Here is a 110,989-nt window from a genome sequence, read left to right as displayed (position 1 = left end):
TACACAGAATTTTTTACAGTCCCTTGTCTTGTTGTTTAATTAATAGAGACAGATTTTCAATCCGGTTTTTTACTTTTTCTGAAGATCGTTAATCAGCATTTTCATCTCATCAATTTCCCTGCGTTGCGCCTCAATAATTTCATCGGCTAATTGACGTACCCGTGGATCACTAATCTTTGCCCTTTCGCTGGTCAAAATTGCGATGGAGTGATGTGGAATCATGGCTTTCATATAAGACACATCATCAACCGTGGTCTGGCTCCTTACCAGCCAGAGTGAGCCCGCAAAAATTACAATACTGACAAGATAAATAATGATATTGACTGTGACGTTGGAATACATGTGCAGCATAAAGCTCAACATCACTATTGCCATGGTTGCCCCCATTATCAGTGCCATATAACTTCGGGTTTCACTGAAAAACACATGATCAGCCTGATAGGTATTTAGGTACATTAAACCGAACATCACGAGAGTGGATGTCAGGATCATGGCAGCAAATCTTCCATACATTTTCATCAGCATATCTCCTAATTAAAGACTAGGGTCTGTCTATCTTTCAGAGCCAGCACTGCTGGCGGCTGTGAAAGATAAACAGCCCCTCGTTAACACCCCGTGAAATGAGAAAATATTCTTGTTGTTATAGTAAGTTAACATTTATTAGGGCGATTGATCTTTCATTACTACCATTCTGGACAAAAAATCAGCCATAGGCAGTGATGGACATGCAAGATAAACAAGCTCTGGTTGATACCGCAAAAAAGCCCGGATAATTCCGGGCTCAAAATCAGGCAAACTGACCGCTGCGATAATCAGCAAAAGCCTGTTCCAGTTCAGCACGGGTATTCATTACAAATGGTCCTGCCCGTTCAACTGGTTCATTAATCGGTTTGCCAGCCACAACAATGAATATGCTGTCCTGTTCTGCCACCCCTTTCACCGCATCACCTTCTTTTAGTACCGCCAGCTGCGAGGCACCGATTGAAGTCGGTTTATCGCCAATACTGACTCGACCTGCTGCCACATAAATAAAAGCATTATGAGTAGCCGGTATCTGGTCTTCAAATACACTACCCGCAGGCGCATCAATCACAAAATAAACCGGCTCAATAAAACTATTATCTATAACGCCTTTGGTTCCATTAAGCGTTTCACCGGCTACTACTTTTACCGTTAAACCTGCTTCGCGTGTCTCTATTGCAATCTCGCTGGCTGCTTTTTCCTGATAGCGTGGTGCCATCATTTTATGTTCAGCGGGCAGATTTACCCACAACTGGAAACCTGCCAACAAACCCGCTTCCTGCTCAGGTTTTTCCGAGTGGATAATGCCGCGGCCTGCTGTCATCCACTGCACGCCTCCACTTTCAATCACCCCCGCATTACCGGCGCTATCTTCATGGCGCATTTTACCTGCCAGCATATAGGTCACTGTTTCAAAACCACGATGTGGATGGGGTGGAAAACCGGCAATATAGTCTTCAGGTTTATCACTGCCAAACGCATCAAACAATAAAAACGGATCCAACATATCTATTTCATGCGAGGCGATTAACCGTCTTAACGACACCCCCGCCCCATCCGAGGTCATCTGACCCCGTATCCATTTTTTCACTTCACGTTGTTGTGCCATGATGGCCTCCTTACGCCGCAATCACTGCAGCCAATTTCTCGCTGCTGTCCGGCTGTTCAAAATAGTGGTTGGCATTGACCAATGTGACATCGCTAATGCCAATAAACTGCATAAAAAATTTCAAATACTGACTGGCAAAATCCACATCACTTTCCAGTGGTACGCCACCTGATGCCATCACCAGATAAACTTGTTTGTTTTCCAGTAAGCCTACAGGACCATTTTCGTTATACCGAAAGGTTTCGCGCGCCCTAGCCACCAGATCAATCCAGGCTTTCAATGCTGCCGGTATACCAAAGTTATAAATCGGTACAGCTATCACTATCACATCCGCTGTCTTGACTTCATTAATCAGCTGATCAGATAAGGCCAATACATTTTTTTGTGCCTCACTTCTATCTGCCGGATCGGTAAAGTTGGAATTAATCCATTCTTCGTTGATGAATGGCAAACCTGAAGCCACATCACGTTGCTGCAAGGTTACATCATGTTGACTAGCCAATATTTCGGTCAACTGGGTCGAGACAGTCCGGGTTAATGATCCGTCATAACGACCACTGGCATTAATATGTAATACGTTTAATTTTTGCATCATTTAATTCCTCTTATAGGTCGGTTAAGTTAGTACGGTGACATTTTATAGTTCTTGAAATTTTGATAAAGAATGCTATAAAGAATTTATTGTTGATATATAAAGAACAATAAAAGGATATGGCAGTGAATCAAATTGAAGATATGCAAACGTTTAAACGTATTGTTGAAGCAGGCAGTATCAGTCTCGCTGCCGAACAGCTTGATACCGTGAAATCGGCAGTTAGCAGGCGGTTAAAAGATTTGGAAAAACGTTTGAATGTGACTCTGCTGCAACGCACCACCCGACGCCAAACGCTGACCGAGGCCGGACACCGTTATTATCAGCATTGTTTGCGATTACTGGATGATATTGCAGAGGCAGAAGCACAGATATCCGATATTGAAGCCGAACTCAGCGGCAAGTTACGAATCTCCGCGCCGGTATCTTTTGGCTTAATGCATTTGGGGCCCGCCTTACAGGAATTTCAGCAATTACATCCCCTGATTGAAATGTCGATTGATTTCAATGATCGACAGGTTGATTTGATTGCTGATGGATTTGATCTGGCAATCCGCATCGCCAGACTGGATGACTCAACCTTAATTGCAAAAAAACTCTCATCTACACGGCTGCTGGTCTGTGCCAGTCCAGAATATCTGGCCTATCATGGCACGCCAGTCATTCCCATCGATCTTACTAATGACCATGCTATTTTGCATTATCGAAATACCTCTGAAACCTGGGTGTTTCAACACAATGGCAGCCCCATCAGTTTGCATTTGCAGGGCAAGCTTTCAGCTAATAATGGTAATTTTCTGTGTGATTCAGCCATCGCAGGCCAAGGCATTATCTTCTCTCCAGATTTTCTTTGTTATCAGGCTGTGCAATCAGGAAAGCTTGAGGTCATATTGCGTGACTATATGTATGACAACGAGGTTGGCATTTTCGCGGTTTACCCACAAACCCGCTATTTGCCAAGGCGCAGTCAGATTCTGATTGCCTATTTGCAGAAATATTTCGCTCGCAATGCACCCTGGTTGGATTGCTGAGCTATTTGACAGTCTTTGGCGACAATGCTCAACTGTCGCCCACAAGAAAAATCTTATAAAGAGAGAGAACCTATGACTGAAATTTATGGCACCCAGCATCGGCAATTACAACAGGAATTCGATAAAGAAAAACTTGCGGATCGAGTCGGCGAGGCCATTATCACTGATTACATTACTGATCAGCATCGTGAGTTTATCGCATCACGTGATTTCTTTTTCCTGTCCACGGTTGATCACCGGGGGTTTCCAACCTGTTCCCATAAGGGCGGCGACATTGGTTTTGTAAAAATTCTCGATGAAAAAACACTCGCCTTTCCCAGTCTTGACGGTAACGGCATGTATCTGTCGATGGGTAATATTGATGCCAATAAAAAAGTTGGCATGTTGTTTATCGATTTTGAAACTCCACACCGGGTTCGGGTTCATGGTACTGCCGAACTGAGTCGCGATCCGGCAGATCTGGCGTTATTTCATGAAGCAGAACTGGTGGTCAGAGTCACCATTGAAGATATGTTTCAGAACTGCCCTCGTTATATTCACCGTTATAAACGCATCAGTGAATCTCGATATGTGCCAAAAGCTGAATGCCAGACACCATTACCAGTCTGGAAGCGTTTAGATGCCGTTCAAGACGTTATAGATGATAAAGAAAAGGCTAAAGTGGCTCTGGAAGGCGGCATTATTACCATGGAAGAATATGAAGTACTGCTGCAAAAAGGTGAAGCGTAAATTATTGAAAAATAAGTAGTTTGCGCACCACTATGTCTCATCTGTACCACATTTATATTTCGGGAAAAATTCCCGCAAGTGATCAATGCCCGACACATCAGGTTTCCGGGTATTGATCATTTTTTACAGCTAAATCCTTGCTTGAAAATCCATATTGCGAAGCGAATACTCAATCATCCAAGGCCTTGGGTCTATTTACCTTTCAAAGCCGCCTCTGTTGTGACTGAAAATAGACCAATCAAGGCGTGAGGAGTGTAGTTTAGTTCCTCTAAATAAATGACGAGCAACGCAGAGTGGTAGATTTTCAGCCACAACCCGAAGGGCTGGGACAATTTTTCCACCCTACTGCGTTGGAAATGAATTATGTAGAACAACTACATCGCATCATTTCCGCCTTGTTGGACGGAAAAATAGTCGCCAGCAGTGGTGGTTATGAAAGGTAAACAGACCCAAGAGTTGAGGATAAAAACAATGATTTCGATTCGCCCCAGTGCAGTTGCAGGTTTGTATTATCCCGCCCGTTCAGCAGAGCTTGAAGACTTGTTGGCAAAACAGTTTGATAAGCCCTCAGACCACATTCACCATCATGCTAAAGCGCTTATTGTTCCGCATGGGGGTTATTTCTATTCCGGTCAAGTCGCTGCCAAGGCTTATCAGTCCTTAATGGAAGTAGCCGATGATATTGAACGGGTCATTTTAATTGGTCCCTCGCATCGTACAGATTTCAAAGGCATTGCGATGAGCGAGGCGGATTATTTTGCTACGCCGATTGGCAGTGTGGCGGTAGACAAAAAAATCTACCCTCAGTTAAGCCGCATTAAAGGGGTTGAAACCTACGAAAGCCCGCATGATAACGAACATTGTCTGGAAGTCCAGCTACCTTTTTTACAATATTCGCTAAATCAATTTGAAATTGTGCCTTTACTCACCGGCCAAGCTAGTTCTTCGCTGATTGCCGATGTTCTGGGTACGGCAACCCAGGATGCTAAATCGTTAATTGTGATCAGTTCTGACCTGAGTCACTACCTGGATTATGAGACCGCACGCAAGATAGACCAATATACTTCACAGGCTATTATCAGCATGGATAATCACGATATTGATAAGTTTCATGCCTGTGGCTGTGATGCCATCCGCGGCTTTCTTGAGTATGCCCGCAATGCAAATATGTCCGGTCAAATCATGGCGTTAAGTAATTCCGGTGATATCGTCCGCAAAAAAGAAAGCGTCGTCGGATATGGCGCCTATTTATTCGAATAGGCATAAGTCGGTTTGACCACCTGATTTACTGCCTCGACCACAGAAGGTAATACCCATGCACCGGGATGACGGATTTTATCTTCGTCTCCCGGTGTATATTTTCCGGTCTGCACCAGACAACCTCTTAATCCTGCTGTCAACGCACCTTGTACATCAGCAAACGCATCATCTCCTATCATCAGTACTTCTTCAGCAGCAAAACCAGTAGATTCCACTGCTGTCTGGAAAAATGCTTTTGCTGGTTTGCCTAAAATCTCAGCTTCCACATCACAGGCAAATTCAAGTGCCGCAATAAAGGGGCCAGCATCCAACTGCAACTCTTCGTTTTGCCGGAAATATCGATTCAAACCTATACCAAGCAGCGGTGCCCCATCCATCACCAACTGAAATGCCCGGTTCATGTTCGCATAATTAAATCCATCGCCGGCATCGGCAATGACCACAGCATTGGGAGAACTTTGATCCAGATCGGCAAATTCCGGGCGCAGCTTTTCATGCACTAGGCAATATGGACGCAATTTGCGTTGCTGTAACGCTAACTTCACTGCGCCGGGAGCGGTTAACACTTCCTCAACACTCAGATCGAAGCCCATCTGCAACAGTGACTGCAACATGTCGGTGCTGGTTTTTCGGGAAGTATTGGTTACAAAGCGCACCACTATTTGCTCGTTCCGAGCCAGCTGAATGGCCTCTATAGCGCCATTTACCGGCTCGTTATCAACATGCAATACACCACTGATATCAAATAAAATCGCTTTTATCATCATAATCACCTTGGGCATGTTATGTATGTATAAATTATGCTCGGTTAAATGCTGACAAACAAATTACACAATTAATTCTGCTTGATTCAACTGTATAAAATTGCGATCTACCCCGGTGCTGTTAAAAATTCAATGTCATCGCAGAAGTAACTATGAAAGTTCAACAAGCTCTAGGGCTTATTGAACTTTCATCTCCGCCGCTGTTGTGAGCTGAAAAAGCGTCAATCAAGGCACGAGGAGCGCCTTTTAGTTGTTCTAAATAAGCGACGAGCAACGCAGAGTGGCGCTTTTTCAGACACACCCCGAAGGGCTGGGACTATTTTTGCGCCCGCCTGCGTTGTATGAAATACACCCTGTATTTCACCGCTGCGCGGCCAGCTAAGCTGTTCAAATGAGTTCCAGACTCATTTGTCAATCACTTATGTAGGATGGCTACACGGCGTTCTTTCCGCCTTGTCGGACACAAAAATAGCCACCAGCAGTGGTGGATATGAAAATTCAACAAGCCCTAATAAACAGTATAGAATAGCGGGCTTTTCTCTCCCAGTTACAGGTTACGCTTATGAAAGCTCCTCAGGTCGGGTTTGTCAGTCTCGGTTGCCCAAAAGCACTTGTTGATAGCGAACGTATCATCACCAAATTACGTTCAGAAGGGTATGAAATTTCCGCCAATTACGATGATGCTGATTTAGTGGTGGTCAATACCTGTGGCTTTATTGATTCTGCCGTTGATGAATCACTGGAAAGTATTGGTGAAGCCATTGCGCAGAATGGCAAAGTTATCGTGACCGGTTGTCTGGGCAGCCGTGACAATACCATCCGAGAAAAGCATCCACAGGTACTGGAAATTACCGGTGCTCATGCGCTTGAAGAAGTGGTAGGCGCGGTTCACAAACATCTTCCACAACCCCATGATCCGTTTATTAGTCTGGTGCCACCTGAGGGCATCAAACTAACTCCCCGACATTACGCCTATCTGAAAATTTCCGAAGGCTGTAATCATCGCTGTACCTTCTGCATTATCCCCTCCATGCGTGGGGATCTGGTCAGTCGCCCAGTGAATCAGGTAATCGCTGAAGCTAAGCGTCTGGCTGACGCTGGTGTAAAGGAAATTCTGGTTATTTCGCAGGATACCAGTGCTTACGGTGTCGATTTGAAATACGCTGAATACGAATGGCAGGGTGAGAAAATTGCCACCCGCTTTACAGCCATGGCCAAAGCTCTTGGTGAACTCGGCATCTGGGTGCGCATGCATTATGTTTACCCTTACCCGCATGTGGATGATGTGATTCCATTGATGGCTGAAGGCAAAATTCTGCCGTATCTGGATATTCCGTTTCAGCATGCCAGCCCGCGTATTCTCAAATTAATGAAACGTCCGGCTTCATCACAAAATAATCTGGAACGCATCCAGGCCTGGCGGGCAATTTGTCCAGAAATCACTCTTCGCAGTACCTTTATCGTGGGATTCCCCGGTGAAACCGAAGCTGAATTTGAGGAATTGCTGGATTTTCTTGATCAGGCTCAGTTGGATAAAGCCGGTGCTTTCAAATACTCGCCTGTTGATGGTGCAGTGGCAAATCAATTACCCGATCCGGTGCCTGAAGAGATTAAAGAGGAACGTCTGGCCCGCTTTATGGCGAAACAGGCAGAAATCAGTGCCTACCGGCTGCAACAGAAAGTTGGGAAACGCGATTTTGTGATTATCGATGAAGTTGTTGAAGAAGGTGCCGTCGGGCGGAGCCGTGCTGATGCCCCTGAGATTGATGGCCAAGTCTTTATTGATCACGCCACCCATTTAAAAGTGGGAGATATTGTTGAGGTGGAATTTGAAGAAGCCGATGAGCATGACCTCTGGGCAAGACTGGTTTAGAAGTGGTTTATACTTAATCTGCAAGGCATAGTATTAAGAAAATATAGCCCGGCAGCGTGGTTGGAAAAGCATTATGCCGGATCGTTGCTGATCTATTATTCATGGCTTGTTGAAGAAAAAGCACCTCTCCAGCAATGATGCAGATTAAGAACTGATACGGTTTTTCCCAGAGTCTTTAGATTGATAAAGTGCATTGTCGGCGCGGATCGACAAGCGCATAGCTGATTCTCCCTGACGCAACTGCGCTACCCCAAAACTCGTGGTGATAGTAGCGCGTTTATCCAATTTGGCATCCACGATCAATTGTCTTAATTTTTCAGCGGTATGGGCTGCTGCTTCGAGGCCGGTATTCGGTAACAAAATCATAAACTCATCACCGCCCCAGCGTGCCAGCAAATCGATTTCGCGAATATTCTTTTTTAATAAACGACTCATCTGAACCAACACCATGTCTCCATTGGCATGGCCAAACTCATCATTTACGATTTTAAAATCATCGATATCGAGGGCAATTATTGAGAGTGGTTGCTTGAAACGCTCAGCCCGCTCGACTTCCAGCTCCAGTGTTTTTTCCAAACGATATCGGTTGGCTACACCCGTAAGTGTGTCTGTTTCAGCGAGGCGTTGAACTTCGGCAATCTTGCTTTCCAGTTCAGCGTTGGTTTGAATCAACTGGTGAGTACGTTCTTCGACCAGGTCTTCCAGAGAATGATTTTGTTGCGCCAGCCGATCCAGGTTGAGTTTTCGTTCATTGATATCCCGATGGGCGCCAATCATTCTTGCAACAGAACCATCTTCATTCCATTCGATAATTCTGGCACGGTCTTCTACCCACAAATAACTGTTATCAGCCTTTTTCAGTCGGTATTCAATCTGGTATGAACTGCTATGATTATGTATGTAGTTATCGAAGTGGGCTAATACACGCTGATGATCTTCTGGGTGCAGATTTTGCTCCCAGGATGCTACGCTGGCAGGAAGAGTGGCGGCGTTATACCCCAACATTCTGAACCAACCAGGACTACGATAAACGTATCCGGTATTTGCATGCCAGTCCCACACACCATCGCTGATTATGTCCAATACGACTTGCAGACATTGATCGTCTACCTCGCCCAGCCCCGTCTTCATACCCAATCCTTAGTAATCAAACACTTAAGAGCGGAAGTATCTTATAAATATTTATGTGATGCAAGTCACAATATTATTTGGTTGTCGAGAGAGACAGATAATCATAGGAAATGACGATAAATAAGATAGTAATCAGTATTGAGAATGTGGAGCCCAAATATAAAAAATATGGTGACCTGAGAAGACCTCAGGCCACCATTATTCATAGCCATTTAAACTGCTGTTAATTTTCGCTTAAGTCACAATCGTGCTGACGAGATAGGCTGTATAAGCGACAAACACCAGCATTAACGCACTACCTTCAACGCGATTGATACGCCCTTGTCTTCCGCGAAAACCAAAGCCAAAGATAAATATCGCTATGGTCAGACCAGCCATAACGGCAATATCCCGTGTAAGTATTTCTGCTGGAACACCAAAAGGATGAATCAATCCTGCGATACCCACTACAGCCAGGGTATTAAACAGGTTTGAGCCAATAACATTACCCAGCGCAATATCATGCTCGCCTTTTTTTACAGCAATCAGTGATGAGGCCAGCTCGGGTAATGATGTTCCGATGGCCACGATGGTCAAACCAATAATCAAATCACTGACACCAAACGCTACGGCAATTTCTACTGCGCCCCAGACCAAAATTCGTGAACTGATAATCAAAAAAATCAGACCGATAAATAACCAAATCAATGCTTTTTTCAAGCTCATTGATTCTGTATTGAATTCAGCTTCCATTTCGGTACCGAATGCATCTGGTGATTTCTTCATGCCCTGATAAATGGTCCAGCCCATCAACATAAAGAACACCAAAATCAACACTCCGGCATCCAGACGCGACAATGAACCATCAGCTAACTGCCAGGCAGCCAAGGCGGTCACTGCGATTAGAATCGGCAACTCTTTGCGCAACACTTGTGAATGCACTGCAATCGGACTGAGTACTGCGGTCAGGCCCAGAATTAACGCAATATTGGTAATGTTTGAACCATAAGCATTGCCCAGAGCGAGGCCAGGATTGCCTTGCGTTGCGGCCAATGCAGAGACCACCATTTCCGGTGCTGAAGTACCGAAACCGACTATCACCATGCCGATTAGTAACGGCGGCATACCGAAGTAGCGGGCAGAAACTGCGGCACCATCAATAAATCGATCAGCACTCCATACTAATAAAATCAAACCAAAAATCACCGCAGCAAAGGCAAGTGTCATATGTTCTCCGGAAAAAATATTGAGGAATTTATAGCGTTATTATCAGGGGTGAAACCGTTCGCTGGCAATTCGAATCTGTTAACGACGGGTCAATCGTACATGGCGACGCAGTATACGTTGATTTTCACGTTGCACATCGTCACGTTTACGCCATGACCATAAACGATCCCGGCTTTGTTTTGAGGTATCTTTGATATCAACAATGGGATACGGGTAATCTCTCCCCAACTGAAAATTTAACATCATTTCCTCCATAGGTGTGATTTCCCATGGTCGGTGAATAATTTCATTAGGTAAATCGCAGAGTTCGGGTAACCATTCACGGATAAACTTACCCTCGGGGTCCTGTTCTTCAGCTTGCTTGGTTGGATTATAAATACGAATGGTGTTGGTGCCCGTAACCCCTGCCTGCATTTGTAGTTGTGGATAATGAATACCCGGCTCAAAATCCAGAAACACCCGGGCCAGATGATAGGTTCCGCGCCGCCAGTCAATATGCAGCTGATGACATAAAAAACTGACCAACATGGCGCGCATTCGAAAATTGATATAGCCGGTTGCGTTCAGACAACGCATGCTGGCGTCGACCAGCGGATAACCGGTTTTACCATTTTGCCAGGCTATCAAATCAACTCCCGATTGCTTATCCTCTCGCCAGGGGAAAGATTGATAACCCTGGTTTACCGGCCGAAATTCCATTTCCGTTTCACTTTCAAATTTCTGCATAAAATGACAATGCCAGTGCAACCTTGAAGAGAGTGCTGCCAAGGCTCTTCGCCAGCCGGGGTCATTCCAGTGCTCCAGTAACTGTTGATAGACCTGTCGCAGGCTGATATTGCCCCAGGCAAGATACGGTGACATTCTGGAGCAGGATTGCCGACTCAGATCCGGACTGGAAATCTGTCGGTTATAAAGTTTGCCACGCTTGGCAAAAAATTCAGCCAACACTTTTTGCGCGGTCAATTCGCCACCATATTGAAAAAGCATATCCGTTTGCTGCCATTCGACCGGAGGCGTGAATGGTGTCATCTGCACCTCGGTAATAAAGTCAGCCTGTTGCCAATTACTTTCCGGCACGGATTGCCGCATGACCTGTTGCCAATGTTTATCCCAGTCCTCACGACTGTTTGCGGCACGAATGACCGCACCTTGTGGAAATTGATTCCAGCTAATTTGTTGATGTTTAAACTTTTTATGGAGAATTTTATCTCGCTCATAGGTGATGTTCAGACCTATTTCCTGATGACTGAAAACCGTATCAATCTGATAATACTGCTGTAATTGTTCAAAGACAGCTGGCGCTTCCCCCTCTATCACCACCACACTGGCTTTGTTTACTATCAGCTGCTGATCCAACTGTTGTAATGACTGCCAGACAAATCGCCAATGGCGCAGGCTGTAATGCGCATCATCCACCAGCGAGGGTTCCACAATATATAACAATAAAATGGGTAAATTCTGTTCACATGCAGCATTAAGCGCTGCATGGTCGGATAAACGTAAATCACGTTTAAACCAGACGACATTGATTAATTGACGGGTCATTTTTTGGGAGGAGGCATGATTGGCCAGTCAGCCGCATCAACTGAATCCAGCGGGATAATATCAATGTCTCCCTGCCAATGACGGATAAATTCACCATCTGGATCGTATTGCCGGGTTTGTTTTTCAATATTAAATTGCCGTCCACCTCGAGGATCAGCCCCTACTCCAGCAATATATTGCCAATTGCCCCAATTGGCAGCGACATCATAGTCAATTAATTGCTGCTCAAAATAAGCGGCGCCAAAGCGCCAATCCAGATTCAACTCATGAACAAAACAGCTGGCAACGATCTGCCGTCCCCGATTGGACATATAACCTGAAGCATTAAGTTGTTTCATACAGGCATTGACCAGCGGATATGGTGTATTACCGTTACACCATTTCTGATAACGTTCCGGGTAATAGCAACGTCGGCTTTTAGTGTTTTTTATTCCGTCAAAGCGAAATAATCTGGCGCCATAACGATGGGCATACCATTGAAAGTATTCCCGCCACAGTAATTCAAAGTAAATCCAGTAAGTCGAATCATTACAGACCTTAGTCTGTTCATAGTTTTTGAGCCGGGAAGCCAGATGTCTTACAGAAAGACAGCCTAACGCCAACCAGGGAGAAAATTTGGTTGAATTGGTCCAGCCGTCCAGTTCATTTCGCACAGTTTTGTAACTGGCTGGCAGGTCCTTGGAGAAATAATCATTGATATGTTTCAGTGCAGCCGTTTCCCCTCCAGTAAATTTTGAGGGTTGAAATACCGGCTGGGGAATCTCATCAACCGCAATTGGTCCTGGCGTTGGTGGCAATTGCTGAGGACTCGACATAGGCCTGGGCAGCACTAAATCTTCGACCTGTTTACGAAACTGGGTAAATGATGTTGGTAGTTGATTAAGTTGGAATGGTAAATCATCAGCAGAAAATAATGTGTGACTTGGTTCTGTCACGAATTCACGATCCGGAAATTGTTGTTGTAACAGCTTCCAGTGACGATTTTCATAAACACCTGCATGCTGGCTACGGGCAATAATATCGACGTTATATTTATTGATTAATTCTGTCAGCGCCAGGTGCGGGGTTTGTTGTTTGATAATCAGTACTTGTCCGACATGCTGAAGCTGTTGCTGCAGATCCTTTAGCGACTCGACTAAAAACTGTAAACGACGCTCCCCCATCGCCTTGGCATTCAACCCATTAGGTCTGAACCACTGTGGGTCCAGACAAAACACACAGATAAGTTTATCAACCGACTGCATTTTCCATAATGCAGGCTGATCATGCAGTCGCAGATCATTGGTGAACCAAAATATTCCTGTGGTCATAGGGTTTCAAAACTCCATTGGGATGAAAAGCTGACAGTTCAGAGACTGCAAAGAGAGATATAGGTTCGATGTTTCAGAACTAAGTAGCGTTGAGAACGTCAGAATGACAACCACTTTCAGTAGAGAACACAAAATGCATCAATTGACGGTATTCTTTGATGGTCAGTGCCCTTTGTGCACTAGAGAAATTGCTTTATTAAAACAATTTGATACGCGACAACGACTGCATTTTGAAGATATTCACGCCACTGACTTTGTTTATCGTTATCCCTACATTGATGTCGTTAGCGCCGATAAAAGATTGCATGGTCAATTGGCAAATGGGCAAATCATTACCGGGCTGGATGTGACGGCTAAAGCCTGGGGCCTTGTAGGTCATCATCGCTGGTTGCAGATATTACGCTGGCCGGTCATTCGCTGGTTTGCAGATTTAGCCTATCTGTTTTTCGCCCGGTTTCGTCATCCGATTGCCCGATTATTCGGTGATAAGTCCTGTCAGGATGATAACTGTAAGTTATAGGTTCTATTGATCTTTCAGTGACGACTATGAAAAATCAACAGACCCTCAAGTTATTCAGACTTCGGTCAACCAGTAACAACCAAACCGCGGGATGACCACTGTATTGCCAAACTTCTCGGGACTTTGTCCGGTAATAGCATCCACCAGATGCCCCTGATAGGATTGTGACCATCTCGGTAACTGGTCCAAATCCAGACGCTGAGATTGTTTATCGAAATTCGCAATCACCAAGACCCGATCGGCAGGTTTTTGCAGATGGTAACGCTCAAAAACAAACAAATGCGGATTATCTACCTCGACCAAATCCCGATTATTAAAATCAGCAAATGCATCCAGTTCTTTATGCACCGCAATGAGTGTCTTCAACTGGCTGAAAATCAGATATTCAACTGTACCCGGTACATTTCGCTGTTCAGCTTTTTTCCAGTCAATAAATGGTCGATGTACCCAGCGTGAATCATCCATTTTGACTGGATCATCACGATAACTTTCATCATTGGTTGTACCAATTTCATCGCCATAATAAAGTAACGGCAAGCCACCAAATGACAGAATCATGCTATGCAATAACACGATGATGCGTATCGCATCATCAATAGCCTGCTCATCTCCGATATCAATGGCATATTGCAACCCCACCAGCGAGGCCAGAGAGCCGGAAATACGGGCATCGCCGGTTTTATCATTCTGACCAAATGGTACACCTCTGGCGTGTGAATCAGCATATTGTCCGGTGAAATAGTCGATCAAAAAGCGTCTGTGTTCACGTGGCTCGTAACCTGCCAGCTCTATGTCTTTATCATCAAACCCTAGACCGATATCATCGTGGCAGCGGATGTAATTTAACCAGGTAGCGCGCTCCAGTTTTACCGGAAGACTTTTAATTCCCTGATTCAGCAGTCGGGCATTTTTGGTGGCCACTGCATCCCATAACAACGCCATAAATGTGGCGTTATAGGCAATTTCACATTCTTTGGCGATGACCGCATCTTCGCCAAAATATTTAGTCACTTCGACGGGAGCAACGATGGCCTCAGCAATAAACAATACACCCGGCGCTGTTACCTGACAGCAGTCTTTCATTAGCTGCAAAATCAGATGGGCTTCGCGTTCGTTCTGACAGGTACTGCCGATCTTTTTCCATAAAAATGCCACTGCATCCAGCCGCACAATATCGGCACCCTGGTTGGCCCAAAACAGGATAATATCGAGCATTTCTATAAATACGGTGGGATTGCTGTAATTAAGATCCCATTGATATTCATTAAATACCGTCATTACCCAGCGCTGCATTTCTTTGTTCCAGGTGAAATTACCTGGAGCTGTTTCCGGAAACACTTCAGGCATGCTCTGCTCAAACATATCCGGGACGTGACGGTTTTCAAAAGTATAAAAATAATCGCGATAAGGCGAATAACCATCACGTGCTTTCTGTGCCCACTCGTGCTGGTCAGAAGTGTGATTTAACACCACATCCATCACCAGCAACATATCACGTTGACGGAGATCACCAGCCAAACCACGCAGATCGTTGAGGTCTCCGGCACGGGGATCAATTTCACGGAAATTACTGACAGCGTATCCACCATCACTTTTCCCTTCAGGGCATTTCATGATGGGCATGACATGTACCAGATTAATACCCAAATCCTGAAAATAATGCAGATGTTCACGCATGCCTTGCAGATTTTTGGCGAACCCATTGCAATACAGCGCCATGCCAACCCACTTCTGACTGAGAAACCAGTTGTAATCCTGTTCCCGCTCTATATCCTTAGCACGTAATTCTTCAGACCGATCGATATATTGTCTGGCAAGTGTCTCAACAAGACGCTGGGCCTGTTCGGCAAAGTCCGGGCGTTTGCCATACAGCCTTTCAAATAACGAATGAATGGCGTAGAAGTTGGCACCCAGCCGCGTGTAGAAATAACGCAGATCATGTTTGGAAAACTCTGGTTCAATCTGATTCAGGATGGCATTCAGAAGTGAATGAGATTGCTGTTCGTACATGTAATTTCCTGATTAAAGAGTCGGATAATTCTGGGTGTGTGGTTATGTGAACTCAGAATAAAAAGCAGGATCCTCGCTGACCGCTCCCCGTAATCCTATCACTTTGCTGGCAAAATGCTGGGCATTCAATAAAATTTTCTGTACTGGCCAACCGGCTAACAACCCGTGAATATACATTGCACTGAAAGCGTCTCCTGCACCCACAGTATCAACCAGCTGCTCAGCAGCAACCCGTTTCTGTTCATAAAAGGTTCCATCGTTGCAGCGCACGATACCTCCTTCCTCTCCCCGTGTCACGATCAGTTGTTCCAATTGAAAATGGGTTTGCATCCGGGTCATATCCTGCTGCAAATCCGCTGAATTAAAGCCCAGTTCATTCAATTCCAAATGATTCAGCTTGCACCACTTCGCACGTTCCAGACATTTGTATATATCTTCCTTGCTCCACCACGGTGTGCGTAAATTCACATCCATAAAAACCGAGACGGATTTGGGACGTGTCAGAAACTCAAAAGCATCTTTCGACACTGAATTTCTTAACGCCAGAGAACCATGATAAACAATGGCATCATTACGCAGGCCTGGCAGCTCTGCTGTTTGTATAAAATCATAAGCCCGGTCAGCTCTGATATCGTATGAAGGCTCGCTGCCCTGCAAAGAGACCTGAACCTCGCCCGTGCGATGTTCATTATCTGTTTGCAGCCCTTCAGTAGAAAGCTGCCAATTTTCCATCGCATTGCGGATCTGCTGACCGGATTCGTCATTGCCAACTCTGGAGATGAAAACCGGATGATCCCCAAAGGCTTGTAAATGCCAAGCGACATTAAAAGGTGCTCCGCCCAGTTTTCGTTCACCATCCGGAAAGCAATCAAATAATACCTCACCAAATATGGCTAGCGCGGACTGCTGGCTCATGTATTGTCTCCCGATTCAAGTTGGTTTCTGAATCCTTCGGCATAATGCCAAACACCTTGTAATACCCCTGCACTGTAATTGCCATTCATGCCCAGCGGGCCTGGATCAACAGCAATATAAAGTGACTGTGGGTGACCATTTTCTGCGACTAATTGTTGTGCCATGGCTTTGATTTCATCTGAGGCATTATTGACCACCACCGATTGTATCGGGCTGGCTAAAACCGGCATATCATTACCACTGTCACCAGCAAAAACCACCTCGGTATCCTGATACCCCAAACGGCTTTGCAAAAATTCGATCGCGTGCAGTTTGGTAGCATGTTCCGGTAACACATCCAGTAAACCAACATTGGTAAGCTCATCAATACTCCACATTACTGAAGCGTTGATTCCATTTTTTTGCAGATGGTTATGCACTTGCGCAATGACCTCATCCTTATTGAGATAAAGCGGCAGATAAAAACTCAGTTTGTGGGTGTTTTGCTTACTGAACTCCTGCAATTGCAGATCTTTGATATCACTCAGCAAGGCCTTCAAATCAGAATGTGATTGACCGTTCCAGTCTTTGGCAATTTCATCACACCAGCTCTTTACTTCCTGCCACCGTTTATCTTTGTATTGAAATATTTTAGTTCCCACATCGCTGATAATGTAATCCGGTTGTGGCAGGCTATAGGTACGAATAGCTTTTTCAACCAATTGACGATGGCGGCCCGTCACATATACCAGACAAACATTTTCCGATTGACAGAATTTTCGGAATCGCCTGCGTGCATTGGGATGTTCAGCCTGCATTCCGTTCGGTATGACAGTGCGATCCATATCGGTACAGAGTAATAATCTTGCACTCATTTAATTTGAACCTGTTGCTTGTTCAGAGGTGGTTTCAAAAAAATTATAATATTCAATCGCTTCCATAATGCCTGCAGCATAAGGCTTATGGGCAAAATAGATATGTGAAAAATCTTCCAGCTGTGACAGTTCTTCATGATGCCTGTTTGCTACAACAACAGCCAGTGTGTTGCCACGCATCATATCCTCATCGGCACCACTTCCACCGGCCACACAGATACGTTCCAGCGGCATTTGCCAGCGATCTGCAACAAACCTCAACGCCATACCTTTTGATGCTCTGAGCGGCAGAATATCCAGATACTGACCAAAGGCGAGCTGAACATGTACCGATAACTCTTCTCGGTGTAACAATGATTTCACGGCCTCAACATCTATCTGTTCGGGATTGATGTAATAACTTAGCTTGAACTGACTCTGTTCTGACTTGGGCTGTCGTTCCAGCCCTGGAATATCATCAAGCAATTTAGTCACCCGATGAGGTAACCACAAATGGTCAATATGTTTGGTCCATGCCGTATCCGGTGTTAGTTTTGGTGCATAATAAATTTCGCTGCCGCTACTGGTAATCAGAATATCCGGCTCGGGAATACGATGTTTTTTCATCAGTTTTAAAGCCTGATCCAAGCGTCGGCCGGTAGCAATAACAAATTTGGTACTTTTACGATTATCCCGCAGCAGACCAAGCAATGCCTGCAAGGATTCATCATCACCAATCAGATTCAAATCCAGATCGGTGACCAGTGCTCTTTCATCGCGTCCCATTTCACGACGTTCAACTGGCAAGCGCAGTAATTTTTCAGTGCGTGCAGCAATCGGTTCAATGATTTCCAGGTAGCGTTTTGCATGTGCTTCCCAAGAATAATGTTCAGTGACGCCTTTCAGGCCATTTTGCTGACACTGTTGCCAATAATCATCGTCAAGTAACAGTTTCTCTATCGCAGAACTGATACTGGAAATTTCCAGTGGATCAATTAATTCGCCATTCAGACAATTCGCCATGATATCTCTGGGACCACCGTCTTCGGTGGCAACAATCGGCAAGCCACTGGCAGCAGCTTCAATTAAAGTAAGGCCAAATGGCTCTGTCAGGGCCGGGTTAACAAATACCCCTTTGGTTGCGGCTGCTATACGATAAATCAGTGGCACTTCATCACGACGATGATGTTTAGGAATAGTGACTTTGCCGTAAAGATCATAACGATCAATCGCCACCAGAAGCTCATGAAATACTTCCTGTGCCCCTCGTTCCAGATCATCAATATCATCACGATTACCAGCAATTACCAGAATATTGGCATGTTGCTGTAATTGTTCTGACTGCCCATAGGCCTCAATCAGACTGACAATATTTTTACGCTTATCTGGCCGCGACAATGCCAGAATCATCGGTTTTTCCGGTTCATCCAGATGTTTGGTAATGCGTTTAAATAACTCGCTTTGCAGTTCATCTCCCTTTGGTGGAGTGAATTGCTGAACATTAGTACCGGGCGGCACGATACGCATTTGAGCCGGCTGGTAGTGATCATAAAGCTCATACTGCTCTTCAATTTCCTGATGCGTACTAGTGATCACCCGCTCTGCGGTAGCCAGCGTAATTTCTTCTGCCTCAATTCGCTGGTTCATCTTGTACTGTTGTTCTAATTGATCGATATCCACGCCACTGGCCAGCAATCTTCTGCGTTTGACTCGTCCCAGTGAATGGCCGGTATGGATTAGTGGTATTCCCAGCTGATTGGCAATATGCGAGGCAACCAGTCCGGAATCAGCATAATGACTATGCAAAATGTCTGGTAAAAACGCCTGTCTACGGAAAAAATCCACCAGATTATCGGCAAAGGTATCGAGATATTCCCATATTTGTTCTTTGGCCAGATATTCTTCAGGCCCGGCATCAATTCTTATGATACGTAATTTTTCGTTTAGCTCTTCAATAGGCTGGGCATAATCAGGCGAAACCTCATCATCCTCGACTCGTCTGGTAATTAGTAAAACTTCACCGACCTTTTCCTGCTCAGACAAAGCCTGAGCCAGCTCAAGCACATACAGTGTCTGACCGCCAGTATCGGCATCTCGACCAAGTTCGAGATCATGACCACGAATAAGACCATGGATATTTAACAGAGCAATCTTAAGTTTTTCATTTTTATCTGACATAGGCGTTTTATGGTTTCTTCACAATGCGTTATATCCGGACACTCAGCTAGAGTCAGACAAGGAATATTCGTCTGTTACTTTGCGATATTCCCTTAAAACTACCCGCTAAGCTGCCAGAAGACAAATCAATCTCGTTCTTAAAGGGGTGTTGCAACCATGAGCGTATCATGCAGTCTGTTAGTTACGTATTAACTTAAATTTAAAAAGGAAAATTTCTATGAGTTTGCAGCGTATTTTTTCTTCTTTATTATTATTGTGTTTACTGCCACTTGGTCAACCTGTTATGGCAGAGGCGTTATTAGAGAAAACAATTGACAGTCCTTCACGGTCAGAAGCCAATAAGCAACGTGATATGTTTCGCCATCCTTCAGCCACCTTGATGTTCTTCGGCATCACCGCTGATATGCATGTCGCTGAAATATGGCCAGGACGTGGCTGGTATACGGAGATCCTTGCCCCATGGTTAAAACATGGTAAGGGAAAATTGATTGCAGCCGGTTTTCCTGAGGACACACAATCGGCCTACAGACAAAATCTTCGCCAGGAATACAATACCTGGCTAAAAGCCTCTCCAGAGCTATATGACGAAGTAGTTGTCACCGAATTTGGCCCGGAAAGCGATTGGCAATTTGCTGCTCCACAAAGTCTGGATGCTGTTTTAACCTTTCGCAACGTTCATAACTGGGTGCAGGGTGATTTTGCCGACCAGGCCTTTAATGCCATTTTCACAGCATTAAAATCCGGCGGTATTCTGGGTGTGACTGACCATCGGGCCAAACCGGGAACGCCGCTTGCTGTGATGAAGAAAAGTGGTTATCTCACTGAAGAATATGTGATTTCACTGGCTGAAAATGCTGGCTTTGTACTGGAAGAAAAGTCTGAAATCAACGCGAATCCGGCAGATACGGCGGATCATCCCAATGGTGTCTGGACCTTGCCACCCAACCTGCGCGTAGATAATGAAACAGATAAAACGAAATATCAGGCCATTGGTGAAAGTGATCGAATGACCTTACGTTTTCGTAAGCCTTGATGACGGAAAGCTCAGACACAGAAATCTGTGTCTGAGCTATTATTTATCGAACCACCCTGACAGCAATTTCCAACACCACTGGTTGTTGTAAACGGCGTTCAATTTCCTGTTTTACTTCATCCATCACGGCATGATCCACTGGGGTTTTTGACACCATGGTCAAGCTGATTATCACTGGATCACGTGGTCTCACATTGACATCCACCAGTTTGACACCTGCTATTTCCTGGCCATCCAACTGACGTAACACATTATTTTCGGCCACCATCCGCTCAAAACCGAAAGCCAGCGGAACCGCCAGAATAGCCACCATCACCAGCGTCAGCATCAAACCACGTTTCGCTCGATGAAATGGACTGTAACCCAGAATCATAAAGGTGATTAACGCTGCCAGAATAATGCCAACAAGGTTCGTCAGATATAACAGGAAAGCACCAAAAAACACGGTCAAGTCGAACCAACCCAAGCCAATACCAGCAACCGCCAGCGGTGGCACCAGGGCTACAGCAATAGCGACACCGGCAAGACTTTTAGCCACTTCAGCACGCGCATGAGCATAGGCACCGGCAATTCCCGAAACCACGGCCACACCTAAATCCAGCAAGGTCGGACTGATTCGTGCGGCGATTTCACTATTGATATGATTCAACGGTATAAACCAGGCAATCAGCATGGCACAAAGTAAGGCGAGCCCGGTGCCAATAGCGATACTGCGACCACTATCGATCATCAGATTTTCATCCTGGCGCAGGGTGCCTAATGACATAGAAATAATCGGGCCCATCAATGGGGCCAGAATCATCGCACCGATAACGACTGGAATAGAATTGGCAAACAGGCCAAAAGCCGCCAGCAAAGTGGATAACACCATCAACGTTAAATAGGCTGGAGTAGCCTTTGCGCTTTCGCGCATCATCATAAATAAATCTTTGAACTCTTCCGGCGCAGCATGATGCATCCATGGCAATGGATAACTGACCAGTTCATTACGCGCTTTGCCCAACGGCAATGCCTGGGTGCGAATAACTTCTTTCTGATCCCCACCACTTTCCGATAACGCCAGTAGCCTGCCGGGTATCAACCGAATAGTCCGCCGCTCTACTTTGAACTGCAGTTGCTGTGCCTCGGAGACCATCTCATCATGACTGTATTGGATGGGTTTATTGGTTTCCAACGTAAGCTGGCTACTTTTAATAAAGCCGACAAACGCCGGGTTATTTCGGCTCCAGATAGTTCGCATAAACAAAGAGGCAAACAGAAACCTGAGCATTTCAAAGACACTTCTTGGCGCCAACACCAGTGCATGCAGCATGCCATCATTGGCATTGGAATCGGGCATAAAACGGCGGGACAATACTGAGCTTCGGCCATGCTCAACTGCCACCACGCCAAAGGCTGCTGTTTCAATCACTTTTTCTTTCTGAGTGGTAATAGTGAACGGTGTAAAACGCACCTCTTTGAGACTACGCATCAATCGCCAGAAGCGTCTTACCCTCACCAAGAATGCTTCTACCATTGCTTCGCCAGGGACCAAAGTAAAGGTCTGCCCTACAATCACAGAGTTGAACACCGGTCTTTCATTACAAAGCAACAAATCCAGTTGCGAAGCATCGTTATTCACAATATCGCTAAGTGCATCGTCAAAATTGGCGGCAATCCCAAAACCATAGCGGGCATGTTTCATCTCGGGATGCGGTAACAGCCCAATCGTCCATTTCTGCTCACGTGCCTTTAGCATCAACTTACGCAGCAACTCATCATTCAGATAGCTGATGACCAGCTGATCATCATCAAATTGACATGACTGCTCCAACTCAAAGCTGCTGAGCTCAATATCCCATTGCTGTTCAGGTAATTTCGGCAGAATCTGTTCTTGAACAGTTGATTCATCTTCCGTCGAAAACAACAATACAACTCGGCGTTTATCAGTCATTGAATCAAGTTTGCTGATCAAATCTTCTACCATTCAGGCGCTCCGTAACGGGGATAATTCTGCAATATGTTATCAGACCAATCAGAAACGTCTGGTCTGTAAGGAGATGGAAATGTTATGAACCCAAGTATATTAATCTTTGCTAGCCATTACTGCTGGCGGCTATTTTTTCGTCCAACAAGGCGGAGATGAAAGCTCAACAAGCCCTAGCTTTGATATAACAATTTATTCATCGTCACAATGGTGTCAGTTCGAATCTGTTTGGGGCAGACACGTTCACATTCACGGTAATTACTGCAACTGCCAAACCCTTCAGCTTCCATTTTTGCCAGCATTTTAGCCGGTCGTTTATGGTCTAGTTGTCCCTGCGGCAAGCTACTCAAGTGACTGACCTTAGCAGCAATAAATAACGTTGCTGATGCATTCGGACAAACCGCAACGCAGGCGCCACAGCCAATACAGGTAGCTGCATCAAAGGCTTTATCTGCTACCGGCTTGGCCACTGGCTGGGTATTGGCCTCTGGTGCTGCACCGGTTCTTACCGGTATATAACCACCCGCCTGAATAATACGATCAAACGCACTGCGATCGACCATCAAATCTTTAATCACCGGAAATGCCGTTGCCCGCCAGGGCTCAATCCATAATTCGTTTTGATCCTGATAGTCACGCATATATTGCTGACAGGTGGTCGTCGCCCGGTGCCGACCATGAGGTTCGCCATTAATCACCAGACTACAACTGCCACAAATGCCTTCACGACAGTCATGATCAAAAACAATAGCTTCTTTACCAAGAGTGATCAGACGCTCATTGAGGGCATCAAGCATTTCCAGAAAAGAAGATTCAGCTTCCACTTCCAATTCATGTTTTTCAAAAAAACCTTTGGCTTGGGGATTGGCCTGACGCCATATATGCAGGATAAATTTCATTGGTAGTTGCGAATCCCAGGACTGACAAAATCGAAATGCAGCGGTTCTTTTACCAGCTTCGGCTGAACCACATCACCGGTGAACTGCCAGGCAGAAACAAAACCAAAATCGTTGTCGTGTCGTTGTACTTCACCGTTAGCGGTTAAATGTTCGACCCGAGCATGGCAACCACACGACTCTTCACGGCTTAATGCATCAATACACATTAATTCGCCAAGTTCCATAAAATCGGCAACCCGACCGGCTCTTTCCAGCGTCTGATTAAGCTGTTTGTCATTGCCACTGACTTTGATTTCCCGCCAGAATTGTTCACGCAGTTGCTGGATATCTTCAATGGCCTGTTTCAAGTCAAATTCATTGCGTGCCATGCCGCAGTGATCCCATAAAATCTTGCCCAGACGACGATGAAAATAGTCTGGCGTCTGTTTTGGTTCAGGCGCATTCAACAGTCTGTCCAGTCGCGATTGCGAATAGTTCATGGCCTGCTGCACTTCTGGATAATCTTTATCTTCCAATGGTGTTTGTCGAGCAAGATAATCGGACACCGTGGTTGGTAGAATAAAATAGCCATCTGCCAACCCCTGCATCAATGCACTGGCTCCAAGTCGATTGGCACCATGATCGGAAAAGTTGGCTTCGCCGCCGGCAAACAATCCATCTACAGAGGTCATCAGATTATAGTCCACCCACAATCCTCCCATGGTGTAATGCACGGCAGGATATATTCGCATCGGCTGTTGAGTTGGGTCTTCAGAAGTAATTCGCTGATACATATCAAACAGATTGCCGTATTTTTCATTGATTACGTCAGCACCCTGTTCTTTAATGGCATCGGCAAAATCCAGATAGACCCCCAGCTTCTGCCCATTAATTTCATGACCGACACCACGGCCATCATCACAAATATGTTTGACCGCCCGCGAAGCAATATCGCGTGGTACCAGATTGCCAAAGGCCGGATACATGCGTTCCAGAAAATAGTCCCGATCCTGTTCCGGAATTTCACGCGGGTCACGACCACAGTCTGCCGGATTTTTGGGTGCCCAGATGCGGCCATCGTTACGTAAAGATTCACTCATCAAGGTCAGCTTGGATTGCAATTCACCATGTTGTGGAATACAGGTGGGATGAATCTGGGTAAAACAGGGATTGGCAAATAATGCTCCATGCTTATGTGCTCGCCAGATAGCAGAGGTATTACAGCCCTTGGCATTGGTCGACAGGTAAAAGGCATTACCATAACCACCTGTGCAGAGCACCACACAGTCCGCCAGATGTGAACTTAATTCACCGGTCAATAAATCCCTGACCACGATACCTTTGGCCTTGCCGTCAATTTTGATTAAATCGTGCATTTCACAGCGGGAAAAATGCTCAATATGCCCTTCAGCTACCTGCCGGCTCATCGCCTGATAAGCACCGAGTAATAACTGCTGACCGGTTTGACCTCGTGCATAAAAGGTTCTGGATACCTGCGCTCCACCAAACGAACGATTGGCAAGATAGCCGCTGTATTCACGGGCAAACGGCACCCCTTGCGCTACAGCCTGATCAATAATCGACGTGCTCAGTTCTGCCAGTCGGAATACATTGGATTCGCGGGCACGAAAATCGCCACCTTTGATCATGTCGTAAAACAGACGCCAGACACTGTCACCATCATTATGGTAATTCTTAGCGGCGTTAATCCCCCCCTGAGCAGCAATACTATGCGCTCGGCGAGGACTGTCCTGATAGCAGAAGGTTTTCACCTGATAACCCATTTCTGCCAATGATGCTGCAGCAGAAGCACCAGCCAGACCGGTGCCGACCACAATTACTCGATATCGTTTTCGATTAGCCGGACTGACTACCCGCAGATTGTATTTATGCTGAGTCCAACGTTGTTCCAATGGACCTTTTGGGGAAAAGCTGTCTAATGGTTGTTCTTCAGTCATTTATGCTTTCCAATAGGCCAGAATCGGGACAATAGCAAATCCCACCACTAGTAAAACGACAATGGCAGTGCTAATCCAGTAAAACTGTTTTGAAGTTTTGCCCAGTGTTTGTAATACATTGGTCAATGAGTGTTGCAGGTGCAGTCCAATTAACAACACGCCCCCAAGGTAAATCAGCAATTGCCATACTGAACTGAATAACGTGAGTGTCTGCGTGTAAATATCAGCACCGCCAAATGACCACATTTGCGCCATATGCCAGACAATAAACAGCAAAATCAGCGTAATAACGATGGATACCAGCCATGCGGGAATGAAATGGTGTTGCCGGTGCTGATAAGCCTGAACCCTGGCCTTGCTGTTGTGCAATCGAATTTGCACCGCGACAATGACATGAAACACCAATGATGCTGCCACTAATAGCCATAAAGGCCAGCGAATCAGTGGTTGATTATAAAAATCGTAAAACGCCTGGTATTGCTCGGGACTGAAAAAGCTCAGATTAGTGAGCATATGAAAAATCAGATATGCGGTCAGCACCAGACCGGCCATCGCCATCAGGCGCTTTTTAACTTGCAACAGTGCCATCAGCTTTCCCGACTCATTACAATTTGATCGGTCTCTGACAGCGGTTCAAGTTTTTCACGCTGAATGGTTCGCACACAGCTGTTCCAGCGCAGAATGGCTTCATCATTATGATCTGGACGCATTTGCTCTGCCTGCTGGTAACATTCCAGCGCCTTAATAAAATAATCATAGGCAAATGCACGGGACATGGGTTGAGTGAGCATAAATCTGGCACGACGTTCCAGCACAATACCGGTGTAATAGGTCTGTTTGTATTCACTGGACAGCTTGCTGATAGCCGTTTCAATATCCTGAAACGGCGACTGACTGCCACTGATACTGATCTGATCAGTTAACGCAAGTATGTAAACCACCAAAGCCGCCTGATTTTCAGGCTCGATATTGAGAATATCCAGGCAGATGCTTTCCGCAATTTCGGGCTCAAGTAATGAGCGATATTGTCGCGCACGGTCCAGAGCCAGTTCAATTGACTCGGCATGTATATCATGTAAATTCAGGTCCATCGCGCTCTCTTGCTACTAGGATTTGCCGTCACGGCAGATATAGCCTCAATCTAAAGCAATTGGCATGGCTTTTCAACGCAACCATGCCACATTATTCAAAATAGAGTCTGATAAGGTTTGTTAGCCTTTCATGGTGGCCATGAAAGATTAACAGACCCTAGTTAATCTGTTATCTTTGACGGTTTTCTAACGGCTTAATTCCGGTTTATTTATGCAACGAAAGATTCTGGTCACCAGCGCACTTCCCTATGCCAACGGTTCTGTCCATTTGGGACATCTAGTTGAATATATTCAGACAGATATCTGGGTACGTTTTCAAAAGATGCGGGGCCACGAATGTCATTATGTATGTGCCGATGATGCCCATGGCACGCCAATTATGTTGCGCGCACAGAATGAGGGCATTACCCCGGAACAATTAATTGCCGACATCAGCAAGGAACATCAGGCGGATTTTGCCGAGTTTGCGATTGGTTTTGATAACTATCACAGCACACACAGCGAAGAAAACCGCCAACTGGCCAGCCAGATTTATCTGGCAAATCGTGATGCCGGACATATCGAAAGTCGTACCATCAGTCAGGCCTACGATCCAGAAAAAGAAATGTTCTTACCGGATCGTTTTATCCGCGGTGAATGCCCCAAATGTGGTGCAGCCGATCAATATGGTGATAGCTGTGAAGTTTGCGGTGCCACATATGATCCAACCGAATTAAAAAACCCTGTATCAGCCGTTTCTGGCGCTACTCCCATCACTAAAGAGTCTAAGCACTATTTCTTCAAACTAGGTAATTTTGAACCAATGCTGCGTGAATGGACTCAGGGCGACCATTTACAGGCTGAAGTAGGACGCAAACTCGGTGAATGGTTTGACAGCGGTCTGCAGGATTGGGATATCTCACGTGATGCACCCTACTTTGGTTTTGAGATACCGGATGCGCCAAACAAGTTTTTCTATGTGTGGCTGGATGCTCCGATTGGCTATTTAGCCAGCTTCAAAAACTACTGTGATCGCACCGGTGTGGATTTTAATGAATTTATGCGTGCCGACAGCCCGACTGAAATGGTGCACTTTATCGGCAAGGATATTATCTATTTCCATGCGCTGTTCTGGCCGGCCATGCTTAAGGGTGCCGGTTTCAGATTACCAAACCGTGTGTATGCGCATGGCTTTCTTACCGTTGATGGTAAAAAAATGTCCAAGTCGCGTGGCACTTTTATCAAGGCCCGCACTTATCTGAATCATCTGAATCCGGAATATCTGCGTTATTACTTTGCTGCCAAGCTGAATAACACTATTGAAGATATCGATTTGAGCCTGGAAGATTTCCAGAGTCGCATTAATTCAGATCTGGTTGGCAAGGTTGTGAATATTGCCAGCCGCTGTGCCGGTTTTATCAATAAACGCTTTGATGGAAAATTAAGTGACTCATTGACTGATGAAGCATTATTTAACGCATTCACCGATCAATCTGAGTCGATTGCCAGACGTTATGACAATCGCGAATTTGCTCAGGCAATGCGCGAAATCATGGCGTTGGCAGACAAAGCCAATCAGTATATTGATGAACAAAAACCCTGGGTGCTGGCGAAAGAAGAAGGCAAAGACGCAGAAGTACAAGCCGTTTGTAGTATGGGCATCAATATGTTTCGTGTTTTGATTGCTTACCTCAAACCTGTATTACCACGAACGGCTGAACAAGCTGAAGTTTTCTTAAAAATTAGTCCATTGCAGTGGGCTGATATTGGTCAACCATTATTAGGTCATACTATTGAACCGTTCAAACCTTTAATGACTCGGGTCGAACAGGACAAAATTGACGCTATTATTGAAGAGTCCAAAGAGAATATGGCTGCAACAGCTGCCCCCACCAAAACAGCTGAAAATATTGATCCGATTGCCGAAGAAATTCAGTTTGATGATTTTGCCAAAATTGACTTACGCATCGCCAAAATTGTTAATGCCGAACATGTCGAAGGTGCTGAAAAACTGCTGAAACTGACGTTGGATATCGGACTGGCTGAAAAACAGGTATTTGCAGGCATCAAATCTGCTTATGCACCTGAAGATCTGGTCGGTAAATTAACCGTGATGGTCGCAAATCTGGCCCCACGTAAAATGCGCTTCGGTTTATCAGAAGGCATGGTGCTGGCCGCAGGCCCTGGTGGTAAGGACTTGTTTATCCTAAACCCCGATGAAGGAGCAAAACCGGGAATGCGGGTTAAATAATCTTTGAACCGTGAACTAAGCACTCAAAAAAGACCTGATGTAAAACACATAAAAAAAGCCGGCATGATAGCCGGCTTTTTAGTGTTACCAAGACTGATTTTATTGTTTCAGTTCTTTTTCCATACCAATTTCATACAACTCTAAATTGGCTTCTTCAATTTCACCAGTTACGGCATTTACATCTACTTTATATTCGCGGCCATGTTCATTCACGATATCAAATTCATAAGTGACCGAACCTTCGTAACCGATTTCATATTCATTGGAAACTACTTCGCCCGGAATGAAATCCAAAGCCGTTTGACGAGCTGCTGATTCTTCAATTTTGGCGTATTTCTGGAATGTAGGATCATTTGCTTCTACTTCACGCTCGACTTCGGTGACAAAACCTTCTTCAGCATTACATTCGACATTGTAGGTACTGCCATTTGCCGAAGCTTCAATATCAAACTCATATACTGGGTCATCACCTTCCATTTTCATTTCAAGTTTACGAACATTGCCAGGAATGGTATCCAAAGCAGCATCCATACACGTTTCCATTTTGACCAGTTTCCATTCACGGATATCGTCAAGATCATAGTTGTCGTTATCAGCCAATGCCATTGAAGATAAAGACATTGTGACTGCAGCTGTTAATAATGTAGCTGTATGTTTCATAGTATTGCTCCTTAAATATAAAAACCTGCTTCCATTCTCTACCCGCAAGAGCAATGTTGGTTATCTTTTTGAATTGATTAGCTAACCCCTAACCCGGTTATCATTATATTGGGAATTTTTCCTGTATACAAAAAAAGCCCCGGAAAATAACTTTCCGGGGCTTTAATTTGATTTTACTGCTGAACATTCACCTCAATGCGTTTGGGTTGAAGCTGTGGCATTTTAGGAATCGTCAACTCCAACACCCCATCCCGTGAAGCGGCATTGATGTTATCTACATCAGCGGTTTCCGGTAGGGTGAAACGCCGCATAAAACTGCCACTGAAGCGTTCAATACGTTTGTAATTATCCTTTTCTTCAATTTTTTTACTGTCACGCACACCTTTAATGGTCAACAGACCATTTTCGGCTGTCACTTCAATATCAGCGGCTTTAACGCCGGGCAAATCAGCGTGAATAATGAAACTCTCTGCGTTTTCCTGAATATCAACTGCTGGTGTCCAATCCTCTTCACTGAAGTTGGTTTCAGCGGCCGGTGACTGGAATAGCGTCGACATTTCACGCTGCAGATTATCAAGCAGACTGTAAGGTCTATAACGTTGAATAGCCATAAAAACACCTCCATAACAAGTTCATCATGAAGACGAATACTGTCTTCTGATCAGCAAGATTGGGATGTGTCAAAAAAAATTCAAGAGGCTTGCAATACTTTTAAATTAACTATTAGTTATCAACTGGATAGCAATTAAGGTTAATGTTTAATAATACCTAATACAACGGCAATATTCGCCAGATCTGCCGTGGTGTTTACATTCAGTTTATTTTTAATCTGTGTGTTGTAGTTCGCCACTGTTTTATAGCCTAAATGTAATTCTGCAGCGACTTCATGTGCAGTCATCCCTTTAGCCGTCAGACAAAACACATCAAACTCTCTTGGCGATAACAACTCCACCACCTGACCGTAATGCAACGTATCACTGGGATGTTTGAAATCATCTATATTGGGCAAAATATCCTGTTCAATATAACGTTTGCCCTGAGATACCGCTAACACGGCTTCTGCCAGTACTTCTGCAGCACTGTTTTTAGTCACATAGCCTTTAGCACCGGCCTGAATGGCACGCTCGACATAGATCGATTCATCATGAATGCTGTAGACCAGTATAGTGGCCTGTGGATCCTGCTTTTTAAGACGACGAATGGTTTCCAATCCTCCAATGCCGGGCATGGATAAATCCATTACCACCACATCAGGACGCTTGCGTTCATATTCATGACAGGCCACTTCGCCACGATCAACATCCACTATGTCGCCAATAAATGGTTGAGAATCCAGTAACATTCTGAATCCGGCTCTCACCACCTGGTGATCATCTACCAGCAATACACTTATCTTTTTATCATTCATTCTCTGTTTTCTCTATGATTGGCATCCATACACTGACATTAACGCCTTTTCCTGCTTCAGACTCGAATCTGAAACGGCCTCCCATATTCTCAACCCGTTCTCGCATGGCCAATACCCCGAACCCATGTCCGGAAGTCTCACCGCCTTGCCCGTTATCATGGATCCGCATAACTACACGTGGAGAGGTATGCTCGCCCTCCTGCCGAATCAGTAATGTTACCTCAGTGGCATTGGCATGACGCACTACATTGGTGAGACATTCCTGTGCAATTCGATAAACATGTATCGCCAATTCATGTGAAACATCATCCAGACAGTCATCATAATCCAGTTTTATCACCAGATCGGGATGCCTACGACGCCACTCATTAACAAGATCGGTCAGCGTTGCCCCCAAGCCTAAATCAGCAAGACTTAACGGATGCAAGGTTCGCATCATGGAACGAACCACGCCGGCCAAATGGTTACATATTTCAGCGATTGAATCGGAAATTTTTGCTACATCCGTACCCGGCTGGCGAATCGCTGTAGACATGGCTTTTATAGCAGTCAACGATTGGCCCATTTCATCATGCAATTCGCGGGATAAGTTTCGTCTTTCGGATTCCTGAATCTGCATTGTATGACGGGCTAACGCCTGATTATTCTCTTTGGCGACTTTCAAAGCATCAGACAAGTGATTGATTTCTGTGGCAATAGCATCGAATTCACTGATTTTGAAGGGCGGTAGTTTACGTCCATATTGTCCAGACTCTACACGCCTAAGCCCAACAACAATCGTCCGCACATTTTGTAGCATGGAATTGAATACAAAATTAATGGCTAAAAATATTACAGCGACCATTGTCATTACTGACCAGAAATAAGCTTCCGATTCCTCCCAGGCTTCAGCAATTTCATCCATCGGATCAGCTCGAACAATAATTTTTTTTACTCTGCCATCAGCAAGTTTTATGTCATATTTTGAAGATGGATAGGTAGTTTTAACAGCTCGTTGAAACCATTGAGGTGGTAACTCTTCATCTATATCATCAGATACAAACCATTCTACTTCCTCATTCTCTTCATTAATAAGACTTATATGTAGATGACGGGTATGTTGAATCGCACTAATTTGCTGAAGCCATTCATATTCAGTCATGGAAGTTCGGGATAAATGGCTAAATCCCAAATCAATCATTTGCAGGGCCAGATTGAACGAAGAATTTACCTCACGTTCAACTGAATGACGTGCTTGCCATATTGTTAACAAGCCCCCCACAAGAATAATAATGATCACCGAAAATATAATTCGACTATTGATCAGGCCTCTTAAGCTCATATAGCGCTCTCGATATCACATGGAATGAGAATAATCATTGCTCCTTAAACTAATGTTATGTGTTTAGTTATTATTAATTAACATAAAAGCTAAACTGATAAAGCATCATTATCAATATAATTCAATGAGTAAACTGAGAAATAAAATTACTGTGAATAGCTTAAATGGCTTTTTCAATCATTATTCACAAAGGAAAAAAAGGTGATTTTTTATTTGAGGTATTTGTTAGAGGCACCCGCTCCTTGCCCAATGAACAATTCAATTCGAGCCTACCGTATCTTTCGAGGTGCTTTTAACTGGCATGTCGATAACAAACCGATATTGCTTACCAAAGTGTAATATGACTTCTTTCTGGCCACGCTTGAGAATCTTAACTTCGATATGAATATCACTGTAGCCGTCATGTGCTAATACATCATCGATCATGTCAGTGAGTTTGAATTTGAGTAATTCGGCAGAGTTTGTGGTGGCAATGTTCATATTATCCGGCTCAGTTTGATTTCTGTGAGTGGATAGTAGACAAAGAGGAAAATATCCCATATAGGATATTTTCCTTATTTTGTTAATGACGCTATAAAAATAGAGAAAAACGGACTTAAGCAATTGTTTTTATATTTAATTATTAATTCTAATTAAATTTAATAATAAATCAGTTCACTACACCGTTTAACATTGATAAACCGAGTCTACACATAAGAAGAATAAAAGGAATTCCTCCTATATGCGGTGGCGTCTAAGATGACTATGATTAACTCCAACAGCTTGCTAATGAGATTCTCTCGGGGCTTAGCCCTGAAATAGTTGCTAACTGTAGTGTTAAAGTTTGTTACCTCTTCAGATTGGTCATGCGATCTGTTTAACCGTGGATAGACCTATCCACGGTTTTTTTTTGCCACAATTCTCTACTTGTCAAAGTTAACCAAACAAACTTAAAACATACCTAGTTGTAATTGAGCGGCTTCGCTCATTTGGTCTCGAGTCCAGGGTGGATCCCACACCAGTTCAACATGCACTTTGTTCACACCGTCAATGCTGCTGATTTTGTTTTCTACATCCCCGGGAAACGTCTGTGCCACGGGGCATCCCGGTGCGGTAAGCGTCATTTGGATAACCACATTTCCGGATTCACTCACATCAATCTCATAGATCAATCCAAGCTCATAGATATTGACCGGGATCTCGGGATCAAAGATGGTTTTGAGCATCTCAATTACATCTTCTTTTATATCTTCAGCGGTAAAAGGTTGTACCTGATTGTCGTTCATAAATTACTCAGTACTAATCGAAATATCATGATCACTGTCTATCGCGGCGTGCACGGTATGCCAGGACAAAGTCGCGCATTTTACCCGTGCCGGAAACTCTTTAACACCACTAAGCACTTCCAGTTTGCCCAGCAGGTTTCGGTCAGTTTCTTCACCGGTCATGGATTTATGTACCTGCTCGTAAATGGCCTGAGCTTCGTCAATGGTTTTGCCTTTCAAAGCTTCAGTCATTAATGATGCAGAGGCCATGGAGATGGCACAGCCGCTGCCTTTGAAACTGACATCATCAATCTTATCGCCATCAAGCTTGAGATAAACCACCAGCTTATCGCCACACAACGGATTGTTGCCATGCGCAAGATGATTGGCTTTCTCAATCTCACGAAAATTACGTGGCCGTTTGTTGTGATCCATGATCACTTGCTGGTAAAGCTCTCTTAAATCACTCATCAGGCAAAAAGCTCCTGTGTCTTTTGTATGGCGTTAATTAATGCGTCGACTTCTTCTTCTGAGTTATAGAAGGCAAATGAAGCACGTGCAGTGGCCGGAATATCATAAAACTCCATTACCGGTTGAGCACAATGGTGCCCGGTGCGAATAGCAACGCCTTGTTGATCAAAAATAGTGCCTACATCGTGTGGATGAACGCCTTCGATCATGAAAGAAATTACTGCAGCTTTCTCGGCAGCGGTACCAATAATGTTGACACCAGGCAAAGACTCAATTTTGCGGGTCGCTATCTCCAGCAAGTGATGTTCCTGGGCGGCGATATTATCGATCCCCACCTGCCACATATAATCAATCGCTGCACCCAAACCGATAACACCGGAGATATTTGGTGTACCTGCTTCAAATTTGGCTGGCAGCTCGTTATAGATGGTTTTTTCAAAACTTACCGAAAGAATCATATCGCCACCACCTTGATAGGGTGGCATGGCGTTTAGTAGATCTTCACGTCCATACAACGCACCAATACCAGTGGGTGCAAACATCTTATGGCCGGAGAACACATAAAAATCACAATTCAGATCCTGAACATCGACTGTCATATGCGGCACAGCCTGTGCACCATCGATTAATACCGGAATATTTTTCGCGTGGGCTTTTTCAGTCATCGCTTTAACTGGATTGATGGTGCCCAGTGCATTGGAGACATGACCGATAGCCAGAATCTTCGTGCGTTCAGTCAGCATGGTATCAAATTGCGTTAAATCCAATTCACCTGTCTGAGTCATCGGAATCACTTTGAGTTTGGCACCAGTCTGTTCACATAGTATCTGCCACGGCACGATATTGGCGTGATGTTCCAAATGACTGATCAGTATTTCATCATTTGCTTGCAGCTTTGGTCTGACAAAGCTTTGCGCCACCAGATTAATCGCTTCGGTGGCTCCACGGGTAAAGATGATTTCTTTATCTGAGTTGGCATTTACAAATTGGCGAACTTTGCCACGGGCTGCTTCATATAAATCGGTAGCACGTTGACTTAACTTATGTACACCACGATGAATATTGGCATTATCGTGCAGATAATAATGACTGACGGCATCAATGACCTGACGTGGTTTCTGGCTGGTGGCGGCATTATCCAGATACACCAATGGATAGCCATTAATCTCCTGATGCAGAATCGGAAAGTCCGCACGGATAGTATTAATGTTCAAATTACTCATGCACACCACCTTTAGGTAAACGTTTTTCAATTACCTGGGTAATAGATTGTTTGAGTTCCTGATTGGTAATGCGTTCAATCACGTCAACCGCAAAGGCAAAAGTCAGCAAGCTACGAGCACTAACTTCATCGAGACCACGGCTACGCAGGAAAAACAATTGATCTTCATTGATTTGACCTACTGCACTACCATGTCCACATTTGACATCATCGGCATAGATTTCCATTTCCGGTTTGGTATCAATTTCACAACCACGAGACAACAGTAAATTGCGGTTGCTTTGATTGGCATCGGTTTTCTGGGCATCTTTATGAACGATTACTTTGCCGTTAAACACCGCATGGCTTTGTTCATCCAATACACCTTTGTAAACTTCTTCACTGGTGGTATTTGGGACGCTGTGATCAATGCGAGTGTGATTATCTACATGCTGTTCTCCGGTCACCAGATACAGACCGTTCATCGTCACATGGGATTGCTCTCCCAATAATTGGCTGTGTACATCGTTTCTGGCGAGTTTTGCACCTAGAGAAATATTGGTGTTATGCCATTTACTGTCAGTAGCCTGTGAGGCAGCCATAGTGGCAACATGATAATGCCCCAGTGATTCACGCTGTAATTTGTAATGAAATAATTCTGCATTTTCAGCCAGACTTATTTCAGTTACTACATCGGTCAAACCATTGGCTTTATCATTGCCAGCATAGGTTTCAATAAAGGTTGCCTGACTGTCTTTTCCAAGCACAATGACATGACGCAGATGCATTGCGTAATGTTGCGTATGGCCGCTGTTTACCACGATTAATTCAATCGGTTTATCAATCTTTGTATTTTCAGTTACCTCTATGAAAACCCCCTCATTCATCAACATGGTGTTCATCGCATTAAAGCCTGGCTTTTCCATGCTGATTTGTTGATTGAGAAATTCGCTGGCGCGCTCAATTGATTGAGATAATGGCGTTACGGTAAGCCCATCAGGCAGTCTGTCAATGGATGATGCAGTCAAATCCACACGACCATCGACAATCACCAGACGATAGGCATCTTCAACCAGCTTCAGCTCATGAATATCAGCATATCCTGGTTGGGATACCTGATGAACAAACTGTTCCTGACCAAACTGCCACAGGCTGGTGTATTTCCAGTCTTCTTCTTTTCTGCCGGGTAAGCCCATTCGTGCAAACTGATGCTGAGCTTGTTCACGCAGGGTTTTCCAACGTGCGTTGTCAGCCACCATAATGTCACGGCTGTTAGCAACAGCAGAAAAATCGGTATGAATGTCTGTTAATACTTTCATGCAGGCTGCCCTTCCGGCTCTGGTGCATCATGCACCCAGCTATAGCCGGATTTTTCCAGTTCTTTTGCCAATTCTTTATCACCCGATTTTACGATGCGACCTTCAGACAACACATGGACAAAATCGGGAACGATATAATCAAGTAACCGCTGATAATGGGTAATCATCACAAATGAACGCTCAGGACTACGCAAGGCATTAACCCCCTCAGAAACGGTTTTCAGAGCGTCAATATCCAGGCCTGAATCGGTTTCATCCATAATGGCCAGTTGCGGCTCCAGTAAGGCCATTTGCAGGATTTCATTACGTTTTTTCTCACCGCCGGAGAAACCTTCATTTACACTGCGGTGTAAAAACTGTTCGTCCATCTTGACCAACGCCATTTTGCTGCGGACCAGCGTCAGGAAGTCGATGGCATCAAGCTCTTCCAGACCCTGATGTTTACGAATGGCATTTAATGCGGCTTTAAGCAGATAGATATTACTGACGCCGGGGATTTCTACCGGATACTGAAAAGCCAGAAACACGCCGCGTCTGGCACGCTCTTCAGGTTCCAGTTCCAGCAGGTTTTGACCTTTATATATGACTTCACCCTGGGTGATTTCATAGCCTTCACGACCTGTTAATACATTTGACAAGGTGCTTTTACCGGCACCATTTGGTCCCATGATGGCATGAACTTCGCCAGCATTGACCGTCAGATTGATACCACGCAGAATTTCTTTGCCCTCAATTGATGCGTGTAAATTTTTTATTTCCAACATTTTCATAATTATTCTCTATTCATTTTTTATAGGTTAAGCGGCCTGACCCGCCCAACATGTAGTTATGTAAGTGAACGCTGTTTAACCAACCGAGCCTTCCAACGACAAGCCCAGCAGGTTCTGAGCTTCAACCGCAAATTCCATCGGCAGCTCACGAATAACCTGTTTACAGAAACCGTTGACAATCATTGATACAGAATCTTCCACATCAAGGCCACGCTGCTTGCAATAAAACAGCTGATCTTCACTGATTTTTGAAGTAGAGGCTTCGTGCTCAACCTGAGCACTCGGATTTTTCACTTCAATATACGGAAAGGTATGCGCAGCACATTTATCGCCCATCAGTAACGAATCACACTCCGTGTAGTTACGCGCATTCTCGGCATTGGGTCCAATCCGAACCAGACCGCGGTAGGCATTGGATGATCTACCAGCCGAAATACCTTTGGAGATAATGGTCGAGCTGGTGTTTTTACCCAGATGGATCATCTTGGTTCCGGTGTCAGCCTGCTGCATATTATTGGTAACAGCCACTGAGTAAAATTCACCTACAGAATTATCCCCCTGCAAAATCACACTTGGATATTTCCAGGTAATGGCTGAGCCAGTTTCGACCTGAGTCCAGGAGACTTTTGAACTTTCACCACGACAGGCTGCACGTTTTGTTACAAAGTTATAAATACCACCTTTGCCGTTTTCATCACCGGGATACCAGTTCTGCACAGTGGAATATTTAATTTCTGCACGATCCAGTGCCACCAGTTCTACTACCGCCGCATGCAGCTGGTTTTCATCACGCATAGGCGCTGTACACCCTTCCAGGTAACTCACATAGGAGTCATCATCAGCAATGATTAACGTCCGTTCAAACTGTCCGGTATTAGCCGCATTGATACGGAAATAAGTGGAGAGTTCCATCGGACAACGCACCCCTTTGGGGATATAGACAAAAGAACCATCGGTAAACACAGCACAGTTCAATGCAGCGTAATAGTTATCTTTATAGGGAACAACACTACCCAGATATTTTTTGACCAGTTCAGGATGCTCATGAATGGCTTCTGAGATTGGCATAAACAGGATGCCCTGCTCGGCCAGTTTATCTTTAAAGGTATTCGAGACTGAAACGCTATCAAACACCGCGTCAACTGCAACCCCTGCCAAACGCGCCCGTTCGTCTAATGGTACACCCAGCTTTTCATAGGTACGCAATAGTTCCGGATCAACTTCATCCAGGCTTTTTGGTCCATCAGTTTTTTTCTTGGGAGCTGAATAATAACTGACTGACTGATAGTCGATTTCAGGATAATGGACGTGTGCCCATTCCGGCGTTTCCATCGTTAACCAATGGCGAAAGGCTTTCAGGCGCCATTCAAGCATGAACTCCGGCTCACCTTTAATAAGGGAGATCTGACGAACCACATCTTCATTCAAACCCGGTGGCAAACTGTCTGATTCAATATCAGTATAAAAGCCAGCTTTGTATTCTTTCTGGGTAATTGCTTCTAGTTGTTGTGTTTGATCATTCATGTTGATCACCATCCTGTAAGGTAACTGTTCTTGCCCTGTAATTGGGCGGGTAAAATTGAACTGTTCGCGGCGCTGAAACTGTTGGCGCCAGCATATCGGCTAACTTGACCTCATCCAGCGCGTGAAATACGGCATTATTGATTTGGTTCCAGTTTGTCTGCACGGTGCAATGCGTTTCCTGATCACAATGCGTAACAGTACTTACGCATTCCGTTAAAGCGATAGGACCTTCAATTGCGGTAATAATCTGCGCGACGGAAATACTGGCGGGATCTCCACTTAATGTATATCCACCCTGCGCGCCACGTTCTGAAGTCAGTAGTCCTCCGGCTGACAACACTTTTAAAATTTTTCGCACCGTCGGCAATGGCATATGCACGGCATCAGATAGCATGTGGGCACTATGCTGTTTGCTTCGGTGCTCGGCTATGTAACTCATCAGCACAATGCCGTAATCAGTCAATTTACTCATGCGTAACATTTGACGCCCTCCTAATTGATACCATTATAGTATCATTTGAACGAATAACCAAGTGTATTACTCGGCTATTCAATCTGAAAGCTGTGAAAAAATATGAGACAATCGCATGGCGAACTTCGCGGCTGATAAGATCTCTAACGCACGCAAGCTAAATTATTTTATTTAAAATTTGAGAGTCATAAGACATGAAACTGAAATATCTCGCTTTCCTTCCCGTTTTATTTGGAGCTAATGTAATGGCAGAAAACGCCACCCTCGATACCGAACAACAAAAACTCAGCTATATCTTCGGCATACAAGTCGGTCAACAAATGATGATGGAAGGTGTAGAGCTTGAAATGGATGCATTCAGTGCAGGTGTTGCCGACATGATGGCTGGCCGTCAACCACAGATGGATCAGGCAACTGCGCAGGAAATCATTGGTAAATACCAGCAGAAAAAATCACAAGAACTGGCTGCAATGATGAACAAAAAACAAGCCGAGTCTAAAGCCTATATGGCAGAAAACGCTAAAAAAGACGGTGTAGTCACAACCGATAGCGGCCTGCAATATGAAATTCTTGAAGAAGGTGATGGCGCAACACCAAAAGCAACTGATAAAGTCATCGCCCATTACGAAGGTACTTTGATTGATGGTACTGTATTTGACAGCTCTATTCAGCGTGGTGAACCAGCAACCTTCCCAGTGAATGGCGTTATTCAAGGCTGGCAGGAAGTCTTGCAGATGATGAAAGAAGGCGGTAAATGGCGCGTGGTCATCCCAGGCAATCTGGCTTATGGTCCACAAGGTGCCGGTGAAATGATTGGCCCCAATGAAACTTTGATTTTTGATATCGAGCTGATTGCGATCACGCAGTGATAATCATTTAAAATCGACTAAAGCCGCCTCCTGGCGGCTTTTTTTATGCTTGCAATAATTGTTTGAAATAGACCCAATCAAAATAGGGCCCGGGATCAGTTTTACGTCCAGGAGCGATATGCTCATGACCGGTAATTCTTTCTTTCGATAATAATGGATAGGCTGCAAGCAGAGCTTTGCTCACATTTGCTAGTTGTTGATATTGATCTTCGGTGAATGGCGTTTCATCATCACCTTCCATTTCAATACCGATTGTAAAGTCATTACAACGTTCACGCCCTTCCCAGCAGGATACCCCTGCATGCCATGCACGTTTTTGAAATGGCACAAACTGCTGCATCAATCCATCTCGTCTTATCAACAAATGCGATGAAACTTTTAGATGCGCGATTTCTGCAAAATAAGGATGTGCATTCGGGTCAAGCTGGTTTAGAAAAAGATCGGCAATCCAGCCTCCGCCGAACTGTCCAGGCGGTAAACTGATATTGTGAATAATGATGCCGCTGATATCGCTCTCATCAGGACGGTCATCATAATTTGGTGAGGGTAAAATCTCCGCCGCATCCAGCCATCCACTTTGCTTGTCGATAATCACTCATCTCTCCAACATAGGTTTCTGAATAGATTATCAGAGCTTTAACAGTTACCCTATCGTCTGTTTAAATTGAACCCCTAACACTATGACGATTCAGAATTTCATTCCAGCAAATTTTATTACCTCACAAGTCAAACTCTCCCTACTTGAGGATATTGGACAACAAGATCTCACCGCAGATCTTATTCCAAAAAATGCGATAGCCAAAGCCAGACTAATTAGTCGTCAGGATGCTGTTCTATGTGGGCAAGACTGGTTTAATGAAGTCTTCAAGCAGCTGGATCCAAGTATTCAAATCCACTGGTTCTTCAACGATGCCGATTTGCTGCGGGAAAATGCGGTGGTATGTGAACTCTCCGGTAATGCCCGGGCATTATTGAGTGGCGAACGTACCGCTATGAATTTTTTGCAGACGTTTTCCGGTACCGCTACTCATACCAAACTTTATGCTGACATCATCAAAGACTTGCCGGTTAAACTGCTGGATACCCGCAAAACCCTTCCAGGATTAAGGCTTGGCCAGAAATATGCGGTACGTTGTGGTGGCGGAGTTAATCATCGCTTTGGGCTGTATGACGCCATATTGATTAAGGAAAATCACATTCTTGCTGCGGGCTCAATTGCAGCAGCGGTAGCTCAGGCCAAAGCTTTGCATCCAAATGTGTCAATTGAAGTTGAAGTCGAGTCTATGGATGAATTACATCAGGTACTCAATACTGCTGTGGATATTGTTTTGCTGGATAATTTTTCACTGGAGATGCTTCGCGAGGCTGTTGTGGTTGCTCAGGGTAAAGTAGCTCTTGAAGCTTCTGGTGGTATTAATAAAGAGACGCTACGAAGTATTGCTGAGACAGGTGTTGATAGAATTTCTGTGGGGCAATTAACCAAAGATTTGCAGGCTGTCGACTTATCGATGCGATTTATTGATTTATAAAAAAGAAAGGCCGCATATAGCGGCCTTTCTTTTAGCTTAACAATTGGATTAAAGAGTAATTTTAAAACCAATCCATCCGGCTCTCGGTGCACCTGCTCCAACAAAGCGGGGATCTTCATAATCCAGACCAGGCGCTTCATCAGGTTCGCCGTACAAACCAAAGTTCTCGTATTCACTATCAAACAAATTGTCGACTTTGGCAAAGAACTGAACATTTTTATTCAGCTTATAACGACCATGGAGATTAACCAATCCATAACCACTGATTTTCTTATCTTCATTTGCCTCATCGCCACGGTAATATTGGCTGGAGTGATATGAAGCTGTCGCACCAAGAGATAATTTCGGTGTAAAGGCATAATCAACACCGATCTTGATATTGTGTTCAGGAATACTTGGCAGACGGTCGCCTTTACTTACGCTGAATAAATTGCCATTACGGGAATAATCAAAATTATCTTCGAAGGTCGCCCGAACATAACTGTAATTACTAAACCAGGCCAGTTGTTGATATTGGCCATTCAGTCCAACTTCCAGCCCTGCACGTGCTGTTTTGTCAATATTTCTGAAGTTACCCAGACCTAAACGCCCACTAACTTCTTCAGAAACTTCTTCATCTTCTGAGAAGAAGAACAAATCATCCGTTAGCTGAGTGTAATAAATGTTGCTATACCAATTAAACATTTCTTGCTGTCCACGCAAACCTGCCTCAACTGTTTTAGCGACTACATCATCCAGAGGAGGATCTGCTAAAAAAGCATTAGGGTAAGCACAAGGTGACTCTGGTTCGGCACAAGTCAGTTCAGATGCAGTGGGAGCACGATTAGATTCGCTATAGTTCCCATACACAGTCAAGTTATCCTGTAACGCGTAAGTTAAACCAACTGTAGGATTAAAGCGTTTGAATACATGTTTATTACCAGACTCATTAAGATCCTGTTCACCACCTTCGCTGGTCCCAGAAATATCAATCTGAATCCAGTTATAACGTCCACCCACAGTTAAATCGAGACGTTCAGTTAATGAATGTGTGTTAGTGAAAAACAAACTGAATGTGTCTGTTTCAATATCACCATCAACTACTGTTTCATCAATAATGAAGCCCGTTCCATCTGTTCCACGCGAATCAGTAAATTCTGCTATTTCAGATTGGGATGAATATTTAACATCTGAAGTATCGTAGGAAGCACCAACAATCAATTGATTTTCCCGATCGAACAAATCATTCAAAAAGGTTGACTGTAAAGCAAAACCATAACTATCTTGTTCAGTTTTACTAGTGTTATTCAGGGCTACATCATCACCATCTGCAAAGCCGAGCGAATCTGTACTAATGATTTCGTCATCACCATCAAATACACCTTCAACACCATCCTCGTCTTCGCCGATTTGCCCACCAATTACACTTAACTCAGAACCATCACCATTAAACGTGCTGCGATCACTTCGACGATAATAGGTGTTAGCAGACAGCATGACATTGTCATTCACCCAATGTGATCCATTCAAAGTGAACATACGCAACTCATTTTGCGTATTATCTGGATGGGTGAAAACAGTTTCCCGATCGTCAGCAACTAACTCAATTGGAGAAGCACCGTTACCATTCAAATCACTATCAACAGCGGTAATACCAAAATCCAGACTACTGGTTTCATTACGATAGCTTAAGTTGGAAAAGAACTGTTCAACTCTGGAAGGTGAAAAATCACGCCAACCATCTTCTTTGGTAATGGAACCGGTCACAAAATAACCAAAATTGCCGTCATTGCCCCCCGTTTCAATAGTGCCCGAATCACGACCAAATGAACCGGTGTAAGCTTCCAGACTATGACCAGGATGGGTAAAACCGTTTTTCGTTTGAATCGATAAAGCACCACCCAGAGTATTCAGACCAAATAATGGATTTGAACCTGACATCATATTCATGCTGGCAATTGCCGATTTAGGCAATAATTCAAAGTTCACCGCATCGCCGAAAGGTTCGTTGATACGAACACCATCCTGATAAACCGATATTCCTTGAGAATTACCGACAAGTGGAGAAGCGGTGAAACCACGGAATTTCAAATCAGGTTGGAAAGGATTATTTTGAGCGGCATTCAGACTCACACTATCCATTGTCTGATTCATAAAATCAGAAATATCCAAGCTTTGGTTACGCTCAATATCTTCGTCAGTTGCAGTTTGAACATGACTTGGAATTTTATCTGCCTCCAGTCCTACCCCATGTAATGGTGTGAGACTGATAACTTCGATATTTTCAAGTTGAAGATCCGGTTCTGCAGCTAAGCTGAGTCCCGGAGTTAATGCACTAGCTAGCAACGCAGGCAGGAGGCCCCGTCGGAATGGAATCGCCATCTTAATCTCCCAGATTTAATATTTGTATTAATTTTTTTATATCGCTTTCTATGAAGCTTAGGGCGATGCTAGCATGACGTTTCGCACATAGAATTAGGAAAAATTCCTAAAACAATAAGGGAATATTAATCTGTTGATTTTATTAGGAAAACCAGGATAGTTGATTATGCAATTGTACAACTTCACCAATAATCAGTAGCGTTGGTGCGACAGGTTGTTGTTTTTTTGCCAATTCAGGAAGCTCGGCAATAGTACTTGTCCAAACCTTTTGATTCTCTGTTGTGCCTTGCTGAACCAGTGCCGCAGGCATATCGGCTTTCATGCCGTGCTGTTGTAGCTTCTGACTAAGAATATCAAGCCCTGCGAGGCCCATATAAACAACCACTGTCTGGCGAGGCTGCACTAAGGCCTGCCAATTCAAATCCAGCTCACCTTCTTTTAACTGGCCTGTTACAAACACACAACTTTGTGAATAATCACGATGTGTTAATGGAATACCGGAGTAGCAAGCAACACCGGAGGCCGCTGTTATTCCCGGCACGACCTGAAAAGGAATTTTCTGTTCAGCCAGCGTGGCAATTTCCTCACCACCACGACCAAATATAAACGGATCTCCACCTTTCAAACGTAAAACACGTTTGCCAGCCTGAGCGTGTTCCAGTAATAGCAGATTTATTTCATCCTGACGCTTGCTGTGCCATGCTCGCTGTTTTCCGACATAAATCATTTCAGCTTCTTTACGTACTAATGCCAGCACTTCCTTGCTCACCAGACGATCGTAAAAAACCACATCGGCCTGCTGCATCAATCGTAAGGCTTTAAAGGTTAGTAAATCGGGATCACCGGGGCCGGCTCCCACCAGATAGACTTCTCCTTGTTGCAAAGCATTATCAGCGGTTTCATCAATCAGGGTTTCGAGGGTTTTGCTGGCCAGTTCATCACGTCCCGCCAATACATGATCGGCGACTGGGCCTTGTAAAACAGACTCCCAGAAACGACGACGCTGTTTAATATGGCCGAACTTTGCCTTCACCCGCTCACGATATTCCCCCACCAGTAAACCCAGTTTACTGTAAGCCGGTGGAATCAGTGTTTCCAGTCTTGCGCGTAATTGTCTGGCAAGAATAGGTGACTGACCACCACTGGATATCGCCACCACAATCGGTGATCGATCCAGAACCGAAGGCAGAATAAAGTCACACATATCGGGTTGGTCAGCCACATTGGTGAGAATATTTCTGGCTTTGGCTTCCTGATAGACCTCAAGATTAACTTTTTCATCATTGGTCGCTGCGATCACCAGCGTTTGCTGATTCAGGTAGCTTGAATCAAATCTATCATTGACCCAACGCAACCTGCCCTTGTAATCAGGCTCTTCCAGCAATTGGCGCGACATCTCTGCAATCTCGGGGGCAACAATGGTTACTGATGCCTGAGCTTTCAACAATAGTGCTGCTTTACGAGCTGCAATTTCGCCCCCCCCAACCACCAGACACTGGCGTTGTTTTAAATCTATAAATATTGGTAAATAATCCATCTAACTTCTATTGTGTTAAGGGTAATTCCACGGCCTGCAAAATATAACCATCGGATAAATTTTGAACAATCGCCACCAGTTTCAGTTTGTCCTGCTGCCATTCAGGTGACAATTTCACTTGATGTTCAATAAAGGTTTCACCAGAATCATCAAGCTCAAATGGACCCAACCATCGACGAACCAGGTTTTGATGATTAAAGGTCTGTCCGGCATTATCTCCACCAAGGACAAGACTGCTGACATCATCCTCCGTAATAGCAAAGTACAGTTTGCTGTGTTGACGATTTTCCTCACCCGTTACCAGGCTTCGGCTATCAATCATCAACTGATCATTAATCAGATAAGCCCTTAAACGAATCTGTGCTTGAGCATCAAATTCATTGAGAAAACTTACTGCTTCAGCGAAATTCGCCCGCCAATTTGGCAGGGACTCGCCACTTAACACAAATTCCGGAGTGTAAATAGTTTGATATCGGTTCAGTCGGGCCAATTGTTTCTGGCGTTCAGAAAATACCGGTTTGGCAAATGCATCTACCCAGCCTTTCTTATCATTCAGATAATCCACATGAAAGCCCAAAACAATATAATCAAGCTCTGCCCGCTGCTGTTGATATAACCAGCGTTCCGCAGGTGGACAAAGGCCACAGCCTTCTGAAGTAAATAATTCCAGTACCGCGGTATGTTTATTACCACTCGACGCCTGCCACCGATCTACTGCCTGAACAGAAAATGGCAGGCATAATAAAAACAGCAATAACACCTTAATCATGGAGAGATTCATATCAGCCTCCTTCAGAGATCACTGAATCCTATTCACTAGGACTCGGTGACACTGCGGAAATTTTCTGCGACATATCCTGAATTTCAGCCAGTTCTCGCAAAACAGCCGTTGCATAACTGCCCGGCCCCAATTCAAACTCTAACAGTAAACTGGTTTCATTGATAAATTGCCATTTAAGATTCTGTGGAAACAATCTCAGCGCACGACGTTCCTGCGATAAACCCAGTTTCTCCAGCTGCTGCTGCCAATCCTGCCAGTCTTTTAATACACTCTGTTCCAGAGCCAGCGTATCATTCTTACTGATAGCTTCCCCCTTACCCCAGAGTGGTCCGGTCGGATGGATGTCCATTTCGTTAATTCGCTTTTCAAGTACGTCATCTTTGGTCTCAGCGACAAAATAACTGGCTCTGGTACCAGCCAACAACATAACGTCACCTGCCAACAGTTGATTCCAGTTGCCTTGACGGATTCTTTCGGCCAGCACCAGATTGAACAGCCAGGAACGCGCTGCTGAAATAATAATACTGCGTTGATTACGCTTTTTCGGCTCGGTCCCTTCTGTGAACCATTGCTCTGCTTTTTTCAGATTATTACCGTGATGACCGAAACGTTGTTCGGCAAAATAATTAGGTACCCCCTGCTCCGCAATTAATTGCAGATTCTGCTCCCAGATATTCATGTCACCGACAATGTCGGTTAATCGCAAACGAAAACGGTTTCCGGCAAGTGCCCCACGTTTTAATTTTTTGCTGTGACGAACCGCTTTAAGAATTTTGATTTGTTCATTTTCAAATGCCAGCCAATCCGGTTCTGGCAACCCCTGTAAATTTACACTGAACCATTGTGAAGTAACTGCATGACGATCTTTAAGCCCGGCGTAACCTACTGCAACGGGTGATACACCGGCAAAACGGGCAATTTCCTGGGCCAGCCAGTCGGTGTTGGTATCGGTTTTCTGCACATATAGCCAGACATGCGACCCTTCGCCCTCCGGCGAAAATGGCAGATGCTCCTCCACTTCAAAATAAACGGCTTTCTCACGTAACTTGGCACCACAACTTGACGCAGTGGCAGAATGGCGTGGCAGGGAAAAATAATCAAAATGTTTCAAACAGATACAACCTTTTGGATAAGCGCCACAGCATGAGCCGCTATGCCCTCCTGGCGGCCGACAAAGCCCAGCTTTTCGGTTGTGGTCGCTTTGATATTAATCGCTGAGGACTCAATATGCAGGTCAGTGGCCAGCAATTCTCGCATTTGCGGGATATACGGCGCTAATTTAGGGACTTGTGCTACCACTGTAGAATCGACATTGCTGACCTGCCAGCCTGCCGCTTTCAAATCGTCATAAACACGACGCAACAGTACCCGACTATCAATTCCCGCGAAGGCCATATCATCATCTGGAAAATGGTGGCCAATATCCCACCAGCCTGCAGCGCCGAGCAAAGCATCACATATTGCATGAATCAACACATCCCCATCGGAGTGAGCCTCCAGTCCATGCGTATGAGGGATATTTACGCCACCTATAATTAACGAACAGTTCTCAGCAAACCGATGTACATCATAACCGTGGCCGATTCTCACGCAGCTTCTCCATTATTCTGTTGTTGTAAAAAGAGCGCTGCTAATGCCAGATCCTGTGGCAGAGTAATTTTGATATTGTCAGCATGGCCAGCTACCATTTTGGGTACTAAGCCCATAAACTCCATTGCACTGGCCTCATCTGTAACATTGATATTACTTTGTTTCGCTTGAGTTAATGCCTCAGCCAAACCTCTCAAACGGAACATCTGAGGAGTGGATGCTCGCCATAATCCAGTTCGATCTACTGTTGCTTCAATGGTGTTATCTGTATTCACACGCTTGATCGTCTCACTTAGCGGCACACCTAAAATACCGCCCACCGGATCATCGCTTAATTGCTGCAACATGGAATCAATATCACTGTGCCGAATGCAGGGTCGTGCTGCATCATGAACCAGGACCCAGGGATCCTGCCGGGTAAGATTTTTTAAAAATTCCAACGCATTGCTCACTGAATCTGCCCGATGCTCACCCCCCAGTGTTGTATGGATGGGCCAGTGTGATGGCAGATTCAATGAAGGCCAGTAGGGATCATTGGCTGAAAGCGCGACAACGACCCCTTCAATTGCAGGATGACTGATAAGCCGTTGCAGACTATGAACAATTACTGGTTGATTATTCAGTAGTAGATACTGCTTAGGGCGATCGGCCTGCATTCTGCTGCCGATCCCTGCAGCAGGCACCACCGCCCAGACTTTATTGTTCATCATCATCTGGAAGTTCGATTATGTGAAAAAAGGTCTCTTCTGGCTTAACCATACCCAGTTCACTGCGAGCACGCTCTTCCAACGCATCCAAACCGCTTTTAAGATCAGCAACTTCTGCCGCCAGTACCTGATTACGCTCTTCAAGTTTTGCATTATCAATACGCTGTTTTTCAACTGTGTGATGAAGTCTTAACAAAGCTGGTAAGCCATCATGACTCAACCACAATCTGTATTGCAGCATGACAAAAATTAACGTCAGCACAATCAGTACTGTTTTCATACGTCAAACTTCACTGACAGGCGAAAGCCCGCAACCCCGGATAAATTGCTGCAGCGCCCAGTTCAGCTTCAATACGCAGCAACTGATTATATTTTGCTACCCGGTCTGAACGCGACATTGAGCCAGTCTTGATTTGACCACATTGGGTGCCCACCGCCAAATCAGCAATAAACGTATCTTCAGTCTCGCCACTGCGATGGGATGCAATTGATTTATAGCCTGCTTCAGCGGCCATATTCATTGCATGAAGTGTTTCACTCAACGTGCCAATTTGATTCAGCTTAATCAAGATCGCGTTGGCCACCTTGGCTTCAATGCCCTTCTGCAGAATCGCACTGTTGGTAACAAATAAATCATCACCCACCAATTGAATACGATCCCCTAAACGATCGGTCAGCAACTTCCATCCCTGCCAGTCATTTTCATCCATGCCATCCTCAATGCTGATGATTGGATACTTGTTGCACCAGTTTTCCAGCAAATCGGTTAATTCAGCCGCGGTGAGACTACGCTGTTCGGATTCCAGACGATACATACCGTCTTTATAAAACTCGGAACTGGCGACATCCAGCGCGATCATGACATCACGGCCCGGCTCATAGCCGGCCTGTTTGATGGCTTGCATAATCAGTTCCATAGCGGCTTCATTTGACGCCAGATCGGGGGCAAATCCACCTTCATCGCCCACAGCGGTATTAAGACCCTGGGCTAATAAAACTGCTTTTAACTGATGAAATACTTCTGCTCCGGCACGAACGGCTTCTTTGAAGCTTTTGGCACCGACTGGCACAATCATGAATTCCTGAAAATCAACACTATTATCAGCGTGTGATCCACCATTGATAATGTTCATCATCGGTACCGGCAAGGTCACCGCCTTATCTCCACCAAGATAGCGATATAAAGGCAAACCCTGTTCATCCGCACCGGCTACTGCTGCCGCCATGGAAACCGCCAGAATTGCGTTGGCGCCAAGACGTTGTTTATTATCAGTACCATCACAGGCAATGAGTTTTTCATCCAGGCTGGATTGATCGAGACAATCCATTCCAACAACAGCCGCACGTAACTCAGTATTGATTGCTTCAACAGCTTTGGTTACGCCTTTGCCCAGATAACGTGACTTATCGCCATCGCGTAACTCAATCGCTTCACGTTCGCCAGTTGAAGCACCTGAAGGTACAGCTGCTCTTCCCATAGCACCACTGGCAAGAATAACGTCAGCTTCGACCGTAGGATTACCACGAGAATCAATGATCTCACGGCCACGAACATCTATAATTTTACTCATAATTGTCTCCATCTATAGTTGAAGTTGCCAGACAATAACCCTGTTCTGGCATGCCACCTGTTACAGGTAGGCGTCTTCAATAAAGTCTTGTTGTTTAACTGTTTTATCGATAGCAATCAGCGTTTCCAGTAAAGCCTGCATTTTATGCAGTGGCCAGGAATTCGGTCCATCACTTAGGGCTTTTTCAGGATCCGGATGCGTTTCCATGAACAAGCCAGCAATGCCAGCCGCTACTGCAGAACGTGCCAGTACAGGTACAAACTGTCTCTGGCCACCGCTTTTGCCACCCTGACCACCAGGTTGCTGCACTGAGTGGGTGGCATCGAATACTACCGGGCAATCCATATGACGCATGGTCGGTAAACCACGCATATCTGAAATCAATGTGTTATAACCAAATGAGGTACCACGTTCACATAACATGATCTGCTGGTTACCCGTTGATTTGGCTTTATCCGCGACATGCTGCATATCCCATGGCGCCAGAAACTGACCTTTTTTGATGTTTACCGGTAATCCCTGGCTGGCAACATTAATAATAAAATTGGTCTGACGACATAAGAAAGCTGGGGTTTGCAATACATCGACCACACTGGCAACTTCTGCCAGCGGAGTGTCTTCATGAACGTCTGTCAGAATAGGGAGGCCGAATTCTTTTTTAACCTTTTCCAGAATCGCCATACCCGCTTCAAGACCAGGACCGCGATAGGTATTAGTAGAAGTACGATTGGCTTTATCGAATGAGGATTTGTAGATAAAAGGGATACCCAGTTTGTCTGTCATCTCTTTTAACTGACCAGCCACATCCATGGTCATTTGTTCACTTTCGATAACACAGGTGCCGGCAATCAAAAACAACGGTTGTTTACCACCAACTTCATGACCACATAATTGCATTACTGCTGTCCTCGTTTTTTATGATTCGCCACCGCAGCATTGATAAAACCTTCAAATAATCGATGTCCGTGTCTTGGAGTGGAGGTGAACTCTGGATGGAACTGACAGGCCACAAACCAGGGATGGCCTGGAATCTCGACCATTTCTGCCAGTGAGTTATCTTTTGACATGCCAGAAAACAGTAATCCGGCATCTTCCAGTTTCTGTTTGTAATTATTGTTGAACTCATAACGATGACGATGACGCTCAACGATTTCATCAGCACCGTAAATCTGTTGTGCCAGAGATCCTGGTTTCAGTACACAGGGATAACCGCCCAAGCGCATGGTGCCACCCAGATCTGAATCATGATCACGCTGTTCTACACTGCCATCCTCTTTCTGCCATTCTGTAATAAGACCTATCACAGGATCTGGCGTATTAGGTTCAAACTCGGTACTGAAAGCCTGTGTCAGGCCTGCTTTATGACGAGCATATTCGATGACGGCCACCTGCATCCCCAAACAAATTCCCAGATACGGGATATTGTTTTCGCGGGCAAACTGGGCGGTTGAAATCATACCTTCGACACCACGTTTTCCAAAGCCGCCAGGCACCAGAATGGCATCCATATCGGCAATACTGTTGGTGCCATTTTTCTCGATCATTTCAGAATCGACATAATGCACATTGACCTTGGTACGGGTATGAATACCGGCATGAACCAAGGCTTCGGAAAGGGATTTATAGGCTTCGGTCAACTCCATATATTTGCCGACCATGGCTATATTGACTTCACCCTGCGGGTTGGAGAGATTTTCATAAACCTGCTGCCACTGACTCAGATCGGCCGGTTTAGCATCAAGTCCCAGTTGTTTCACCACAATGTCATCAAGACCTTGTTTGTGTAACTCCATTGGTATCTTGTAAATGCTGTCTACATCAATACAGGTGATAACCGATTTTTCAGGCACATTGGTAAACAATGAAATCTTGCGGCGTTCGGATTCCGGTAGGGGACGATCCATACGACACAGCAAAACATCCGGTTGAATACCGATAGTGCGCAGTTCTTTTACGGAATGCTGAGTGGGTTTGGTTTTGATTTCACCGGCAGAAGCAATATAGGGCACCAATGTCAGATGAATAAACAAGGCACGATCACGGCCTAATTCAGTGGCCATCTGACGAATGGTTTCCAAAAACGGTAATGACTCAATATCGCCGACCGTTCCACCGATTTCCACCAGTGCAACATCGGCATCGCCAGCGCCTTCATAAACACAGCGTTTGATTTCATCGGTTATATGCGGAATGACCTGCACCGTATTGCCAAGATATTCTCCCCGGCGTTCTTTACGGATAACATTTTCATAGATTTGGCCAGTCGTATGGTTATTGCGGCTGGTCATATTGGCATCAATAAATCGCTCGTAGTGACCTAAATCCAGATCGGTTTCAGCACCATCATCCGTTACAAACACCTCACCATGTTGCAGTGGGCTCATTGTTCCGGGATCAACGTTGATGTAGGGATCGAGTTTAATCATTGTGACCTTCAGGCCACGAGCTTCTAGAATCGCTGCCAGTGAAGCCGCCGCGATTCCCTTACCGAGAGACGACACAACACCACCAGTGACAAATATAAATTTAGTCATATTATGGAGAGTTTTTGCAATAGCGGTGCAGCCAGAATAGCCACACTCAAAAATATCGTCATAAAGTATCAGAATTGCCCGAGTCGCTCAATCAAAATATCCCCATCAAGTCTGTTCAATCACTGGTAACCAGCCAGTTTCATCGGATAAAGGCTTGGCTGTTTCTGCACAGGCATACCCAACAATTGCGACTAATTGCTGGTTGGCAAACAACAACGGAATTGAATCGCGTTGCCAAACCGGGATTTGCCATTCCTGGAACAACTTTTTTAATGATTGATGATGAGACTTGCCAGCTAGCTGGATTTTTTCTCCACCCTGACGAAACGTTAATGCTAAACCAGAGCGAAACAATTCGGCACGAATCCCTTCTCCCCTTGCAGCTTTCCAAACTAACTGATGCTCAGCATCCAACAATATGGGCTGTTGATCGTAAAGCAGATTCACGGATGAAGCCGGTAAAGGATGTTGTCTTAACCAACTGATATAAAGTGTGTTCTGATACCGTCTGGCAATGTATTGGCTCCAACTGACCTGAGGCTGCCCATCTGCTGCGGCTTGACAGACTTCCATTAAAATCCGTTGCAAATTTATGCTTGACGGCAGCACCATATTTAACTGTTTTATAAAAAATCGCAGCACATTGCGTTGCCTTGGCTCACTCAAAGCCTGCAATTTGGTAATGTTTAAACTGCCATTAATTGAATTAGCTTCAACAGAAATTAAATCTTGTTCCGCTATCTCATCCAACAGAATTTGGCTTTCCTGCAGGTTATTTGCTGAACGTGCCAGATTTCGGTTTAAGGCAGGCCAACGTTGTTGTAACAATGGCCAGATTTGATGACGTAGGAAGTTACGATTTATCTTGGTATTTTGATTACTGGGATCTTCAATCCACTGCAACTGATGTGTTGTTGCGTATTCAAATAACGCTTCTCTGGAAATAGTCAACAATGGCCGAACAATCTGCATTTTCTGCCATTGAGATATTACTTTCATCGCTCCTAATCCACGAGTGCCAGCCCCTCGCAGTAATTGCAGCATCAAGGTTTCAGCCTGATCTTGCAAATGTTGTCCAGTTAGCAAAATGCCATCATCGTTAATCAGTTGATGAATAGCTTGATAACGCGCAGTCCGTGCGGCCGATTCAAGGCCTGACTGATTAATATCTGTAACTGTCACTTTCAAGCAGTGAAAAGGCATGTGTAATGAAGCAGCAACCTGTCGACAGTGTTCAGTCCAACGGGCAGATTGAGATTGCAGCTGATGGTCGACATGCACGACCTGTATTTTTTGGAGAAACTGCTCACGATGTGTTGCCAGAAAATGCAGCAGCACATGGGAGTCCATACCACCGCTGTAGGCCACCCATAAAGTAGAAGATCCGCAATATTTGCGGATCTTCTGAATAACTAATTCTGTGTCAAAAGACACTTGTATAAACCAGGGCCTGTTTATCCTTCAAAGGCACCATAATTAAGCAAACGTTGTTGACGGCGTTTAACCAGTTCATCAACCGGCATCGCCTGTAACTGTTTAATTTTAGTATTGATTGCTGTTTTCATATTTGCCATCAGTGCTTCAGGATCACGATGCGCACCACCCAGGGGTTCTTTGACAATTTCATCGATTAACCCCAGGGATTTCAGACGATCTGAAGTCACGCCAAGTGTTGCGGCAGCATCAGAAGCTTTTTCAGCGCTCTTCCAAAGAATGGAGGCACAGCCTTCCGGTGAAATAACCGAATAAATACTGTATTGCAGCATCATTAAATGATCTGCAACACCGATTGCCAGCGCACCGCCTGAGCCACCCTCACCGATAACGGTGCTGATGATGGGGGTTTTTAATTTAGCCATTTCAAACAGATTTCGAGCAATGGCTTCACTCTGACCGCGCTCTTCAGCACCGATACCGGGATATGCACCTGGCGTATCAATAAAGGTCAATACTGGCATACCAAAGCGTTCGGCCAGTTTCATCACCCGTAACGCTTTACGATAGCCTTCTGGGCGTGGCATACCGAAATTACGAGCCACTTTTTCTTTGGTATCACGGCCTTTCTGATGACCAATAACAATCACCGGCTGGCCGTTGAAACGGCCCATTCCGGTAATTAATGCCTGGTCATCGGCGTAGGCGCGATCACCATGCAATTCTTCGAAGTCAGTGATCAGATATTTGATGTAATCGAACGTATAAGGTCGCTGCGGATGGCGAGCCATTTGGGTGACTTGCCATGGCGTCAATCCGGAAAAAATCGAGCGCGTAAGCGATTCACTTTTTTCCTTAAGCTTCTGAATTTCTTCGGTGATATTCAGATCGCTGTCATTGCTCATGTAGCGAAGTTCGTCGATTTTAGCTTCCAGCTCGGCAATAGGCTGCTCGTAGTCAAGGAAATTCAACTGCATTACAAAATTACCTTCGAATCAAAATAGTTCGATTATACACGCACTAGGGCTTGTTGATCTTTCATATCTACCACTGCTGACGACTATGAAAGATCAGCAAACCCTATCGTTACGCTCAGCTGAGGATTAATTCGTCTTCTGCATCGCTGTCATCATGGGTTGCCCCCATACGGATTTCCAGACTGAGGTCATTACGTGAATCGGCATTACGCAATGCATCCTCCTGAGAAATCTTGCCTTGCCGATACAGTGTCAACAACGCCTGGTCAAAGGTAATCGTCCCCGGTTCACTACTTTCTTTCATCGCATCCTTGATCGCACCGATCTGACCTTTATTAATCAATTCAGCGATATATGGCGAGCTGAGCATGACCTCCACCGCCGGCACCAGATTGCCATCCTGCACCGAAGGTAATAAACGCTGCGAGATGATGGCACGCAAATTCAGTGACAGATCCATCAGGATCTGACGATGCATCATTTCCGGGAAAAAGTTAATGATCCGATCCAGCGCCTGATTTGCATTATTAGCGTGCAAGGTCGCTAAACACAGATGACCGGTTTCAGAGTAATTGATAGCGTGCTTCATGGTGTCCATGTCGCGGATCTCACCAATCAGAATGACATCGGGTGCTTCACGCAAGGCATTTTTTAATGCATTTTCGTAAGAAAGAGTATCAATACCGACTTCGCGCTGTTGCACAATTGATCGCTGATGGGAATGCACAAATTCCAGTGGATCTTCAATGGTCAGAATATGTGATCCGGAATTTCGATTTCGATGACCAATCATTGCGGCCAACGTAGTGGACTTACCACTGCCGGTGGCACCGACAACTAGAATCAAACCACGTTTTTCCATCACCACATTACCCAGTACCGGTGGCAAACTCATTTCTTCAAAATTTGGAATATGGGTGCGAATATAGCGAATAACCATGGAGACTTCGCCCCGCTGCCGGAAGATATTGACCCGGAACCGGCCAACGCCATGGACTGGAACGGCAAAATTCATTTCCAGATTTTGTTCAAATTCAGCAATCTGTTGCTGATCCATTAATGAATAGGCGAGCTCTTTGACTTCACCTGTCAGCATTTTTTTACTGCCAACGGGGCGTATCACCCCTTGAATTTTGACTTGCGGTTCGGTCGCAGTACAAAAAAACAAATCTGAGGCTTCCTTATCAGCCATCAGTTTCAGGTAAGGCATCATTTCCACGTCAGCAATCCTTAGAATAAACGTTTGAGTTGCATTAATCGTACACGATTGACATCAGCCAACAAAGCGGATTAAGTCGCTTAATAGCGCACCGTCACAGTTTCACTAATTGGTAAATCTGCCAGCTCTTTCAACAGGGTATCCGATGGAGTGATTTGCCAGTCATGCCCCAGTCGGATCACTACTTCAGCATCCTGATTAACATACTTGAGTTCCACTGGAATTACACCACCACAAAATGGTGACATCACAGCTTGCATCTGCGAAATCCATTGTGCATCCTCACCTTGCTGCTTCACCGTCAATTGGACTGACTTACCAAATAATTCACGGGCTTTCTGTAAATCATAAACTGACTCTGCCGTACCAGCGAGACCGCCACTGAAATTATCCTGGCCAATCTTGCCCTGAATCACCACCAATTTATCCGGTTGTATAACATTTTGATATTGCTCATAGACATCGCCAAAAACCCGCACTTCCAGGCGGGCTGTCTGGTCATCCAGAGTAATAAACGCCATACGGCTGCCGTTTTTGGATTTCATCGTACGAATGGCCACAATCAAACCAGCAGTCAGTAATGGAATTTCATTACGTTGATAGCCTTTGGATTCAGGCGCATCCAGCTCACTGATTTTTTTTGGAATAAATTGGGCCAGCTCGGCAGCATAACGATCGATCGGGTGTCCGCTTAAATATAACCCCAGTGTTTCTTTCTCAGCACGTAATAACTGCTCTTCCTGCCATTCCGGCACATCTTCCAGCAAATCAGTTTGCGGTTGATCGGCATGAGATGGTTCAGCCAGGCCAAACAAATCATTCTGCCCACTGGCGGCATCACGCCGATGCTGCTCTGCAATCTGCATCGCCCGGCTGAGGCTGGATTCCAGACTGGCTCGATGTCCGCCAAGTGAATCAAATGCACCCGCTTTAACTAAAGATTCCATCACTCGGCGGTTGATTTTTTTCAGCTCAACCCGACGACAGAAATCAAATAATGAGGTAAATGCTTCGCCCTGCTCGCGTTCTGAAACAATACCTGCCAGTGCCGATTCACCTACCCCTTTGATGGCGCCCATGCCGTAACGGATAGTGGTTTCATTTTCTACGGTAAACTGGATTTTGCTGAAATTAACATCAGGCGGTAATACCGTCAGATTCATATCCCGGCATTCATCAATCAGGCCGACAACTTTATCCGTGTTGTCCATATCCGCTGATAATACTGCCGCCATAAACGCTGCTGGATAATGGGCTTTCAGCCAGGCCGTTTGATAGGCAACCAATGCATAAGCAGCTGAATGCGATTTGTTAAAACCGTACTCAGCAAACTTTTCCATCAAATCGAAAATCGGTCCTGCAGTGTTTTCCTCAATGCCACGATTTTTAGCACCTTCCAGGAAAATCTGTCGTTGCTTGGCCATTTCTTCGGGCTTTTTCTTACCCATCGCCCGGCGCAGCATATCGGCTTCCCCCAGACTATAACCGGCCAGAACCTGGGCGATTTGCATAACCTGTTCCTGATAAACGATTACCCCATAGGTAGGTTTCAGAACGGGTTCGAGATCGGGATGCGGATAATCGACTTTGGCCCGGCCATGTTTACGATTAACAAAGTCATCGACCATGCCCGATTGCAACGGCCCGGGTCGGAACAATGCCACCAAAGCGATAATATCTTCAAAATTATCCGGCTGCAGTCGCTTGATAAGCTCTTTCATACCGCGCGATTCCAACTGGAATACCGCAGTGGTTTCACACCGTTTTAATAAGTCGTAACTGGGTTTGTCATCCAGCGGCAGCAAGGTGATATCAATCTTGTCCGCCTCGTCAGCTGACAACATCGCTTTTACATTTTTAACCGCCCAGTCAATAACAGTCAGGGTTTTCAGGCCCAGAAAGTCAAATTTAACCAGACCGACACTTTCAACGTCGTCTTTATCATATTGCGACACCAGACCAGCGCCATTCTGTTCACAATATAACGGTGTGTAATCAGTCAGTTTTTTCGGTGCGATGACCACGCCACCGGCATGTTTACCGACGTTTCGGGTCAGACCTTCCAGCTGCAATGCCAAATCAATCAGCGTGCGAACGTCTTCTTCCTTGTCGTAACGTTCTTTAAGCTGAGGCTCTTGTTCCAGCGCCTTGCTCAGAGTCATTTTCAGTTCAAACGGCACCAGCTTGGCCAGTTGATCGACCATGCCATAAGGATGACCCAAAACACGGCCGACATCGCGCAATACCGCTTTGGCGGCCATGGTGCCGAAAGTAATGATCTGCGAGACATGATCCCGACCATAATGCCGGGACACATAATCGATAACGCGATCCCGGCCATCCATGCAAAAGTCGACGTCAAAGTCAGGCAGTGATACACGCTCCGGATTCAAAAACCGTTCAAACAGCAGATCGTATTGCAGCGGATCTATATCGGTAATTTTTAAAGCATAGGCTACCAGAGAGCCTGCACCGGAACCCCGTCCAGGTCCTACCGGAACCCCGTTATTCTTGGCCCAGCGAATAAAGTCGGCAACGATTAGAAAGTAACCTGGAAAGCCCATTTCATTGATAACGTCGAGTTCAATCTGCAGCCGTGATTCATATTCAGGGCGCTTTTGTTCACGCTCTGCCTCATCCGGAAACAACACCGGTAATCTTTCAGCAAGCCCCTCAAATGATTCCTTGGAGAAGAATTCCGCCAGTGTCATGCCATCAGGTACCGGGAAATCCGGCAGATAATGTTCGCCCAGTGTTAATTCAACATTACAGCGTTTGGCGATTTCGACCGTGTTGGTGATGGCTTCCGGAATATCGGCAAACAAACGCACCATTTCTTCCGGACTACGCAGATATTGCTGTTCGGAGTACATTCTTGGGCGACGCGGATCATCAAGCAACCGGCCTTCATTAATACAGACCTTGGCTTCATGGGCTTCAAACTGATCCGGAGTTAAAAAGCGCACATCGTTGGTCGCCACCACCGGCAAGTCTAGCTCACTGGCCAGTTGCAACGCCTGTTGAATATAACGTTCTTCATCATCGCGGCCAGTTCGCACCAGCTCCAGATAAAAGCGATCTGGAAACAACTGCATCCACTGTCTGGCCAATTGTTCAGCTTCTGTTTGTCGACCGCCCAACAAGTCACGGCCTAACAACCCTTCACGCCCGCCACTTAAACAAATCAACCCGTCAGTTTGTCCATCAAGCCATTCAGGTTCCAGCATTGGCACACCTAAATGCTGTCCTTCTGTATAGGCTCTTGAAATCAATCGTGACAAGTTGTGATAGCCCTTCATCGTGCTGCACAGCAACACCATACGCAGGCTTTTTTTGCTGTCACTGCTGTCCCGCAGCCGGATATCGGCACCAAGAATAGGTTTGACCCCGGCTTGCATTGCAGCGCTGTAAAGTTTTACGGCGGCAAACAGGTTATGTTGATCGGTAATGGCAATTGCAGGCATGCCAGAGGCAGCCGCTGCCTTGACCAGCGGTTTGATACGGACCAGTCCGTCAACCAGAGAATAATCAGTGTGTAAATGCAGGTGTACGAATTGCGAGGTCATTAGACAGTTTTTTAATTCAAAGCAAAATGATAACACTGCCGACTGGCGGTGTAGGGAGAATCAACCGAAAAAATATCAGGCAAGATCCAGTTGCCGATCAGTATCAGGAGCATAATTGGCAACGCTATAAACCGCCTGTTTCCATTGCTCGCTAGCCATTAGCGTCTCGCGGTCAATCGGGTGACGACCATGCAATCGAACCAGACGCATATGTCTTAGCGGATCGGCATCACATTTAAGGTTATCCAGCACACTTTCAACTTCTGAGGGGTTATTGCAAAGTAGCAACAAGTCACAACCCGCAGCTAAAGCAGCTTCTGCACGAGCTGTACTATCTCCCATAATGGCAGCACCTGCCATACTCAGATCATCACTGATTACTGCACCCTGGAAGCCCATACGCTTACGCAGAATTTCCTGGATCCAATAGGGTGAAAAGCCAGCCGGCAAACTGTCGCATTTTTCATAAACAATATGTGCTGGCATGATGCCCGCCAAGGTTTGTGAGCAAAGTTGCCTAAATGGCAGCATATCAGCCTGCCACATATCTTCCAGATAGCGTGTATCGATCGGCAGACCTGAATGCGAGTCGACTTCCACGGCACCATGACCAGGAAAATGTTTACCAACAGCTGCCATGTAAGCCTGTTTCATGCCGCTGATATAAGCAGCAGCCAGTTTGGTAACCGCTTGTGGATCCCGATGAAATGCACGATCACCAATCACTTCACTGATGCCGTAATCCAGATCCAGAACCGGTGCAAAACTGAAGTCCACTCCCACGGCACGAAGTTCTGCCGCCATTAACCAACCGGTTACTTCGGCTTGTTTAAGGGATTGTTGAGGATGTTGCATGTAATGCTGGCCTAACGTGCCAACAGGTGGAAGCCGGCTGAAGCCTTCACGAAACCGTTGTACCCGTCCACCTTCATGATCCACAGCAATGATGAGATGTGGTTGACGTATTGCGTGGATTTCAGAAGTCAGTGCAGCAATTTGTTCCGGAGATTCATAATTACGGCTGAACAGGATGACACCGCCAACCAATGGATGTTGAAGAATTTCTCTTTCTTTCTCACTGATCGTTACGCCGATCAGATCCACCATCAACGGGCCTAATGTCATGTAATTACCTTATTCGTGAATGAGGACTTTCAAACCGGGTTTGACCAGATCAAACAACGTCAGCAAATCCTGATTGTGCATGCGGATACAACCGTGGGATTTAGCGATGCCCATTGGCTCGCTATCCGGTGTGCCATGTATGTAAATATAGCGACGCATTGTATCAACATTTCCCAGTCGATTCCTGCCAAGTTCCAGTCCGCTTAACCAGATTATGCGCGTTAAAATCCAGTCTTTATCGGGAAATTGTTTCGCCAGCAGTGGTGAAAAAATTTCACCAGTAGGCCGTCTGCCACGAAACACGGTATTAACCGGTTGCCCCTCACCAATACATGCCCTGATTATATGCCAGCCTCTGGGAGTGCATCCTGAACCTTCCTGTTCACCGGGTCCATTTAAAGCCGTTGAAACAGATGCAGAAAACAGCACCTTGTCATCCCTTATTAGCTGGCAACGCTGCTGAGACAGAGAAATGTCGAGAAAAAGATTTGTCATGGTTAGATTTAAATTCAACCTGCTATTGGTCAATGACGTGTCGAACGATACGCCCGCGATACACCAAACCAAGTGTATATCTGTGATGCGGTCAGCAGCAACAAACCCACCATTGCTACCCATAGGAAATAGTCTGCCAGTGATTCACGCGGCATTTTGCGTTCGACTAGTAACGTCTGATAATGCTGTTGATCAATATTCTTCATGGCTGCTGCAAATTCATCGAGCGAACCAGCCTCAAAAGCCTGATAAGGAACCGACAGGCTTTTGAAAAAAGTATGTAAATGTCTTTCCGGTGCTCCCTGCCAGAGCACGCTTTCACCGGGCATTTCGTCAAGCGTCATGCCACTGACGGAACGCAGATAGATCCAATATAAACTGAGATTATTGTCCTGTAATATCTGGCTAATCCGTTGTTCCTGCTCAGCGGATAAAATTTGTCCTCCATCGGAAATCAACAACACAATTCGCGCTCCCCGATAGACTTCTCCATCAAACATTTCACCTGCTTTTTTTAATGCCACAGAGATATCGGTTTTGGTCAATCCGCGGCCTAACCCTCCTGCTTCAATAGTGGCCAGTGTGGTTTCCTTACTGTAGGTTAATGGCAAAATTCCGCTTGCCTGTTCACTGAAAAACACATAGCCAAAACGGTCATCAGGACGACTGGAAACAAACTCGGTCAAATAATAACGGGCAACACTGCGCTTGCTTTCCTTGAAATTCATTTTAGTGGAGAGACGATAGGTGTGACGGCGAGCAAAAGGCTGATCCATACTGCGACTGCGATCCAGCAAAATAATGACTTCTGCTCCCTGACCACTGCGCTGCACCGTATGTTCAGGGATATGTGGTTCTGCAACCGCCATGAGTAATGCAGCAATCACAATCGATGTCATTACACGCAGTGTATAACCCATAACTGTGGAAACAGTATCGTGAGGTAATAATGATTCCCAGACAATTTGCTTTTCAGTATTACGACTTACCCACGGCAGCAGCACCAGTGGCAATAAATAAAGCAGATATGGATGTGACCAACTCATGCTTTACAGACAATCAAACAGGTTAGAGAAGTTTCAATATTGAAATTCCATTTCGCCTGATAAAAAAGGTAAACTCCAGCTTACTCATGCTGTTTGGTGAACAGACTGTAAGGTAAAAATACCAGAAGCAGTAAAATTAAGGCGATTGATGCCAACCAGACAAACAAATCATATTTGACCGGTTGCTGCCGGGTGTCAGAAATTTTCTGCATTTCTTTGATCAGTTTCTGTGGGGATGTTGGTGAAGAAATAAACTCAAAGCCAACCCGTCTTGAGACCGTTTCCATATGAGACTTCTTCTGCGAAGATAAATGTTCTGTCCGCGGACGGTTATTATTGAGCTCGGCCGCATCTCCTCGACTTGATGCGTACACATCTTTATGCATAACCTCGTTGATCTCCCAATATCCCTCTATTTCACCAAACTCATTGGTTTTTGGAATAGGCACCAGATCACTCCCCCCAATACCGACGATCACTCCAGGTACTTCGCCTGGTGTGTCAGTGAATTTGGGAAAAAGTGTTTCATGAACCGGTGGCGCTTCATGACCATCAGTTAAAAATACAACCGTTGGCTGTGGGGTAATTTCTTTAGCCTGACGAATCGCTGTATAGAGCGCTTTGGATACTTCACTGGAACGAGCCCACGCCATCGTTGGATGAAATTGAGACAGCATCTGCATCAGATCATGATAATTGGCACAGACTTCAACGGGCGTCATCAGAATCAGGCTGCGAGCTTCACTGAAAATTGCCAGGCCGGCATGAGAACCACATGGCATACTCAAAATTGACTGACGGGTATATTCCTTGGCCCAGTCCAGTCGAGTAATGGTTTCACTGCCAAAGCTAACATCTTCCACGTTCATACTGTCGGTTATATCAATGACAAATAGACTGTCCATCACCTCTATTTCGCGATCCACCGGAGGTAACCATAGAGCCGCCATAATCATTAACAGACTGATCAGCATGACCAGAGCTGTTAAAAATATACGTTTAGGATAACTCAGCCTCATGGTAAATCAACCTTGAATGCCTTGGTTTCAATACTGCGCTCGCTGTAGATCTCCTGCTTTTTAAAATTACCATCTACTTCAGGATCTTCTGGCACTAAACGCAGTGCTACCTCAAGATTAAAGCGCGCATCCCAGAAATCCGGCTGTTGTTTCAGAGCACTGCGATAATCCTGTTTAGCTAATTCAACCAGTGGAATCATTTGCGGATCATTGCCATCCATTGCTATCGCTTCACGTAAATTGATGTTGCCACGATTGAAATAGGCAGCAGGTAACAACTCTGTTTGCTGGCTGCCAAGAACCAAGGTGTATTGCTCTAAAGCTGCATCGTTCTCGTTTTGTTCAACCAGATAGCTGCCTTGTGCAAAATGTGCCCGAGGATGCTCCGGAATCGTTTCATATTGTTCGGGAGCAATGACAAAAGCTTCAACTCTTTTTTGCTGCCATAACTGCCAACTTGATAACAACATCACACCAATGCTGATAACAAAAATCGACAGCAACACCCAGCGTAATAATTTTAATGTGTTACTCATGTGCTTTTCGAACTCCCCAGTAACTATATAGATGTGAACTTGCCAACGGCAGCATGGCAAGCAACGCTAACCATAAAAACCAGTCTGCCTTGGGTTCGTGCGGCACCAGCTCTTCGACAATCAAGGTCTGATATTGCTGTTCGTCAATTTCATCCATCGCCGCAGCAAACTCTTCCAATGATCCAGCTTCAAATGCCCGATAAGGAATGCCAATACTTTTAAAGAACTCATGAACTTTACGCTCGGGCAGATCGGTATAGAGAATATTGTCATTTTCCGACGGTTCCAGCGTCATGCCTTGTCTGGCTTTGAGATAAATCCAGTAAATACTAAGATTCATCTCCTTGTAACGTTTGGTGATTAATTCCATGGCTTCATCGGTCATTAACTGACCACCATCAGAGACCAGTAAAACAATTCGCGAACCACGATAGGGCTGATCCTCAAACATTAAAGCCGAATTCATTAACGCATCAGCCAGGTTGGTATCGGATAAGCCCTTACCTAAAGAATTTGCTTCAATCGTATTGAGAATAGCTTCTTTACTATAGGTCAGTGGTAACAGATTGATCGAATTCGTACTGAAGAAAACAAAACCAAACCGATCATCGGGACGTTTTTTTACAAACTCAGTCAGATAGGTTCGTGCAACCCGACGTTTGGAATTGTCGCCTGCAACAGAATAATTAGCAGCCTGAGTGGTCACAGCAAACGCATCGTCCATACTACGACTACGATCCAGCAGTAATACAATCTCAGCTCCCTCACCAAACCTCTCCACGGTTCGTTCCGGTATAGCCGGGCTGGCAACAGCGAGCAATAAAGCAGCAATAACCACGGAAGACAACACTTTCAACGTCAGGCTAATGGTTCGGGATAACGGATCGTGTGGTACTAGCGCTGTCCAGGCCACCGTTTTATCCAGATTGTTATTAAACCATGGTAATAACACCATCGGTAATAACAAAAATACAAGGGGGAAAGCCCATTCGAGCCCAAACAGCATCATGCCATTTTCTCCCTCGCCCGGCAGGCACGAGCCAGTTTAATCAAACTGTCAAAATCCGCATTCTGCTGAGGTTCCCGGCTGAAATAGTGTGATGCTGATTGCTGATAAAACCTTGTGATCTCTGGCTGTAAATCAGCTAACCACGGACAGGCATCCCACAATTGCTGAATCTGACTGTAAATCACCACCGTGCCGGCACTGTCATTAAATGCATGATGCATAACGCGTGTGGCAGCATCCACGTCTTTATGTCCAAACCAGCGTAATTTGTTCATTGAAAATACCGCTCTAGCAAACGGCAGACGTTTGCCCGGGCGTAAGCCAATATGCCAGACCAGCCATATAAGTGCCGTAATCAAAGCGACGGCAATGGCATATGTTAGTTGTTTTTGCAGCGAAGCAAAGTCTGCAGGAAGTAAACGCTGATCACCACGTAACGGAATTTCCATCGCATTTTCTTCAGTGGCATTCAAAAAAGATCCGGCAGAAAATTCAGCTGACGGAATATCCAGCAATTCACCCGCATTGGTTCTGAGGGTATAGGTGGGAGTCTGTAATGTGCGTGTTTCAGCAGGTACATTAACCAACTGATACTGCAGCTCAAGCACATTATTATTACTTGATATCTGCTGCAGATTAAGCCAAGGCCCATGTCGTTTGTTCAATTGCGGCAAACTGTCTGCATCAATATCGCTGACACTTACCGGCAGAACAATGCTGGTCGTTACAATATCACCAATCAAAAGGCCCCAACTGCGATCAATGTTAATGATCACATCCTGAGCCATGAGCTGACTACTGAAAATAAAACTGATAATGAGGATCCAACGGCGCATTATGTGCATTCCTATGATTTTTTCATGGCGGAGAAATACTGGGTCAATTGTTGTGGGGTGACCTCTCCAGAGACAAAAAGCGGCTTAACGCGATAGCGCATAAAACAGGCCGTCAATTTCTCAAAATGTTCATCCAATTGCTGCTGCCAACGTTTTTTGATACCCGGCCGAATCCATACGCTATGACGTTTTCCGGTCTCAGAATCCCTGGTTTCAGTCCAACCGGCATGTGAAGGCAGATGATCCACTTCATCATGTTGCCAGACGATAGGTATCACCGTGTAATGTGCCAACTTGCGTAAAGTGCGATCCACCAGGTCAATATCACAGCAAAAGTCTGATGCAATAAACACCATGGCTTTAGGGCTGGTAATCAAATCTGCAGCATCAAATAATCCTGCCGCGCCAGGCTCTGAAGGTGGCGCTGCATGAATGATTTTTTCAGCGGCCAAAGCAGGCATACTGCGCTGTCTGGTTGGCATCACTGAAACATCTTTACGCCACATGGCGTCAAATCCAGCCATGGCAAACCGATCGCCAAAGCCAATAGAGCTGTGAGCAATCATATGGGCCAGACGAGCCACCCGTTCATTACTGACACTTGAAACCGACATCGATCGGCTTAGGTCGGCAAGTAGCCATAAGGTAATAGAAGAGCGTTGCTGATAACGGCGAACCAGCCAGCGTTCCTGATTACCTAAAGCGGAATCGGCAATATTAGTGCGTAAACTGGCACGCACATCCAGACGCCGTGGGTCGGGGTAATCAAACAAGTCGGCAAAACCGGCAAAACGATCACCACTTCCCATTGCAGTTCCGTTGTGTGCACCTGGCACATGTCCGAAAACCTTATCTGGAAAGCGGTAGCTAAATTCCTGAGGTTGAATAGGCTTCATGATGAGGCCTGCTTACGGCGTAGCGATATGGTCGCGTAACGCCTGTACAAACTGCGGCATCAACTGCTCACGACGGCCATCATAGACCGGCGACAGGAATACACGATGGGTCAATGATGGCAGTAATACATAATGAATATCGTCAGGCATGACATGGTCACGCCCTTCCAGCCAGGCACAAACCTTGGCCGCACGAACCATCGCCGACATACCACGAACACTGGCGCCGGCAACGACCAGATCCTCTACGTAGACATCGGGTAAGGTAATACCGAGTTTATGAGGTTCCCAGCTGGCATCCCACAGACGTACGACATAGTTTTCAATTTCCGGAGAAACATAGACGCTATTCTGAATATCCCGATCCAGAGCATTCAAATCACGATAGTTCAGCAGTGGGTCACCTATTGAACTCAGCAATTCATCTACATCATGAAATGCCGGATCAAAAATCAATTTACGACGCTGTTCATCTTCAAGTGGTCGACTGATATTAATCTCGAACAGGAAACGATCTCGCGCTGCCGCACTAAGTTCAAAGGTTTCCTCTTTTTCCACGGCATTACGATCAGCAAATACGATCATATGCGGAAAACGATACTCTTTACCAAACGCTTCAGCACTTCGCTCGGCCATCGCTCTGAGCAGCAGTGATTGAACCTGGGGACGGGCACGGTTAATTTCATTAAAGAAAAACACCGCGGTTTCTTCGCCTTTGGCAATCAACGGACCAGGTTCGATGACCGGTTTACCATCAGCATTAACCCAGGCACTGTAAAGCAGATCGTTAGGCATTAAGTCCACACTACCTTCGATACGGCCAAATGCACCACCTAATGCTTTTGAGAAAGCCCGTAACAAGGTAGTTTTCCCCACCCCGACCCCGCCTTCAAGCAATACGTGGCCGCGAGCATGCAGTGCGATCAAGATCAAACGAATCGCCTGTTGCTGACCAATCACCACATTATTGACAACCTTTTCCAGTGCCAATGCATGTTCACGAGCAGTAGCTAATTGCTGCTTATCCGACATTCTCTCTCCCCTTTAAATAGGTAATTTTTTATTTTGAGCCTTATTCAAAAATCATTTTTCAAATGAAGGCTGTTTATCTAACGCATCTTTGCAAAGCGAGCAAAACCCTAGACTGACAGCAAATGCTGGAAAATCCCAGTGATTTGCTGTTTTAGTTTTGATTTTTATCGTTTGACTAGGGCTTGTTTATCTTTCATATCCACCACTGCTGGCGGCTATTTTTTCGTCCTACAAGGCGGAAATGATGCGATGTAGTTGTTCTACATAAGTCATTTCCAACGCCGTAGGGCGGAAAAATAGCCCCAGCCCTGCGGGTTGTGACTGAAAAAGCGCCACTCTGCGTTGCTCGTTGCTTATTTAGAATAACTAAAAGGCGCTCCTCGTGCCTTGATTGACGCTTTTTCAGCTCACAACAGAGGCGGAGATGAAAGATAAACAAGCCCTAGGTTTTGTTATCACAGGAATTTATCACTGAATATCAAAATGTGAAACCAGCTAACTAATAATAGATTTAAAATAAATACTCCATAAGCACTTAAAATGTTGTATCAGCTTTACTTGCAGAATGTTGTTTATTAAACAGTGAAAGCCAGTATCACACATCAGATATTTGCCCATGGACATCGGGCAAATATCCCGTTAACTGTGGTTCAGCTTTGCAGAGCCTATATCTGCGCCTAGACTATAGCGATTGTTTAGATGGATACATGATGAATCTCAGACTACAGCTTTTCTTTAGAATCATGCTGATAGGCTTTGTCTGTCTGGTCGTTAGTGCGGGTTATGTGCTTTATCAGACCGATCAGCAAGCCAAACTGGAGGCCGATCTGACTGCTTTGCGTATTGAAAAACAACTTACTCAGCAGTTACTGAAAATGTTCTCCCGTTATGATTACTCGATAGCTTTCCCGGATTCCAATATTTTGCAGCAACTGAATGGCGTGCCTGGCTCGTGTGTACAGTTTTTATCACGTACGGAAAGTCGTCGCCGCAGTTTGTGTAATGAAGTTGTGCATGATGAAACCCGATGGCCACAGTGGTTTGGTGAGCTTTATCAACAACTTTTCCAACCAAACTATGAAGCCAGTCGGCGGTTTTCATTTAATGCCATCACCTATGGCAACATTATTGTTTCGCTGAATATGGAAACTGAGATTGCCCGTGCCTGGAGTAATCTGCGTGCGGTGTTCGGTATTTTATCGGTAAGTATTCTGGCCGTATCGTTATTGGTGTTTATGACCATTCATCGGATGCTGCACCCGGCACAGCTTATCGTTCGTGGTCTGGAAAAAATGCGCCAGGGGGACTTGCAGACTCGTATCCCCAGTTTTGAAATAGGCGAATGGCGCCGCACCAGCGAAGCGATCAATGCGCTGGCCTCCACTCAGCAAGAGATTATGAATGAGAACCGTGAACTCGCACTGAAATTGATTAATGCACAGGAGGAAGAACATCGTTATATCAGTCGAGAACTACACGATGAGTTTGGTCAGTGTCTCGCCGGTATTAATGCTTTAACTACTTCTATCAGTCAGACTGCACGTAAGGACTGTCCTTCAATTATCAGTGAAACCGAAGGTATCAGTCATATAACGGCTCATATGATGTCCGCTTTGCGTGGATTATTAACCCGTTTGCGTCCAGCTGATGTCGATGAACTGGGACTGACAAGAAGTCTGGAAAAACTGATAAAAAGCTGGAATCAGCGCACTGGTGGAGAAACCCGATTTAAGCTTCAGATAGACGATGGGGTTGATTCATTACCAGAACCATTACCGGTCAATCTCTATCGGATTGTGCAGGAATCATTAACCAATATTGCCAAGCATGCTGATGCCAGTGAAGCAAACATCAAATTGAAATATGTTCATCAAAATCAGTTAACGCTGCAGGTTGAGGATAATGGTAAAGCCAAACGTGACAGCTTCAATCAGCATATGGGTGTAGGTTTATTGGGAATATCGGAACGCGTGAATGCTTTGGGCGGTAAAATCACCATGGATATCCAGAGCAAAGGCGGATTGAAACTGCTCATCAATTTACCGGTTAATCCAAAACCTGCACCGACAACGGAGCACCCGCATGTCTGAAAAATCGATTCAAATCCTGTTAGTTGATGACCATGCCATTGTGCGTGAAGGTTACCGCTCGCTGTTACAAAAACAACCCAATTTAACTGTAATAGCGGATGCCCGTGATGCTGCTGAGGCCTATCAGAATTATAAAACCTTCGAACCTGATGTGGTCATTATGGATATTTCCATGCCGGGACAAAGTGGTCTGGAAGCCATTTCACGCATCAGACAATATGATGGTCAGGCACGTATTCTGGTGTTCAGTATGCATCAGAATCCCAGCTTTGCATTACAGGCGATTCGAGCTGGTGCACTGGGGTATGTCACCAAAAGCAGCGATCCGACTTTGTTAATACATGGAATTTATCAGGTCTATGAAAACAAACTCAGTCTCAGTCCCGACGTGGCACAGGCATTGGCCGTAGAAAAACTGGGACAGGATAAAGCGAGGCTGGATGATTTAACGGTCAGAGAATTTGAGATTTTACGACTGTTACTTGAGGCCAATAATAACCAACAAATTGCAGACATTCTGAATATTAGTCCGAAAACTGTATCGAATTCACATTACATTATTAAACGAAAACTGGATGTGAATTCGGATATTGAACTCACCCGCCTCGCCATTCGCATGAAGCTATTAAACTTGCGCGATTTGATTGACGAGGCGGAATGAATTCAGCTTTCGTGGATTAGGCGGCTTTATCCTTATCATCAAACTCATTACGAATCAGATAATCAAAAGCACCCAGAGCTGCTCTGGCGCCTTCGCCCATTGCCATAATGATCTGCTTGTATGGAATGGTCGTCACATCACCGGCAGCAAAAACACCCGGCATTGAGGTGGCACCGTGAGAGTCAATTTCAATCTCACCGTATTTACTCAATGTGAGCGTGTCTTTTAACCAGTCGGTGTTGGGCAACAACCCAATCTGCACAAACACCCCAGCCAGCTCGACATGATGTGATTCCTCAGTTGCACGATCTTTATAATTCAGACCGTTCACTTTCTTGCCATCGCCAGTAATTTCGGTGGTTTGCGCACCAATAATTACCGTTACATTATTCAGACTGTGCAGTTTTTTCTGCAATACCGCATCGGCTTTCAGCTGATCGGCATATTCGAGCAGGGTTACATGTCCAACAATACCGGCCAGGTCAATTGCAGCTTCGACACCGGAGTTGCCGCCGCCGATTACCGCAACATGTTTACCTTTAAATAACGGACCATCACAGTGAGGGCAATAGGCAACGCCATGACCACGGTATTCTGCTTCACCCTGCACGCCCAGCTCACGCCAGCGGGCACCAGTCGCAATGATGATTGACTTACTGGTCAGAGTGGCACCGCTTTCCAGTTCCACTTCAAGCATTTTGCCTTTCTGACTTAATTTGTTGGCGCGCTGTAACTTCATCACGTCTACTTCATATTCCTTCACGTGTTCTTCAAGTGCAGCGACCAGTTTTGGCCCTTCGGTCTCTTTGACTGAAATAAAGTTTTCAATCGCCAGGGTATCCATTACCTGGCCACCAAAACGTTCAGCCACGATACCGGTACGAATTCCTTTACGTGATGCATAAATTGATGCAGAAGCACCAGCCGGTCCGCCACCAATAATCAATACATCATAGGGGTCCCGCTGACTGATTTTTTCTGCTTCACGTTTAATGGCACCCGTATCCAGTTTGCCGATAATTTCTGCCAGGCTCATACGGCCCTGACCGAATACCTCACCATTCAGGTAAACAGTCGGCACTGCCATAATCTGACGTGCTTCGACTTCTTCCGGATACAGTGCACCATCAATCATGGTGTGATGAATATTTGGATTCAACACCGCCATCAGGTTAAGCGCCTGTACCACTTCAGGGCAGTTCTGGCATGACAAGGAAATATAGGTTTCAAATACAAACTCGCCATCAAGCTGTTTGATTTGTTCAATCACTTCAGGCTCGGTCTTCATCGGATGCCCGCCGGTGTGCAGCAATGCCAAAACCAGTGAGGTAAACTCATGGCCCATCGGGATGCCGGCAAAACGGATTTGCTCCTGCCCTTCAGGCTGTTTAATACGGAATGAAGGTTTACGTGCATCGTTATCGGCATCAGAAAAGCTGACTTTGTCTGACATATCAGCAATTTCCACCAGCAACTCACGCATTTCCAGAGATTTTTTGCCATCATCCAGTGAGGCAATGATCTCAACTGGACGTTGCAGATTCTGCAGATAAGTTTTTAATTGCGCAGCAATATTAGCATCCAACATAAGGCACCTGCCTGTCTAAAATTCTATAAAGTATTTGGGTGATGTCCGGGCCGATCGGCCCGGACACACTGATCCAACGGATCAAGAATTTCGTAAGAAGTTGTCGTTAAATTAAACGACAACTTGCTTCAGATTTTCTTTAGATTTTGCCAACCAGATCCAGAGATGGTGACAAGGTTTCTTCACCTGGCTGCCATGAAGCTGGGCATACTTCACCATCATGTGAGGCAACATATTGAGCAGCCTGGATTTTACGAACCAGTTCTTTTGCACTACGGCCAATGCCAAGATCGTGAACTTCGCACACTTTGATCACACCTTCTGGGTCGATAACAAATGTGCCACGCAGCGCCAGACCTTCTTCTTCAATCATGACTTCAAAATTACGGCTGATAGCACCGGTTGCATCACCAAGCATTGGGAAGTTGATTTTCTTGATGGTTTCAGAAGCATCGTGCCATGCTTTGTGTGTGAAATGGGTATCAGTAGATACTGAGTAAACTTCAACGCCCATTTCCTGCAGTTTCGCGTAATGGTCGGCCAAATCACCCAGTTCAGTCGGGCAAACAAAGGTGAAGTCAGCTGGGTAAAAGAATACTACTGACCATTTACCTTTCAGATCAGCATCAGTAACAGGTATGAATTCGCCTTTGTGAAATGCAGTGGTTTTAAATGGTTTAACGGTTGTATTAATCAAAGTCGACATGGTCTACTCCTTGTTGATTGTCAAAAGCGACAATCGTCATTCTATGGCTCGATGATGCAACGGTCAAACAACTTAATTCTATTAATATAATCGGAATAAGCGATTGCAATACAGTCTTAATGAAAAAAGCCCCTGAAGCTAAACTTCAGAGGCTTTTAAAGTACGTTTGAACCGATATTAACGGTTGCAGATGTACATGGTTACTTCAAAACCGAAACGCATATCTGAATATTCTGGTTTAGTCCACATGATCATTTCTCCATTCTATTTTAAGGGTATCGCTATCCGCTTTTCTGGATAACGTGAGGAAGATATTACGCCGCAAAATACAGAAAACTATCAGGCATAATCTTGATCGGACTCAGGATTTTACTGATTCCTCCAACTTATTCACGATAGATTTTATCGCAGTAGTCAACGTAGTTAATTGCTCCGAGGTAATGATGTAAGGCGGCATGACATAAATCATTGAGCGAAATGGTCTTATCCATACGCCCTGCTCCACGATAAACCCTGGCAGCCAGTCCATAAACTTATCCAAAGGCTGATTTAGTTCCACCACCCCAATCGCCCCTTTGCTCCGAACATCTTTAACCAGTGAATGGGAAGATAGTTCATTTAGCTCATCCGTAAGCTGTGCTTCAATTGCCCGCACGCTTTGTTGCCAGTTTGATTCAAGTAATACATCAATACTTTCACAGGCTACGCGACATGCCAACGGGTTACCCATAAATGTCGGGCCATGCATCAACACCCCCTGTCCGTCAGCTGAGATCCCTTGTGCCACTCTGGTTTGACATAGTGTGGCCGCCAACGTCATGTACCCCCCTGTCAGCGCCTTACCTAAGCATAGAATATCTGGCACGACACCAGCTGTTTCATAAGCGAACAAATCGCCTGTCCGACCAAAACCAGTAGCTATTTCATCAAAAATCAGCAACACGCTATGCTTGTCACACAAAGTCCGAAGCTCACGCAGATATTGCGGACAATAAAAACGCATGCCCCCAGCGCCTTGCACCAACGGCTCGACAATCACTGCCGCCAGCTGTTCATGGTTGGCTTCAATTAATGCCCGCATTTCAGCAATATCACTGTCCTGCCATTCAACATCGTCGCGACAGGTGGGGGCTGGAGCAAACAGATGTTGTGGAAGTACCTTGGCAAACTGGGAATGCATGCCATTAACCGGATCACAAACCGCCATCGCGCCGAAGGTATCGCCGTGATAGCCGCTTCTTAGTGAAAGCAGTTTCTGCTTCTCTGTTTTACCCTGTGCAAACCAGTATTGAATCGCCATTTTAATAGCGACTTCAACTGATACCGAGCCGGAATCAGCCAGAAAGACATATTGCAGGGCATCATCAGTGATATCGATTAAACGTCGTGCCAGACTGACCGCCGGATCATGAGTCAAGCCGCCAAACATTACATGCGACATTTTATCGAGTTGATCTTTAGCTGCTGCATTAAGACGTGGATGGCCGTAACCATGAATAGCTGACCACCAGGAGGACATACCATCAATGATTTCGCGACCATTAGCCAATGTTAAATACACGCCTTTTGCCGAAATCACTTCATGTAAAAGCGGCGGATTTTCCACGCTACTATAGGGATGCCACAAATGCTGCGCATCAAATTGCAGATTGCTTAGTTCGGTCATGGTCGGAATTAAATCACGCTTAATGGTGGGATAAAACAAAACTGCCCGTACTTGACGGGCAGTATTCATTATAAAAAATTAATCGTTTTATTTTGTCACGCTGAAGCTCTCACCACAGCCACATTCAGAAGTGACATTCGGATTTATGAATTTGAAGCTCTGGTTCAGTCCTTCCTTAACAAAATCCAAAATCATGCCTTCCAACAGAGGCAGGTTATCTTTATCTACCACGACTTTGACATCGTCCTGCTCAATAATCATATCGTTGGCCGCAACGCTATCTGCGTAATCAAGGGCATAGCTATAACCTGAGCAGCCACTTTTGACTACCCCGATTCGTAAGCCAATGCCACTGTCACGCTTGGTAACCATGTCGCGAACGCGTTTTACTGCTGATTGTGTCAATGTAATTGTTGTCATTTCATTACCTGTTCATCAAATGGTTAAAACGACTGGCTTCTTTTTCAATTACGACTGCCAGTTGTTCAATTTGTTCTGTAGTATTTTCCAATGAAACACTCACCCGGACAGCACCTAATGCCGTCATATCATCTACGCCCATGGCTTTAAGCACATGGCTTGGTATTTGTCGTCCCGTGCCACATGCTGAACCACTGGAAACCGAAAACCCCTTGCGATCCAGTGACATCAGTAAGGTGTCGGAATCAAAACCCTGTAATGAAAAAAACACTGTATTTGGCAGACGTTCTGTTGACTGTGCAAAAACCGTCACCCCGGGTATTTCGCGTAATCGAATTTCCAGCAAATCTCTTAATTCACGACAATGTTGCTGATAATGCGTTAATTGTTGCTTGGCTTTCTCAGCTGCCGCCCCAAACCCGACTATTGCCGCAACATTCTCGGTACCACTGCGCTTTTCGTGTTCCTGACCACCACCTAATACATATGCAGGCCAGTCCAGTTTTTTATCAACAATCAGCGCACCAACGCCTTTTGGACCACCGAACTTATGTGCAGACAGACTCATCATCTGAATCCCAGCCGCCTGAAAATCAATTTCCAGCTTACCGGCTGCCTGCACGGCATCACTGTGAAATACGATATCCCGTTGCCTGGTCAGTTCGGTTAATTGAGCAATATTCTGTATTACGCCAGTTTCATTATTTGCCCACATCACCGAGACCAGACGGGTATCGTCGGTCAGTAAGGTTTCAAATATCTCAACATTGATCAGACCATCAGCATTAACCGGAATGAACAGTACTTCAAAACCCTGCTGTTGTAATCTTTTGGCGGGTTCAAGCACGGCAGGATGTTCAGTACTGCCAATTAAAACGCGTCCGGAATCGTACTTCTGAGCAACGCCACCAATGGCCTGATTATTCGATTCTGTGCCACCACTGGTAAATATAATTTGATCGGTTTCTACATTTACCAAATTGGCGACTTGTTGTCGTGCATGATCAATTGCTGCAAGCGTATAACGACCAAAACGATGGCTGCTGGAAGGATTACCCTGTTGCTGTTTAAGATAGGGCAACATCATATCCAGAACGCCTTCAGCCAATCCGGTTCCGGCGTTATGATCTAAATAAGCAAAGGACATAAGACTCAGTAACGAAAATTAAAGTGCATCAAATTTGATGACTTTTTCGCTGTTACCCCGGTTGTTAAGATTTCGTTCGTAGTCACTTACCACATGATGCAAGGTGATACCTGCCAGATAGAGTCGAATCTGATCACTCAGGCTTTGCCATAACTCATGACTGACACATTGCTCATCAGCATGGCAGTTATGTTTGCCCTGACATTGCGTGCTATCCACTTTTTCATCAACCGCTGAAATCACATCCAACACAGTAATTTCGGTAGCTGCCCGACTTAAACGATAACCACCGCCAGGACCACGTGAACTGCTGACTAACCCCTGTTTCCGTAATCTGGCAAATAACTGTTCCAAATAGGAAAGCGAGATACCCTGACGCTCGGATATATCAGCAAGCGTGATCGCGCCGACACCGTAATTCAGACTTAAATCGAGCATTGCTGTCACAGCATAGCGACCCTTCGTCGTTAAGCGCATATTGGTTTCCTATCACAGACTATTCTGATAGTTTTCCATACCCGACTATTTTAGTCAACTTTAGCTGAATCCTGATCTTTATCCAACTCGCATCCTTCCAGTTCAGGCATCGAAACATCTGGCATTTCGCCGCCTAAACGATGAATTGTCTGGCACATGGAATCCATGCGCTTTTCCATTAAATGAATATGTTCAATCAATCCATGAATGGCAGATGCCACCGGATCCAGTGTTTGTGTTGAGGTACCATAAGCATCAAAACCAACGGATTGCGCCAGCTTTTCCTGGGCTTTTTTGTCGGGGTTCTTCTGGCTTCTGACCACTCGTCCAGGGATACCAACAACGGTTTCATTCGCTGCAACATCCTTAACCACTACCGAATTGGAGCCAATACGGGCTCCTTCATGAACAGTAATCGGCCCTAAAACTTTTGCCCCAGCCCCCACAACAACATTATTGGTTAACGTCGGATGGCGTTTGCCACCTTTCCAGGAGGTCCCCCCCAGTGTCACACCATGATAGAGCGTGCAATCATCACCAATTTCGGCTGTTTCACCAATCACCACGCCCATGCCATGGTCAATAAAAAAGCGCCGACCGATTTTGGCGCCCGGATGGATTTCAATTCCGGTCAACCAACGACCGATAGTCGACATAAAACGAGCCAGCCACATCCAGCCTTTTTTCCATAACCAATGGCTGAAGCGATGCAGTGTTAATGCATGCACACCTGGGTAGGTGGTGACGATCTCAAACACATTGCGCGCCGCAGGATCTCTGTCAAATACGCAGTAGATATCTTCTTTAAAACGCTGCCAGCGGGTCACATGTAATTGATCGTTCATTTTGTACTCCTCGCTTTGGTCTCTGCTGCACGCAAAATGCCATGCAAAATCTGAACTTCATTCCGGTCAAGATCTGCACGGTTAAATAAACGACGAATCCGCCGCATTAAATTACGTGGATTGCTCGGATCTAAAAAGCCGATGGTGGTCAGACTGCGTTCGAAATGGTCGTATAAATGCACCAGATCTTCGGCGTGAATGGCCTCACGTTCTTCACCCACACGACCTCGTTCAATGGTCGGATTGAAACTCATGCGTAATTCATATGCCATAACCTGAACCGCAGCAGCCAGATTTAACGAACTATATTCTGGATTTGCCGGAATATTTATCAAGGTATGACATAGATCCAGTTCGTCATTTGATAAACCGGAATGCTCCCGCCCGAATACAATTGCAATATGGGTATCATCATCATATTTTTCAAGCGAGGCAACCGCTTCACGCGGATTCATTAATGGCACTGCAAGGTGTCTGAGCCGGGCACTCATGCCAAACACATGCTGACAACCGGTTAATGCCGACTGCAGGGTGTCATGCACCACTGCTTTCGCCAACACATCATCTGCTCCAGAAGCCCGTGCTGTCGCCTCGGCACTAGGATAGATTTTCGGCGATACCAGATGAAGATTTGATAAGCCCATGGTTTTCATTGCCCGGGCAGAAGCACCGATATTACCTGGATGTGTGGTGCCAACCAGCACAAAGCGAACTTTGTCTAAAAGAGTCATGCAGTTTTCCTGGTGATAAACATGGCGTCACCGTAACTGAAAAAACGATAACGTTGCTCAATGGCGTGATGATAGGCCGTCATTATATGGTCGCGTCCGGCAAAGGCCGAGACCAACATCAATAAAGTCGATTCGGATAAATGAAAGTTAGTGACCATCGCGTCTACTGAACGAAACTGGTAGCCCGGATAGATAAAGATATCTGTTTCACCTGAATAGGACTCAATTTCGCCACTACGTGAGGCGCTTTCCAATGCTCTTACGCTGGTAGTGCCTATTGCAATAACTCGTCCACCTTTTTTGCGAGTTTGACGAACCTTTTCACAAACGGTTTCGCTAACTTCAATACGCTCGGAATGCATTTGATGCGTACGAATATCCTCAACCCGCACCGGCTGAAATGTTCCTGCTCCGACATGCAATGTGACTTCAGTCATGTCTATACCGCTATCGCGGATTCGTTGCATCAGCTCATTATCAAAGTGCAGCCCGGCTGTCGGTGCTGCCACCGCGCCAATTTGCTTGGCATAGACGGTTTGGTATCGATCCAAATCATTTTTATCAACTTCACGCTCTATATAAGGGGGTAAAGGTAATCGTCCGTATTGTTCGAGCGCCTCAATTACGTCGCCTGCAATATCAAACTTAAGTTCAAATAACGCATCCTGACGGCCCAGAACCTCAACACGAAGCTCGGTTTCCAAAATTAAAATTCGACCCTCTCCCGGAGACTTGCTACTGCGAATGTGTGCCAGAACGCGTTTATCGTCCAGGACCCGTTCTACCAAAACCTCAATTTTCCCGCCAGTTTCTTTTTCGCCTAACAGGCGAGCAGGAATGACTTTGGTGTTGTTGAACACCAGCAAATCATTGGGTTTGAGTAAATCCAGAAAGTCGCTGAACAGGCGATCTGCCAGCTCACCACTATTTCCATCAAGTGTCAGCAATCGGCTGGCAGTTCGGTGTTTGGACGGATACTGGGCGATTAATTCGGGTGGGAGTTCAAATTGAAAGTCGGTACGTTGCATGGCGAGATCATAGCAGAGCTATTGCGCTTTTCGTTAGGTAAAATCGCTTCCAGACATGAAAATATCATCAAAACGTTAAAACGGGCTTTCATAATCGGACAGCCCTCGTTATAATGCTCGGCTTGTTGCCGGGGTGGCGGAACTGGTAGACGCGCCGGATTCAAAATCCGGTTTCTTCGGAAGTGCGAGTTCGATTCTCGCCCTCGGTACCAACATTAAACCTTTTATAAATCAACAGGTTTATCCAGAATATTTAAGCCCCATCAGTTATACTGTTGGGGCTTTTTATTTACCGACAGTAAACGTAAATCACCGCCTGTTTTCCTGCTTTACCGCTCAAGAACGATTCTATAACGCACATCTCCTTTACGCAGTTTTTCAATCGCCTCATTTATCTGATCAAACGGATACATTTCCACAACCGGCTTGACCTGATGACGTTGAGCAAATTCCAGCATTTTGTTGCAGGTTTGCATACTGCCGGTATCTGATCCGGAAATACTTCTTTGCGCTTCTGTCAGGTTGAATACTTTAATATCCAATGGATCCATGGTTGCCCCGACAAAATGCAGCCGCCCTTTTGGTTTTAATTTACTCAGGTACAGATTCCAGTCCAGTTTGACGTTAACAGTAGAGAGAAGCATATCGAATTTTCTGGGCAGCTCAGCCATGACGACGGCATCACGCGAATCCACGCTGTAATGAGCCCCCATATCCAGAGCTTCCTGTAATTTTGCTGCGCTGGTAAATGCTGTGACTTCGCATCCCCAGGCTTGCAGAAATTGCAAAGCAATATGTCCTAACCCGCCAATACCGATTACTGCCACCTTATCTGTTGGCTTAATATCAAATTGCACTAACGGATTGAATACCGTCAAACCGCCACAAAGCAATGGCCCGACGGATTTAAGATCAATCGCTTCAGGTAAAGGAATAACACTATTGGCATTTGCCCTTACCTTATCGGCAAAACCACCATGATGGCCGACAATGGTAGGGGTAAGATCTGAACAGATATTTTCATCGCCGTTATGGCACTGTTCGCAGGTTTCACAATAATCAGCATACCAGCCTAATCCGACTGTTTGCCCGACTTCCAGGTTGGTGACAGCGGCACCAATCTGACTTATTGTTCCAACTACCTCATGTCCAGCAACGACCGGGTAAATAGACATCCCCCAGTCATTGTCGATAATGCTGATATCGCTATGACAAATACCGCAATATCGCACCTCAATCTCGACCTCATGCTCTCCTAACAGGCCGGGGTCATATTGATATGGAGTAAGTTTGGCCCCCCGCTCCAGCGCAGCATAAGCATTAATCATTTAATATCCTTAATTCGGTCAGGAATGTTAATTACATGATTATTATAGGTCAGCATCGTTTGGACACTTATCCCAAACTGGCAACTTTCGATGAAATAGTGAAGCTAGGAGCAAAATGTATAGTTCACGTTTAATCATTTTGCTTTATTCATCTCCATTACTGAAGCAAATATCACTGTAAATATCCGTTATGCATAATCTGAAGACGCATTTTTCATAACGCTTGTCAGATGTTATAGTCAAAAAAAAGCACCATAAAGACATATAGCGCTATATCTATCGCTAGAATCTGTTGATCTTTCAAAGTCACCACTGCTGGAAGCTATTTTTTCGTTCTACAAGGCGGAAATGATGCGAGGCGGCTATGAATTATCAACAGACCCTAGTTTACTAAGCCCTTTTTGCCAAACTTACTTCTGTTTACTCAAATGGATCTGAACTGTCTGCAGAAATGATCCGGAGAGGTATTTATGCATAGGAAATTAACAATTTCAGTATTTTTAGTCTGTTCAGCATGCAGTCAAAATGATGTAAACCTGACATTTGCTGAGTTGGAAGCTGCTGGTTTTGAAAAACATCAGCAACAGTATTTTCAATTAGTAGGAGCAACCAACGCCTGGTCGGGCAAATGGGCCAATGAAGATGTCGAAGTGTATACCTTTGATGATCCCGATCTCGAAAACGCACCTTTTTATAAATCCATTAAAACAGATGGTTCTGATTCAAAGTGGGCCGATAAATGTGTCCACAAGAATGTGATTTTGCTTAGTAAGGGTTATCAGGCCTGTGATCGTCTCTATGAGCTTTAGTGTCTGTTGATCTTTCATAGCCGCCTCTGTTGTGACTATGAAAGATCAACAGACAGTAGATCAGAAGCAGTTGCGGAAAAATGACGATAATTTAATTTACGAGAGGAAATGAAATGAGTGAGGAGTATGCTCAACAACTAATTGATATTCTGCTTTTATCGGATAATTTTCAAATGGATTTAAAAGCCCTGATTTCCAAAGTGGCCCATTTTGATGGCGATTCGGTTGCCGATAGAAAATGTCTGGCAGAAGCATTTGATATGTTAACGAGAGAAAAACTTATTTGGGTAGATGATGAACCCATTTATGAAAGCCAAGGCGATCAAGTGCTTTTCAATGAGATGATTATTGGCTTAACCAAAACCGGATCCAACGCATCGATAAACTAATAAAAAAAGCCCTTTCAATTAATCTGAAAGGGCTTCTGTTAATGAAATATTATTCGGCTTCTTTAACAATCTGTGCCTGATGGAAGTTTTCAATACCCATTTTATCAATCAGGCTGAGTTGTGTTTCCAGCCAGTCAACATGCTCTTCTTCAGATTCGAGAATATTCTTGAATAAATCACGGGTAACGTAGTCACCAATCTGTTCGCAATATTGAATACCTTCTTTCAGGTCTGGTATAGCATCAAGTTCTAATGAAAGATCGGCTTCCAGCATTTCACGAGTATTTTCACCGATACGCAACGCACCCAAATCCTGCAGATTCGGTAACCCCTCCAAAAACAGCACGCGTTCCGTCAGGGCATCAGCATGTTTCATTTCATCAATCGATTCATGATATTCATGCTCATAGAGGTTTTTCAGACCCCAGTCCTTGTACATTTTGGCATGTAGAAAATATTGGTTAATGGCTACCAGCTCATTACCTAATACTTTATTCAACAGCTCAATAACTTTTTTATCACCTTTCATCGGATTCTCCCTTATTCCTGGATCTGATGAAGACGATTATCGTTCATAAAGAATAAATGTCAAAGATAAGCTATTGATATTAAAGGCAAATGATAACAATTATCATCTACATTCTGTTCCATACGAGGTGGAAAAATAAGAATTAGCAATTAAAGCTAAGTAAATTAGTGACTTGTTTGTTTGGCAAAAAGCCACAAATAAACTATGGAAATAAGACTTTGAAATATTCAGGATTCAATTGGAGTTGAGGAGGTTCTACTATCTGCGCAGAGTTAACGCGTACCGTTCACAGTTTGGGCCACCAGAAAGTTATCCTGTTCGATAAGCTGTGGGGCATGTTGCTGCAAAACACGGTTTACCTTGAACTGACATTTACCACAGCTTGCGGCAGCACCAGTGCATTCACGGATAGCTTCCAGCGAGTCTGCGCCAGCATCAATAGATGCTTTAACTTTATCGACATTCACGTTGTTGCAAACACAAACTATCATGAAATAAACCCTATTGGTTAACCGTGTTGTTAATGATAATGATTGTTATTTATTAAGTCAAATGGCTTTTGTTATTTTTTGGGAGAAATTCCCAAAATTGCTACTTGCGATGCGGATGTTAACATCGTAACGTAGCTATAACAGGCCTTAAGAGAACAGTATGAAAGCAATATCAGCGACAGTATTAATAGTTGAAGATCATCGGGACTTGGCTGCTAATGTAGGTGATTATCTGGAAGTTGGCGGTTTTACCGTTGATTTTGCAACAGATGGCATTACCGCATTACAGTTATGTGAAGAGCACCATTACGACGCAATCGTTCTGGATATCATGCTCCCCGGAATTGATGGCTTTGAAGTCTGCCGCAGATTACGTCAGGAAATGCATCTACATACGCCGATCATTATGCTGACCGCCCGTGACACCATTAATGACAAGGTGAACGGTTTTGATTTGGGTGCAGATGATTATTTGATTAAACCTTTTGAAATGCGTGAGCTCGAAGCCAGGCTGATTGCAATGATCAGACGTCAACGGGGAGAGCTAGAAGGTGGAAAGTTAACGGTAGCCGATCTCACCTATGACCTCGATACTATGCGTGTTATGCGAGGTGATAAGCTTATCAAGCTGTCTCCAATAACGTTACACATCTTGCGGATTCTGATGCGCGAATCGCCAAAAATTGTCAGCCGCGAACGTTTGGAAGCTGAAGTCTGGGGTGATGATGCACCCGATAGTGATACGCTACGCAGTCATTTGTATAACCTGCGGAAAAGTCTGGATAAACCTTTTCAAAACCAGTTAATGCATACCTTACCAGGTGTGGGTTATAAGCTTTGCAGAGAAGAAGATCTTTAAAGCTTATTTAGCTTAACGGCTGCGAAACTGCGCTTTGGGAAAGTGCACACTGACCTCGGTCCCCTCGCCCATTTTGCTGGATAAACGCAGATTCCATTCATAGCGATTACATAACCGTTTAACAATAGTCATACCAATACCATACCCCGTAGTCTGTTGCTTCTCATCTGCACGGAAAAACGGTTTAAAGACTTTCTGCATTTGATCCCGGTCCATCCCAATTCCACTATCGGCCACTGAAAACCCGTCCGATCGGATAGAGACAGTAATATTGCCACGCAGAGTGTAATTAAAGGCATTACGCAATAGATTACCAATAAGAATCGGTAACACTCGTTCAGCAGCCAGTACGACTAAAATACCCGACTCTTCCACATTCACCGTGATCGGTTTATCGTGATGAATCATTCGCAGGTTATCCAGTTCCGCAGCTATCAAATCATTCACCGTGATTTCACGTAAAGGTAACGCCTCAACCTGCTCCCTGGCTAATAACAACAGCGTTTCAATCAGCGATTCCATATCCATCAGTGTGCGATACATACGGTTCATTTCTGTCACTGCTTGATCGCCATATTTGCGTTCAACCACCTCCAATGCTCCACGGATTACAGCTATTGGGGTACGTAATTCGTGACTGACGTCGCGGGTAAAATTCCGTTCACGTTCAACAAAGTTTTCCAGCCGGTTAGTAAATTCATCTAACGCCCGGACCAGACTGGAAACCTCGTCATCTGGAATGCTTCTCAAATCATGCAGATCCAACTGGGGAAAATTACCCTCCCGAAAGTCCACTTCGTTGACTGCCCGTGACAGTTTCATTATGGGTGAAACTGCCTTATGTGACTGTCGATAGGCAATCCAGGCCAGCAGATAAAGCACAACTAGAACCATCGCCAGAGGTAATAGACCAAAGACTAAAGCCAGTCGGGAAACCTTCACTTCATCAAAAATCAGATACAGACGACGATCACCTTTGTCCTCGACATAAACAATGGGCTGCTGGCCTGCCAGCTCAGCACGTTTCAAGCCTGGTCCCAGCTCCTGTAAGGCTGGTGGTAACTGAGAATAATTGTCCCGTTCGGCCATGTAAGCTTTTAGGTTCATGGTGTTGGGTAATGGAAACTGCGGATCTTCTGCACGCATATCCCAGAAATGTTGGGCTTCACCCTCTAGAGCAGCACGCACCAATACATCTTCAAGGGTTGCTTTTGCAGCGTAAATTCCGGCGATAGCCACCAGACTAATTAATGCAATTTGTATTAAAAAGACTTTAACCAGCTTGGCATGAAGATTGGTATTGGATTTAGCCATCGACTCAGTTTACTCGCTTTGAGAATAAATAATGCGTGACCAACCACTCGGTTCCATCGCGATAGCCAAATAATTCAGCACAGGCCATAAAGAATAACCGCCATCGCTGTAGCCAGATAGCGCCCTCCCCTTTACCGTAGGTTTCATCAAACAACGCTTTAATCTGTCTGGCATTTTTATCCGTATTTTCCAGCCAGGCTTCAGCTGTTTTCTGATAATGCTGACCATTGACCAACCACTGCTTTTCAATCTGCAGAGCATCCTGAAAATGCAATAACGTGTCTGCTGAAGGCATCAATCCACCGGTAAAAAAGTAGCGTCCCATCCAATTATCATCGCCTTCAGTTTCGAAAGGATAAACGACATTACGATGACAGAAAATATGCACAAAAAGCTTGCCGTCAGACTTTAGCCAGCAACTTACATTGTTGAGCAGCTGCTGATAATTACGCATATGTTCGAACATTTCTATCGAGACAATCCGGTCGTATTGCGTATTCAGTTCCAGTTTATTGACATCGCAGGTAATGATATGAATATTGGTTAATCCACGGGCAAACGCTTGCTTTTCAATATACTCTCGTTGCGAATTGGAATTTGATACAGCAGTGATTCGTGAATACGGAAAACGTTCAGCCATATATAAAGTCAGTGACCCCCAACCGCAGCCCAGTTCAAGAATATCCTGCCCGTTTTTGAAATCACCCCGTTCGAGATAAATATCCAACATGGCCTTTTCAGCCTGATCCAGTGATAAGGTGTAATCATCCCACCAGCAACCGCTGTATTTGAGATGTTTGCCTAAAGACAGCTGATAAAATTCGGCTGGTACTTCGTAGTGTTGTTCATTAGCCGCCTGGGTTTCTATCGCAATCGGACTGTTTCGTAGCATTTCCATGCATTGATTTTTGATTTCACTGGCGGCTTCCGGATCATAGGCATTTTCATCTTGCAGGCGTTGCTTAAGCAGCCTGCGAATGCCAACTCTTATTAACATGTCAGGCACCAGTCCTTTTTCAGCGATAGTGATCAGACTCATATTTTTTTCCTCCAGGGAATAAATGCACTGGTTGTTTGTTGATAGCGACGATATTTATCCCCACGACTGCGAATCGCGTGTTGTTCGGTGTAGGGTATGCCGGTTATGAAATACAGAAATAACAACATCACTAATGGTGCCAACCAGAGCCACGCTGCGTGTTCTATGCCAATCGCCATTAAGGGATAGCTAAACCAGTGTAACCATTCGAAAAAGTAATTCGGATGTCTGGAATAATTCCACAAGCCTGTTTCGCAGACTTCACCTTTATTTTTCGGATCAGCTTTGAAATTGGCTAATTGCTTATCGGCAATAGTGACCCCTGTGATAGCAATAATGGCGACAGCAAGGCCGGCATATTGAGCGAGACCTAAAGATTCAATCTGTCCCTGAGTAATAAACCAGACTGGAATGGCAAATCCCCACGCCAATAAAGCCTGGAACTGGAAAAAGAAAAAATGATAAAAATTGGTTCTAGCGCCCCAGTACTGTCTCAGGTATTTATAACGTCCATCTTCATCTTCACCTAATACTCTTTGGGCGAGGTGAGTTCCCAAACGCAAATACCAAAGCAGCATGATACCCGATGCCATAATGCTCAGCGGCAAATAGCCCTCACTGGTCAGCAAATGAAAGAAAGCCAGAAAACTTAATGCAAAAGCCCACAACACGTCGACAATTCCGGCATTTTTACTGCGAATTTGCCAAAACCAACCACCCAGCATTATTAAAGATACAATGAAAAGACTAAACCACAGCATGTTGTTTTCCTGATTCTTGATTGCGCCAATAATTGGCCAATGTCAGTAATAATGGAATTGCCAATCCCCAGCTAATGGCTAGTACTACGATTAATATTTCTGGTTGCAGCCAGTCTAGTGCACCTAAACGACTGCCTGCATAATAGGAAACAGGACTTGCAACCGCAGAAAATATCCCCGCCATCACACGTCGTCTTAATAACCATGACAGCGAGTGATTAAGCGTTAACGCAAAATTTATCCATAAACACCATATCCACCAGGGTGCAATCGGTTCAATAGTTTGAGCTTGATAAGCCATTAAATTCCAGGCTGACCAGCTCGAATCCAGCACGACACCGATTAAAATTGCCGCCAGCACCAGTTTGTAATCAGTCTGTTTCCAGCGACAAAAACGAAAATGAAAGATCAAAAAGGCGACGGTAAAAATAACGGCCGGTGAATTCAACTCCGCGGCCCCGCTTAATACACAGACAAACCAACCGATTTGAAACAGTAAAAAATTAACTATCGTCAGACGATCAGGCATATTCTGGACACCACTGGGCACGCCGGTTTTCGACTTTACTGAATAGTAAGTGCACGTCACTGATACTGCGTTCGGCAAAACCACCTTCGCAGTAGCAAAGATAAAACTCCCACATCCGAATAAATGAATCCGGATACCCCATGGCGCGAACTTTATCCAGAGAAGCGTTAAAACGTTCACGCCAGGTGGCCAGAGTAATCGCGTAACTTGGGCCAATGTCTTCAAGGCTGGTGAGTTTTAGCTTGGCTTTGGCAGCAGCATTACTCAGCACAGTTACACTGGGGATAAAGCTGCCCGGGAAAATATAGCGCTTGATAAAATCCACTGATTTGACTGCCTGGGCATAACGGTGATCTTCCAGCGTAATCGCTTGAATAATGGCCAGGCCATCTGGGGTTAATAAGTCCGCACACCGCTGAAAATAGTCATCGATATAGTGATGCCCCACCGCCTCAACCATTTCAATCGAAATCAGCTTGTTATATTGCCCTCGCAGATCACGGTAATCTTCAAGCAATACTGTTATCTTGTCAGCGAGACCCGCTTTTGCTACACGCTGAACAGCATAATCATATTGTTGCCGGGAAATAGTCGTTGTTGTGACTTTGCAGCCATAATGCTGAGCAGCAAATACCGCACAACCACCCCAACCAGTACCAATCTCCAGCAGATGATCTGTCGGCTGTAAATCCAGCTTGTCACAAAGTCTCGCCAGCTTTTGCCGCTGAGCTGTTTCAAGAGATTCAGTACCGCTGTAGTACAGGCCGGATGAATACATCATCCAGTCTTTATCCAGAAACAACTCAAATAACTCATTGCCCAAATCGTAATGGGCAGCAATATTCTTGCGGCTACCACTTCGGCTATTGCGATTAAGCCAGTGAAAGCCTTTTAATAACGCACCGGTAATTCTGGCAAAGCCCTGTTCGAGTTCATCAGTCAATGACTGGTTACGCACCAGAATTCTCACCAATGCAGTTAAATCACTGCAATGCCAGTCGCCCTGCATGTAAGATTCAGCAGCGCCGACGCTGCCGCCTTGTACGACAGCTTCAAAAAAGCGCCGATCATAAACGGTCAGACTAATCGATAGATCGTCCTGTGGATCGCCTAATTCATAAACTTCACCTGCTGTATGTAAATGAATACAGCCTTTCTGGATCCTGCCTAGCTGACCAATAACAGCTTTTTCATACAGTTTTGACAGTCGGCTGGGTTTGCCACTTTGTGTTTCAATGACGGCCGATTTACTCATTTATCCTCTCCATTGGGTATAACAGGCTGGGTCACGGTATCGGCTTGTTGATCAGGATGACTGAACGAAGGGGTATGCTTTCCCCATAAGCGTAACGCCTGCCAATAAATACGCATAACAACTCTGAGCGTCTGTAGTGGATAGCGTATAGGTAACCAACGCATGCTTCTTGCGGTCATTGGCTGGAAATCAGCCTGTAATGTCGCATCAAACTGGCGCTCTCCTTCGCGCATTAACACCATGTTGATATTGATGGCATCTTGTTCCAGCTGAAAACGCCAGTGATATTGAATATCCATCGGCATAAACGGTGAAATGTGAAACTGCTTGTCAAAATCAAAACGCCATGGCTGGTTTTGTTGCTGATTTACTTTCAATACATAGGCATAACGTTCATTCCAAGGTGTATTGTTAATTTCGGAGACAATAAACTTGAGCTGTCGCTGTTCGAAACAGAAATAGAACGTTACCGGATTGAATACAAACCCGAGATAACGCGGATGAGTCAGGATCTTTACCGTACCTGAGAACGACTCACCACTCCGTTGCTGTATCAACTCCACCACCGCCTGTTTCAAATCAGCCTGGTCGGATTGCAGATAATCCTTACGATAAAAACTAATCAGATTGAAGCGTTCCAATGACCAGAAACGCGAGCGTTTAAAATGTGATTGCAGCTCATCCAAGTCCAGCATCAGCATCGCCAGTGGATACTGGAACTCATGAATTTTTGGCAGATGACGCTGATGATGCACCCAACCACGATAAATTCCATCAGGCAACATCGGCGACTCCCTGCTGAGAATTTTCCAGAGCATCAATCACCCGCAGAGCACTGCTCACCCCATCCTCATGAAATCCCCACCCCCAATATGCACCACAGTAAAAAGTATGCTGGGTATCAGCAACTTCCTGCCAGCGACGCTGAGCATTAAGCGTGGAGAGATTATAAATTGGATGGGCGTAACGTCGATGCACCAGGACTTTTTTCGGGTCAATCAAATGTCCGGAATTTAACGAGACGATCAGCTCTGCTGGAGCATTCAGACTTTGCAGCGTATTCATGTGATAACTCACGGTACATTGCTGACTCAATTCAGGGCTTACGCGAACATTCCAGCTGGCCCATGCCTGAGTATTTTTCGGCAATATATCTGCATCTGTGTGCAGATGCATCTCGTTTTCCTGAAAGCCTATTCCCCCGAGAACGGCCACTTCCGTTTCACTGGGCTGATCCAGCATACGTAATGCCTGGTCCGCATGTGCAGCGATGATTACTTTATCAAAATGACGCTTCTCTCCATGTACCGATAAGCTCACACCATGGATATTTCGCTCTATCCGTTGAATGGGTGAGCCTGTCATAAACTCTGCATTTGTTTGCTGCACCAGCGCATCAACATAAGTCTTTGAGCCACCTTTAACCACACGCCATTGAGGTCTGTCCGTCAGCGACAGCATGTGATGATTATGCATAAAACGAATAAAATACTGCGCCGGGAAATCCACCACTGAAAGACTGGGACCTGACCACAAAGCACACGCCATAGGGATTAAATGGTCATTGATAAAAATATCACTGTAATTATTGATTGCCAGATATTGGCCCAATGTCAGACCGTCATCATCTTCATTTAATAATAACGGGGCTTCACGATAAAACCGTACCAAATCCCACAACATTCTATAAAAACGAAAACTCACCAGATTACGACGCTGACAGAATAATTTATTTAAATCAGTAGCGTTATATTCCAGACCTGAAGTGGCATTACTGACACTAAAGCTCATCTCAGTGGGCTGACTTTCCACTCCTAATTGGGTTAATAATTTGCTGAAATTTGGATAATTCTGTTGATTAAAAACAATAAAGCCCGTATCAACATGAAAAGCTTTGCCAGAAATCTCTATAGAATGCGTATCGGTATGGCCGCCTAGATAATTACCGGCTTCAAACATAGTAACTTCATGTTTTTTGGCCAGATAATATGCTGAAGTCAAACCGGAGATTCCGCCACCAACAACCGCAATTTTCATACAGCGGCCTCAGAGAGGATTTTCTTGCTTTCGCGTTTGTGAAGCGGCACTGTGCGGACATCCCAGATGAGTCCAGTTTTTTGCATGATTTTTAGCAGGTAATAACTTATATCGATTTCCCACCAATAAAATCCTTGTCTGGCAGAGGCAGGATAATGGTGATGATTGTTGTGCCATCCCTCCCCCAGGGTCAATAATGCCAGCACAAAATTATTACGGCTTTCATCGCCTGTTGAATAGCGTTTTTTACCAATTCGATGCGCCATGGAGTTTATCAACAGCGTTGCATGTAATAACACTACCGTCGAAATAAAATATCCCCACACCAACATTTGCCATCCATTGGTACCCAGTCCTGGAGCAAGCTTTTCCAGCAATACGCCTGTAATAAATAAACTTGCTGCCAGTATAACCGGTGCGATCAAATCGTATCGATCCAGCCAGCGTAGTTCAGCAAACCTTTTCCAATCCGGAACCAGGCTGTAATCAGCTTGATAATGTTTTCCTGAAAGAAACCAACCCATATGGCTCCAAAAAAGACCCTGTTTGGGAGAATGAGGATCGGCTGGCTGATCTGCATGACGATGATGCTGACGATGATGTGCTGCCCACCATAACGGTCCGCGTTGTGTTGCAGTTGCACCGATAAATGCAAAAATAAATTGCACCGTCCGTGATGTTTTAAAGGATTTGTGTGAAAAATAACGATGATAAAATGCTGTTATGGCAAACATCCTGATTAAATATAAAGCGACTGCAACAATCACTGCAATTGGAGAAATGCCCACAAAAATAACTGACACACAGGCCAGATGCATAAATAGAAAAGGGATAACCCTTAACCAATCAACACCAGCATCTCCGTTACCAAGTTCGGCAACAGATAATCCGGCTTCACCATTGTCAAACCATTGTCGAATTGATTTCATGAAGTATCTCTTTTCTAGACGATGTGAATCTTAGTCAGCAAAGTGTGAATTGCATGTGAAGAGTTAAGGGCGTATTGCTCTTTAAAAGCATGACAGCCTCTTCACTTCATTTTCACAATCAATACGCTTTGATGAGCAGACTAATAAAGTTCATCGGAAAAGAACCATGTTAAAGATCCCCCCAACGCTAAAATTGACGTGGTTCTTACCAATATTCGTTTTAACAGCGGCCTGTAGTGGAAATTCTATGCAAAGTGCTTATGTAAATGACTACCAGAAAGCTCTTGAATCAAAAGGTTCGCAGCCAGTTGAAAACAATGAGGCTGTAAATGGCTTTATTGAGGTGTTTAATCAGGCTCAACATGGCGAAGTGGCAGATATTATTCGTCAAACCTATGCTGAACAACTTTATTTTAACGACACCTTTCGAACCATTACTGACAGAAATGAACTCATAGAATACATGGAACAGACCGGGAAACAGGTTGATCGTCTCGATGTACGGGTTCAGGATGTTGCTCGCAGTGGTAACGACATCTATGTGCGTTGGATAATGCAAATGCAATTTAAGGTAATGGGAAAGCAAGTCGACAGCAAATCGATTGGTATCAGCCAATTACGCTTTAATGAACAGGGCAAGATTATCTTACATCAGGATTTCTGGGATGGTGTGGATGGGTTTTATCAACACTTGCCGATTATTGGTTACTCCCTGAAGAAAATACGGGAAAAGTTATGATAAACCGCATTCTGTTTTTTTCATTGCTTCCTTTTCACCTTGCCAGTGCGAACAGCTTTGAATCAGAAATACAGCTGGATAATTCTACCCTGCAACAATGTTCAGCCGTGCCTATTAAAGTGATGTTGTTCAATCTCGGTGATGTTGCTTTGTATCGTGAACAATGCAGTGATGATAGTGCATTGACCAGCCAGTCAATTCAACTTTCATTTATTTATAAGCGAAGTTTTGATGCCGAGGATTTTCAAAAATCTTCAGTGGAATTGCTACGGCGTAATCTGGATGAGGATTTGTTCAAATCAATTGAAATGGCATTATTGGATTTCAATGCTGGCTATCAGAAAGCAGAAGAAGGTGATCGTTATGATATCCGCTATTCATCTGAATCAGGCTTGTTGCTATTCAAAAATGGTCAACAACTGAGCAAAAGCGACGATGCTCAACTTGGTAAAGCTTACTTTGATATCTGGTTTGGCAAAGATCCTTTCAGCAAAGGAATCAAAGAAGAATTATTGGCAGGCCTGAAAAACTAAACCCGCCTGTTGGCGGGTTCAAATATGTTAACTCTTTTCTTCACTGGGATATAACAGCTTTTGTAAGCCCGGATGATCCTGCAAAGGCTGTAATGCCGGTTCCAGAGCAATTTCTTCTCGATAACTTTCACTGCGCGAAATAGCTTGTTTAAGATAATACAGCGCTTCTTCAAATTGCCCCATTGTCGTATAAGCACATGCCAGCTGATAAAACGCATGGCTGTTTAGTGGATCAATCAATAAAGCCTGATGGCAAAGATTGGCTGCCCATTGAGGCTCACCTAATTCAAGTACCGCGTCAGCCTTATAGGTCAATGCCTCACAATCATCGCGTTTAATCTTCAGGATATGATCATAAATACCGATTTTATGTGATGCCGTATTTTCCTGGGCAGCACGTAGCCATAATGACTGCAGTTCCTGAGTTCGCTCAATCTCTTCGCGGTTCTCTTCAATATGCTGTGTTTTCTGATTAAGTTGCAATTCTATAGCGTGTAACCGCTGCTCGTATTCCATCACTAGTTTTGAGATCTCTTCATCTGCCAGCGAGTGCACCCGCTCTTTGATTTCCCGAATCGATGTCCATCCCACCAGAACTAATATCGATGTTGCACCTGCAATCAGATAGAAAAAATAGGTAACCGTGTTGGTTGAATAGGTAACCGCTTTATCCACCGCGTTAATTTCACGGTTTACAATCTGCTGAATCATTTCATTGCGTTGTGATGCCATGTCAGTACGCAATTGCTTCAATTCATCCAAAACATAACGTTCTATGAACGGTGAATAGAGCGGTTCTTCCAATACGTCAACTTCAGCTTCAAATTGTTGCATTTGCTCATCAGATAATGGGGCCACCTGAGTTTCTGGCTCTGCATTTGCCAATAATGGCAAGCATAAAAAACATAAAGCTATTAAGACGCGAGGCATATGGCTCTGCCGTGATCATGAACCTCTACTAAATAACTGTGTAGATTTTTGATGGCATCAGCATAGTCATCTTCGTCAATAATAAATTGCATATCTACCTGACGCATTGACTGATGCATGGCCAATACACTGATATTTTTCTCAGCCAAAGCACTGACCGTACGTGCCAGAATACCGGGTATTTTCATATCACTACCAATCGCTGACACAATGGCCACTTTCTGCTGATTAATTTCAGCTTCCGGAAATTGTTCCTGTAAAGCTTCCCTAATCCGCCGAATATTCTTCAGGCTGGCAGTAAGATAATGCGTAATGGTGTTGGCATTAATATCTTTGGAAATAATATGGGCCTTGTTTTTGCGGATCTGGGCCAGGATTTCACGATCATAATTTTCAATATTGCCCGCCATATCCTGATCAAACAGCTCAAATGCATAAACATGTTTGCAGCCGGCGATAATTTCTACACAAGGTTTGCTACTGATATAGTCACCGGTGATTAATGTTCCGGCATGTTCAGGTTCAAAGGTGTTTCTCACCCTTAATGGAATATTATTCTGCCGTAAGCCTTTTGCCGCTTTAGGGTGAATAGCTTCCATACCCAGATTGGCTAATTGATCAGCCACATCATAATTGGTCCGGCCAATCGGCACAGCATTGTCTTCACCTACCAGACGCGGATCAGCGCTGCTTAAATGAAACTCTTTATGAATAATCGCTTCATTGGCATTGGTTAATACAGCAATACGGCTAAACGTCATTTCGCTGTAGCCGCGATCAAAGGTCGACATCAGACCATCATCACTATGGGCATACCCGGTCACGATGGGTAACTCTTTACTCAAATCAATTTTGGCAAACGCTTTATCAATTCGTTCATCAAGTTTCATGTGCTTGTCGGTCTGCCAACCGGTCAAATCAACATAACGGGCATTGATCTTGTCTTTTTTAAGTAAAGTTGCCGTATTCCAGGCACTGTGAGCCTCGCCAATACTGGCCAGCATTTCACGTACTGTTGCCAGATGCATATCCAAGGCAAAGTGACCATGCTGGCAAAGTCGTTGCAGATCTGCCAATACCCGTTCTGCATCATCAAGACGTTCGCCAATAAACTCATTAGCTTTGTTTAGTGTTTTTTTATCTTTAAACAATTGCTGGTTGATGGAAAAAATCTCTTGTTTGAGCTTTTCCATCGCTTCCATCCAGCTATCATCATTCAAACTGTTGGCAAATTCAGCGTAAACACCAGAAGTGCCATTTTTCTTATGCTCAAGCAAAAGGTTGGTAATACCACCATAAGCTGAAACAACAAACACACGATTGTAAATTGACTCGTTATGAACCGGTTTCAGAATAATATTGTCGCGCACTGCGACATAGTCGCTCATGGAAGTGCCGCCTATTTTTTCTACCGTATGAAATTGCATATCTACTCTCTGTTAATTCGTTGTACTCCGGGCTAAACCGGAAAGGCTGCATTGCCTGTTATTCAGTTACTGCTTCGGCGTCTAACTCATAAGCACCTTCAGCGTTGTGTACTTCTTTGCCATTTAATGGTGGATTGAAAACACAAGCCAGATGAAGCTCTTTAAAGGCACGCAGGATATGACGATCATGTTTATCCAGGTTGTATAAAGTACCCGGGGTAATTTTGTAGACCTTGCCATCATCTAGCGTTTCCACTTCACCTTCACCGCTAATGCAGTAAACAGACTCCAGATGATTTTGGTAATGCATGCGAAAATCAGCACCGGCATAGATAGTGGTGATATGGAATGAATACCCCATGTTGTCATCTTTCAATAACATACGGGTGCTTTCCCAGTTACCGTCCGGTGAAACGATACGACGTGAGGTTTTTTGAGCTTCTTGAAGTTGTCTGACAATCATGATTTTGTCCTCTGTAAATGCTTTGCAATATCCGGTGAACGGAAAGCCGCTCACCGGATTGTTAATACTGGGTTGAGAGGTTTATTAACTTGCCGCTTTTTTGCTTTCCGGCTCAACCACATCAGATTTACTGGCTTCATCGCTTACTGAATAATCACCTTCAAAAAAATCCTTTTCTTCCGGAATGCTGTCTGCTTTATCGCAAACTTCTTTAATAGCCTGCTCCAGAATATCGATACCTTTTTTCAGATTTTCATCTTTAATAGTTAGTGGGCAAAGGAATTTCACAACATGATCGTCTGCACCACTGGTTTCGATAATTAAACCTTTCTGAAAACATTTACGGGTAATTTGTCCAGCCAGTTCGCCATTGACACAATTAATACCGCGGAACATGCCACGACCATGTGAGTTAAAGTTACCTTCACCGTATTTCGCAACAATTGTGTCAACGCGATCAGCAATGTATTGACCTTTGCGCTGAACTTCCTTGGCAAATTTATCGTCTTTCCAGAAATAATCGAGTGCGGCTTTAGCAGTGACAAACGCATGATTGTTGCCACGGAAGGTACCGTTATGCTCACCCGGTGACCACTGATCGACTTCAGGCTTCATCAGCACGACAGCAAATGGCAGACCATACCCACTGAGTGATTTGGATAAGGTGACGATATCAGGGTAAATGCCGGCTTCTTCAAAACTGAAGAAAGTACCGGTACGGCCGCAACCTGCCTGAATATCATCAACAATCAATAAAACATCATGGCGTTTGCAGATTTCTGAAAGACTTTGTAACCAGGTCATTGAAGCAGCATTGATACCGCCCTCGCCTTGTACAGTTTCAACAATCACCGCGGCCGGCTTGTCGACACCACTACTGGAATCCGACAACATCTTGTCGAGCAGATTGGTAGTATCGAAATCATCACCTAAGTAACCATCATAAGGAATTCGGGTTGAACCATGTAAAGCAATACCAGCTCCACCACGGTGAGTTGAATTACCTGTTACCGATAAGGCACCAAGGGTCTGTCCATGCCAGCCATTTGTAAACGAAATAATATTTTCACGACCGGTTTTTTTACGGGCAATTTTTAATGCCGCTTCGACTGCATTGGTTCCGGTAGGACCAGTAAACATGACAATGTAATCAAGGTCACGTGGCTTCAGAATATTCTCGTTAAAGCTTTCCAGGAACTCACCCTTGGCACGAGTATGTAAGTCCAGCCCCTGAGTAATGCCATCACGTTGGATATATTCAATCAGTTTCTCTTTGAATAAAGGATGATTGTGACCATAATTCAGCGAACCGGCACCAGCCAGAAAGTCTATATATTCATTACCCTCATCGTCGTAAATCAACTCGCCTTGGGCTTTGTCAAATAGACGAGGGAACGCGCGGGCATATGAACGCACTTCTGATTCGATCTCTTCAAAAATTTTCATTCGCTTTTCTCTCCTGTGAAAATTGTGGCCATCGCTGACCTGAATTCAGTATTAATTAAGCTATTGGTTTAAACGGACCGACTTTGACTAACATTTCAGTATCATGCTGATCGGCAAAATGTTGTTTTCGATCAAACATTACGCTACTGCTAATCTCGGTATCAAGCTTACGGGCAAGGCTTTCAAATAACGCCCAGGAAGCTTTATTGTCTGGGGTTATCGTCGTTTCGATTCGCTTAATGTCACGGTTTTGTTCACGCGACAGAATTTCTTTAAGCATTCTTCCGGCAAGTCCTTGACCTCGGGCCTTTTCACCAACGGCAACCTGCCAGACAAATAATGTTTCAGGGCGTTGTGGTATGCGGTATCCGGAAATAAACCCTACCAATTCATTATCAAGAACAGCTGCTACAGCTGTCTCGGCAAAGTGACTGCTTTGCAATAAGTTGCAATACATCGAATTGGTATCTAACGGTGGGCATTCAGAAATAAGTTTATGCACGGCTGCACCAAGTTCTGCCGTTGGTTGCACTAACTCAATTGGTAAAGGTGCAGTCTTTACTTGGCTCATATATGTAATCAACTCTAATGTTTATGGCACTAAGTACTTAGTGATGTAAAAAAATCTGTAAATTCCATCATAATTACGTTTAATTAATATAATCATGCATTTATGACTTGCAGATGACAGAATCTAAATATATAGTACACTAAACAAATTAAAAGTCCAGACCACTTTGCGCTCTATTATTTAATTCGAGCTCTTTAAAATGGTTTGTATAAAAGTCTGGCTGTTTAGCCGATAAGACTCGTAAAGCGGTTTACCCCAAGTTGAAATATTCATTAAAGAAACGTGGGAAAATATGTTGAATTCAATTCAAATTAATACTGAAACTATAGACGCACTTGGTCTAGATAAAGAGCAAAGGGAACACCTGTTGAATCATATTGAAGAAGTGCTTATTGCATTGCGTCGGGTTATCCGCGCCACCGACCTACATTCCAAATACCTGGCTAAAACCACCGGCTTGACCGCACCCCAGATACTTTTATTACAAACATTGCGGGATAAGGGGCAAGTAACCATAGGTGAATTGGCTCAGGAGATGAGTTTAAGTCAAGCGACAGTGACCACTATTCTGGACCGGCTGGAAAAACGTGGATTGGTTTATCGACAACGCTCTCAGACCGATAAACGTAAAGTTCATGCATACCTGACTGAGACCGCTACAGAAACACTTAAAAGCGCGCCTATTCCTTTACAGGATCGTTTTACTCGTGAATTCAGTAAACTGGATGAATGGGAACAGGCAATGATAATGTCCGCTATAAAACGGGTTGCTCAAATGATGGACGCCCAGCATATTGATGCCTCACCTGTTCTTGATATTGGTTTGCTGGATCGGTACGAGGATGAACAGGATGTCGTTAAAATGTCTGCAAAAAAACGTTAGGAATTTTGCAGGCCATTTCCGCTCTCAAGCAGACGTTCAATTTCACTCACTGGCAGGGGTTTACTATAGTAATACCCTTGTAATTCCTTACAGCCCATTGTCGTCAGCATGTTTACCTGCTCAATGGTTTCAACGCCTTCGGCAATGGTTCTCAACCCCAGATTATCTGCAAGTTGGACAATGGTCCGTGCAATCGCAGCATCTTTAGGGTTTTCAACAATTTCATCAACAAAACTTTTATCAATTTTCAACGTATCAATCGGGAAATTTTTCAAATAACTTAATGAAGAATAACCGGTTCCAAAATCATCAATTGCCAGCCCTACTCCCATGTCTTTTAATGCTCTGAGTAATGGAATAGTTTCCATTACATCCTTGAGCATAGCCGTTTCCGTGATTTCCAATTCTAGAGAAGATGCTGGAAGCCCCGAGTTCTTCAGACTTAGTCCAACCTGCTCCAGCAATAACTGCTGATTAAACTGCATTGCAGACAGGTTCACCGAAACCCGCCAGTGAATATCAAAACGTTTTTGCCATTTGCGTGTTTGTAAGCATGCCTGTTGCAAAACCCATTCGCCAATGGCAATGATCAAACCGGTCTTTTCGGCCACTTCAATAAAGGTGAGTGGACCTAGCAGACCTTTTATCGGATGCAACCACCTCAACAAAGCTTCAAAACCAATAATCTGCTGTGTTTTTACATCAATTTGTGGCTGATAAAACAACAGAAATTCATTGCGTTCCAATGCCTGGCGGAGATCCTGTTCGGTTTGCAATCGCTCATACAAATAATCATTCATTTCTGCTGAAAAGAACTGGTAATTATTACGTCCCAGTTCCTTTGCGTGATTCATTGCCACATCAGCATGTTGCATCAAACTTTGTACGTTATCGCCATCCTCAGGGAAAAGTGCAATACCAATACTGACCGTACTGAAAACGTTGTAACCTTTTATATCAAATGATTTTTCAAACTTGGCAACAATGCGTTGCGCTATATTTGCCAGTACATCCACATTATCAATATTGGTCAGCATTACCGTAAACTCATCGCCAGCAAACCGGGCAACGCGGTCATCCTTATCCTTACTTACCGCAATCAAATCTGCATCCCGCAGACAATCCTTAATTCTTGCTGCGGCTTCACATAACAATGCATCACCAACTGCATGACCATAGGTGTCATTGATATGTTTAAAGTGATCCAGATCGATAAACATCAACGTTAACGATTGTTTTTTATGCCGGGCCCGGGCAATTGCGGTTTCCAACTGCTCAATAAACAAGCGGCGATTGGGTAAGTCGGTCAGCGTATCGTAATAGGTAAAGTAAGCAATTTCCTGCTCTGAACGTTTAAGTGAAGTGATGTCCTGCAAAGTGCCAACAATCTTCCACCCACTATAATCCTCGATAATTTCCGTGCGTTCATGCAAATAAAATAATTCGCCATTATCTAACTGAATACGATATTCAATATCATAGGGATATTTACTCTGTATTGCCCGACGTAGAGCCTGCTTAAATAAAGGTCTGTCTTCGGGGAAGATACGACGAAGAATCTGCTTGAATGAAATGCCTTGGGAAGTATCTTCGATACCCAATAACCGATGCAGATCAGCACTGCATTCAATTGCATTCTGCTTAAAATTCCATTCCCAGTAAACCAGATGGGCAATTGCCTGTGCCTTGGCCAGTTTTGAGCGACTCTGACTGAGCTCGCGCAGGGTATTGTTGGCTTTGAGAATGTAACGGATTCGGTGGGCAAATAACGGCCACTTGAAAGGTTTGGTTATAAAATCTGTTGCACCAGCTTCGAATGCTTTTTCAATGTCATCAACTTTGTCATGAATGGTCACCATAACAATCGCTGACTGTTGCCCTTTGGGAAGTGAACGTAACTTTCGACAGCAGGTAAATCCGTCCATGCCAGGCATGGAGACATCCAATAGGGTTATATCAGGTAAATGCTCGGCAAATAAATCGATTGCCTGTTCACCATTTTGGGCTTCAATAACCGTTAAGTTCGGATCCTGAAGTGATTGCTTCATCAGCAGGCGAGTCACCGGATCGTCATCAACAATAAGCACGGTATAAAAGGATGGACTATCCATGTTGCCAGCTACCTGAATTTCTAAGCAAAGAAACACTGATATAAGAATGACCAAACAGATCAGCGGCAGTTTATATCAGCAATATTTAAGAAGAATATAAACTACCATAGCGTTGTCAGCTTTAACCTGCGCTAGCGCACATTTCTGAAAAGTTAGATTCAGGGGGCCGGGTTAGATATGGTTTTATGGATATCCTCAATCGAAGCAACAACTTCATCGGAAAGCATTAATTGCTCGCTGCCAATATTGGTCTTTAGTTGTTCCATAGTGGTTGCGCCGATGATAGTCGCCGCAACAAATGGTCGACTATTCACATAAGCCAATGCCATTTGCGCTGGATCCAACTGATGTCGCTGTGCTAAATCAACATACGACTGCGTGGCTTGAACAGCCTGTGGGTTGCTGTAACGGGCATAGTGAGGCCATAAACTCATTCGCGCATTGGCAGGTGCATTGTTCTGTAAATATTTTCCGGTTAGCACACCAAAGCCCAAGGGTGAGTAAGCCAATAAGGGAACATTCTCCCGATAGCTGATTTCGGCACAGCCAATCTCATAGGTACGGTTCAACAAACTGTAAGGATTCTGCACTGAGGCAATCACGGGCAGATTCATCGCTTTTGCCACTGAAATAAACTGCATCAAACCCCAGGGAGTTTCATTGGATAAACCGATGTAGCGAATTTTTCCTGCCTTTACCTGTTTTTCCAGTGCCTGCAGGGTTTCAATGACTGGCGTCATGGTTTCTTCAGTGGCATCGTGCTGATACCCTAATTTCCCAAAATAATTGGTTTGTCGTTCAGGCCAATGTAATTGATATAAATCCAGATATTCGGTTTGCAAGCGTTGCAAACTATTGTCTAACGCTTCGCTGATATTTTTATCATCAAATCGTGATTTACCCTGACGTATGTGCCCTACCCAATCTGCTCCTGGCCCGGCAATTTTACTCGCAAGCACCAAATCATCACGACGACCACGTTTCGCTAACCAATTACCAATAATCGCTTCAGTTGCGCCATAAGTTTCCGCCTTGGGGGGAATTGCGTAAAGCTCAGCTGTATCAATGAAGTTAATACCCTGCGATACAGCGTAATCAAGCTGTTCAAATGCTTCCTGTTGAGTGTTCTGTTCACCATAAGTCATTGTGCCAAGACAAATCTGGCTGACTTTAAGATTACTATTGCCCAGGGTATTAAATTGCATAGTCGATCCTGTGATTTTCAGACGGTAGAAACAAAACAACGCCCATTAAGAGCGTTGTGATGATATTAAAGTTGCGTATGGTCGGGACAGAAGGATTTGAACCTTCGACCCCTTGCACCCCATGCAAGTGCGCTACCAGGCTGCGCCATGCCCCGACAAGCAACAAAACAGTGAAATTATAACGTATTAAGCCAGTATCGTCCGAATTTGTTCCAGCTCTTTCAGCATTTCATCAATCAGTTGTTTGCGATTCTCATTACTGGGTGCAGCTTCTGGTTTGTGTTCGGTTTCCAATTGCTGACGGGCACCACCAATGGTAAATCCCTGTTCATAAAGCAAGCCACGAATTTCACGAATCAGCACCACATCATGGCGTTGGTAATAACGGCGGTTACCACGACGTTTAACGGGTTTGAGCTGAGTAAACTCCTGTTCCCAATAACGTAGTACATGTGGCTTCACCCCACATAACTCACTGACTTCACCAATGGTAAAGTAACGTTTACCCGGAATTGCAGGTAGTTCGTTGTTATTACTCGCCTCTAGCATAACTGTCCACCCTTGCTTTCAGTTTTTGGCCAGGACGAAAGGTAACAACACGACGGGCGGTGATTGGAATTTCTTCACCCGTTTTAGGGTTACGGCCAGGCCGTTCATTTTTGTCGCGCAGTTCAAAATTACCAAATCCTGAGAGCTTCACTTGATCACCTTCCTCAAGTGCACCACGGATTTCTTCAAAGAACATTTCGACCAGTTCTTTTGCTTCACGTTTATTAAATCCCAACTCTTCATAAAGTTGTTCAGTCATATCGGCTTTTGTGAGTGCCATTCTTTACCTCTATTCTTATTATTGAACCGACGTTAGGTTCTAACAACCGCACCCAACTCACTTTGCAGCTTGTTGGTAATTTGCAGCATTAATGCATCGACTTCATCGTCGGTCATGGTTCGCTCACCATGTTGAAGATGGAAAGCGACCGCAATGCTCTTCTTGCCAAGCTCGACACCATCTCCAGAATAAACGTCAAACAATTGAATTGACTTAAGAATATCAGACTCGATACCTTTCAGGCAATGCTCAATTTCAACGGCTACAATGGAATTGTCGACAACTAAAGCGAGATCTCTGCGAATAGCAGGATAACGCGATAGCGTAGTAAATTTTGGAATGGCAGATTGCAGACAAACCGTTAATGCCAATTCGAAAACATACGCTTTACCAGTAAAGCCTAATGGCTTATTCAGTTTGGGATGCAGTGCTCCCAACCATCCCACTGGTTTATCATTTTGATAGATACGTGCAGATTGTCCAGGATGCAATGCAGGATGTGGTTCAGCGCGGAATTCGACTTTGCCATTTCCCAGTGCCAATATCGCCTCGACATCAGCTTTCACATCATAAAAATCAACTTTACGGTTTTTTTCTGACCATTGTTCGGGATGAATATCGCCATAGACCAGTCCGCCAATACAAAGATACTGATCGATATCAGCCAATTCACCCCGGAACACACGCCCCACTTCAAACAACCTAATTCGGTCATGCTGACGATTCAGGTTATAAACCATCGCCTGCACCAGACCCGGCCACAATGAATGACGCATCACAGACAGATCCGCTGAAATCGGATTGGCTAATTTGATTGGTTCGATATCACTGTCGGCAAAGTGTTTTTGCAATGTTGGGTCAACAAAACTGTAGGTGATTGCTTCAAAATAACCACGATCCACCAACAGACTTTGCAGACGTTCTGTGGCAAGCTGTTTTTCTGAAATTGCACCGGGTAATACACTGATTTCAGGCCGGGTTTGCGGCAACCGATCATAGCCGTAGAGACGACCTAATTCTTCAATCAAATCCACTTCGATATTAATATCAAAACGGAAACTTGGCACAATCACCAGCCAGCCATCTCTGACTGCTGTAACTTCCAGCCCCAACCGAGTCAGCTGTTCTTCTACTTCAGCAGCTTCCAGCTCAATTCCCAACACCCGTTTAATACGGTTTGCACGTAGCAGAATTTGCGGCGTTTCAGGTAACGCACTTTCCTCACTGATAATCGTTAGCGGGCCTGGCTGACCACCGGCAATTTCCAGAATCAACTGCGTGGCCCGTTGCATTGCCTGTTGTGCCAATTGAGGATCAACACCCCGTTCAAAGCGATGTGATGAATCAGTATGCAATCCATAACTTCTAGCCTGCCCTGCAATCGCATCAGGCGTGAAAAAGGCCGCTTCGAGAAACAGCGATGTTGTTTTATCATCAACGGCGGAAGCTTCTCCACCCATTACACCAGCAAGAGCCAGCGGACCAGATGCATCGGCAATAACTAATGTCTGTTCAGCAATCTCAACTTGCTGACCATCCAATAAAGTCAGTTTTTCGTCTGTCTTGGCAAACCTTACAATAATGTTCTGCTGTAACTTCTGCAGATCAAATGCATGCATTGGCTGCCCCAGCTCCAACATCACATAATTAGTGATGTCCACCACGGCGCTCAGACTCCGTAATCCACTGCGACGCAGTTTTTCCTGCATCCATAACGGCGTTTTGGCGTCAGGATTAATATTTTCAATCACCCGACCAATATAATTTGGGCAGGCTTGTATGGCTTCTACTGAAACTGGAAATGTTGTCTGAACAGTTGCCGCAATCTCATTAATAATGACGGGGGTAAGATTGGTACGGCTAATCACACCCAATTCGCGTGCAATACCGGCAACTCCCAGACAATCACTGCGGTTTGGTGTTAAATCGACTTCAATGGTGAAATCATTTAATGCCAGATAATCGCGAATATCGCTCCCAACAGGTGCATCAGCCGGTAATTCCATCAGACCGTCAGAGGATTCAGTTAAACCAAGTTCTTTAGCAGAACACAACATACCGAAAGATGGTTCACCACGCAGTTTGGCTTTTTTAATTTTAAAATCACCTGGCAAGACTGCACCAACAATGGCAACTGGAATTTTCAAACCTTCCCGAACGTTGCTGGCACCACACACAATATGCAATAACTCATCACCAGCTACATCCACTTCACAGACACGCAATTTGTCAGCATCCGGGTGTGAAACAACTGATTTCACCTGTCCAACTAATACACCTGAAAAATCCCCGGCAACAGGCGAAACCGAATCAACTTCCAGGCCCGCCTGAGTCAATTTCTCGGCAATAACCTGCACATCAAAATCAGGATTTACCCATTCACGTAGCCAATTTTCGCTTAATTTCATGGCGAACTTCCTATCCTATTTGAACTGACGCAGGAAGCGCAGATCGTTCTCAAAAAATAATCGCAGATCATTCACGCCATATCGCAACATCGCCAGGCGCTCAACGCCCATGCCAAATGCCAGACCCAGATATTTTTCACTATCAATATTGACGTGCTCGAATACTTTAGGATGCACCATGCCGCAACCCAGCACTTCCAGCCAGCCGGTATGACTACAGACACGACAACCTTCACCACCACAGATCACACATTCAATATCCGCTTCTGCAGAAGGCTCGGTAAATGGAAAGTACGAAGGTCGAAACCGCACATTGAGTGGTTTTTCAAAAAATGCCTGTAGGAAATCGGCAAGAATACCTTTCAAATCGGTAAAGCTGATGTTTTCATCCACCATTAAACCTTCTACCTGATGGAACATCGGCGTATGGGTTAAATCTGAATCACAGCGATATACCCGGCCCGGTGCAATGACCCGTAAAGGTGGCTGTTCATTTTCCATGACCCGGATCTGTACCGGTGAAGTATGGGTGCGCAACAGCATTTCGGCGTTGAAATAAAACGTGTCATGCATCGCACGCGCTGGATGACTTTCAGGAATATTCAATGCGGTGAAGTTATGGTCACCATCTTCAATTTCCGGACCTTCGGCAATTTGAAAACCGATTTGACGGAAATACTGTTCAATGCGTTGCAAGGTGCGAGTCACCGGATGCAGACCGCCAACTTCAGCATTACGACCGGGTAAAGTTACATCAACCGTTTCGGCAGCCAAAGCGGCATTCATGGCCTGCTCAGCAAGCAACTTGGACCTGGCTTCAGTCAGACCTGCTACTTCCTGTTTGGCCAGATTCACTTCCTTACCAATTAACGGTCGTTCTTCCGCGCTGAGATTACTCAACTCTTTGACATACCCCGTGATAAGGCCTTTTTTGCCCAGATATTCAACCCGGACATTATCCAGCGTCTTGGCATCGGTCGCGTTTTGAATCGCGGACTTCGCTGCCTCAACAATATCTTTTAATGCCAGTAACTGCGATGACAGTTCAGCCATATTTCCTCCACCTGAGGATCAATCAGAAATAAAAAAGGGCCGTCATCAACGGCCCTTTCCTGTGTAACTAATAATAAGATCCGCGCTAAAGCGAACCGACTGATTAGTTAGCCAAAGCCGCCTTTGCTTTTGCAGCAATAGCAGCAAATGCAGCAGAATCGTGATAAGCAATATCTGCCAATACTTTACGATCGATTTCAATAGATGATTTTTTCAGACCATCGATCAAACGACTGTACGAAATTCCACATTCACGGGCAGCAGCATTAATACGCGCAATCCACAATGTACGGAATACACGTTTTTTCTGACGACGATCACGGTATGCATATTGACCGGCTTTGGTAACTGCCTGGACAGCTACACGATAGACATTCTTGCGACGACCATAATAGCCTTTGGCCTGCGCGATAACTTTTTTATGACGGGCTCTGGCTGTTACGCCACGTTTTACTCTAGCCATTGGAATACTCCTTAATTATAGAAGAGGCAATAATTTGCGGACTGACAAATGATCTGCTTTACAGATTGTCAGCGTGGAACGCAGTTGGCGTTTCCGCTTAGTGCTTTTCTTGGTCAGGATATGGCTAGTAAACGCTTGAGCGCGTTTGAACTTTCCGCTACCGGTGCGTTTGAAACGCTTCGCTGCACCGCTATGATTTTTCAATTTTGGCATTTGGAACTCCGCATTGTTAATTTAATTAATAGTTATTTTTTATTACTTGGCGCCAAAACCATAATCATTTGCCGACCTTCTTTCTTCGGATGTTGCTCAATAACCGACAGGTCTTTCAAATCATCGGCTACTCTTTCGAGCAATTTCAGACCTAATTCCTGATGGGCCATTTCACGTCCACGAAAGCGGAGGCTGACTTTGGTTTTATTACCTTCTTCGAGGAAACGTGTCAGGTTGCGTAGTTTTACCTGATAGTCACCCTCTTCCGTCCCTGGTCGGAATTTTATTTCCTTTACCTGTATCTGTTTTTGCTTTTTCTTAGCAATGGCCTTTTGTTTATTAGCCTCAAACACATACTTGCCGTAATCCATAATACGGCAGACAGGTGGTTCTGCCTGTGGGGCAATCTCCACCAAATCCAACTCGGCTTCTTCAGCTAATTCCAAGGCTTTCGCCAATGAAATAATACCTAATTGTTCACCGTTTGCATCGGTTACACGAATTTCTCTGGCTGTGATTTCAGAATTCAGCCTTTTTTGATCTGTAGCGATGTTTTTAATCCTCTAAAATAATTCGACCGCGGCGAGCGACGTCTTCTTGAAGCAAGGAAACGAAGCTCTCTAGCGACATAGCGCCTAAATCTTCGCCTTTGCGAGTACGTACTGCCACGGCATTTTCTTGTGCTTCGCGATCCCCAACAACGATTAGGTAAGGTACGCGACGCAATGTGTGCTCGCGTATTTTAAAGCCAATCTTCTCATTTCTCAAGTCCGTATCAGCTCTAAATCCCTGATTTTTCAATTGTTGGGCAATTTGTTGAACATAATCTGACTGTTTATCGGTAATTCCCATGACCATAACCTGACGAGGTGCAAGCCATGCCGGAAACGCGCCAGCATATTCTTCAATGAGTATACCGATAAATCGCTCGAGTGATCCAAGAATCGCACGATGCAGCATTACCGGTACCTGTTTGGAACCATCATCTGCCACATAAGTTGCATCTAATCGGCCAGGCATTGAGAAATCCACCTGAATGGTGCCGCATTGCCAGACCCGCCCCAGACAATCTTTTAAGGAGAATTCGATCTTCGGTCCGTAAAACGCACCCTCGCCCGGCTGCAGTTCCCAGTCCAGATCTTTGGCATTTAATGCCTGTTCAAGTGCATGTTCCGCTTTATCCCAAACGGCATCACTACCGACACGATTTTCCGGACGAGTCGATAACTTAATAATAATGTCGTTAAAACCAAAATCGGCATAAACGTTAAACAACAGATCTATAAAGGTAGAAACCTCAGTCTGAATTTGATCTTCAGTACAGAAGATATGCGCATCATCCTGAGTGAATCCACGCAGACGCATCAAACCATGCAAGGTACCGGAGGGTTCATTACGATGGCATGAACCAAATTCCGCCATACGCAAAGGTAAATCACGGTAGCTTTTCAGCCCCTGATTAAATATCTGAATATGACAAGGACAATTCATTGGTTTAACCGCGTAATCACGATTTTCAGAATGAGTACTGAAAATCATGTCACCGAATTTGTCCCAATGTCCTGATTTTTCCCACAGACTGCGGTCCACAACCTGCGGGGTGCGCACTTCCTGATAGTCATTTTGAGCCAGTACATCGCGAATATATTTTTCCACTTCGCGATAAATCCGCCAGCCATTGTCATGCCAGAAGATCATGCCAGCCGCTTCATCCTGCAGATGGAAAAGATCCAGACTTTTCGCCAACTTACGATGATCACGCTTTTCGGCTTCTTCCAGACGATGCAGATAGGCTTTCAGGTCTTTTTTATCTGACCAGGCTGTACCATAAACCCGTTGCAGCATTTCGTTTTCAGATTTACCACGCCAGTAAGCACCGGCCAGTTTCATCAGTTTGAATGCTTTGAGTTTTCCGGTATTTGGTACGTGCGGACCACGGCATAAATCCATGAATTCACCCTGTCGATACACTGACAGGATTTCATCCTTAGGAATATCTTCGATGATTTGAGCTTTATATTCTTCACCCATTTCACGAAAGATCTGAACTGCTGCATCACGGGTGACTTCTTCACGGACCACTTGCAGATCTTGCTTGACCAGCTCTTCCATACGTTTTTCGATTTTCTGCAAATCTTCCGGTGTAAAACCTTTTGGATAGGAAAAATCGTAGTAAAAGCCATCTTCGATAACCGGGCCAATAGTGACCTGTGCATCGGGATAAAGTTGTTTTACGGCTTGAGCTAACAGATGTGAGGTCGAATGTCGGATGATATCGAGCCCTTCTTCATCACGTTCGGTGATGATGGCAAGCTCAGCATCATCCTCTATAACGTAATTGGTATCGACCAGTTTGCCATTCACTTTACCGGCCAGAGCAGCCCGGGCTAAACCGGCACCAATATCGGCAGCAACATCATGAATTGAAACGGGGTGATCGAACTGGCGTTGACTGCCATCAGGAAGGGTAATTGAAATCATACTATATCCTTGGTTGTGGCCAATACGAGAGGCCTTAAAAACCAAAAAGCACCTGCAAGAGGTGCTTGATGTATATATCTGGTAGGCACGATTGGATTCGAACCAACGACCCCCACCATGTCAAGGTGGTGCTCTAACCAACTGAGCTACGTGCCTGCTGTGAAGCGCGAAATTATACGCAGTCAGGCATATTTTGCAAGCGCTTTATACCGCCAATAGAACTAAGTATTTCCAAGCGTATGTATAGGTCTCTATTACAAAGCAACCGGCCCTAGCGCCATCTTTCTGACTTTATCAAGTTCATCTCTTAATTTAGCCGCTTCTTCAAACTCCAGGTTCTGTGCATGTTTATACATTGCATTTTCAATCTGTTGAATACGTTTGGCCAATTGTTGTGGAGACAGTGAGGCATATTTGGCATGTTCTTCTGCCACTTCGGCAAAGCGCAGTTTTTCCTCTTTTTTGCTTTTCGAATCATCCATGCCACCACGAATCGATTTGATAATACCCATTGGGGTAATGCCATGCTCCAGATTGTGGGCAATCTGTTTTTCACGACGCCGATCGGTTTCATCAATTGCCCGTTGCATTGAGCCGGTAATCTTGTCGGCATATAAAATCGCTTTACCATTAAGGTTTCGCGCTGCACGCCCAATTGTCTGAATCAGCGAACGGTCACTGCGCAGGAACCCTTCTTTATCAGCATCCAGAATCGCTACCAGCGAGACTTCAGGTAAATCCAGTCCTTCCCTGAGTAAGTTGATACCCACCAGCACATCAAACTCACCCAGCCGTAGATCACGCAGAATCTCCATCCGTTCGACCGTATCGATATCCGAATGCAGATATCGCACTTTGACGTTGTGTTCGCGAAGATAATCAGTGAGATCTTCAGACATACGTTTGGTCAAGGTGGTGACCAAAACCCGCTCATTGACGGCTGTGCGTTTATTAATCTCGGAAAGCAAATCATCGACCTGCGTACCGACCGGACGAATTTCCACTTCGGGATCGATTAACCCGGTTGGACGCACTACCTGTTCGACGATATTGCCGGCATGTTCTGCTTCATATTTCCCGGGCGTAGCCGAAACAAAAATGGTTTGCGGTGCCTGCTTTTCCCATTCATCAAACATCATTGGTCGGTTATCCAGTGCAGACGGTAATCGGAAACCATAATTCACCAGCGTTTCCTTACGTGACCGATCCCCCTTATACATCGCGCCAATCTGCGGAATCATCACATGGCTTTCATCAATGACCAAAATGGCATCATCAGGCAGGTAATCAAATAAAGTGGGCGGTGCCTCTCCTGCTTGTCGAGTCGATAAATGTCGAGAATAGTTTTCAATACCGTTGCAGTAGCCAAGCTCTAATAACATTTCGATATCAAAACGGGTGCGCTGCTCTAAGCGCTGAGCTTCGACTAATTTATTCTGTTCATTTAGCTCAGCCAATCTTTCACGTAATTCATCTTTGATCGAATCCACAGCACCCAGAATGGTCTCGCGGGGGGTGGCATAGTGCGTTTTCGGATAAATGGTAATGCGGTTCATCCGTTGCAATATTTCACCCGTTAACGGATCGAAATAACTGATCTGCTCTACTTCATCATCAAACAACTCTACACGTACCGCATCACGTTCCGATTCAGCCGGGAATATATCAATAACCTCGCCTCGAACCCGATAGGTACCACGCGATAATTCAATATCATTTCGCGAATACTGCAACTCGGCAAGACGCCGTAAAATTTCGCGTTGATTAATGATATCGCCCTGAACCAGATGCATGACCATCGCCAGATAGGCATCTTTATCACCCAAACCATAAATACAGGACACACTGGAGACGATAATCGCAT

The 110,989-nt window shown here is 44.8% G+C and carries 108 protein-coding genes and 3 tRNA genes (1 of these 111 only partly in view); 19 read left to right on the top strand and 92 right to left on the bottom strand.

All coding sequences use genetic code 11. The features are described 5' to 3' along the window. Nucleotides 1-69: 69 nt before the first annotated feature. The 3 genes from B4F66_RS10770 to B4F66_RS10760 form a co-directional block, all read right to left on the bottom strand. On the bottom strand, nt 70-519 hold the full coding sequence (locus B4F66_RS10770; protein WP_292355820.1) for a DUF305 domain-containing protein: 450 nt from the start codon (nt 517-519) through the stop codon (nt 70-72). A gap of 268 nt (nt 520-787) precedes the next feature. Beyond that, on the bottom strand, nt 788-1,630 hold the full coding sequence (locus B4F66_RS10765; RefSeq protein ID WP_292355822.1) for a pirin family protein: 843 nt from the start codon (nt 1,628-1,630) through the stop codon (nt 788-790). Between the two features lie 10 nt (nt 1,631-1,640). Continuing rightward, nucleotides 1,641-2,225, bottom strand: a complete 585-nt coding sequence (locus B4F66_RS10760; protein ID WP_292403367.1) for an FMN-dependent NADH-azoreductase — start codon at nt 2,223-2,225, stop codon at nt 1,641-1,643. A 122-nt stretch (nt 2,226-2,347) separates the two neighbouring features. Here B4F66_RS10760 and B4F66_RS10755 point away from each other — a divergent pair, with 122 nt between their 5' ends. The 4 genes from B4F66_RS10755 (at nt 2,348) to amrB (ending at nt 5,242) form a co-directional block, all read left to right on the top strand. After that, on the top strand, nt 2,348-3,253 hold the full coding sequence (locus B4F66_RS10755; protein ID WP_292411483.1) for a LysR family transcriptional regulator: 906 nt from the start codon (nt 2,348-2,350) through the stop codon (nt 3,251-3,253). Between the two features lie 72 nt (nt 3,254-3,325). Further along, the gene (locus B4F66_RS10750; protein WP_292355828.1) at nt 3,326-3,982 is read left to right on the top strand and encodes a pyridoxamine 5'-phosphate oxidase family protein; all 657 of its coding nucleotides are present in this window, start codon (nt 3,326-3,328) and stop codon (nt 3,980-3,982) included. A 293-nt stretch (nt 3,983-4,275) separates the two neighbouring features. After that, nucleotides 4,276-4,425: a hypothetical protein gene (locus B4F66_RS10745; protein WP_292355830.1), complete on the top strand. Its 150-nt coding sequence runs from the start codon at nt 4,276-4,278 to the stop codon at nt 4,423-4,425. Nucleotides 4,426-4,453: 28 nt separating this feature from the next. Beyond that, entirely contained in the window at nt 4,454-5,242 is a 789-nt protein-coding gene (gene amrB / locus B4F66_RS10740; RefSeq protein WP_292403362.1) for an AmmeMemoRadiSam system protein B, read from the top strand. Here the strand turns inward: amrB and B4F66_RS10735 are convergent. Then, on the bottom strand, nt 5,227-6,006 hold the full coding sequence (locus B4F66_RS10735) for a TIGR01458 family HAD-type hydrolase (protein WP_292355834.1): 780 nt from the start codon (nt 6,004-6,006) through the stop codon (nt 5,227-5,229). The two genes, amrB and B4F66_RS10735, sit on opposite strands and share 16 nt — an antisense overlap. 562 nt (nt 6,007-6,568) lie before the next feature. On the opposite strand from B4F66_RS10735, the gene rimO reads away from it, so the two are divergent. Further along, complete coding sequence (gene rimO / locus B4F66_RS10730) at nt 6,569-7,879, top strand: 30S ribosomal protein S12 methylthiotransferase RimO (protein WP_292355836.1); 1,311 nt, start codon at nt 6,569-6,571, stop codon at nt 7,877-7,879. A 144-nt stretch (nt 7,880-8,023) separates the two neighbouring features. Here the strand turns inward: rimO and B4F66_RS10725 are convergent, their stop codons facing one another. From B4F66_RS10725 to B4F66_RS10710, 4 genes are all read right to left on the bottom strand, one after another. Beyond that, nucleotides 8,024-9,010, bottom strand: coding sequence for a sensor domain-containing diguanylate cyclase (locus B4F66_RS10725; protein ID WP_292355838.1), 987 nt, complete (start codon nt 9,008-9,010; stop codon nt 8,024-8,026). Between the two features lie 234 nt (nt 9,011-9,244). Further along, complete coding sequence (locus B4F66_RS10720) at nt 9,245-10,216, bottom strand: calcium/sodium antiporter (RefSeq protein ID WP_292355839.1); 972 nt, start codon at nt 10,214-10,216, stop codon at nt 9,245-9,247. Nucleotides 10,217-10,294: 78 nt separating this feature from the next. Next, nucleotides 10,295-11,761: a cryptochrome/deoxyribodipyrimidine photo-lyase family protein gene (locus B4F66_RS10715; protein ID WP_292355841.1), complete on the bottom strand. Its 1,467-nt coding sequence runs from the start codon at nt 11,759-11,761 to the stop codon at nt 10,295-10,297. Next, the gene (locus B4F66_RS10710; RefSeq protein ID WP_292355843.1) at nt 11,758-13,071 is read right to left on the bottom strand and encodes a DASH family cryptochrome; all 1,314 of its coding nucleotides are present in this window, start codon (nt 13,069-13,071) and stop codon (nt 11,758-11,760) included. Before B4F66_RS10710 ends, B4F66_RS10715 begins: the two co-directional genes overlap by 4 nt. A 103-nt stretch (nt 13,072-13,174) precedes the next feature. On the opposite strand from B4F66_RS10710, the gene B4F66_RS10705 reads away from it, so the two are divergent. Continuing rightward, nucleotides 13,175-13,591: a thiol-disulfide oxidoreductase DCC family protein gene (locus B4F66_RS10705; RefSeq protein WP_292355845.1), complete on the top strand. Its 417-nt coding sequence runs from the start codon at nt 13,175-13,177 to the stop codon at nt 13,589-13,591. A 54-nt stretch (nt 13,592-13,645) separates the two neighbouring features. Here B4F66_RS10705 and B4F66_RS10700 read toward each other — a convergent pair whose 3' ends face one another. Genes B4F66_RS10700 through B4F66_RS10685 form a run of 4 tightly spaced genes read right to left on the bottom strand, consistent with a single transcriptional unit; the run spans nt 13,646 to nt 19,527 of the window. After that, nucleotides 13,646-15,601: an alpha-amylase family glycosyl hydrolase gene (locus B4F66_RS10700; RefSeq protein WP_292355847.1), complete on the bottom strand. Its 1,956-nt coding sequence runs from the start codon at nt 15,599-15,601 to the stop codon at nt 13,646-13,648. A gap of 42 nt (nt 15,602-15,643) precedes the next feature. Beyond that, the gene (locus tag B4F66_RS10695; protein WP_292355849.1) at nt 15,644-16,516 is read right to left on the bottom strand and encodes a carbohydrate kinase family protein; all 873 of its coding nucleotides are present in this window, start codon (nt 16,514-16,516) and stop codon (nt 15,644-15,646) included. Continuing rightward, nucleotides 16,513-17,370: an HAD-IIB family hydrolase gene (locus B4F66_RS10690; protein WP_292355852.1), complete on the bottom strand. Its 858-nt coding sequence runs from the start codon at nt 17,368-17,370 to the stop codon at nt 16,513-16,515. Before B4F66_RS10690 ends, B4F66_RS10695 begins: the two co-directional genes overlap by 4 nt. Next, the gene (locus B4F66_RS10685; RefSeq protein WP_292355854.1) at nt 17,371-19,527 is read right to left on the bottom strand and encodes an HAD-IIB family hydrolase; all 2,157 of its coding nucleotides are present in this window, start codon (nt 19,525-19,527) and stop codon (nt 17,371-17,373) included. A gap of 217 nt (nt 19,528-19,744) precedes the next feature. Here B4F66_RS10685 and B4F66_RS10680 point away from each other — a divergent pair, with 217 nt between their 5' ends. Further along, nucleotides 19,745-20,560 carry a class I SAM-dependent methyltransferase gene (locus tag B4F66_RS10680; protein ID WP_292355857.1) on the top strand — a complete coding sequence of 272 codons (816 nt, stop codon included), beginning with the start codon at nt 19,745-19,747 and terminating at the stop codon, nt 20,558-20,560. A gap of 43 nt (nt 20,561-20,603) precedes the next feature. On the opposite strand, the gene B4F66_RS10675 is transcribed toward B4F66_RS10680, so the two are convergent. From B4F66_RS10675 to B4F66_RS10655, 5 genes are all read right to left on the bottom strand, one after another. Continuing rightward, entirely contained in the window at nt 20,604-22,526 is a 1,923-nt protein-coding gene (locus B4F66_RS10675; protein WP_292355859.1) for a TIGR00341 family protein, read from the bottom strand. A gap of 173 nt (nt 22,527-22,699) precedes the next feature. After that, nucleotides 22,700-23,425 (bottom strand): succinate dehydrogenase/fumarate reductase iron-sulfur subunit, encoded by a 726-nt coding sequence (locus B4F66_RS10670; RefSeq protein ID WP_292355861.1) that lies wholly within the window; start codon nt 23,423-23,425, stop codon nt 22,700-22,702. After that, nucleotides 23,422-25,362 carry a fumarate reductase/succinate dehydrogenase flavoprotein subunit gene (locus tag B4F66_RS10665; RefSeq protein WP_292355862.1) on the bottom strand — a complete coding sequence of 647 codons (1,941 nt, stop codon included), beginning with the start codon at nt 25,360-25,362 and terminating at the stop codon, nt 23,422-23,424. The genes B4F66_RS10670 and B4F66_RS10665 overlap by 4 nt, the downstream gene beginning before the upstream one ends. Beyond that, on the bottom strand, nt 25,363-25,950 hold the full coding sequence (locus B4F66_RS10660; protein WP_292355864.1) for a succinate dehydrogenase/fumarate reductase transmembrane subunit: 588 nt from the start codon (nt 25,948-25,950) through the stop codon (nt 25,363-25,365). Further along, nucleotides 25,950-26,453, bottom strand: a complete 504-nt coding sequence (locus B4F66_RS10655) for a hypothetical protein (protein ID WP_292355867.1) — start codon at nt 26,451-26,453, stop codon at nt 25,950-25,952. Before B4F66_RS10655 ends, B4F66_RS10660 begins: the two co-directional genes overlap by 1 nt. Before the next feature lie 211 nt (nt 26,454-26,664). On the opposite strand from B4F66_RS10655, the gene metG reads away from it, so the two are divergent. Continuing rightward, nucleotides 26,665-28,683, top strand: coding sequence for a methionine--tRNA ligase (gene metG, locus B4F66_RS10650; RefSeq protein ID WP_292355869.1), 2,019 nt, complete (start codon nt 26,665-26,667; stop codon nt 28,681-28,683). A gap of 99 nt (nt 28,684-28,782) precedes the next feature. Here metG and B4F66_RS10645 read toward each other — a convergent pair whose 3' ends face one another. The 12 genes from B4F66_RS10645 to B4F66_RS10590 form a co-directional block, all read right to left on the bottom strand. After that, nucleotides 28,783-29,343: a PepSY domain-containing protein gene (locus B4F66_RS10645; protein ID WP_292355871.1), complete on the bottom strand. Its 561-nt coding sequence runs from the start codon at nt 29,341-29,343 to the stop codon at nt 28,783-28,785. A 173-nt stretch (nt 29,344-29,516) separates the two neighbouring features. Further along, nucleotides 29,517-29,954: an Hsp20/alpha crystallin family protein gene (locus tag B4F66_RS10640; RefSeq protein ID WP_292355873.1), complete on the bottom strand. Its 438-nt coding sequence runs from the start codon at nt 29,952-29,954 to the stop codon at nt 29,517-29,519. Nucleotides 29,955-30,094: 140 nt separating this feature from the next. Next, nucleotides 30,095-30,751 carry a response regulator gene (locus B4F66_RS10635; protein WP_292355875.1) on the bottom strand — a complete coding sequence of 219 codons (657 nt, stop codon included), beginning with the start codon at nt 30,749-30,751 and terminating at the stop codon, nt 30,095-30,097. Then, complete coding sequence (locus tag B4F66_RS10630) at nt 30,744-32,072, bottom strand: histidine kinase (protein ID WP_292355877.1); 1,329 nt, start codon at nt 32,070-32,072, stop codon at nt 30,744-30,746. Before B4F66_RS10630 ends, B4F66_RS10635 begins: the two co-directional genes overlap by 8 nt. A gap of 258 nt (nt 32,073-32,330) precedes the next feature. Continuing rightward, the gene (locus B4F66_RS10625; protein ID WP_292355879.1) at nt 32,331-32,552 is read right to left on the bottom strand and encodes a hypothetical protein; all 222 of its coding nucleotides are present in this window, start codon (nt 32,550-32,552) and stop codon (nt 32,331-32,333) included. A gap of 449 nt (nt 32,553-33,001) precedes the next feature. Then, nucleotides 33,002-33,337, bottom strand: coding sequence for an SUF system Fe-S cluster assembly protein (locus B4F66_RS10620; protein ID WP_292355882.1), 336 nt, complete (start codon nt 33,335-33,337; stop codon nt 33,002-33,004). Nucleotides 33,338-33,340: 3 nt separating this feature from the next. After that, complete coding sequence (gene sufU, locus B4F66_RS10615) at nt 33,341-33,787, bottom strand: Fe-S cluster assembly sulfur transfer protein SufU (protein ID WP_292355884.1); 447 nt, start codon at nt 33,785-33,787, stop codon at nt 33,341-33,343. Beyond that, a complete protein-coding gene (locus B4F66_RS10610; protein ID WP_292355885.1) occupies nt 33,787-35,010 on the bottom strand; it encodes a SufS family cysteine desulfurase in 1,224 nt (407 codons plus the stop codon). Before B4F66_RS10610 ends, sufU begins: the two co-directional genes overlap by 1 nt. Next, the gene (sufD, locus tag B4F66_RS10605; RefSeq protein WP_292355887.1) at nt 35,003-36,307 is read right to left on the bottom strand and encodes a Fe-S cluster assembly protein SufD; all 1,305 of its coding nucleotides are present in this window, start codon (nt 36,305-36,307) and stop codon (nt 35,003-35,005) included. The genes B4F66_RS10610 and sufD overlap by 8 nt, the downstream gene beginning before the upstream one ends. Next, nucleotides 36,304-37,071 (bottom strand): Fe-S cluster assembly ATPase SufC, encoded by a 768-nt coding sequence (gene sufC / locus B4F66_RS10600; protein WP_292355889.1) that lies wholly within the window; start codon nt 37,069-37,071, stop codon nt 36,304-36,306. The genes sufD and sufC overlap by 4 nt, the downstream gene beginning before the upstream one ends. Nucleotides 37,072-37,152: 81 nt before the next feature. After that, nucleotides 37,153-38,601, bottom strand: coding sequence for a Fe-S cluster assembly protein SufB (sufB, locus tag B4F66_RS10595; RefSeq protein ID WP_292355891.1), 1,449 nt, complete (start codon nt 38,599-38,601; stop codon nt 37,153-37,155). Beyond that, nucleotides 38,594-39,082 (bottom strand): SUF system Fe-S cluster assembly regulator, encoded by a 489-nt coding sequence (locus B4F66_RS10590; protein WP_292355893.1) that lies wholly within the window; start codon nt 39,080-39,082, stop codon nt 38,594-38,596. Before B4F66_RS10590 ends, sufB begins: the two co-directional genes overlap by 8 nt. A 236-nt stretch (nt 39,083-39,318) precedes the next feature. Between B4F66_RS10590 and B4F66_RS10585 the strand changes: the two genes are divergently transcribed. Continuing rightward, a complete protein-coding gene (locus tag B4F66_RS10585) occupies nt 39,319-39,942 on the top strand; it encodes an FKBP-type peptidyl-prolyl cis-trans isomerase (protein WP_292355895.1) in 624 nt (207 codons plus the stop codon). Between the two features lie 43 nt (nt 39,943-39,985). Here B4F66_RS10585 and ampD read toward each other — a convergent pair whose 3' ends face one another. Beyond that, nucleotides 39,986-40,537, bottom strand: a complete 552-nt coding sequence (gene ampD / locus B4F66_RS10580) for a 1,6-anhydro-N-acetylmuramyl-L-alanine amidase AmpD (protein WP_292355897.1) — start codon at nt 40,535-40,537, stop codon at nt 39,986-39,988. Nucleotides 40,538-40,622: 85 nt separating this feature from the next. Between ampD and nadC the strand changes: the two genes are divergently transcribed. Beyond that, nucleotides 40,623-41,471: a carboxylating nicotinate-nucleotide diphosphorylase gene (nadC, locus tag B4F66_RS10575; protein ID WP_292355899.1), complete on the top strand. Its 849-nt coding sequence runs from the start codon at nt 40,623-40,625 to the stop codon at nt 41,469-41,471. A 48-nt stretch (nt 41,472-41,519) separates the two neighbouring features. On the opposite strand, the gene B4F66_RS10570 is transcribed toward nadC, so the two are convergent. The 23 genes from B4F66_RS10570 to B4F66_RS10460 form a co-directional block, all read right to left on the bottom strand. Further along, nucleotides 41,520-43,832 carry a TonB-dependent receptor gene (locus tag B4F66_RS10570; protein ID WP_292355901.1) on the bottom strand — a complete coding sequence of 771 codons (2,313 nt, stop codon included), beginning with the start codon at nt 43,830-43,832 and terminating at the stop codon, nt 41,520-41,522. 142 nt (nt 43,833-43,974) lie between these two features. Further along, nucleotides 43,975-45,369, bottom strand: coding sequence for a siroheme synthase CysG (gene cysG, locus B4F66_RS10565; protein WP_292355904.1), 1,395 nt, complete (start codon nt 45,367-45,369; stop codon nt 43,975-43,977). Between the two features lie 7 nt (nt 45,370-45,376). Next, entirely contained in the window at nt 45,377-46,150 is a 774-nt protein-coding gene (locus B4F66_RS10560; protein ID WP_292355906.1) for a DUF1223 domain-containing protein, read from the bottom strand. A gap of 28 nt (nt 46,151-46,178) precedes the next feature. Further along, nucleotides 46,179-47,261 carry a tRNA pseudouridine(13) synthase TruD gene (truD, locus tag B4F66_RS10555; protein ID WP_292355908.1) on the bottom strand — a complete coding sequence of 361 codons (1,083 nt, stop codon included), beginning with the start codon at nt 47,259-47,261 and terminating at the stop codon, nt 46,179-46,181. Next, a complete protein-coding gene (gene ispF / locus B4F66_RS10550) occupies nt 47,258-47,740 on the bottom strand; it encodes a 2-C-methyl-D-erythritol 2,4-cyclodiphosphate synthase (protein WP_292355910.1) in 483 nt (160 codons plus the stop codon). The genes truD and ispF overlap by 4 nt, the downstream gene beginning before the upstream one ends. After that, the gene (gene ispD / locus B4F66_RS10545; protein WP_339639838.1) at nt 47,737-48,453 is read right to left on the bottom strand and encodes a 2-C-methyl-D-erythritol 4-phosphate cytidylyltransferase; all 717 of its coding nucleotides are present in this window, start codon (nt 48,451-48,453) and stop codon (nt 47,737-47,739) included. The genes ispF and ispD overlap by 4 nt, the downstream gene beginning before the upstream one ends. Then, the gene (gene ftsB / locus B4F66_RS10540; RefSeq protein ID WP_292355913.1) at nt 48,437-48,727 is read right to left on the bottom strand and encodes a cell division protein FtsB; all 291 of its coding nucleotides are present in this window, start codon (nt 48,725-48,727) and stop codon (nt 48,437-48,439) included. Before ftsB ends, ispD begins: the two co-directional genes overlap by 17 nt. A 10-nt stretch (nt 48,728-48,737) precedes the next feature. Further along, nucleotides 48,738-50,018 carry a phosphopyruvate hydratase gene (eno, locus tag B4F66_RS10535; RefSeq protein ID WP_292355915.1) on the bottom strand — a complete coding sequence of 427 codons (1,281 nt, stop codon included), beginning with the start codon at nt 50,016-50,018 and terminating at the stop codon, nt 48,738-48,740. 60 nt (nt 50,019-50,078) lie between these two features. Continuing rightward, nucleotides 50,079-50,915 (bottom strand): 3-deoxy-8-phosphooctulonate synthase, encoded by an 837-nt coding sequence (kdsA, locus tag B4F66_RS10530; protein WP_014706720.1) that lies wholly within the window; start codon nt 50,913-50,915, stop codon nt 50,079-50,081. After that, nucleotides 50,915-52,552 (bottom strand): CTP synthase, encoded by a 1,638-nt coding sequence (gene pyrG / locus B4F66_RS10525; protein WP_292355918.1) that lies wholly within the window; start codon nt 52,550-52,552, stop codon nt 50,915-50,917. Before pyrG ends, kdsA begins: the two co-directional genes overlap by 1 nt. Nucleotides 52,553-52,657: 105 nt before the next feature. Further along, entirely contained in the window at nt 52,658-53,986 is a 1,329-nt protein-coding gene (tilS, locus tag B4F66_RS10520) for a tRNA lysidine(34) synthetase TilS (RefSeq protein WP_292355920.1), read from the bottom strand. Nucleotides 53,987-54,006: 20 nt separating this feature from the next. Further along, entirely contained in the window at nt 54,007-54,963 is a 957-nt protein-coding gene (locus tag B4F66_RS10515) for an acetyl-CoA carboxylase carboxyltransferase subunit alpha (RefSeq protein ID WP_292355922.1), read from the bottom strand. A 115-nt stretch (nt 54,964-55,078) separates the two neighbouring features. Then, complete coding sequence (locus B4F66_RS10510; protein ID WP_463671362.1) at nt 55,079-56,182, bottom strand: PilT/PilU family type 4a pilus ATPase; 1,104 nt, start codon at nt 56,180-56,182, stop codon at nt 55,079-55,081. An 80-nt stretch (nt 56,183-56,262) separates the two neighbouring features. Continuing rightward, nucleotides 56,263-59,748 (bottom strand): DNA polymerase III subunit alpha, encoded by a 3,486-nt coding sequence (dnaE, locus tag B4F66_RS10505; RefSeq protein ID WP_292355926.1) that lies wholly within the window; start codon nt 59,746-59,748, stop codon nt 56,263-56,265. 75 nt (nt 59,749-59,823) lie between these two features. Further along, nucleotides 59,824-60,873 carry a beta-N-acetylhexosaminidase gene (gene nagZ, locus B4F66_RS10500; RefSeq protein WP_292355928.1) on the bottom strand — a complete coding sequence of 350 codons (1,050 nt, stop codon included), beginning with the start codon at nt 60,871-60,873 and terminating at the stop codon, nt 59,824-59,826. Between the two features lie 9 nt (nt 60,874-60,882). Further along, nucleotides 60,883-61,368 (bottom strand): L,D-transpeptidase, encoded by a 486-nt coding sequence (locus tag B4F66_RS10495; RefSeq protein ID WP_292355930.1) that lies wholly within the window; start codon nt 61,366-61,368, stop codon nt 60,883-60,885. A 29-nt stretch (nt 61,369-61,397) separates the two neighbouring features. Beyond that, nucleotides 61,398-62,414, bottom strand: a complete 1,017-nt coding sequence (locus B4F66_RS10490) for a vWA domain-containing protein (protein ID WP_292355932.1) — start codon at nt 62,412-62,414, stop codon at nt 61,398-61,400. Nucleotides 62,415-62,494: 80 nt separating this feature from the next. Next, nucleotides 62,495-63,433 carry a VWA domain-containing protein gene (locus tag B4F66_RS10485; RefSeq protein WP_292403270.1) on the bottom strand — a complete coding sequence of 313 codons (939 nt, stop codon included), beginning with the start codon at nt 63,431-63,433 and terminating at the stop codon, nt 62,495-62,497. Further along, nucleotides 63,430-63,969, bottom strand: a complete 540-nt coding sequence (locus B4F66_RS10480) for an MxaK protein (protein WP_292355936.1) — start codon at nt 63,967-63,969, stop codon at nt 63,430-63,432. The genes B4F66_RS10485 and B4F66_RS10480 overlap by 4 nt, the downstream gene beginning before the upstream one ends. After that, nucleotides 63,962-64,978 carry a VWA domain-containing protein gene (locus B4F66_RS10475; RefSeq protein ID WP_292355938.1) on the bottom strand — a complete coding sequence of 339 codons (1,017 nt, stop codon included), beginning with the start codon at nt 64,976-64,978 and terminating at the stop codon, nt 63,962-63,964. Before B4F66_RS10475 ends, B4F66_RS10480 begins: the two co-directional genes overlap by 8 nt. Next, nucleotides 64,975-65,814 carry a hypothetical protein gene (locus B4F66_RS10470; protein WP_292355940.1) on the bottom strand — a complete coding sequence of 280 codons (840 nt, stop codon included), beginning with the start codon at nt 65,812-65,814 and terminating at the stop codon, nt 64,975-64,977. The genes B4F66_RS10475 and B4F66_RS10470 overlap by 4 nt, the downstream gene beginning before the upstream one ends. 11 nt (nt 65,815-65,825) lie before the next feature. Next, a complete protein-coding gene (locus tag B4F66_RS10465) occupies nt 65,826-66,710 on the bottom strand; it encodes a DUF58 domain-containing protein (protein WP_292355942.1) in 885 nt (294 codons plus the stop codon). A gap of 12 nt (nt 66,711-66,722) precedes the next feature. Then, on the bottom strand, nt 66,723-67,742 hold the full coding sequence (locus tag B4F66_RS10460) for an AAA family ATPase (protein WP_292355944.1): 1,020 nt from the start codon (nt 67,740-67,742) through the stop codon (nt 66,723-66,725). Between the two features lie 707 nt (nt 67,743-68,449). Here B4F66_RS10460 and B4F66_RS10455 point away from each other — a divergent pair. Then, nucleotides 68,450-69,832: a histidine kinase gene (locus B4F66_RS10455; protein ID WP_292411220.1), complete on the top strand. Its 1,383-nt coding sequence runs from the start codon at nt 68,450-68,452 to the stop codon at nt 69,830-69,832. Next, on the top strand, nt 69,825-70,493 hold the full coding sequence (locus B4F66_RS10450; RefSeq protein WP_292355948.1) for a response regulator: 669 nt from the start codon (nt 69,825-69,827) through the stop codon (nt 70,491-70,493). Before B4F66_RS10455 ends, B4F66_RS10450 begins: the two co-directional genes overlap by 8 nt. A 16-nt stretch (nt 70,494-70,509) precedes the next feature. Here B4F66_RS10450 and ahpF read toward each other — a convergent pair whose 3' ends face one another. The 10 genes from ahpF to queA all read right to left on the bottom strand — a co-directional run bounded on the left by ahpF (nt 70,510) and on the right by queA (nt 79,101). Further along, on the bottom strand, nt 70,510-72,081 hold the full coding sequence (ahpF, locus tag B4F66_RS10445; RefSeq protein ID WP_292355950.1) for an alkyl hydroperoxide reductase subunit F: 1,572 nt from the start codon (nt 72,079-72,081) through the stop codon (nt 70,510-70,512). 139 nt (nt 72,082-72,220) lie between these two features. After that, nucleotides 72,221-72,787, bottom strand: a complete 567-nt coding sequence (gene ahpC / locus B4F66_RS10440) for an alkyl hydroperoxide reductase subunit C (protein ID WP_104934625.1) — start codon at nt 72,785-72,787, stop codon at nt 72,221-72,223. 177 nt (nt 72,788-72,964) lie between these two features. Further along, on the bottom strand, nt 72,965-73,036 hold the full coding sequence (pqqA, locus tag B4F66_RS10435; RefSeq protein WP_081443609.1) for a pyrroloquinoline quinone precursor peptide PqqA: 72 nt from the start codon (nt 73,034-73,036) through the stop codon (nt 72,965-72,967). Between the two features lie 112 nt (nt 73,037-73,148). Continuing rightward, complete coding sequence (gene bioA, locus B4F66_RS10430; protein ID WP_292356044.1) at nt 73,149-74,453, bottom strand: adenosylmethionine--8-amino-7-oxononanoate transaminase; 1,305 nt, start codon at nt 74,451-74,453, stop codon at nt 73,149-73,151. Nucleotides 74,454-74,540: 87 nt separating this feature from the next. Continuing rightward, nucleotides 74,541-74,873, bottom strand: coding sequence for a HesB/IscA family protein (locus B4F66_RS10425; RefSeq protein WP_292355953.1), 333 nt, complete (start codon nt 74,871-74,873; stop codon nt 74,541-74,543). Between the two features lie 4 nt (nt 74,874-74,877). After that, nucleotides 74,878-76,020 (bottom strand): cysteine desulfurase family protein, encoded by a 1,143-nt coding sequence (locus B4F66_RS10420; protein ID WP_292355954.1) that lies wholly within the window; start codon nt 76,018-76,020, stop codon nt 74,878-74,880. Nucleotides 76,021-76,038: 18 nt separating this feature from the next. Then, entirely contained in the window at nt 76,039-76,497 is a 459-nt protein-coding gene (locus tag B4F66_RS10415; RefSeq protein WP_292355956.1) for an Rrf2 family transcriptional regulator, read from the bottom strand. Between the two features lie 50 nt (nt 76,498-76,547). Further along, on the bottom strand, nt 76,548-77,342 hold the full coding sequence (cysE, locus tag B4F66_RS10410; protein WP_292355958.1) for a serine O-acetyltransferase: 795 nt from the start codon (nt 77,340-77,342) through the stop codon (nt 76,548-76,550). Continuing rightward, nucleotides 77,339-78,073, bottom strand: a complete 735-nt coding sequence (locus tag B4F66_RS10405) for an RNA methyltransferase (RefSeq protein WP_292355960.1) — start codon at nt 78,071-78,073, stop codon at nt 77,339-77,341. Before B4F66_RS10405 ends, cysE begins: the two co-directional genes overlap by 4 nt. Next, nucleotides 78,070-79,101: a tRNA preQ1(34) S-adenosylmethionine ribosyltransferase-isomerase QueA gene (queA, locus tag B4F66_RS10400; protein WP_292355962.1), complete on the bottom strand. Its 1,032-nt coding sequence runs from the start codon at nt 79,099-79,101 to the stop codon at nt 78,070-78,072. Before queA ends, B4F66_RS10405 begins: the two co-directional genes overlap by 4 nt. 127 nt (nt 79,102-79,228) lie before the next feature. Here queA and B4F66_RS10395 point away from each other — a divergent pair. After that, nucleotides 79,229-79,313 (top strand) — tRNA-Leu (locus B4F66_RS10395). Nucleotides 79,314-79,430: 117 nt separating this feature from the next. Here the strand turns inward: B4F66_RS10395 and ahr are convergent. Continuing rightward, nucleotides 79,431-80,429, bottom strand: a complete 999-nt coding sequence (gene ahr / locus B4F66_RS10390; protein WP_292355963.1) for an NADPH-dependent aldehyde reductase Ahr — start codon at nt 80,427-80,429, stop codon at nt 79,431-79,433. A 470-nt stretch (nt 80,430-80,899) separates the two neighbouring features. Between ahr and B4F66_RS10385 the strand changes: the two genes are divergently transcribed. Beyond that, entirely contained in the window at nt 80,900-81,238 is a 339-nt protein-coding gene (locus B4F66_RS10385) for a hypothetical protein (RefSeq protein WP_292355965.1), read from the top strand. A gap of 113 nt (nt 81,239-81,351) precedes the next feature. Further along, a complete protein-coding gene (locus tag B4F66_RS10380) occupies nt 81,352-81,627 on the top strand; it encodes a hypothetical protein (protein ID WP_292355967.1) in 276 nt (91 codons plus the stop codon). Nucleotides 81,628-81,676: 49 nt separating this feature from the next. Here B4F66_RS10380 and bfr read toward each other — a convergent pair whose 3' ends face one another. Together bfr and B4F66_RS10370 are read right to left on the bottom strand one after the other, a co-directional pair. Then, a complete protein-coding gene (gene bfr, locus B4F66_RS10375) occupies nt 81,677-82,156 on the bottom strand; it encodes a bacterioferritin (RefSeq protein ID WP_292355969.1) in 480 nt (159 codons plus the stop codon). Nucleotides 82,157-82,428: 272 nt separating this feature from the next. Next, nucleotides 82,429-82,647, bottom strand: a complete 219-nt coding sequence (locus B4F66_RS10370; RefSeq protein WP_292355971.1) for a (2Fe-2S)-binding protein — start codon at nt 82,645-82,647, stop codon at nt 82,429-82,431. A 160-nt stretch (nt 82,648-82,807) separates the two neighbouring features. Here B4F66_RS10370 and B4F66_RS10365 point away from each other — a divergent pair, with 160 nt between their 5' ends. Next, nucleotides 82,808-83,506: a response regulator transcription factor gene (locus B4F66_RS10365; RefSeq protein WP_292355973.1), complete on the top strand. Its 699-nt coding sequence runs from the start codon at nt 82,808-82,810 to the stop codon at nt 83,504-83,506. 12 nt (nt 83,507-83,518) lie between these two features. On the opposite strand, the gene B4F66_RS10360 is transcribed toward B4F66_RS10365, so the two are convergent. The 8 genes from B4F66_RS10360 to B4F66_RS10325 are packed head-to-tail and all read right to left on the bottom strand — an operon-like array spanning nt 83,519 to nt 91,370. After that, nucleotides 83,519-84,820: a sensor histidine kinase gene (locus B4F66_RS10360; RefSeq protein WP_292355974.1), complete on the bottom strand. Its 1,302-nt coding sequence runs from the start codon at nt 84,818-84,820 to the stop codon at nt 83,519-83,521. Between the two features lie 4 nt (nt 84,821-84,824). Next, a complete protein-coding gene (locus B4F66_RS10355) occupies nt 84,825-85,859 on the bottom strand; it encodes an SAM-dependent methyltransferase (RefSeq protein WP_292355976.1) in 1,035 nt (344 codons plus the stop codon). Then, nucleotides 85,856-86,620, bottom strand: a complete 765-nt coding sequence (locus B4F66_RS10350) for a DUF1295 domain-containing protein (RefSeq protein WP_292355978.1) — start codon at nt 86,618-86,620, stop codon at nt 85,856-85,858. The genes B4F66_RS10355 and B4F66_RS10350 overlap by 4 nt, the downstream gene beginning before the upstream one ends. Next, complete coding sequence (locus tag B4F66_RS10345) at nt 86,607-87,149, bottom strand: DUF2878 domain-containing protein (protein ID WP_292355980.1); 543 nt, start codon at nt 87,147-87,149, stop codon at nt 86,607-86,609. The genes B4F66_RS10350 and B4F66_RS10345 overlap by 14 nt, the downstream gene beginning before the upstream one ends. Beyond that, nucleotides 87,142-88,404 carry an SAM-dependent methyltransferase gene (locus tag B4F66_RS10340; RefSeq protein ID WP_292355982.1) on the bottom strand — a complete coding sequence of 421 codons (1,263 nt, stop codon included), beginning with the start codon at nt 88,402-88,404 and terminating at the stop codon, nt 87,142-87,144. The genes B4F66_RS10345 and B4F66_RS10340 overlap by 8 nt, the downstream gene beginning before the upstream one ends. Then, nucleotides 88,401-89,189, bottom strand: a complete 789-nt coding sequence (locus B4F66_RS10335; RefSeq protein ID WP_292355984.1) for a DUF1365 domain-containing protein — start codon at nt 89,187-89,189, stop codon at nt 88,401-88,403. Before B4F66_RS10335 ends, B4F66_RS10340 begins: the two co-directional genes overlap by 4 nt. After that, entirely contained in the window at nt 89,179-90,441 is a 1,263-nt protein-coding gene (locus B4F66_RS10330) for an NAD(P)/FAD-dependent oxidoreductase (protein ID WP_292355986.1), read from the bottom strand. The genes B4F66_RS10335 and B4F66_RS10330 overlap by 11 nt, the downstream gene beginning before the upstream one ends. Then, complete coding sequence (locus tag B4F66_RS10325; RefSeq protein WP_292355988.1) at nt 90,438-91,370, bottom strand: acyl-CoA desaturase; 933 nt, start codon at nt 91,368-91,370, stop codon at nt 90,438-90,440. The genes B4F66_RS10330 and B4F66_RS10325 overlap by 4 nt, the downstream gene beginning before the upstream one ends. 247 nt (nt 91,371-91,617) lie before the next feature. Between B4F66_RS10325 and B4F66_RS10320 the strand changes: the two genes are divergently transcribed. Further along, nucleotides 91,618-92,109 (top strand): nuclear transport factor 2 family protein, encoded by a 492-nt coding sequence (locus B4F66_RS10320; protein ID WP_292355989.1) that lies wholly within the window; start codon nt 91,618-91,620, stop codon nt 92,107-92,109. Continuing rightward, a complete protein-coding gene (locus tag B4F66_RS10315; protein ID WP_292355991.1) occupies nt 92,106-92,642 on the top strand; it encodes a chalcone isomerase family protein in 537 nt (178 codons plus the stop codon). Before B4F66_RS10320 ends, B4F66_RS10315 begins: the two co-directional genes overlap by 4 nt. Nucleotides 92,643-92,669: 27 nt before the next feature. Here the strand turns inward: B4F66_RS10315 and B4F66_RS10310 are convergent, their stop codons facing one another. The 5 genes from B4F66_RS10310 to ectA form a co-directional block, all read right to left on the bottom strand. Continuing rightward, nucleotides 92,670-93,572, bottom strand: a complete 903-nt coding sequence (locus B4F66_RS10310) for a TPR end-of-group domain-containing protein (RefSeq protein ID WP_292355992.1) — start codon at nt 93,570-93,572, stop codon at nt 92,670-92,672. After that, nucleotides 93,557-94,999 (bottom strand): aspartate kinase, encoded by a 1,443-nt coding sequence (locus B4F66_RS10305; RefSeq protein ID WP_292355994.1) that lies wholly within the window; start codon nt 94,997-94,999, stop codon nt 93,557-93,559. Before B4F66_RS10305 ends, B4F66_RS10310 begins: the two co-directional genes overlap by 16 nt. Nucleotides 95,000-95,057: 58 nt before the next feature. Beyond that, on the bottom strand, nt 95,058-95,462 hold the full coding sequence (locus B4F66_RS10300) for an ectoine synthase (RefSeq protein ID WP_292355996.1): 405 nt from the start codon (nt 95,460-95,462) through the stop codon (nt 95,058-95,060). 84 nt (nt 95,463-95,546) lie between these two features. Further along, the gene (gene ectB / locus B4F66_RS10295) at nt 95,547-96,908 is read right to left on the bottom strand and encodes a diaminobutyrate--2-oxoglutarate transaminase (RefSeq protein WP_292355998.1); all 1,362 of its coding nucleotides are present in this window, start codon (nt 96,906-96,908) and stop codon (nt 95,547-95,549) included. A 55-nt stretch (nt 96,909-96,963) separates the two neighbouring features. Further along, nucleotides 96,964-97,479 carry a diaminobutyrate acetyltransferase gene (gene ectA, locus B4F66_RS10290; RefSeq protein ID WP_292356000.1) on the bottom strand — a complete coding sequence of 172 codons (516 nt, stop codon included), beginning with the start codon at nt 97,477-97,479 and terminating at the stop codon, nt 96,964-96,966. Nucleotides 97,480-97,771: 292 nt separating this feature from the next. Between ectA and B4F66_RS10285 the strand changes: the two genes are divergently transcribed. Further along, on the top strand, nt 97,772-98,362 hold the full coding sequence (locus B4F66_RS10285) for a MarR family winged helix-turn-helix transcriptional regulator (RefSeq protein WP_292356002.1): 591 nt from the start codon (nt 97,772-97,774) through the stop codon (nt 98,360-98,362). Here B4F66_RS10285 and B4F66_RS10280 read toward each other — a convergent pair. The 13 genes from B4F66_RS10280 to uvrB all read right to left on the bottom strand — a co-directional run. Beyond that, nucleotides 98,359-100,473 carry a two-component system response regulator gene (locus B4F66_RS10280; RefSeq protein WP_292356004.1) on the bottom strand — a complete coding sequence of 705 codons (2,115 nt, stop codon included), beginning with the start codon at nt 100,471-100,473 and terminating at the stop codon, nt 98,359-98,361. The two genes, B4F66_RS10285 and B4F66_RS10280, sit on opposite strands and share 4 nt — an antisense overlap. Nucleotides 100,474-100,631: 158 nt before the next feature. After that, a complete protein-coding gene (locus B4F66_RS10275; protein WP_292356006.1) occupies nt 100,632-101,678 on the bottom strand; it encodes an NADP(H)-dependent aldo-keto reductase in 1,047 nt (348 codons plus the stop codon). Between the two features lie 78 nt (nt 101,679-101,756). After that, nucleotides 101,757-101,833: transfer RNA gene (locus B4F66_RS10270), tRNA-Pro, on the bottom strand. Between the two features lie 31 nt (nt 101,834-101,864). Continuing rightward, the gene (locus tag B4F66_RS10265) at nt 101,865-102,227 is read right to left on the bottom strand and encodes a MerR family transcriptional regulator (RefSeq protein WP_014706671.1); all 363 of its coding nucleotides are present in this window, start codon (nt 102,225-102,227) and stop codon (nt 101,865-101,867) included. Beyond that, a complete protein-coding gene (ihfA, locus tag B4F66_RS10260; RefSeq protein ID WP_014706670.1) occupies nt 102,211-102,507 on the bottom strand; it encodes an integration host factor subunit alpha in 297 nt (98 codons plus the stop codon). The genes B4F66_RS10265 and ihfA overlap by 17 nt, the downstream gene beginning before the upstream one ends. A 32-nt stretch (nt 102,508-102,539) precedes the next feature. Next, nucleotides 102,540-104,915: a phenylalanine--tRNA ligase subunit beta gene (gene pheT / locus B4F66_RS10255; protein ID WP_292356010.1), complete on the bottom strand. Its 2,376-nt coding sequence runs from the start codon at nt 104,913-104,915 to the stop codon at nt 102,540-102,542. A 15-nt stretch (nt 104,916-104,930) separates the two neighbouring features. Further along, nucleotides 104,931-105,968 (bottom strand): phenylalanine--tRNA ligase subunit alpha, encoded by a 1,038-nt coding sequence (gene pheS / locus B4F66_RS10250; protein WP_292356012.1) that lies wholly within the window; start codon nt 105,966-105,968, stop codon nt 104,931-104,933. 103 nt (nt 105,969-106,071) lie between these two features. After that, nucleotides 106,072-106,431, bottom strand: a complete 360-nt coding sequence (gene rplT, locus B4F66_RS10245) for a 50S ribosomal protein L20 (protein WP_014706667.1) — start codon at nt 106,429-106,431, stop codon at nt 106,072-106,074. A gap of 15 nt (nt 106,432-106,446) precedes the next feature. Beyond that, complete coding sequence (rpmI, locus tag B4F66_RS10240) at nt 106,447-106,644, bottom strand: 50S ribosomal protein L35 (protein WP_014706666.1); 198 nt, start codon at nt 106,642-106,644, stop codon at nt 106,447-106,449. A gap of 32 nt (nt 106,645-106,676) precedes the next feature. Further along, complete coding sequence (infC, locus tag B4F66_RS10235) at nt 106,677-107,204, bottom strand: translation initiation factor IF-3 (protein ID WP_300497415.1); 528 nt, start codon at nt 107,202-107,204, stop codon at nt 106,677-106,679. After that, the gene (gene thrS, locus B4F66_RS10230) at nt 107,200-109,125 is read right to left on the bottom strand and encodes a threonine--tRNA ligase (protein WP_292356014.1); all 1,926 of its coding nucleotides are present in this window, start codon (nt 109,123-109,125) and stop codon (nt 107,200-107,202) included. Before thrS ends, infC begins: the two co-directional genes overlap by 5 nt. Nucleotides 109,126-109,204: 79 nt before the next feature. Next, nucleotides 109,205-109,281 (bottom strand) — tRNA-Val (locus B4F66_RS10225). A 98-nt stretch (nt 109,282-109,379) separates the two neighbouring features. Next, nucleotides 109,380-110,989, bottom strand: the 3' portion of a protein-coding gene (gene uvrB, locus B4F66_RS10220; RefSeq protein WP_292356016.1) for an excinuclease ABC subunit UvrB. 403 nt of this gene lie beyond the right edge of the window; the window shows 1,610 of its 2,013 coding nt (coding positions 404-2,013); its start codon lies beyond the right edge, outside the window; the stop codon is at nt 109,380-109,382.

The organism is Methylophaga sp. UBA3603 (assembly GCF_002375335.1).
Classification (GTDB): Bacteria; Pseudomonadota; Gammaproteobacteria; order Nitrosococcales; family Methylophagaceae; genus Methylophaga.
This window is presented reverse-complemented; position numbering and strand designations above follow the sequence as displayed.

Coding starts and splice junctions, on each gene's coding strand:
- B4F66_RS10770 (WP_292355820.1), bottom strand. CDS start 519: ATGAAAATGTATGGAAGATTTGCTGCCATGATCCTGACATCCACTCTC.
- B4F66_RS10765 (WP_292355822.1), bottom strand. CDS start 1,630: ATGGCACAACAACGTGAAGTGAAAAAATGGATACGGGGTCAGATGACC.
- B4F66_RS10760 (WP_292403367.1), bottom strand. CDS start 2,225: ATGATGCAAAAATTAAACGTATTACATATTAATGCCAGTGGTCGTTAT.
- B4F66_RS10750 (WP_292355828.1), top strand. CDS start 3,326: ATGACTGAAATTTATGGCACCCAGCATCGGCAATTACAACAGGAATTC.
- amrB (WP_292403362.1), top strand. CDS start 4,454: ATGATTTCGATTCGCCCCAGTGCAGTTGCAGGTTTGTATTATCCCGCC.
- B4F66_RS10735 (WP_292355834.1), bottom strand. CDS start 6,006: ATGATAAAAGCGATTTTATTTGATATCAGTGGTGTATTGCATGTTGAT.
- rimO (WP_292355836.1), top strand. CDS start 6,569: ATGAAAGCTCCTCAGGTCGGGTTTGTCAGTCTCGGTTGCCCAAAAGCA.
- B4F66_RS10725 (WP_292355838.1), bottom strand. CDS start 9,010: ATGAAGACGGGGCTGGGCGAGGTAGACGATCAATGTCTGCAAGTCGTA.
- B4F66_RS10720 (WP_292355839.1), bottom strand. CDS start 10,216: ATGACACTTGCCTTTGCTGCGGTGATTTTTGGTTTGATTTTATTAGTA.
- B4F66_RS10715 (WP_292355841.1), bottom strand. CDS start 11,761: ATGACCCGTCAATTAATCAATGTCGTCTGGTTTAAACGTGATTTACGT.
- B4F66_RS10710 (WP_292355843.1), bottom strand. CDS start 13,071: ATGACCACAGGAATATTTTGGTTCACCAATGATCTGCGACTGCATGAT.
- B4F66_RS10705 (WP_292355845.1), top strand. CDS start 13,175: ATGACAACCACTTTCAGTAGAGAACACAAAATGCATCAATTGACGGTA.
- B4F66_RS10700 (WP_292355847.1), bottom strand. CDS start 15,601: ATGTACGAACAGCAATCTCATTCACTTCTGAATGCCATCCTGAATCAG.
- B4F66_RS10695 (WP_292355849.1), bottom strand. CDS start 16,516: ATGAGCCAGCAGTCCGCGCTAGCCATATTTGGTGAGGTATTATTTGAT.
- B4F66_RS10690 (WP_292355852.1), bottom strand. CDS start 17,370: ATGAGTGCAAGATTATTACTCTGTACCGATATGGATCGCACTGTCATA.
- B4F66_RS10685 (WP_292355854.1), bottom strand. CDS start 19,527: ATGTCAGATAAAAATGAAAAACTTAAGATTGCTCTGTTAAATATCCAT.
- B4F66_RS10680 (WP_292355857.1), top strand. CDS start 19,745: ATGAGTTTGCAGCGTATTTTTTCTTCTTTATTATTATTGTGTTTACTG.
- B4F66_RS10675 (WP_292355859.1), bottom strand. CDS start 22,526: ATGGTAGAAGATTTGATCAGCAAACTTGATTCAATGACTGATAAACGC.
- B4F66_RS10670 (WP_292355861.1), bottom strand. CDS start 23,425: ATGAAATTTATCCTGCATATATGGCGTCAGGCCAATCCCCAAGCCAAA.
- B4F66_RS10665 (WP_292355862.1), bottom strand. CDS start 25,362: ATGACTGAAGAACAACCATTAGACAGCTTTTCCCCAAAAGGTCCATTG.
- B4F66_RS10660 (WP_292355864.1), bottom strand. CDS start 25,950: ATGGCACTGTTGCAAGTTAAAAAGCGCCTGATGGCGATGGCCGGTCTG.
- B4F66_RS10655 (WP_292355867.1), bottom strand. CDS start 26,453: ATGGACCTGAATTTACATGATATACATGCCGAGTCAATTGAACTGGCT.
- metG (WP_292355869.1), top strand. CDS start 26,665: ATGCAACGAAAGATTCTGGTCACCAGCGCACTTCCCTATGCCAACGGT.
- B4F66_RS10645 (WP_292355871.1), bottom strand. CDS start 29,343: ATGAAACATACAGCTACATTATTAACAGCTGCAGTCACAATGTCTTTA.
- B4F66_RS10640 (WP_292355873.1), bottom strand. CDS start 29,954: ATGGCTATTCAACGTTATAGACCTTACAGTCTGCTTGATAATCTGCAG.
- B4F66_RS10635 (WP_292355875.1), bottom strand. CDS start 30,751: ATGAATGATAAAAAGATAAGTGTATTGCTGGTAGATGATCACCAGGTG.
- B4F66_RS10630 (WP_292355877.1), bottom strand. CDS start 32,072: ATGAGCTTAAGAGGCCTGATCAATAGTCGAATTATATTTTCGGTGATC.
- B4F66_RS10625 (WP_292355879.1), bottom strand. CDS start 32,552: ATGAACATTGCCACCACAAACTCTGCCGAATTACTCAAATTCAAACTC.
- B4F66_RS10620 (WP_292355882.1), bottom strand. CDS start 33,337: ATGAACGACAATCAGGTACAACCTTTTACCGCTGAAGATATAAAAGAA.
- sufU (WP_292355884.1), bottom strand. CDS start 33,787: ATGAGTGATTTAAGAGAGCTTTACCAGCAAGTGATCATGGATCACAAC.
- B4F66_RS10610 (WP_292355885.1), bottom strand. CDS start 35,010: ATGAGTAATTTGAACATTAATACTATCCGTGCGGACTTTCCGATTCTG.
- sufD (WP_292355887.1), bottom strand. CDS start 36,307: ATGAAAGTATTAACAGACATTCATACCGATTTTTCTGCTGTTGCTAAC.
- sufC (WP_292355889.1), bottom strand. CDS start 37,071: ATGTTGGAAATAAAAAATTTACACGCATCAATTGAGGGCAAAGAAATT.
- sufB (WP_292355891.1), bottom strand. CDS start 38,601: ATGAATGATCAAACACAACAACTAGAAGCAATTACCCAGAAAGAATAC.
- B4F66_RS10590 (WP_292355893.1), bottom strand. CDS start 39,082: ATGTTACGCATGAGTAAATTGACTGATTACGGCATTGTGCTGATGAGT.
- B4F66_RS10585 (WP_292355895.1), top strand. CDS start 39,319: ATGGCAGAAAACGCCACCCTCGATACCGAACAACAAAAACTCAGCTAT.
- nadC (WP_292355899.1), top strand. CDS start 40,623: ATGACGATTCAGAATTTCATTCCAGCAAATTTTATTACCTCACAAGTC.
- B4F66_RS10570 (WP_292355901.1), bottom strand. CDS start 43,832: ATGGCGATTCCATTCCGACGGGGCCTCCTGCCTGCGTTGCTAGCTAGT.
- cysG (WP_292355904.1), bottom strand. CDS start 45,369: ATGGATTATTTACCAATATTTATAGATTTAAAACAACGCCAGTGTCTG.
- B4F66_RS10560 (WP_292355906.1), bottom strand. CDS start 46,150: ATGAATCTCTCCATGATTAAGGTGTTATTGCTGTTTTTATTATGCCTG.
- ispD (WP_339639838.1), bottom strand. CDS start 48,453: ATGATGATGAACAATAAAGTCTGGGCGGTGGTGCCTGCTGCAGGGATC.
- ftsB (WP_292355913.1), bottom strand. CDS start 48,727: ATGAAAACAGTACTGATTGTGCTGACGTTAATTTTTGTCATGCTGCAA.
- eno (WP_292355915.1), bottom strand. CDS start 50,018: ATGAGTAAAATTATAGATGTTCGTGGCCGTGAGATCATTGATTCTCGT.
- kdsA (WP_014706720.1), bottom strand. CDS start 50,915: ATGCAATTATGTGGTCATGAAGTTGGTGGTAAACAACCGTTGTTTTTG.
- pyrG (WP_292355918.1), bottom strand. CDS start 52,552: ATGACTAAATTTATATTTGTCACTGGTGGTGTTGTGTCGTCTCTCGGT.
- B4F66_RS10515 (WP_292355922.1), bottom strand. CDS start 54,963: ATGCAGTTGAATTTCCTTGACTACGAGCAGCCTATTGCCGAGCTGGAA.
- dnaE (WP_292355926.1), bottom strand. CDS start 59,748: ATGACCTCGCAATTCGTACACCTGCATTTACACACTGATTATTCTCTG.
- nagZ (WP_292355928.1), bottom strand. CDS start 60,873: ATGACATTAGGCCCGTTGATGGTGGATCTGATCGGCGTAACGATCAGT.
- B4F66_RS10495 (WP_292355930.1), bottom strand. CDS start 61,368: ATGACAAATCTTTTTCTCGACATTTCTCTGTCTCAGCAGCGTTGCCAG.
- B4F66_RS10490 (WP_292355932.1), bottom strand. CDS start 62,414: ATGAGTTGGTCACATCCATATCTGCTTTATTTATTGCCACTGGTGCTG.
- B4F66_RS10485 (WP_292403270.1), bottom strand. CDS start 63,433: ATGAGGCTGAGTTATCCTAAACGTATATTTTTAACAGCTCTGGTCATG.
- B4F66_RS10480 (WP_292355936.1), bottom strand. CDS start 63,969: ATGAGTAACACATTAAAATTATTACGCTGGGTGTTGCTGTCGATTTTT.
- B4F66_RS10475 (WP_292355938.1), bottom strand. CDS start 64,978: ATGATGCTGTTTGGGCTCGAATGGGCTTTCCCCCTTGTATTTTTGTTA.
- B4F66_RS10470 (WP_292355940.1), bottom strand. CDS start 65,814: ATGCGCCGTTGGATCCTCATTATCAGTTTTATTTTCAGTAGTCAGCTC.
- B4F66_RS10465 (WP_292355942.1), bottom strand. CDS start 66,710: ATGAAGCCTATTCAACCTCAGGAATTTAGCTACCGCTTTCCAGATAAG.
- B4F66_RS10460 (WP_292355944.1), bottom strand. CDS start 67,742: ATGTCGGATAAGCAGCAATTAGCTACTGCTCGTGAACATGCATTGGCA.
- B4F66_RS10455 (WP_292411220.1), top strand. CDS start 68,450: ATGATGAATCTCAGACTACAGCTTTTCTTTAGAATCATGCTGATAGGC.
- B4F66_RS10450 (WP_292355948.1), top strand. CDS start 69,825: ATGTCTGAAAAATCGATTCAAATCCTGTTAGTTGATGACCATGCCATT.
- ahpF (WP_292355950.1), bottom strand. CDS start 72,081: ATGTTGGATGCTAATATTGCTGCGCAATTAAAAACTTATCTGCAGAAT.
- ahpC (WP_104934625.1), bottom strand. CDS start 72,787: ATGTCGACTTTGATTAATACAACCGTTAAACCATTTAAAACCACTGCA.
- bioA (WP_292356044.1), bottom strand. CDS start 74,453: ATGACCGAACTAAGCAATCTGCAATTTGATGCGCAGCATTTGTGGCAT.
- B4F66_RS10425 (WP_292355953.1), bottom strand. CDS start 74,873: ATGACAACAATTACATTGACACAATCAGCAGTAAAACGCGTTCGCGAC.
- B4F66_RS10420 (WP_292355954.1), bottom strand. CDS start 76,020: ATGTCCTTTGCTTATTTAGATCATAACGCCGGAACCGGATTGGCTGAA.
- B4F66_RS10415 (WP_292355956.1), bottom strand. CDS start 76,497: ATGCGCTTAACGACGAAGGGTCGCTATGCTGTGACAGCAATGCTCGAT.
- cysE (WP_292355958.1), bottom strand. CDS start 77,342: ATGAACGATCAATTACATGTGACCCGCTGGCAGCGTTTTAAAGAAGAT.
- B4F66_RS10405 (WP_292355960.1), bottom strand. CDS start 78,073: ATGACTCTTTTAGACAAAGTTCGCTTTGTGCTGGTTGGCACCACACAT.
- queA (WP_292355962.1), bottom strand. CDS start 79,101: ATGCAACGTACCGACTTTCAATTTGAACTCCCACCCGAATTAATCGCC.
- ahr (WP_292355963.1), bottom strand. CDS start 80,429: ATGATTAATGCTTATGCTGCGCTGGAGCGGGGGGCCAAACTTACTCCA.
- B4F66_RS10385 (WP_292355965.1), top strand. CDS start 80,900: ATGCATAGGAAATTAACAATTTCAGTATTTTTAGTCTGTTCAGCATGC.
- B4F66_RS10380 (WP_292355967.1), top strand. CDS start 81,352: ATGAGTGAGGAGTATGCTCAACAACTAATTGATATTCTGCTTTTATCG.
- bfr (WP_292355969.1), bottom strand. CDS start 82,156: ATGAAAGGTGATAAAAAAGTTATTGAGCTGTTGAATAAAGTATTAGGT.
- B4F66_RS10370 (WP_292355971.1), bottom strand. CDS start 82,647: ATGATAGTTTGTGTTTGCAACAACGTGAATGTCGATAAAGTTAAAGCA.
- B4F66_RS10365 (WP_292355973.1), top strand. CDS start 82,808: ATGAAAGCAATATCAGCGACAGTATTAATAGTTGAAGATCATCGGGAC.
- B4F66_RS10360 (WP_292355974.1), bottom strand. CDS start 84,820: ATGGCTAAATCCAATACCAATCTTCATGCCAAGCTGGTTAAAGTCTTT.
- B4F66_RS10355 (WP_292355976.1), bottom strand. CDS start 85,859: ATGAGTCTGATCACTATCGCTGAAAAAGGACTGGTGCCTGACATGTTA.
- B4F66_RS10350 (WP_292355978.1), bottom strand. CDS start 86,620: ATGCTGTGGTTTAGTCTTTTCATTGTATCTTTAATAATGCTGGGTGGT.
- B4F66_RS10345 (WP_292355980.1), bottom strand. CDS start 87,149: ATGCCTGATCGTCTGACGATAGTTAATTTTTTACTGTTTCAAATCGGT.
- B4F66_RS10340 (WP_292355982.1), bottom strand. CDS start 88,404: ATGAGTAAATCGGCCGTCATTGAAACACAAAGTGGCAAACCCAGCCGA.
- B4F66_RS10335 (WP_292355984.1), bottom strand. CDS start 89,189: ATGTTGCCTGATGGAATTTATCGTGGTTGGGTGCATCATCAGCGTCAT.
- B4F66_RS10330 (WP_292355986.1), bottom strand. CDS start 90,441: ATGAAAATTGCGGTTGTTGGTGGCGGAATCTCCGGTTTGACTTCAGCA.
- B4F66_RS10325 (WP_292355988.1), bottom strand. CDS start 91,370: ATGAAATCAATTCGACAATGGTTTGACAATGGTGAAGCCGGATTATCT.
- B4F66_RS10320 (WP_292355989.1), top strand. CDS start 91,618: ATGCAAAGTGCTTATGTAAATGACTACCAGAAAGCTCTTGAATCAAAA.
- B4F66_RS10315 (WP_292355991.1), top strand. CDS start 92,106: ATGATAAACCGCATTCTGTTTTTTTCATTGCTTCCTTTTCACCTTGCC.
- B4F66_RS10310 (WP_292355992.1), bottom strand. CDS start 93,572: ATGCCTCGCGTCTTAATAGCTTTATGTTTTTTATGCTTGCCATTATTG.
- B4F66_RS10305 (WP_292355994.1), bottom strand. CDS start 94,999: ATGCAATTTCATACGGTAGAAAAAATAGGCGGCACTTCCATGAGCGAC.
- B4F66_RS10300 (WP_292355996.1), bottom strand. CDS start 95,462: ATGATTGTCAGACAACTTCAAGAAGCTCAAAAAACCTCACGTCGTATC.
- ectB (WP_292355998.1), bottom strand. CDS start 96,908: ATGAAAATTTTTGAAGAGATCGAATCAGAAGTGCGTTCATATGCCCGC.
- ectA (WP_292356000.1), bottom strand. CDS start 97,479: ATGAGCCAAGTAAAGACTGCACCTTTACCAATTGAGTTAGTGCAACCA.
- B4F66_RS10285 (WP_292356002.1), top strand. CDS start 97,772: ATGTTGAATTCAATTCAAATTAATACTGAAACTATAGACGCACTTGGT.
- B4F66_RS10280 (WP_292356004.1), bottom strand. CDS start 100,473: ATGGATAGTCCATCCTTTTATACCGTGCTTATTGTTGATGACGATCCG.
- B4F66_RS10275 (WP_292356006.1), bottom strand. CDS start 101,678: ATGCAATTTAATACCCTGGGCAATAGTAATCTTAAAGTCAGCCAGATT.
- B4F66_RS10265 (WP_014706671.1), bottom strand. CDS start 102,227: ATGCTAGAGGCGAGTAATAACAACGAACTACCTGCAATTCCGGGTAAA.
- ihfA (WP_014706670.1), bottom strand. CDS start 102,507: ATGGCACTCACAAAAGCCGATATGACTGAACAACTTTATGAAGAGTTG.
- pheT (WP_292356010.1), bottom strand. CDS start 104,915: ATGAAATTAAGCGAAAATTGGCTACGTGAATGGGTAAATCCTGATTTT.
- pheS (WP_292356012.1), bottom strand. CDS start 105,968: ATGGCTGAACTGTCATCGCAGTTACTGGCATTAAAAGATATTGTTGAG.
- rplT (WP_014706667.1), bottom strand. CDS start 106,431: ATGGCTAGAGTAAAACGTGGCGTAACAGCCAGAGCCCGTCATAAAAAA.
- rpmI (WP_014706666.1), bottom strand. CDS start 106,644: ATGCCAAAATTGAAAAATCATAGCGGTGCAGCGAAGCGTTTCAAACGC.
- thrS (WP_292356014.1), bottom strand. CDS start 109,125: ATGATTTCAATTACCCTTCCTGATGGCAGTCAACGCCAGTTCGATCAC.